The following is a 111617-nucleotide window of genomic DNA, read 5'->3' as shown; positions in this document are numbered from 1 at the left end:
CTCGTGATCCAGGCGGCAGCGGAGCGTGCGGAGCTCTCCGAGCACGTGTCGCCGCACACGTTCCGGCACTCGTTCGCGACGCACCTGCTCGAGGGGGGAGCGGACGTGCGGGTCGTGCAGGAGCTGCTCGGGCACGCGAGCGTGGCGACGACGCAGATCTACACGATGGTGACGGCGGACATGCTGCGGGACGTGTACCAAACGGCGCACCCGCGGGCGCGGCGTACTTCGTGAGCAGGAACGGTCGGGTCGCCTGACGGCACCCGACCATTCCTGCTCACGAAGTCAGAACAGGTGGAACTGCGCGGACGCCGCCACGGCAGCGGACGCCACCGCGAGGACCAGGGCGCTCGCCGAAGCACTGCGCGCCAGCACCCGCCAGCCCCCGGTCGCCCCCGGCCACGCGACGCCGAGCAGCCCCGCCACGATCGCCGCCGCACTGCTCGCTCCCCAGGGGTTCACCACCACGGAGGCCACCGCGAGCAGCACCGCCAGGGTCGAGAACGCACTGAACCGGTGGACGCCGGAGCCCCCGGACGCCCAGGAACGCGTCCGGATCGCCGCCGGCTGCACCGAGAACGACGGTCCGACGGGTGCGACGACCACCGGGACGATCGGCTCGGTCCGGCTCGGCAGCACCCGTGTCGCCGCTCCCCAGGCACGCCCGTCCCACCAGCGCAGGCGGCTCGCGTCCTGCGGATCGGGGAACCAGCCGGCGGCCGGCAGCGTCACGGGGTGCTCCTCGGGGTGCGTGGGAAGGTGCACGTCGACGCTACGGGAGTGCGGGAAGCGGCCACAGTCCCAGCCCGGGTGTCGGCAGGAAGGGGGACCACCCGCGTGCAGTAGCGTCGAGCGGGTGACCTCGACGCTCGACGACTTCTGGCGTGACCGGCGCGACGAGCGACCGGAGTTGCCGACGGCCCTGCCGGAGGCGTGGTCGTTCGGCGCGACGCCGGCGCAGGCGGACGATCTGCTCGACCTCGTGCTGCGCGGGGTGAAGGACGGGACGGCGTCGTCGTTCTGGGACTACGAGGCGTCCGGGGACCGCGTGCCGGAGGTCGGGGACATCGGCATCGTCACGGACTCCACCGGGGCACCGCGGGCGGTCGTCGAGACGACGAGCGTCCGGATCGTCCCCTTCGACGAGGTCGATGCGGTCCACGCCCGGGCCGAGGGGGAGGGCGACCGGACGCTCGCGCACTGGCGCCGGGTGCACGAGGCGTACTGGCGCGCGCACTCGGAGGACCCGCGCGGGTTCGATCCGCGGATGCCGGTCGTGTGCGAACGCTTCCGGCTCGTCTGGCCCGCACCCGCACCGGCGCCGACCCCGCCCGCACCGGCGACGACCCCGCCCGCACCGGCGACGACCGCGCCCGCACCGGCGACGACCGCGCCCGCACCGGCGACGACCCCGCCGGCCCCGCCGACCCCGGACCCGACCGCCGTCGCCTGACCGCCCGTCAGGCCGGGACGGGCGCCGCGTCCACCTCGCGCATGACGTCCTTCACCGAGGCGAGCAGCCGGGCGTTGAACTCGACGCCGAGCTGGTTCGGCACGGTGACGAGCACGGTGTCGGCAGCCCGCACGGCCTGGTCCGCCGCGAGTTCGGCCACCAGGTCCTCCGGGGACCCGATGTACGACCGGCCGAACCGGGCGAGCCCGCCGTCGAGGTGCCCGACCTGGTCCTGGCCCTCGACCTGTGCCCGGACACCGAAGTAGTGCCGCGACTCGTCGTCGATGATCGGGATGATGCTGCGGGACACCGAGACCCGAGGGGTCCGCTCCCAGCCGGACTCGGCCCAGACCCGACGGAAGCGTTCGATCTGCTCGGCCTGGAGCTCGTCGAACGGCACACCGGTGTCCTCGGTCAGCAGGGTCGACGACATGAGGTTCATGCCCTGCTCGGCCGTCCACTCCGCGGTGGCCCGGGTGCCGGCGCCCCACCAGATGCGGTCGCCGAGCGAGTCGGAGAGCGGCGAGATCGGCAGGGACCCGACCGAGCCGGTCATCTGCGGGTTCGCGTTCGCCATCGGTTCACCGGCGATCGCCCGTCGGAACACCGACGTGTGCGCCCGCGCCATGTCCCCGCCGTTCTCGTCGGAGGCGTCCGGCACGTAGCCGAACTGCTGGTAACCGGCGAGGGCGGTCTCGGGTGAGCCCCGGGAGACCCCGAGCTGCAGTCGACCACCGGAGATGAGGTCGGTCGCAGCCGCCTCTTCCGCCATGTACAGCGGGTTCTCGTAGCGCATGTCGATGACGCCGGTGCCGATCTCGATGCGGCTGGTCTTCGCTGCGATCGCGGAGAGCAACGGGAAGGGCGCCGCCTGCTGGGGCGCGAAGTGGTGGACGCGGAAGTACGCGCCGTCGACGCCCGCCTCCTCGGCGGCGACCGCGAGGTCGATCGCCTGGACCAGGGCCTCACGACCGCTGCGCACCTTCGACCCCGGCACGTCGCGCCAGTGTCCGAACGACAGGAACCCGATCTTCGTCATGTCGATACGAACGCATCCGACAGCACGGCCATTCCGGGCCGACTACGGTGTCCGGCATGGACGACCCTCGCCAGGCACTGGTCGCGGAGCGGGCGCGCAACGAGCGGCTCCTCGCGGACGTCGAGCGGAGCATGCGGGACGTCAGCGACGCCCGGCAGGACGCCAACTCCGACGACGAGCACGACCCCGAGGGCGCGACCCTCGCCTGGGAGCGCGGCTCGCTCGGCGCCGTGCGGGACGACGCCCGCGCGCGGATCCGGTTGGTGGACGCCGCGCTCGCGCGGCTCGACGCCGGGACCTACGGCCGCTGTGCCATCGGTGGGGAACCGATCCCGGAGGCGCGCCTCGCCGCCGTCCCGTGGGCCGCGACCTGCGTGGCGCACGCGTGACGAGCCTCCTGGCCCACACCGTCTGACGGGAGGCGCGGGTCGCCCCCGCCACGCGCCTCCCGTCACGGACGCACCGCACGTCCACCGCGCGCGCCGCGGTTTCCCAGCCGCGCGCCCTACATTGCGGCACATGGAAGGCGACCCGAACGACCGGACCGACGCGGTCGAACGTGCCGAGACGCCGCACCGGCGGTTCCAGTGGTTCCACGACGTCCGCGCCTGGATCCACGCGCGTCCCCACCTGCACCTCTTCTACAAGGTGCTCGTCGGGATCGTCGGCGGGCTCGTCGTCGTGATCGGGCTGATCCTCGTGCCGCTGCCCGGGCCGGGGTGGCTGGTGGTCTTCATCGGGCTCACGATCCTCGCGAGCGAGTTCCACTTCTTCCACCGGATCATCACGTGGCTCCGTGCCCAGCTGCACCGCTTCTGGGACTGGGCGAAGGCGCACGGGCCGCAGTGGCTCCGGAACGCCGCCGACCGCGGCAAGGCGGACGTCGACGCGGCGCACACCGGTGCTGCTCGGACGGTCGGGGTGCGCGGGCGCGGCGCGAAGCGGGCGCGGCCTGGGCACTGAACCGCGCGCCGGTCGCGCCTACTCGGCGGGGGACACCCAGACCGAGCCGGTGCAGGTGCGCTCGAGCACCTCGGCGGCCTGCTCCTCGACGGCGGCGGCGTCCCGCGACACGAGCTGCAGCACGAGGGCGACGACCGCGGCGAGGACGATGAACGCCCCGTACCCGGCGATGACCGGCACGAGCCCCACGGTCGGCTCGAGCAGCCCTCCGACGACGGCCGGCACGCCGAACGCCAGGTAGCTCACGACGTAGATCGTGGAGAGCAGCCCCGCCCGGTGCGTCGGTGCCGCGGTGGCGAGCAGCATCCGCAGCGGTGCCTGGAACCCGGCGCCGAAGCCCACGCCCGCGATCGCACTGCCCACGACGAGGCCGGGCAGGGAGTGCGCCATCACGAACGCCACCGTGACGATCGGTCCGAGCACGAGGGCGACCAGGCCGATCAGGACCGCGCGACGGGCGTCCATCCGCTGCGTCGCGAGGCCGGTCAGCGCGCCGACCCCGGTGACGACGGCGATCAGGGCCCCGGCGGCGAAGTGGTTCGTGATGCCGAAGACCGCGCCGAGCGCCGAGGGGACGAGCGACAGGAACATCCCGCCGAGGGCCCAGCTCGCGATGAGCGATCCGGCGACGCTGCGGAACAGCCGCCGCGAGGACCGGGGCACGCTGATCCGGGGGACCAGGGAGCGGAGGGCACCCGGTCGCGGGGTGACCCGCTCGGGGACGACGACGAGTGCGATCACCATGAGGACGAGCAGCGCGCCGAAGAGCAGGTACACGAGCTGCTCGGGCGCGGGACCCCACTGCACGAGGGCGCCGCTCGACATCGCACCGGTCGCGAGGGCGATCGGCGGGATGACGCCGTTCAGCACCCCGGCGAGGGTGGGGAAGCGCTCGAGCGGGTTGTCGATGAGTGCCGCTCCGAGGGCGCCGATGAGCAGTCCGACGGAGACGCCCTGCACGATGCGGTCCACGATCAGTGCGCCGACACCGTCCGCGACCGCGAAGAGCCCGAGGGACAGTGCGACGCCGAGGCCGCCGACGACGAGCACGGGCTTGCGGCCGACGTGGTCGGACAGGCGCCCGGCGACGAGCAGGCTGGCCAGCAGCCCCGCGACGTAGATGGCGAACACGCCGGTGAGCATGAGCGGGGTGAGGTGCCACTCCGCGGCGTACACGGGGTAGATCGGCGAGGGGACCGCCGACGAGGCGACGGACACGAGGAGCATCGCCGCCAGGATCCAGAACCCGGCGACCGAGCGAGCTGACTGCGCCATGTGCGCCACCTTCCGTTGCGAGCGGGACAGTACGAAGAGAGTCGTACAGTATCGAGTCGTGCTGTACGACGCAAGTCGTACTACGAGCGGAACGGTGGTAGCGTCCCGTCCATGCCCGCGACCGTGGATGCTCCCGAACACCTGCCGCAGCCGACCGTGGCCGAGATGGACCTGCCGGTCGTGATGGACGCCCTGAGCGACCCGATCCGGCTCGCGATCCTGCACCGCTACCTCGTCGACGCCGCCGGTGGCATCCGCAGCTGCGGCTGGGTCGGCATCGACCGGCCGAAGTCCACGCTGACCCACCACTTCCGCGTCCTGCGCGAGGCCGGGCTCCTCGAGCAGCACCAGGAGGGGCTCACCCGGTCGAGCCGCGTCCGCATCGAGGACGTCGAGGAGCGGTTCCCCGGGCTCCTCGACCTCGTGTTCGCGTGGGAGGTCCCCGCTGCGCTCATGCGCACGGACCTCGTCGAGGGCGCCGCGTGAACGCCGCCTCCGCCGCGTCCGCCCGGACCCCGCACACGCTCCCGACGATCGGCGCCGACGCCGCCGTCACAGACGCGCTGCGCCAGGACCTGACCGACGCCGGGTTCACGGTCGAGCGCGTCGACGCCCTGTGGGGCGCCGAGGCCGCCGCGTCGCTCCACCGCGGTTCGCGCGTCGCGGCGCTCCGGGCGCTCGCCGCCCGCGACACGACACCGCTCGGCACCCTCGCGACGCTCTTCGTGCTCGGGCTCCCGGTCCGTCGTGCCGACGCTGACGCCGCGTTCCCGTCCGCCAGCGTGCAGTCCGTCGAAGCGAGCGGTCTGGTCCGCGTCGACGCCGACTCCGTCGCTCCCGCCGTGGACCTCCGCCCCTACGCCTTCGTCGACGACATCGGCGCCGGCAGCTGGTGGATCGTCTCGGACCTCGGCGAACTCGCACTCGGAACGGCCCTCGGCGAGGAGCACGTCCTCGGCATCGGCGGTGCCACCACGACGCTCTCCGGCCTGCAGGTCCCCGTGCCCGTCCGTCGCGTGCTCGACCTCGGCACCGGCTGCGGCATCCAGGCGATACACGCCCGACGTTTCGCCGACGAGGTCGTCGCCACCGACATCTCCCGCCGGGCACTCGACATCGCCCGGTTCAACGCACAGCTCAACGGCATCGACGGCATCGAGTTCCGCTTCGGCTCCCTGTTCGAACCGGTCGCGGGCGAGCGCTTCGACCGCATCGTCTCGAACCCGCCGTTCGTCATCACACCCCGCAGCGAGGGCGTTCCTGCCTACGAGTACCGCGACGGCGGCATGGTCGGCGACGCCCTCGTCGAGACCGTCCTCACCGGACTCGGCGAGCACCTCGAACCCGGCGGGACCGCGCAGCTGCTCGGCAACTGGGAGTACCACTGGGGCACGGACGGCCTCGATCGCGTGCGGTCCTGGTTCGAGCGCGCCGACACCGACGGGCTCGGGCTCGACGCCTGGGTCGTCGAGCGGGAACGGCAGGACCCGACGGCCTACGCCGAGACGTGGATCCGGGACGGCGGGACGAAGCCCGGGACGCCCGAGTTCGACCGGCTGGTCGGCGCGTGGCTCGACGACTTCGCGGACCGTCGGGTGACCGGCGTCGGCTTCGGGTACGTCGTGGTCCGGAAGCCCCGGCCGGGAGGCGCGGCCCACCTCCGCCGCTTCGAGCGCGTCCCCGAGACGCTCGGCTCCAACCCCGCGGGTCTCGGCGCGACGGTGGCGCGGGTCCTCGACGCGGCCGCGTGGCTCGCCGCGCACGACGACGTCGCGCTCGCCGCCGCCCACCTCGCGGTCGCCGGCGACGTCACCGAGGAGCGCTTCTACTGGCCGGGCAACGACGACCCGACCGTGATGACGCTCGTGCAGGGCGGCGGACTCGGACGCCGCGTGGACGCCGACACCGCGCTCGCCGCGTTCGTCGGGGCCTGCGACGGGGAGCTGTCGGTGGCGGCGATCGTCGGCGCCCTCGCGCAGATCACCGGGGTGGACGAGCAGGTGCTCGCCGCCGACCTGCTGCCGGCGGCGCGCGACCTGGTGCTCGACGGCCTGCTCGTCCCGGCCGCCTGACGATCAGGCGCGGTGGTCGCGCCAGCTGTGCTCGGGGGCGTAGCCGAGCAGCTCGCGGGCCTTCTCCGACGAGAGCAGCGAGCTGACGCCGTCGATGTCCGCGCGGCGCTCGATGTCCGGCACGTAGCGCTCGACGAGCTCGATCGTCGGGGTGTCCATGACGGTGTCCGGGCTCGCGATCACGAACGCCTCGAATCCGGTGAGCTCGGCCTCGAGGGCCTTGCGCACGGCCTGGGCGCCGTCGCGGGAGTCGATGTACGACCAGAGGTTGAACGTCTTCGCCTCGGGGGTGGCGTCCCAGGGGAACGCGGGGTAGTCGGTCTCGTCCATCACGTTCGAGAACCGCAGACCGATCATCTTCAGCTCCGGGTCCCAGCGGGTGAAGTGGCGGGCCATCTCCTCCTCCACCGCCTTGCCGAGCGAGTACGACGACTGCGGGCGCACCGCGAACTCCTCGTCGACGGGCAGGTACGGCGGGTGGTGCTCACCCATCGGGATGCCGAGCAGGGTCTCGCTCGACGCCCACACCAGGTTCTTGATCTTCGCGGCACGAGCGGCGTGGAAGACGTTGATCGACGACGTCACGTTGTTCGTGATGAGCGCGACGTCGGGGACCTGCCCCGGAGCGGGGACCGCCGCGAGGTGCACCACGGCGTCGACGTGGTCGTACCGGTCGTCGACGCCGAGCAGGACGTTCAGCACCTGGCCGTGGTCGGTGAGGTCGGTGCGGACGAACTGCACCCGTTCGGGCTTGTCGGGGAAGGGCACGCGGTCGACCAGGACCACGTCGTACCCGTGCGCATCGAGGTCGCGGACCACCGCTCGCCCGAGCTTCCCACTGCCGCCGGTCACCACTACACGCGTCATCGCGTCACTCCACATCGTCGTCGGGTCGCCCTCGCGGGCTGGCTCCATCCTGCCCGGCGCGACCTGACCCGACCAGGCCCTGTCCGTACCCCGTTGCCCGGGGTCAGGCGGTGGGGGCGACCTGGGCGATCGCGAGCCGTGCGACGAGCTCGACGTGCTGCGCCATGTCCCGCGACGGGTCGAACAGCCACTGGATCTGCATGCCGTCCGAGACCGCGAGCAGCACGCTCGTCAGTTCCTCGACGTCGACGTCCACGCGGAGTCGTCCGTCCTCCTGCATGGCGCGGAAGTCGGAGGACAGGTCGCGGCGGCTGCGCTCGTAGCGCTCGCGGAAGTACTCGTGCGCCGGGTGCTCCGGGTCGGTCGCGGCTGCGGCGGAGAGGTTGACGAACATCTGCACGAGGCCGGGGACCTCGGCGTTGTGCCGCACGATCGCGGCGAGCAGCGCTGCCGGGTCCGAGGCGTGCCAGTCGTGCTGCAGGTCGATCTCGTCGCGGCGCCGCAGGATCTCGACCCAGAGCTCGTCCTTCGAGTCGAAGTAGTGCAGCAACCCGGCCTGCGTCAGCCCGACGGCATCGGCGATGTCCTTGATGCTCGTGCGACGGAAGCCCTGCGACGCGACGAGGTCGAGCGCCGTCGTGAGGATCTCCTCGCGCTTCGCGATGCCCTTCGCGTACGAACCCCGTCGTGCCATGGCAGGACTGTACCGCTCTCGGCGACCGCCCAGAAAACCTAGCCCCGGTTGGTTTTGGTGTTACGGTGGCACGAGCCGCCGACGAAGGCGTGCGAGTCGCCGACGCAGGCGGCGTCCCCGAGAAGAGGTTGCAGTGGCCAACGATGCCCTGACCGTCAACGACACCCCGACCGCCGTCGCCCCCACGCGCGGCCGGGGGAATCCGCTCATGTACACGCTCGGCATGCCGATCGCGATGCTCGGCCTGTACATCGCGCTGCTGCCGCCGGTGCTCGTCGCCATGGCGCTGAAGGTCGCCGAGATCGCGCCGGACAACCAGGCGGGCGTGCTCGGCCTGGCACTCGGTGTGGGCGCGTTCGCCGCGATGGTCGCCAACCCCCTTGCCGGTCGCTTCAGCGATCGGACTGCCGGGAGGCTCGGCATGCGTCGTCCGTGGATCATCGGTGGCACCGTGGTCGGCTTCGCGGGCCTCGTGGTCGTCGCGACGACCACCTCGACCGTCGTGCTGGTCCTCGCGTGGGGCGTCACGCAGATCGCCTACAACGCCACGATCGCGGCGCTGACCGCCGTCATGCCGGACCACGTCACGCGCTCCCAGCGCGGCCGGGTCGCGGCGCTGCTCGGGCTCTCCCAGAACCTCGCGCTCGTCGGCGGCACGTTCCTCGTGCAGCTCTTCTCGACCTCGGCGACGCAGATGATCATCCCCGGCGCGATCGGGTCGATCGTCGTCGTGCTCTACGCGCTCGTGTTCCGCGACCGCGTGCTCACCAACCGGCCGACGTCGAAGCTCAGCGTCGGGCAGGTCTTCGGGTCGTTCGTGTTCAACCCGGTGAAGCACCCCGACCTCGGCTGGGCCTGGCTGACCCGCTTCCTCATGGTCGCCGCGCAGTACACCGCGGTGAGCTACCTGACCTACTTCCTGCGCGACGACATCGGCGTCGAGTCCGAGCACGTCGCGAACGCGGTGTTCCAGGGCACGCTGTGGAACGTCGTGGGGATCGTCCTCACGTCCCTCGTCGCCGGGTGGCTGTCCGACAGGCTCGGCCGCCGAAGGCTCTTCGTCGCCGTGGCCGGTGTCGTCGGCGTGGTGGGCCTCGTGCTCATCGCGCTCGCGCCGTCGCTCGGCATGGTGCTCGTCGGGGAGTTCGTGATGGGCGCCGGGATGGGTGTCTTCTACGCCGTCGACCTCGCCCTCATCACCGACGTGCTCCCCTCCGACGAGGACAACGCGAAGGACCTCGGCGTGGTGAACATCGCGCAGGCCCTGCCGCAGTCGATCGTCCCCGCCTCCGCCCCCGGCGTGATCGCCCTCACCGGCGGGTACAGCGGCTTCTTCATCACCGGCGCCGTCGTCGGACTGCTCGGCATCGCCTCGGTGTCCCGCATCCGCGGCGTGCGCTGACCACCTGTTCTGGCTCTGAACGAAAGGACCGACCACCGTGACTACCGTGGACGACGTGACAACTGCCTCCAGTACGGCCGAGCGCATCGAGGCGCTCGTCGGCCAGCTGACCACCGACGAGAAGGTCCAGCTCCTGACGGGGCGCGACTTCTGGACCACCTGGCCGATCGAGAAGATCGGGCTGCGCCGCATCCTGATGTCGGACGGCCCGTCGGGCGTCCGCGGTGAGGTCTGGGACGAGCGCGACCCGTCGCTGAACCTGCCGTCCGCGACGGCGCTGAGCGCCTCGTGGGACCGCGCGATCGCGAAGCGCTACGGCGCCGCAGCGGCCGTCGAGGCCCGCCGCAAGGGCGTCGACGTCGTCCTCGGCCCGACCATCAACCTGCACCGCTCGCCCCTCGGCGGCCGGCACTTCGAGGCGTTCAGCGAGGACCCGGTGCTCACCGGCGACCTGGCGGCGTCGTACGTCGAGGGCGTGCAGGAGAACGGCGTCGCCGCGACCCCGAAGCACTACATCGCGAACGACTACGAGACCGACCGCTTCACCGCGTCCACCGAGGTCTCCGACCGTGCCCTGCGGGAGCTCTACCTGCTCGCGTTCGAGAAGGCCGTGACCGAGGCGCACGCCTGGGCGATCATGTCGTCGTACAACTCGATCAACGGCGTCACCGCGTCCGAGAACGAGCTGCTCGAGACCCCGCTGAACTCCGAGTGGGGCTTCGACGGCATCGTCGTCTCCGACTGGACCGGTGTCCGCTCGGTCGACTCGGCGAAGGCGTCCCAGGACGTCGCGATGCCCGGGCCGAACCAGTGGTGGAGCGAGGGGCCGCTGCTCGCCGCCGTGCAGTCCGGCGACGTGCCGATCGAGGCGATCGACCGCAAGGTCCGCCGCATCCTCACCCTGGCCGCCCGCGTGGGCGCACTCGAGGGCTTCGAGCCCGTGGCCGCGCAGCCCGTGCACGTCGAGGACGGCGTCGCGTTCGTCCGCGAAGCCGAGGCCGAGGGCACCGTCCTCGTCCGCAACACCGGCGTGCTGCCGCTCGACGCGCCCGCCGTCTCCCGCATCGCCGTCATCGGCCACAACGCCGACCAGGCCCGCACGCAGGGCGGTGGCTCGGCCACGGTCGTGCCGTCGCAGGTCGTCTCGCCGCTCGACGGGATCCGTTCGGCGTTCCCGGGTGCCACGGTGGACTACGCGATCGGTGCCGTCGTACAGGAGGGAATCGCGGAGTTCCCGCTGTCCACCATCACCAACCCCGGCACCGGCGAGCCCGGCGCCCGCGTCGCCTTCGTGCGCGACGGGACCGAGCTGTACGTCGAGGACCGCCGCGCCACCGCGCTGTTCTGGTTCGGCGGCGACGCCCCCACGCGCGAGGCCGACCGGCTCGACATCACCACGACCTACACCGCGCCGTCCACCGGCACGGTCCGGATCGGCATCGGTGCAGCGGGCCGCTCGCGCATGTGGATCGACGGCGAGCTCGTGCTCGACGAGGACGTCCCGTTCGAGGGCGACCAGCTCGGCGCAGCGTTCCTCAACCCGCCGGCACGCTCGGTGCCCGTGTCGGTGACGGCCGGCCAGGACGTCGCGATCCGCATCGAGTACGACGTCATCCAGGACGAGACCCTCGGCGGCGTGCTCGCGTACCAGTTCGGCACCGAGCCGAGCGACGAGGACCCGTCGGTGCTGATCGACGCGGCCGTGGCCGCCGCACGTGGCGCCGACTTCGCCGTCGTCGTGGTCGGGACCAACTCGAAGGTCGAGTCCGAGGGCTACGACCGCTCCTCGCTCGCGCTCCCCGGGCACCAGGACGACCTGGTCCGTGCGGTCGCCGCGGCGAACCCGAACACCGTGGTCGTCGTGAACGCCGGCTCGCCGGTCGAGATGCCGTGGCGGAACGACGTCGCCGCGGTCCTGCTCACGTGGTTCGGCGGACAGGAGTACGGCAACGCGCTCGCCGACGTCCTCACCGGTGCTCGCGAGCCGGGCGGCCGTCTGCCCACCACCTGGCCGGTCACGATGGCGGACGTGCCCGTGCTGGACGTCACCCCGGTCGACGGCAAGGTGTCCTACGACGAGGGCGTGCACATCGGCTACCGGGCCTGGCTCCGCGCGGGCACCGAGCCGGCCTACCCGTTCGGCCACGGACTCGGCTACACGACCTGGACGATCGACGGCGTCACCGCGACGCCGACCGTCCGCGAGGGCGACGCGGTCATCGTCACCGCGACCGTGGCGAACACGGGCGACCGGGCCGGCAAGCACGTCGTGCAGGTCTACGCCTCGCGGGAGTCCTCGGCGGTCGACCGTCCGGTCCGCTGGCTCGTCGGCTTCGCGCCCGTGCGGCTCGACGCGGGGGAGTCCATCGAGGTCTCGATCGAGGTCCCGGCCCGGGCGTTCGCGCACTGGGACGGTGCATGGGCCCACGAGTCCGGCACCTTCACGCTGCACGTCGGCGCATCGGTGTCGGACGAATCCGGCACCGTGACGGTCCAATCCGCGTGAAGTCGTCCGGTTTCCGCGCTGACGCCGTGATCATTCAGTAACATCGATCTGCGCCAGGCGGCTGGTTACCGTCGGCGCGCGCACCGAGAACTGGGTCGCCATGCGTGCGACACGGTCTCCTGATCCGGCCGATGGAGCCCTGGTGGCCCTGGTGCGTCCAGAATGCGTCCCCGCGTCCGCGCGGGGGCGCATTCGCTTGTCCGGGGCAGGTGCCAACCGGTTGACTTCCGCCAGTCTGGGAGAAACCAGTGAACGAACGTCACCTTTTCGGTCCACGAACCGCAATCCGGTGTGACAAACCACTCGGTAGGTGGAACGATGGGTGCACCATCCCGTGCGGATCAGGGACGAGATGGTCATCCGGCCGGGCTCCCGGGGAGCCTCACCACCACCTGGTGCGGGCCCGCCGGATGCCCTGCATCACCGGGCTCGGACGGCCGGTGCGACGTCCTCGGCGACGATGCGCAGGATACGCTCGTGCGACGCGGCGTCACCGTTCGCGGGCAGGGTGATCACGAGTTCGTCGGTCGACCGCACGGCCGGGTCGGCGAGCAGCGCGTCGACGATGGCCGACGGCTCGCCGGAGACGACCTTGCTGAAGCGGAACGGCGGGTTCCCCGAGAGCGGGCGCCCCTCGTCGTCCATGCCGCTCGCGTACCCGGTGAGGAACTCCTCGTGCACGGCACGGTCGTGGTCGTCGAGCAGCGGGACCACGATCCGGCCGACGGCGACCTTCGGGGTGCGGTCGGGGTGCAGCTGGGCGAAGCGCTCGCGGTACGCGGCGATCTGGTCCGCCTGCGCCTCGGCGAACGGCGCTCCGGTGTCCTCGGTGTTCAGGGTCGAACAGTGCAGCAGCAGGCCCTTCTCGGCCGTCCGCACCGCGGTGCCCATGCTGCCGCCGCCCCACCACACGCGGTCGCGGAGTCCGGGGCTGAGGGGCTGCAGCGTGAGGTCGGCGTCGGCCGGGATGCTCTCGTAGCCCTTGCCGGCGGTGCCGAGCGGCTCGCCCTGCAGCACCTCGAGCAGGCGGGACGCGCGCGCCTCGGCCTCGTCGCGGAAGCTGCGGTCGGACGCGCCGAACACCGGGTCGAGGATCGGGCCGTAGCCCGCGATGCCGGTCGAGATGCCGAGCTGCACGCGGCCGTCGCTGAGGAGGTCGACCGTGCTGGCGTCCTCGGCGAGGCGGATCGGGTCCTCGTAGCGCATGCCGAGGACCGCGGTGCCGAAGCCGATCGTGCTGGTGCGCTGGGCGGCGGCCGCGAAGAAGGTCATCGGGCTGGTCAGGAACGGCTCGAAGTGGCGCCCGCGGACCCAGCCGGTGCCGTACCCGAGCGACTCGGCGGTCTCGAAGAGCCGCAGGCCGTCCTCGAGGGCAGCGGCGGCGCCGGCCGTGCCGCCGTGGTTCGGGACGAAGGAGAGGAAGCCGAGTTCGCGCACGACGTGAGTCTATGCGGACGCATCCATGCGTGGCCCAGGAGGCGCGGTGCCGGCCCGCGCCGCGCCTCCAGTCCGTCTCGTCGTCACCACCCACCTGGGAGGATCGTCCCATGACCGACGTCACCACCCAGCCCCCGCTCGTCGCCGCCCTGCCGGCGGCGGTCGACGGTGTCGTCGACCCGGACGCCGTGTACGAGGCGTTCGCGGCCTGGGCTGCCGAGGGCGGGCGCCCGCTCTACCCGGCGCAGGACGAAGCCGTGATCGAGCTCGTCTCCGGCGCCAACGTCGTGCTCTCGACGCCCACCGGCACCGGCAAGTCGCTCGTCGCCGCGGGTGCGCACTTCGCCGCGCTCGCCGAGGGCAAGCGGAGCTACTACACGGCGCCGATCAAGGCACTCGTCTCCGAGAAGTTCTTCCAGCTCGTCGAGCTGTTCGGCGCCCAGAACGTCGGCATGGTCACGGGCGACTCGAGCGTCAACGCCGATGCCCCGATCGTGTGCTGCACGGCGGAGATCCTCGCGAACCTCGCGCTCCGGCAGGGACCGGACGCCGACGTCGACGTCGTCGTGATGGACGAGTTCCACTACTACGGCGACCCCGACCGCGGATGGGCGTGGCAGGTGCCGCTGCTCGTCCTCGAACGGGCGCAGTTCCTGCTCATGTCCGCGACGCTCGGCGACGTCACGACCATCGCGGACGACCTCTCGCGCCGGACCGGACGGCCGACCGCGCGGGTCACCGGGGTCTCGCGTCCGGTGCCGCTCGAGTACGAGTACGTGATGACGCCCGTGCAGGAGACGGTCGAACGGCTGCTCGAGGAGGGCAAGGCGCCGATCTACATCGTCCACTTCGCCCAGGCCGCCGCACTCGAACGGGCGCAGGCGCTCATGTCGGCGCGTGTCGCGTCACGCGAACGCCGAGACCAGATCGCCGAGGCCATCGCCGGGTTCCGCTTCAGCGCCGGGTTCGGGCAGACCCTGTCCCGACTCATCCGGGCGGGCATCGGCGTCCACCACGCCGGCATGCTGCCGAAGTACCGGCGGCTCGTCGAGCAGCTCGCCCAGCGTGGGCTGTTGCCGGTGATCTGCGGCACCGACACGCTCGGCGTCGGCATCAACGTGCCGATCCGCTCGGTGCTGCTCACCGGGCTGACGAAGTTCGACGGCACGAAGATGCGACAGCTGTCTGCTCGTGAGTTCCACCAGATCGCCGGTCGAGCCGGTCGTGCCGGGTACGACACCGAGGGCGACGTCGTCGCCGAGGCGCCGGAGCACGACATCGAGAACGCCCGGGCGGTCGCCAAGGCCGGCGACGACCCCAAGAAGAAGAACAAGATCAAGCGGAAGAAGGCGCCGGACGGCTTCGTGTCGTGGGGCCAGGCGTCGTTCGAGCGGCTCATCGCGGCCGAGCCCGAGCCGATGGTCTCGCGGATGCGGATCACGCACGCGATGGTGCTCTCCGTCGTCGCGCGCGGCGGTTCGGCGTTCGAGTCCGTCCGGTCGCTCGTCTTCGACAACCACGAGCCCCGGTCGCGGCAGCTCGCGATGGCCCGGCGGGCACTGACCATCGCGCGGACGCTCATCAACGCGCGGGTGATCGAGAAGGTCGACGGGGAGTACCGGTTGACCGTCGACATCGCGCCGAACTTCGCGCTCAACCAGCCGCTCTCGCCGTTCGCGCTCGCGGCGTTCGAGCTGCTCGATCCGTCGTCTCCCAGCTACGCGCTCGACATGGTCTCGGTCGTCGAGGCCACCCTCGACGACCCGCGGGCGATCCTCTCGCAGCAGCAGTTCAAGGAGCGCGGCGAGGCCGTCGCCCGGATGAAGCAGGAGGGCATCGAGTACGACGAGCGGATGGAGCTGCTCGAAGAGGTCACCTGGCCCAAGCCGCTGGACGAGCTGTTGACGGCCGCCTACGAGGCCTACGCCGCCGAGCAGCCGTGGGTCCTCGACTTCGCGCTCTCGCCCAAGGCCGTCGTGCGCGACATGTACGAGCGGGCGATGACCTTCGGCGACTTCGTGCGGTTCTACCAGCTCACCCGCTCCGAGGGGCTCGTGCTCCGGTACCTGTCCGACGCGTACCGGACGATGCGGCAGACGATCGCCGACGAACAGCGCACCCCGGAGCTCGACGACCTGATCGAGTGGCTCGGCGAGGTCGTCAAGCAGACCGACTCCTCGCTCGTCGACGAGTGGGAGGCCCTGCTGAACGGTGACGTCCTGCTCGCGTCGGAGGAACACGAGGAGATCGCGCCGCCGCAGCCCTCGCGGCTCACCGGGAACCCGCGGGCGTTCCGGGTGCTCGTGCGCAACGCCCTGTTCCAGCGGGTGCTGCTCGCCGCCGCCGACGACGTCGCCGGACTCGCGGCGCTGGACGGTGCGGCGGGCTTCGGCGAGGACGCGTGGGACGCCGTGCTCGAGGAGTACTACGAGGCGCACGACGAGATCGGGACGGGTGCCGACGCCCGCTCTATGCAGTACCTGGTGCTCGACGAGGCCGGGGCCACCGGGGTGTCCGGGGCGGCGGGCGCGTCGGGCTCGGCGCGCGTCTGGCATGCGCGGCAGATCTTCGCCGACCCCGCCGGCGACAAGGACTTCGGGTTCTCCGCCACGATCGACCTCGACGCGTCGGACGAGGCGGGCGAGGCCGTGGTGCGGGTCACCGAGATCGGGCGCTTCGACGGCTGGTCGGACGTGGACGTCGACTGATGCCCGTGGTGCGCGAGCTCGGCGGCTCCTCGGCCGACGGTGACGTCGCCGCGCTGCAGGACCTGCTCGAGTCGGTGCCGGACTACGCGTTGCGGATCACCGGGTACCCGCCGGGGCCGTCCGACGGGCTGAGCGCGCTGCTGTCGGTGCCGGACGGGTTCGATCCCGCGGGGAAGGTCGGGCTCGGGCTGTGGGAGGGGGAACGGCTCGTGGCGTTCGCGGACGTGTTGCTCGGGTACCCGTCGCCCTCCGTCGCGTACATCGGGCTGCTGGTCGTCCGAGGGGGCGAGCAGGGTCGGGGGCTCGGGCGGGCGATGCACGACGCGGTCGTCGAGCGGGTCCGGGTGGCGTCCGGGCGCTCGGGTGTGGGCCGCTCGGGCGTGGAGCGCTCGGGCGTGGAGCGCTCGCGCCTGGAGCGTTTGCGTGTGGAGCGCTTGCGCCTCGGGATCGTCGCGACGAACGCGTCGGTGGCGGAGCCGTTCTGGCGGGCGCTCGGGTACGAGCCGACGGGGGAGGAGAAGCCGTACCGGTACGACCACCTCGTCAGTACGGTCGCGCTCTGGGAGCGGCCGCTCTGACACCTCGGGCGGTCCGCCGTCAGCGCCCGGAAGCCCGGCGCAGCGCCGCGAGCAGAGCGTCGCCGTCCGCGACGTCGTACAACGCGAAGTTGCCTCGTGGCGCAGGGAAGCCCTCGAGGCCGGTGTTGGCGTACTGCCGGACGGACTCGCTGCCGGCGACGAACAGCGTGTCGAGATGGCGGGTGTCGTCCCACTCGACGCTGACGTGCCCTGCAGTGCGATCGACGTACCAGTCGGTCCGTCGCGCGTCCGTTTCACGGGTCCGCCGTCCGTTCGTCACGAAGACACGGCGATCGGTGACCGCGTAGACCTCCGTCCGCTTGCGGTGCCGCTTCACGAGGAAGCGTCCGCCGAGCAGGTGGAGACCCGCCAGGACGAGGAGGAGCAGGATCGCGACGACGGCTCCGTTCGCGCCTCCGCGGATCGTCGCCACGAGGGCCCACCCGACGAACGCGAGGAAGAATGTGCCGAACGGGATGAGGTACCGATCGGCGTCGACGAGCATGCGCGACGGGTCGCTCCGCCCGACCCACAGGAGTTCCTCGCCGTCGTGGAGACACCGCTCGACCAGGCGTCGGGCGGTCAGACGGCTTGCGTCGTCCACGGAGCGATCGTTCGTGTCAGGGCGGCGGGTGTCCGAGCGGCGGGTGTTCGCCGCCGCATCAGAACAGGGTCGCGGGCGGGGTCGCCTCGGGCAGCGCGGCCGGTTCGGTGACCTCGACCCCGGGCCACCCCGGGCCGTGCGGCACCTCGGTGCCCTGCTGGTAAGCGGTCGCGGCACCACGGGCACGGACGTCCGCTGCCTCGTTCATCTCGTGCCCGACGTGGCCGCGGACCCACTCGAACGTGACCTTGCGGCCCTGCAGCTCGGCGTCGAGCTCCTTGATGATCTCGACGTTCAGCACGGGCTTGCCGTCGGCCTTCCGCCAGCCCTTCCGCTTCCAGCCCGCGAGCCACTCGGTGCACGCCTTGATCGCGTACTGGCTGTCGCAGAGGATGTGCAGCGGCTCGCCGGTGTCCTTCGTGGCGCGGAGCAGCTGGAGGACGGCCGTCAGCTCGCCCTGGTTGTTCGTGGCGTTCGGCCACCCACCGGCGGCCCAGCGGTCGTCATCGACGTACCAGGCCCAGCCGGCCGGGCCGGGGTTGCCGAGGGCTGAGCCGTCTGCTGCGGCGACGATCGTCACGGTGGGACCTCCTGCGTGTGGCGAGTGCTGGTCAACCGTAACGGACCGGACCGACCCTCGGCGTCAGCGGTTCGCGGGGGAGATGTTGAGGGTGGCGTCCTCGTTGAGCCACTTGTCGCCGCGCAGCTCGAGGTAAGGGTTCATCCACTCGAACTGTTCGGGGGTGACGCCGAAGCGCTTCGACACCGTGGTGAGGTCGTCCCCGTGCGACACCATGTACCAGGTGGGCGTGCCGTCGACGTCCTTCACGTACCCGTACGCACCCGGGCGGGCCTTCCCCACGGTCACGCGAAGGTCGGGGTAGGGGTTCGGGATCTTCCACGTCAGCGTGCCGACCGCGAGCACCGAGCCGACCCACGGACGGTCCGCGTCGCTGCTGCCGTCGCCGGACGACATCGGCACCAGGACGGCGCTCGCGAGGTAGTCGGGCCGTGCACCGGCGTCGAGCGTGTACGAGTCGGGCGGTCCGGACGCGCGGTCCCACTGCACGAACCCACGGGCGACCGCGTCGTAGCCGTCCTGGAACCCGGCGACGCGGTGGCGGAACTGGATCGACATCGGCTGCGGGTTTGTCGTCCGGTAGTCCGAGAGGTGCACCGTGAACACACCGTCGGCATCGGCCGTGACCCGCACGTGGATCGACGTGTCCCCGGTCTTCGACACGACGTCGGTCTCGGCGGCGACCGTCCCGGCGGGGAGGACCTGCTCGGGGGTCGGGGAGGCGGAGGGCGTCGGTCGCTCGGTGGCGTCCGGTCCCTGCACGGCCAGTCGGGTCGGGGTCGGCACCGGATCGGGTCCGCTGAACACCGAGCAGCCGGTCAGTCCGATGGCTGCGACCGCCGACAGCTGCACCACCGCAGTCGTCCGTCCCCTCGTCACCGCTCGTCGCATGATCCCCCTCGTCCCCGGCCGGCGTCGGATCTCGCCTGGCTCGCGGTGATCGTAGCGTGGGGTCGAGGCGCGTTCCGGACTCGTGACCGGATCGGTACCGATGCTGCGGGATCGAGCGGTCGCCCTCGGGCGGACCACCGGTCGGGTGCGTCGATCGGACTGCCGGGGACGTCGCTCGGGCAGCGAGGCCTACGGTCGGCGCCATGAGCGACAGCATCCCCGACGTCCCGGGCCCCGAGGACTCCGACGACCGCGCACGCACCGACGCCCTGCGCGAGGCCGCACACCACGAGGGCGCGGACGGCGTCGGGGAGCGTGAGCAGCGCGCTGCCGACACCTCGTACAGCCCGTCGAGCGAGCGGGAGACCGAGGCGTCGCAGACGTCGCAGCGTGATCGTGCCGACCTCGAGGCGGACGGCATCGACCCCTCGCGGATCGTCGCCGCTCCGGGCACGGGTGGTGCCGACGACGCGGGAGACGTGGAGCCGGAGCCCGGCGACCTGCACCTGCCGTGGCAGTCCGAGGAGGACCGCCGGGGCTAGCTCGCCACCCGGTCGAGTTCGCGGACGAGCTCCTCACCGTCGCGGACGTCCCAGAACGCGAACGGCTGCGGGCCGAAGGCGAACGCGTCGAGACCCGTGTTCGCGTAGAGGCGTGCCGCTCCGGAACCGCTGACGAACGCCGGGAGCCCGGACGGCTGGCCGGTGTTCCACTCCACCGAGCAGTGCCGACGGTCCTTGCTCCACGTGATGGTCCGGTCGGTGCGGCCCACCGAGACCTCTCGCGAGCCGCGGGGTGTGATGACGAGCGCTCGGCGAGACGTCACCGCGTACACCGTGGTGCGCTTCCGGTGACCCTTCAGCAGGAAACGGCCGAAGACGAAGAACAGGCCGAGCAGGATGAAGACGCCCCCGAAGACGAGGAAGAACGTCGGTGCGCCGGACGTCGCGGCGGTGACCTCCCAGTACACGGCGAACCCGCACCAGAGCACCGAGAAGGGCACCAGGAACACGTCCTGTCCGGCGAACAGCTTCGCCGGATCGCTCGTCCCCGCCCAGTACAGGTGCTCGTCCGGCCGGAGGTGTTCACGCGCGGTCTGTTGAGGATCGTTCACCCCGAAGAACCTACGCGCGTCAGGACACCGAGTCCGGGTGGGACCCCGTGCGCTGCCCCGACTCGAGCGACGCGATCGCTGCCAGGTCGTCGTCGCTCAGCACGAACCCGTCGACGTCGAGGTTCGACCGGATCCGCGACGGCGTCACCGACTTCGGCAGCACCACCACACCCTGCTGCACGTTCCACCGCACGAGCACCTGCGCCACGCTCACACCGTGGGCGTCCGCGATGCCGGTGAGCACCGGCTCGTCGATGAGCCGCCCGCGTCCGAGCGGCGACCAGGCCTCGGTCACGATCCCGTGCTGCGCGTGGAACGCCGTGAGCTCACGCTGCGGCAGCCACGGGTGCCGCTCGACCTGGTTCACCGCCGGGACCTCGCCCGTCTCGTCGATGAGTCGTTCGAGGTGCGGCACCTGGAAGTTCGAGACCCCGACGCTGCGCGCGCGCCCCGACTCGCGCAGCTCGACGAGGGCGCGCCACGTGTCGACGTAGCGGTCGTTCGCCGCGGCCGGCCAGTGGATCAGGTAGAGGTCGACGGTGTCGAGCCCGAGTCGCTCGAGGCTCGCGTCGAACGCCCGCAGGGTCGCGTCGCGCCCCTGGTGGTCGTTCCACACCTTGGTCGTCACGAAGACGTCGTCACGGTCGAGCCCGGAGGCGCGGATCGCCTTCCCGACGCCGGTCTCGTTGCCGTACATCTCGGCGGTGTCGACGTGCCGGTAGCCGGCGTCGAGCGCGAGACCGACCGCCGTCTCGGCCTCGGTGTCGTCGACCTTGTAGACGCCGAAGCCGATGGCGGGGATCGATGCGCCGTCGCGGAGGGGGACTGAGGTGACCATGCACCCATCCTGCCGGTCGTGGCGGGGGTGCGCCGCGCCTCCAGGCTGGGCGTCGCGCCACGTCATCGACGTGACACGCGTCGATCGACGCGTGGGACGTCGAAACACGCGTGTTCCGCGGCCTAGGTGGGGATGTTCACCGGCTCCGTGTCGGGGATGGGGCTCGCGTCGCGACCACGCAGGTCGGGCAGCCAGCGCCTCGTGACGAGCGGCAGGACGACGCCCACCGCGGCCATCACGGCGCCGACCATCATCCCGCCGGTCGCCCCCTGGCTGTCGATGAGGAAGCCGGCGACCGCGGAACCGCCCGCTGCACCGATGAGCTGGCCGGTGCCCATCCAGCCGTACGCCTCGGCCGTGTCGGAGAACTTCACCGTCGCCGAGACCGAGCCGAACATGACCGCGAGGGCCGGAGCGATGCCCGCGCCGGCGATGACCAGGGCGAGGCAGAGCCACCAGAAGTTCGTGCCGCCCACGGCCAGGGCGAGTCCGACGAACACGATCGACATCCGCGTCCACAGGGTGTTGCGCGAGATCGGCAGGTGGCCCAGTGTGAGGCCGCCGATGAGCGACCCGACCGCGAAGACGGCGAGGACGATGCCGGCGTTCGGGCTGCCCTCGCCGAAGACGCTGGTGACGCTCGCCTCGACCGCGGCGCAGGCCCCGATGAGGAGGAGGCCGGTGAGGGTGGCGACGACGACCGACGGCCGCTTCAGGACGACGCCGAACGCGCGCTTCGACCGCGGGATGCGGACCCGGCCGAGCTCGGGGGAGGCGATGAACCACGTGCCGCCGACGACCAGGAACACCATCGCGACGACGATCGCCTGGACGGTGCCGATCTGCGTCGCGACGAACGTCGTGATGACCGGGCCGGCGACCCAGATGAGCTCCTGCGCGCTCGCGTCGAGGGAGAAGAGGGGCGTGAGCTGCGACGAGGTCACCATCTTGGGGTAGATGGTGCGCACCGCCGGCTGCACGGGCGGGACGGCGAGGCCGCCCAGGAACCCGACGACCACGTAGGCCCACAGCGGCATGACGAAGAACGCGATGACGGCCATGCTCACGAGCGCGACGAGGCTCGTCAGGACGAGCACCGGCCGCATGCCCCAGCTGCCCATCCAGCGGCTGGTGAGCGGACCCGCGATCGCCTGCCCGATGCTCGTCGTCGCGAGTACGAGACCGGCGGCGCCGTACGAGTCGAAGACGTGCTCGACGTGCAGCAGGTAGGCCAGCGACAGCATGCCGAAGGGGAACCGTGCGGTGAGCTGCGCGGCGATGACGCGACCCACGCCGGGAGTCTTGAGGAGGGGGCCGTACGTGCTCACGAGACGAGTGTACGGACCGGACGGACGGCCCTGTCACCCGTCCGGGGGAGGTGTGGACGGCGAGCTGCCCGCGACACGCCGACACGCTGATTCCACACATGTGGATCGACGCTGTCCACGGGTGTGGGGAAGTGTCGGTGGTCCGCTGGAGAATGGCGGAATCACGGGCCTCTCCGAGGTGTTCACACTGTGGAGGAGCTTGTGGAGAACTACACGGCTGTAACACTTCCTCTTGTGGTCGGTGACTCCGCCAGCCACTAGATGTAGTGTGGAGGCATCGCAGCGGCCCCTCCCGGAACCTGCTGCACACAGGCATCAAGACAACCACCACAGCAACAGCAGAACCAGGGGAGATCATGGCCGTCACCGTCTACACCAAGCCGTCCTGCGTCCAGTGCACCGCGACGTACCGGGCGCTCGACAACAAGGGCATCCAGTACGAAGTGCACGACGTCTCCACCGACGAAGCCGCGCTCGAGCACGTGAAGAGCCTCGGCTACCTGCAGGCGCCCGTCGTCGTCACGGACGACGACCACTGGTCGGGCTTCCGTCCCGACAAGATCGCGACGCTCAGCGCCGAACTCGCGTAGTTCGACCCACGTCCGCGGGTGGTGACCCGAGCTCGTTCAGGAGGCTCGGATCACCACCGCAGGACATCCACGGTCCGTCTGTCCGCACCTTCTCATCGGAGGGGCACCATGAGCCGACTGGTCTACTTCTCGAGCGTGTCCGGGTACACCGCACGCTTCGTCGAGAAGCTCGGCCGTGACGCGGACCGGATCCCGCTCTACCCGAACGACCCGTTCCTCCACGTGGACGAGCCGTACGTGTTGGTGCTGCCCACCTACGGTGGCGGCAACGGGCAGGGAGCGGTCCCCAAGCAGGTCATCAAGTTCCTCAACGACGAACGCAACCGCTCGCTCATCCGCGGTGTGATCGTCGGGGGCAACACGAACTTCGGCGAGGCCTACGGCCTTGCGGGGGACGTCATCGCACGCAAGTGCAACGTCCCCGTCCTCTACAGATTCGAACTCTTCGGGACTCCTGACGACGTGTCAGCGGTCAACACAGGATTGGATGCATTTTGGACGCAGCAGTTGCAGACGTCGATCTGACGTCGCCGCAGACGGGGATGGACTACCACTCCCTCAACGCGATGCTCAACCTCTACGACGCGGACGGGAACATCCAGTTCGACAAGGACCGTGAAGCCGCGAAGCAGTTCTTCCTGCAGCACGTCAACCAGAACACCGTCTTCTTCCACAACCTGAAGGAGCGGCTCGACTACCTGGTCGAGAACGAGTACTACGAGCGCGAGACGATCGACATGTACTCGCTGGACTTCATCCAGAAGCTCAACGACCTGGCGTACTCGAAGAAGTTCCGGTTCCAGACGTTCCTCGGTGCGTTCAAGTACTACACGAGCTACACGCTCAAGACGTTCGACGGCAAGCGCTACCTCGAGCGCTTCGAGGACCGCGTCGTGATGACCGCCCTCGGCCTCGCACAGGGCAACGAGCAGCTCGCGATCGACCTCGTCGAGGAGATCATCGCCGGCCGCTTCCAGCCCGCGACCCCGACGTTCCTCAACACCGCGAAGGCCCAGCGCGGCGAGCTCGTCTCCTGCTTCCTCCTCCGCATCGAGGACAACATGGAGTCGATCTCGCGCGGCATCAACTCCTCGCTGCAGCTCTCGAAGCGCGGCGGCGGCGTGGCCCTGCTCCTCTCCAACATCCGCGAGGCCGGCGCCCCGATCAAGCAGATCGAGAACCAGTCCTCGGGCATCATCCCCGTGATGAAGCTGCTGGAAGACTCCTTCTCCTACGCGAACCAGCTCGGTGCGCGTCAGGGTGCCGGCGCGGTCTACCTCAGCGCCCACCACCCGGACATCATGCGGTTCCTCGACACCAAGCGTGAGAACGCCGACGAGAAGATCCGCATCAAGACGCTGTCCCTCGGCGTCGTCGTGCCGGACATCACGTTCGAGCTCGCGAAGAACAACGAGGACATGTACCTCTTCTCGCCGTACGACGTCGAGAAGGTCTACGGCATCCCGTTCGGCGACGTCCCGATCTCCGAGAAGTACCGCGAGATGGTCGACGACTCGCGCATCAAGAAGACGAAGATCAAGGCGCGTGACTTCTTCACCACGATCGCCGAGATCCAGTTCGAGTCGGGCTACCCGTACATCGTGTTCGAGGACACGGTGAACAAGGCCAACCCGATCAAGGGTCGGATCAACATGTCCAACCTGTGCTCGGAGATCCTGCAGGTCAACACCCCGACGACGTTCAACGAGGACCTCTCGTACAACGAGATCGGCAAGGACATCTCCTGCAACCTCGGCTCGCTGAACATCGCGCTGACGATGGACTCGCCGGACTTCGGTCGCACCATCGAGACCGCCATCCGCGGCCTCACCTCGGTGTCGCAGATGTCGCACATCACGTCGGTCCGCTCCGTCGAGGACGGCAACGACAAGTCGCACGCCATCGGCCTCGGCCAGATGAACCTGCACGGCTACCTCGCTCGTGAGCGCGTGTACTACGGCTCCGAAGAGGGCATCGACTTCACGAACATCTACTTCTACACGGTGCTGTTCCACGCCCTTCGTGCGTCGAACAAGATCGCGATCGAGACCGGCGAGACCTTCGACGGGTTCCGCGACTCGAAGTACGCGTCGGGCGAGTTCTTCGACAAGTACACCGACCAGGCGTGGACCCCCGCCACGGCTCGCGTTGCCTCGCTCTTCGACAACGCGAACATCACGATCCCGACGCAGGACGACTGGAAGGCGCTGAAGGCGTCCATCCAAGAGCACGGCATCTACAACCAGAACCTGCAGGCCGTCCCGCCGACCGGTTCGATCTCGTACATCAACCACTCGACGTCGTCGATCCACCCGATCGCGTCGAAGATCGAGATCCGCAAGGAAGGCAAGCTCGGTCGCGTCTACTACCCGGCGCCGTTCATGACGAACGACAACCTGGACTACTACCAGGACGCATACGAGATCGGTGCCGAGAAGATCATCGACACGTACGCCGCGGCGACGCAGCACGTGGACCAGGGCCTGTCCCTGACGCTGTTCTTCAAGGACACCGCCACCACGCGTGACATCAACAAGGCGCAGATCTACGCATGGCGCAAGGGCATCAAGACGATCTACTACATCCGTCTCCGCCAGCTCGCGCTCGAGGGCACCGAGGTCGAGGGCTGCGTGTCCTGCATGCTCTGATCGCTCGCGCGATCATCTTTGGACTGGAGGCGCGGGGCGGCCCCGCACCGCGCCTCCAGTCCGTCACTTAGTCACCATCTCTTGAAGGAAACGTGCGTTGGTCGAGAAGCTGAAGCTCATTGATCGGGTCCAGGCCATCAACTGGAACCGCATCCAGGACGACAAGGACGTCGAGGTCTGGAACCGCCTCGTCAACAACTTCTGGCTGCCCGAGAAGGTGCCGCTGTCGAACGACGTGCAGTCGTGGAACACGCTGACGCCGGCCGAGCAGAAGCTGACCATGCGCGTCTTCACCGGCCTGACGCTCCTGGACACCATCCAGGGCACCGTCGGCGCCGTGTCGCTCATCCCCGACGCGATCACCCCGCACGAAGAAGCCGTCTACACGAACATCGCATTCATGGAGTCTGTGCACGCCAAGAGCTACTCGTCGATCTTCTCGACCCTCGCGTCGACGCCCGAGATCGACGAAGCCTTCCGCTGGTCCGAGGAGAACCCGAACCTGCAGAAGAAGGCCCAGATCGTCATGGACTACTACCAGGGCGACCAGCCGCTGAAGCGCAAGGTCGCTTCGACGCTGCTCGAGTCGTTCCTGTTCTACTCCGGGTTCTACCTGCCGATGCACTGGTCGTCGCGGGCGAAACTGACGAACACCGCCGACCTCATCCGCCTGATCATCCGTGACGAAGCCGTTCACGGGTACTACATCGGGTACAAGTACCAGAAGGGGCTCGAGCAGCTCACGCAGGCCGAGCGTGACGAGTTGAAGGACTACACGTTCTCGCTCCTGTTCGAGCTGTACGAGAACGAGGTGCAGTACACGCAGGACCTCTACGACGAGGTCGGGCTGACCGAGGACGTCAAGAAGTTCCTGCACTACAACGCCAACAAGGCGCTGATGAACCTGGGCTACGAGCCGATGTTCCCGAAGAACATCACGGACGTGAACCCGGCCATCCTCTCGGCTTTGTCGCCGAACGCTGACGAGAACCACGACTTCTTCTCGGGGTCGGGGTCGTCGTACGTGATCGGCAAGGCTGTGAACACTGAGGACGAGGACTGGGACTTCTGAGTCTGGTCTGATTCGTGGGGGCGCCCCGTTGGCTTCGGCTGACGGGGCGTTCTTCGTTCACGGGCGGAGTCGCTGATGCGGCCGAATAGGGGGCGCTCATCGAGATTCGTTCCGGACGAGCTATGTGAGACGTGAAGGCCGTGGCGCGCGTGCCGTGGGAGGCGGTGTCCGATGGAGGACCGGCTAACGGACGCCAAGAGTCATGTGCCTGTGTAGTGGATCTCGACCTTGCCGCCGAGCTCCCTAGCGAGGTGTTCGCTCAAGCGTTGTCCCTCGGCGTACCACTCCGCATCACGTTCCTTCGAGACGAGCCACGGCTGATTCATTCGCGCGTGGTCGAGGTAGTAGTCGGTCCAAGCGCGGAGCTTCGAGGTGAGCCCGGGCGACAGCCCGAGCGATGACGGGGTGAGCATGCCGCCGTCCCAGAGCGGCCACTGGGCTTCGTAGTCGCAGAACATGTTGATGCGACGGCGCTCCGAATGGTCCATGCCGACAACGTAGCCGCGACCGGACACGGATCGTCTACCGAGGCGCAGGATCGCTGCGTGCCTTCGCGATCAGGTCTAGCCGGCTCTCACTACCTCGCAGGTGTCGATCCAACGGGCCAACGTGCTCAGAGTGGCGAGTTGCTCAAGGCCGACTTGCTTTGGGATCTCCTCTGTGCTGTGAGTTGCGGGATTTCTGATTGCGCCGAAGACGCCTTGGCTGAAACTGAGGATTCCACCCCGCATCGCTTTCACTGTGAGGTCAGTGTCGGCACCGGGCCACCTGAGACGCGGTCGCCCTGGCTCGGGCGGTCCCAGGGAAAAGGCTTGACCCATCAGATCGCGATCAGAAATGTCGGTGCGGGAGACCAGATCCTGGACATGGGCGTTGAGGAATGTTGCTGCGCGTTGCACGGCCGCCGAGTGATGTCCGTCGTTCCAAAGATTTTGCGCGGCTCCCCAGACAATCGGATGAAGGGCATCCGCGGACATGGCTGGTGCGGCTGAACCCCTGATGTGAGCACGGGTCTCCTCCTGGGTGATCAGCCGACCTAGGGCGTACTGAACATGGCCTATTCCCGCTTGAAGCTCCACAAAATTGTGTCCCGACGGAACGGGTGTCACGAGGCGCGGAGCAGGTGTGCCGAGGACCGCGGTTGTGATCGCTCGCGTCTGGTCCTCCTGCTCGCGGAGCTTCGCAGTTTGGGCGCTCTCGGACGTAAACGAGTACTTAGCTAGCCCGCTTCGGCCGGCGTCGAGCGCCTGCCGGGCGTTCGTGATCCACCATTCCAAACGAGAGCGAGCCCACTCGGGATCGAAATCAACAGGCACTGGTACAGGTTACGGACTGCAAGGGTGGGGTGCTCGGTAACTCTTGCCACTCGGGGTGGTGAGTGGTCTATCCCGAACTCGCAGCGTCGATCGGGGTATCCATCAAGCTGAGACGAAACGGCAGGGCGTTGACGCCGTCCAGTAGACGATCGGTTACCGACACCATGCTTGCGGTCGTGTCGGTCGTTCCTGCGAGGATGTTTGGATGGCACTCACGCGAACTGAACACATCGCCCACACCGGTAGTGGTGACGTCAAGGCCCTTCGGGCCGCCACCGAGGAGATTGGCGACCTCCTGAACGCCAAGCTCCCCGAGGCTCGCAGCTACTTCTCCGGGCTCGTTGCAGGGGAGGACGCGTCGTCGACGGAACACATTCGCGAAGCTTGGAAGGACTTCGACGAGGACGGTCGCGAGCCGGAAACGGGCAGCATCAGTGCGGCGTATGGGCCGCGCGATGGCGCCTTCGATGTGTACGTCAACATCGTCGTTGACGTCCGGTCGCGGCACGTGTCGGGCACGGTTGCTGGATTCAAGCGTGACGAGGTCAGAGCACTCGCGTCTGAGATCCGGGCCATTCTCAAGCGCCACCTCTCCTAGCCGACACCGGCGGTCGATCAGCCCAACGAGACAACCAACCGCCGGGATCGTCCGCTGAGGGGACCGGTGCCAAAGTTGTGGCCCAGGAGGCCGAGCGAGTCCTACGTTCGTCGGGTAGGTTCCCACTGCGCGCGAGCATCATCGATCTATGACTCCCGACAACGCTGTCGACGAAACCTCCTCGGACCACAGCCCAGCCACTACGCCGATCGCCACGATCTATCAGAACTCGGACCAGATCGCGGGCATCCTCCAGCAGATATTCCGTCAGCCACTTATCACTGACGAGACCCGCGATACCTCAGCCGACACCGGATCCGACATCGGCTCCGATGCGTCGGCAAGCGGAGATGCAGCGGGGAAGGCACGTATCCCGTTCGTCGGAGGCGCCGAGCTCGGTCTGCACGGTCAGGCCGGGTTGAAGACCAGCTGGACCCAAAACACCGGGACGGCATCTCGGCAGCAGTTCGTGTACTCCCAGGCGTACTACCTCCATCTCGTCCGGGAGCATCTCGCCGAGAAGGGCCTCCTTGCGAAGCTCGCGACGGCGGACGGAGCGTCTGCGCTGCATCCCGGCGCTTTCGTCGAGTACACGACGTCGTTTGATCCTGTTGAGCTGACCCTTGCGCTGGACGTCATCTCGCCCGAACTCGTCGATGCTGTCGCCCGCTATCTGGTGCGACGCGATTACCTTTCGTCGTTCCCAGAAGATGGAGGACACGAAGCTCGTGTCCAGCACGCCGAGAAGATGGAGATCGAGTCGACCGCGAAAGGCGAGCTCGCGAGAGCCATCACGGAAGCGGTCAAGGCCGATACGCGTCAGGCGACGACGATCGAGTACTACGGGCGCGTCGCGAGTGACCCTGCGTTGACCGCGATCACGGTCTGTGAGCGAACGCACTTCATCATCGAGGATCCGGACCGGCTCCTCGACGGGACGTTCACCGTCCTCGGGAAGGTCATCGCCCCGGTCGCGACCGACGTGCCGACCTTCGGCCGGAACAAGCTGCTGCGGAACCTTGCACCAAGCGCCCTCGACGCCGGCATCGAGCGCCTCCAGGAGCTACTCGGGACCGCACCTGAAGTCGGCGGCACTTCCCCCTCTGACTATGTGGACCTCAAGCTTGATTCCCGCGTGCGAGGAGCATCACTGCGCGTCATCCCCCTCGCGATCTTCTCGTGACCGTAAAGCGAGGGTCTGCCCATGGACCACGAGCTGCGCCGACATGGTAGTAACGTGACCGGAAGCCGATGGGCTACGGAGACGGGTTGAAGCGAGCGTCGCGAACAAGATCCGCATCCTCCCGGTTCTCGGCGAAGACGGGCACGTGGGTCGGCGGCGATGGTCCGTGCGGGGGACCCAGCAAGACACTGCCTGGGCTTGACAGGCAACATGCGCGCCGGGCCGACCATGTCGGGGCTGCCTGGCCCTGTGATCGGGAGTGGCAGGCAGCGTGGCGCTGCTCCACGGCACACTAGAGCCATGAGGCAGGAAGACAACGATGACGAACTCTTCCGGCTCGGGCCCCGTGACCGCCACACGCACTCGATTCAGTCTCCCGCAGGCTGGAAGGATCTAGCGGTCACGCTGACGTTGTTCGGTCTGAGCCTGCCGATGCTCGTTGTTGGTTGGTTCGGAGTCCTGCTCTCGATGTTCGCCTTCGACGCGTGCGGTGACGGGGGATGCAACTACACCGCCGGATCGGTCGCCTACTTCGGCTTCCCGATCGCGGCCGCCTTCAGCACAGTGCTTTGGGCGTCCGTCGCTCACCGCCGCCGGCGGACCCGCCGTCGCGCGTGGATGTCTGGAGCAGCAGCAGTTCTTAGCATCGTCGCCCTGTTTTCCCTCGCTGTGACCGTCGTCCATTTTGCAGCGCAGCCAAACTGAGCTGTCCGGTCCGGATACCGAAGGCGTGCATCTATGGCTGTCCAACGTCTCACAGCCAGATTGGCTAGAGCGATGGCGTCGGGCGGCGAGAAGGGATTGGCTAGCTATTGTGCCGATCAGGGTAGGCTCCTGACCACCGACATATCAGGAGCCGGTAAGTCGACTTTGCTCAGCACTAGTCAAAGCGGTAGCTGCCACCGTTCCGTGGTCGGCTAGGGAACGCTGACGGCACCGCGCACGACGGGTTGAAAGGTCACGGATTTGATCACGCGTCAGCGGCGTCTCGCGGTAGGGGTGGGAGTATTCGCCGCCGCTCTCGCCCTGGGGGGCTGCACCGATACTCACCATGACCCGTCCCCCTCGAACACGAGCAACCCGGCGTCGACTCCGTCGGCGGCCGTGTCCGCTTCAACAGCGCCGGTAGTCCACATGGAGCCGGCCGACGATGGAGTGACGGTCATCAACACCGTCGACGATCAGCAGGGATCGTCCTTGCTAGGAGACTTCACGGCGAAGAAGCGCATCGCCTTCGTCTACGTCACCTGCTCAGGACCGGGCAACATCGATCTCGTCGTCAAGCCCCTGGGGACGTACCAGCTCAACTGTGACCAGACAGGACCGGGGTCGTTGAACCAGTTCGAGGTGGGCGTCGGCGCGTCCTACGCGGTGACCATCAACGGCCGAGACGGTCAGACATGGGCAGCGACCATCGCCGAGAGCGACACGGGGAACTGACCTCGAGATCCGCTGGCGCCCGAAGCTGGAAGTACCTCATCCGCCTCGAAGCCAAGCCGCAATGAACTGCGCGGAGGAGAGGCAACGGTCGCAAGACCCGATCTGTTGAGACGCCGACACACGCTGGCCTCAAGAATCCCTAGGGCATGCCCGCTCGCAGGGGGGAAAGGCAGTATCAGTGGAAAACCTCGCTCTGGCACCGTTACGCCGGCGGCGTGGTCCCCGCACCCTCGGTGTCGTCCGCACCCGCAGCCCCTGTCCCGGCCTGGTCGAGGTTCTCGTTCGGGTCGCCCATGTCCCCGGTCGCCGCGCCAGCTGCGGACAGCCCGAAGTGTTTGCGGACAGCATTCGCCTCAGCGAGCGACAGGGTGTGATCGGCGCCGAGGGCCGGCGCGCCCTGGATCGAGCTCTTCGCGTACCCGACGTGCAGATCCGTGCCGTCGAAGGTGGCGTCTTCGACCGGGACGAGCACTTGATGCCTCCCCAGCAGTCCCGTCGCGACGCTGACGTAGGCAGCACTGCCGTCCTCGTCGGAGGGGAACACTTGCGTCACCTTGCCGACCGTCGCGCCGTCGCGATCACGGATCGTCGCGCTCTCGACCTGATGGATGAGGCTCTTGGGGATCATGGCCACAGTCAACGCCGTGCGTCTGACGCTTCGCCCCCGACGGTGCGATCCAGCCTCCGGGCAATGCCCGGTCGATCCCGCACCAGGTCCACCGCAGGCGAAGACGCTCTCGACCGCTCCACGCTCCGCCTCATCACCGACATGTGAGCTGCGGCCCCGCCCGTTGCCGAAGCCTCGCGGCGTGGCACCTTTGTGCTCTTTCCGGACTTGCGTATCTGATGTATCAAGTACTTGAATGGTGCTGTCGGCAATGCGGCCGGCGACGAGGCCGGCGCTGGCGCCGGAGGACGAGGGGAACGTTGATGAAGCATTCGACCAATGGGCGGATCGCCTCGATCGGCGCAGCGTGCGCTGTCGTGGCAGCATCTGTCATCGGAGCAGCCCCGGCCAATGCCGTGGTACTGGCGCCCGCCGCGAGCGATGAGGTCCCTCCGCGTACGCCGTCGGCAGTGTTGTCGGCCATCCGCGCTGAGCTGGCTGCTTCCGGGTCCTTCTCCGACGTTGCGGCCTTCGACCGCCTCAGCGCTGATCAGCGCCACGAACTCGCCTCGTACTTCCTGGATCCAGCTGCAGCGTCGGCGGCAACGGCCAAGTCGGCCGAGAGCGTCCTCGGCCCGACGACCGTTCGCACGAGCGGAGACTTCGAGTGGGGCGCTGCGCAAGAACCGTCGGAGGCCGTGCCTGATGAGGGCTCGATCGAGGCCAGGGCGTCGCGGTCGTCCTGGGGGACGCAGTGGTTCGCCTTCGCTGGTATCCGGCTCACCGAGACCAAGGTCTCGATGTCGTACGAGTACAGCGGCACGACAGCGAAGAAGATGCTCGGCTACTCGTGCACCGTCGTCAAGAACGTCCAGCCCTTCACGGAGGTGAGAACCTCCAAGAGCAGCGGGTACGTCAGTGGCGGGCAGGCCACGGCGAAGTGCAAGGTCACTGTGAAGCGCGGGGTGCTGACTCCGTGGGGAACGATCGCCTGGAGCACCTACTCAGCGGTTCAGCGCCTCAGCGCGAAGGGCAACGGCGCGATCACCGCCAACCGCTGGGAGTGAACGAGGCTGCACGACGGACCGAGGAGGAAACCATGAACCCATTCGTCCCGACAGTGTTCGACGGCGCGCTGATGGCCCTGTCGGTCGTCGCACTGCTCCTGGCTCTCGCGGCCTTCATCTCCCTGTTGCTCGCCACGACGGCATCGGGCTGGCGTTTGCTCGCCTGGGCCCTCGTCATCCTCTTCGTCCCGATCGTCGGGCCGGCAACGTGGTTCGTCGCTCGGCGACGTGAACGGTCGGTCGCGCGCGGTCAAGGGTGACCCCAAGACCAGCGGGACCTGTTCAGCGGACGGTTGTCGCGCATCCAGACCAAATCGAGAAGCGTCTAGCGTCCTGACGGGACCGTGGCGCCGACGAGCTCCGCCCGCACGATGTCCGCACCAGCGGACAGCGCACTGAGCTTCCCGAGCGCCGCACCCCGCGCCAGCGGCGCCATCCCACAGTTCGAGCTGGGGATGAGCTTGTCCGCATCCACGAACTCCAGCGCCCGCCGCAGCACCTCCGCGACCTCGTCCGGGGTCTCGACGACCTCGGTCGCGACGTCGATCGCCCCGAGCATGACCTTCTTCCCCCGGATGAGCTCCACGAGGTCGAGCGGCACGTGGGAGTGGATGCACTCCAGCGAGACGATGTCGATCGACGACTGCTGCAGCAGCGGGAACGACTGCTCGTACTGCCGCCACTCTGCCCCGAGGGTCTCCTTCCACTTGTTGTTCGCCTCGATGCCGTAGCCGTAACAGATGTGCACGGCAGTCTCGGCGCGCAGGCCCTCGGTAGCGCGTTCGAGTGCGGCCACGCCCCAGTCCTGCACCTCGTCATGGAAGACGGTGAAGGCAGGCTCGTCGAACTGGATGATGTCGACGCCGGCGTCCTGCAGTTCGCGGGCCTCTTGGTTGAGGATCGTGGCGAACTCCCACGCCAGCTTCTCGCGAGACTTGTAGTGCTGGTCGGAGAGCGTGTCGATCATGGTCATCGGCCCGGGCAGCGCCCACTTGATCGGCCGGTCGGTCTGCGCGCGGAGGAACTTGGCGTCGTCGACGAACACTGGCGCGGGACGGCTCACGGCGCCGACGACCGTGGGGACAGCAGCGTCGTAGCGGTCGCGGATCCGGACGGTCTCCTTGCGCTCCTGGTCGATGCCGTCGAGGTGCTCGATGAACGTCGTGACGAAGTGCTGGCGGGTCTGCTCACCGTCGCTGACGATGTCGATCCCGCGGTGCTCCTGCTCGTGCACGGCGGACCGGAGTGCGTCCTGCTTGCCCTCGGTCAGGGTGGCGCCGTCGAGCTGCCAGGGGGACCAGAGGCGCTCGGGCTCGGCGAGCCAGGACGGCTTCGGCAGGCTGCCGACGATCGCGGTGGGGAGGAGTGAACTCATGGAGGTGACGGTCCAGACGGTCAGCGGGCGGGGACGGGCTCGGCAGCGAACTGCGAGAGGAGCGCGTGGTGCGGCGTCACGAGGTGCTCCTCGGTCCACCGGCCCTGGGTGATCCCGAGGCGGCTGCGCTCCTCGCGGTCGTAGGTGACCGGCGTGGGCGTGAAGTCGGTGTGGTCGAGGGTGGGGCGGTAGGTGCTGCCGGCGGGGGTGTTCGCGGCGTAGATCTCCGGGCGGTAGATCTTTTGGAACGTCTCCATGGTGGCGATCGTGCCGATGAGCTGGAGGTCCGTGTAGTCCGTGGTGACATCGCCGCGCGTGTAGAACGCGAGCGGGGCCGACGCTCCGGCGGGCTGGAAGTACCGGACCCGCATGCCCATCCGGCCGAAGTAGTCGTCGGTGAGCGAGGAGTGCTCGTGCTCGTACTCGGCACCGAGGACGGGGTGGACGTACCCGGTCCGGCGGTAGGTCTGGCTCGTCGAGACGCTGATGCAGACGACGGGCTCGGCGCCGAACTCCGAGCGGAACGCGGGGGACTCAAGGAAGCGCTGGAAGAGCGCCCCGTGCAGCACACCGAAGTCGGACGGCAGGCCCTCGGACGACGGCAGCAGCACCGAGAAGTCGTAGTCGCGCAGGTACGACGAGAAGTTGTTGCCGAGGATGCCGTGGTGGCGCTCGCCGGTGTGCTGGTCGACGATCGTGACGTCGAGCATCTCGAGCAGCGGGAACTCGGCGTCCGATCCACCGTCGGAGAACTGCAGTGCGGCCGAGACGATGTCGAGCTGCAGGCGGTAGCGATCACCGGCAGCCGAGAGCTCGTTCGCGCGCTCGTCGATCATCGCCAGCGCAGCACGGAGGTTCTCCTGCCGGCGCTCGCCGCGCGCCAGGTTGGCGAAGTTCGTGGTCAGCCGGGAGCTGTCCGACGGGGAGTAGTCCTCGTCGAACCGGGTCCGGGTGATGCTGAAGGTGATCTCGCTCGCCATGATGCATCGATCATGGCGGGATCCCGAGGCCATCAGGTAATACCGAGACACTATGCGGCGGTATAGCCTCGGCCTATGGCCCGGGTCTCGAACGACATCACCCTGCAGCAGCTCCGGTACTTCATCGAGGTCGCGACCGAGGGCTCGATGAGCGCTGCGGCCGATCTGCTGTACGTGTCGCAGCCGACCATGTCCGCGGCGATGAAGGACCTCGAGACACGGATCGGTCGCCCACTCTTCACCCGTTCGGCCCGGGGTGTCGTGCTCACCGTCGACGGCGTCGAGTTCCTCGGGTACGCCCGGCAGGTCGTCGAGCAGGTCTCCTTGCTCGAGCAGCGGTACGTCGGCAGGCAGGCATCGCGTCGGTTGCTCGGGGTGTCGGCGCAGCACTACTCGTTCGCCGTCGAGGCCTTCGTCCGGATGGTCGAAGCGGCGGCCGCGGACGAGTACGAGTTCTCGCTCCGCGAGACGCGCACCTGGGACATCATCGAGGACGTCCGCACCCTGCGGAGCGAGGTCGGCATCCTCTACCGCAACGACTTCAACAAGCAGGTCCTCGGGAAGCTGCTGCGGGACGCCGGTGTCGTGTTCACCCCGCTGTTCGTCGCCCAGCCGCACATCTTCGTCTCCCGGCGGAACCCGATCGCGTCCCGGGAGCGCGCGACCCTCGAGGACCTCGCCGACCTGCCCCGACTCACGTTCGACCAGGGCGCGAACAACTCCTTCTACCTGGCCGAGGAGATCCTGTCGACGATGTCGAGCAAGCGGGAGATCCGGGTCTCGGACCGGGCGACGATCTTCAACCTCATGATCGGCCTCGGCGGGTACACGATCTCGACGGGTCTCATCAGCGACGACCTCGACCCCGAGATCGTCGCGATCCCGCTCGACGTCGACGAACGCATCGAGATCGGGTGGATCGCCCACGCCTCGGTTCCCCTCACCGTGCAGGCGCAGACGTACCTGGACGAGTTGCGAGCGGTGGTCACGAGTTACGGCGTCGAGCCGCTCGCGCGGTGACCAGCCTGGAGGCGCGACCCGCCTCCGTCAGGCGGGTCGCGCCTCCAGGCTCCCGCCACCGGCGCGGGGCGCGACGGACCGCCGTATCCTGACTGCCGGCCCGCGTCGACTCCGCGGCGCGGAGGGAACTGCCATGAGCATGGAAGGCGCGGCCTGGAGCTCGCTCTACAAGATCTCCACCGCCAAGGACGGCAGGAACGGGTTCTCCCGCGACTCGCTCCGGCGCATCATGACGTTCGCGACGCCGTACCGCGCCAAGCTCGTGGTCTTCATCGCGCTCTCGATCGTCGGCGCGTTCCTCGCGGTCGCGACTCCGGTGCTCGCCGGCCAGGTGGTCGACGTCATCGCCGCTCGTGGAGCGGTCGGCACGATCGTCTGGCTCGCGGTGGTCATCGCCGTCGCCGCCGTGGCCGACGCTGCCTCGTCGCTCGCGACCCGGTGGTACTCCGCCCGCATCGGTGAAGGGGTGATCCTCGACCTGCGGACGGCGGTGTTCGACCACGTGCAGAAGATGCCGATCGCCTTCTTCACCCGGACCCGGACGGGCGCGCTCGTCAGCCGCCTCAACAACGACGTGATCGGGGCGCAGCAGGCCTTCAGCGGCACGCTGTCCGGCGTGGTCACGAACCTCGTGGCGCTCGTCCTCACCCTCGCCGTGATGCTCAGCACGTCGTGGCTCGTGACGGTGATCGCGGTGCTCATGCTGCCGCTCTTCCTGGTGCCGGCTCGCCGCATGGGTGGTCGACTCGCGGCGCTGCGGCGCGAGGCCGCCGACCACAACTCGGCGATGAGCACCCAGATGACCGAGCGCTTCTCCGCACCCGGAGCCACCCTCGTCAAGCTCTTCGGTCGGCCGGAGGAGGAGTCCGAGGAGTTCCGCGTCCGTGCGGCGCGCGTCCGGGACATCGGGGTGCGCACCGCGATGTTGCAGTTCGTCTTCGTCACCGCCCTGACGCTCGTCGCGGCCCTCGCCCTCGCGCTCGTGTACGGCCTCGGCGGGGTCCTCGCGCTCGGCGGCCAACTGAACACGGGTGACGTGGTCACACTCGCGCTCCTCCTCACCCGGCTGTACGTGCCGCTGACCAGCCTCGCGAACGCCCGTGTCGAGATCATGAGCGCGGTCGTCAGCTTCGAGCGGGTGTTCGAGGTCCTCGACCTCGAACCGCTCATCCAGGAGAAGCCCGGCGCCGTGGCCGTGCCGGACGGTCCGGTCGCGGTGGAGTTCGACGACGTCCGGTTCGCCTACCCCTCGGCGGACCGGGTGTCGCTGGCCTCGCTCGAGGAGGTCTCCACGCTCGACACCCGTGGCGGGGACGAGGTGCTGCACGGCATCTCGTTCCGGATCGAGCCCGGACAGACCGTCGCGCTCGTCGGGACCTCGGGCGCGGGCAAGTCCACGATCGCGCAGCTGCTCTCGCGGCTCTACGACGTCGACCAGGGCGCCGTCCGGCTCGCCGGCGAGGACGTCCGCGACGTGACCTTCGAGTCCCTCCGGCACACGATGGGCATGGTGACCCAGGACGGGCACCTGTTCCACGAGACCATCCGCTCGAACCTGCGGCTCGCGCGGCCGGACGCCTCCGACGACGAGGTGTGGGACGCGGTCCGCCGCGCGCGCCTCGAGACGCTGATCCGGTCCCTGCCGGACCAGCTCGACACGATGGTGGGGGAGCGCGGCTACCGGCTGTCCGGCGGGGAGCGACAGCGGATGACGATCGCGAGGCTCCTGCTCGCCCAGCCGCGGGTGGTCATCCTCGACGAGGCCACGGCGGCCCTCGACTCCACCTCGGAGGCTGCGGTGCAGGCCGCGCTCAGCGAGGCGCTCGAGGGACGCACGGCGATGGTGATCGCGCACCGACTCTCCACCATCCGGAGCGCGGACCAGATCCTCGTCGTCGAGGACGGCTCGATCGTGGAGCGCGGGACGCACGAGGAGCTGCTCGCGGCGGGTGGCCGGTACGAGGAACTGCACCGGACGCAGTTCGCGGTGCAGAAGGACGTCGCTCCGGACGAGGTGGGTCCGGCGAGGGCGTAGGTGCACTCGGCCGCCGTGCTGCACTACGGTCGGGGCGGGGGTTCGATGCTCCCGCCGACCCCCGAGGAGCGCACCGTGTCGTCACCGACGCCGCCAGGCTGGTACCCCGACCCGTCCGGTCAACACGCCACCCGGTGGTGGGACGGCACCCAGTGGACCGTGCAGGTCGGCCCGCCGCCCGCGCAGCTGCCCCGCCAGCGGTTGCCCGAGCACGTGCCGACGGACACCGTGTTCGTCTGGGTCCTCGCGCTGCTCCCGCTGCTCTCCCTCCCCGTCACCTTCCTCTAAGAGCCGCAGGTCCGGTACGGCGTCGGTCCGGGAGGCGTCCGGACGGTGGACCCGACCTCCATCTACACCGCCGGGTACTTCCTGCTGCAGGCGTTCTCCGTGCTCCTGTACGCCGCGAACGTCGTGCTCGCGTTCTTCGACCACCGGGTCCTCGGTCGGCGGGGTGTCATCCGGCCGTTCTCGTGGCCGTGGGCGTTCCTGTCGCCGATCGTCTACGTCATCGGCCGGTACGTCGTCGTCCGCAAGGTCGCACCCGGACGGCCCATGTGGCCGCTGTGGATCAGCATCGCCGTCGTCGTCATCGGCATCATCGTCGGGATCGGTCGGGCCGTCGCGGTGTTCCAGCAGCTGCTCCCGTAGTCGTCGCCGGACGAGGACGAGTCGTGCACTGCACACGAGCGACGAGCGACGACCTGGACGGGTGGCGGACGTTCCTGCTCGAGGCCGACCTGACGATCGCCGGCCTCGACTCGCCGGCCGTGCGGATCTGGCTCGAACGCGGACCCGAGGGCGGGATCACCGGCAGCACCGGATTCGAGCACAGCGCGAACGGCGCGCACGCCCTGATCCGGAGCGTCGCGGTGTCCGGCTCGATGCGGGCGTCCGGGGCCGGTACGCGGCTCGCGCGCTTCGCGCTGGCTGAAGCGGCTCGAGCGGGCGCGGATCGAGCGTGGTTGTTCTCGCGGCGGTCGGGGCCCTTCTGGCAGAAGCTCGGCTTCACTCCCGCAGACCGCGACGTGCTCGCCTCCGTCCTGCCCGGAACGCAACAGGTGCGCCTCTTCACGTCGACCGGGCAGCTCGGACGCGAGGTCGCGTGGTCACGCGAGCTCGTCAGTGGCGACGCCTCGTTCCGGGTCCGCGAGCGGGGCGCGTAGCATTGCCCGACCCGGCGCTCGGTCGCGGTCCACATCCCAACGCACGGGAGGCAACGTGAACGGCCCACTGCGGAGCACTGTTCGTGGACGGCGTCGAGGGGGAGCCCGGGTCGTGGCCGGCGTGGCCGTCGCACTCCTGGCGATCGTCGTGTCGGGGTGCTCCACGCAGACGGCCCCGAAGGTCGCCGATCCCCTCGCCACCTGGAACGCGGCCGTGGCCGACCGGGCCGACGAACCCGCGAACTGGGTCGCCCTGGGGGACTCGATCACCGAGGGGCAGGGCGCCTCCGCCCGCTCCACCCGGTGGATGGACCTCACGCTCGACGGGCTCCGCACGGAGCACCCGACGGACGGTGTCACCGGTGGCGCCGGGTACCTCCCGGCACAGTTCGCCGTGTACGGCCCGGACTCGACGTGGGGTGACTGGGCGACCGCGAGCACGGGGTCGAGCCAGTTCGACGCCACCGCACCCGACCTCGGCTACCGATCGGTCGCGATGCAGGCAGGCGCTTCGCGCACCTACGCCTTCACGGGCACCGGGATCGACATCTGGTGGGCGCGCTACCCCGGGTCCGGCGACTTCACCTACAGCGTCGACGGAGCCGCACCGGAGACCGTCGCCACGACGGGGTCCGCCAGCACGGGCACGACGACGGTGGACGGGTTGTCGAGCGGGGAGCACACGGTGACCGTCACCGCGGTCTCGCCGTTCTCCCTGCTGGGGTTCACGATCTTCGACGGCGACCGGGGCGAGGGCATCCACCGTTACGACTCCGCCCACTCCGGAGCGACGATCGCGACCTTCACCGAGGACCAGGAGGGCTTCCTGACAGCGATGCGTCGTGCTGCTCCGGACCTCGTCACGATCACGCTGGGTGGCAACGACGCGTCGAAGCTCACCCCCGAGGAACTCGGGACGCAGTACGTGGCGTTCCTGAAGGCCCTCGCGGCGCTCCCCACGAAGCCTTCGCTGCTCGTGATCGGTGAGTTCGACCCGGCCTCGAGCATGACGGACGGCATGGCGAGCCCGTGGTCGACCTACCTCGCCGAGATCGAGAACGCCGCAGCCAAGGGTGGCGCTGCCTTCGTCGGCCTGGCGGACGCTCTCCCGCAGGCCGACCACTCGGGCACGGGGATCTACTCGACGGACGGCATCCACCCGAACGACTCCGGCCAACGGCGGATCGCGAAGCTCGTGCTCGCCACCCTGGCTGCGCACGAGGACGACGGACGGACTGGAGGCGCGGGGGCCCCCGGCCCCCCCCCCCCCCGTCCGTCAGTGCGGAGCCCGTCAGCGAGTGCTGACGGTGACCCGGGTCAGCGCGAACGCGCCGTCCTGCGCGAAGAGCGCGAGGCGCCCGCACGGGCGGTCGTAGAGGCGCGTGCTCAACGCGACGGAACCGTCGACGACGGCGACGCAGAGGTCGCCGTCGAGGTGCACGTCGATGCGGTGCGGGCCGGGAGCGAGGGGGACCGGGCGCTCGAGCTCGACCGCGTGCGGGACGTCACCGAGGATCTGCCACTGCTCACCGCCGGTCGTACCGCGCGGCCACCGGTCGAGGACGAGCCGGGAGCGGTCCGGTTCGAGGCGGAGCGCGTAGCCGGCTTCCGCGTCGTCGCTCGTGCGCAGGAGCACACCGAACGACCGGGTGTCCGGGGCGACGTCGAGCTCGATCGTGACGAGTGCCTCGGCGGGGAGCTCCGGCCCGGTCCAGGATGCGAAGCGGCTCGATGCGCCGTCTCCGACGACCGGTGCCGCGCCGTTCACGGGTGTGAAGACATCGGTGACGTCGACCTCGTGCGCGTACGCCGCTCGGAGCGTCCGGGGGAGGTCGAAGCGCAACGATCCGTCCGCTCGCTGGTGCGCCTGGAGGGTCGCCATGGTGCCGGCCCACTGCCACGCTCCGGCGTCGCGCTCACCCTCCTTCGTGGCGATCCACCCGACGAAGAAGCGCTCCTCGCCGAGGGCGACGGTCTTCGCAGCGTAGAACGCGCGGCCGTCGACGGTGTCGTCGGCGGGCGCGAGCCACGGTCCGTCGGGCGACGTCGCGACGCGGTAGCGCGTGCAGAACGCGTCGGAGAACTCGGAGTACACGAGGTACCACCAGTCGCCCCACCGGAACACGTCCGGGCACTCGTGGGCGATGAACCGGTGCGGCGCCCAGATCGGGTCGGCGTCGCGCCAGGTGACGAGGTCGTCCGACTCGAGGCGGGCGACGAGACCGGAGCGGCGGTAGGGCTCGTCCGGGCGGCGGGTCGCGAGGAGCATCTGCCAGGGGCGCTCGGGCGACGGGCGGAAGACGAACGGGTCGCGCCAGTCCTCGGGCGCGTAGCCGGGGAGTGCTGGCAGGTCCCACTCGGGGTGCTTCGTCCAGCGCGTGAGGTCGCCGTCGGAGGTCGCGTGGCAGACGACCTGGACGTCCTTCCGGCCGAGGTCGGTGTCGGTGGTGATGTGCGGGTTGTGGCCGGTGGAGAACAGGTGCAGGAGCCCGGAGCCGTCGCGGACGACGCTGCCCGTGTAGCAGTCGAAGTCGCTGGCGTCGGGTCCGCCCGAGGGGAGCACGACGCCGTGGTCCTCGAAGGTCACGAAGTCCGTCGTCGAGACCGCGCCCCAGGGCATGCCGGTCGCACGGTCGACGGGTGCCGCGTCCGGCCGTTCGTCGAGCAGGTAGTACAGCCACGCCCGGTCGTCGGCCGCGAACGGGATGACGTCGCCCACGAAGCCGTTCGGCGGGCGGAAGTGGGTGCTCGGTTCGGCGGTCACTGGGGCTCCTGCGGATCGGTTGCGGGGGCGGGTGCTGGGGCGTCCCGTGGCGTTGCGAGGGAGCTTCGCGGGACGTACTCGCAGGGCACGAGGTGGCGCCCGGGATCGTGCGTCTCGGCGAGCAGGAGGGTGCCGGCGTCGAAGCCCATCTGCTGGTGGGGGAGCGCGACCGTGGTCAGCGGCGGGTGCATCTGGTCGGCGAGGTCGGGCTGGTCGTCGAAGCCGACGATGCTGACGTCTTCCGGGCAGCGGAGCCCGAGGGACTGCGCCGCCATCAGCGCGCCGACGGCCATGCGGTCGTTCCCGCACACGAGCGCGGTCGGCGGGTCGTCGGCGAGGAACTCCATCGCGAGGTCGTAGCCGGAACCCACCTGGTAGGTGCCGTACCGGACGGGGACGGCGTCTGCTCGGAGCCCGGCTTCGGCCGCGGCCTCGTCGAACCCGCGCTTGCGCTCGCGGCAGGCGTAGTCGTCCTCCGGACCACCGAGGAACGCGACGTCGGTGTGCCCGGCGGCGAACACGGCAGCGGCGACGTCGTGGCCACCCTGGAACTCGTCGGCCAGCACGGTGACGGCCGGGGCGCCGTCCGGCGGGAAGCAGTTGACGAAGACCGTCGGCACGCCCTCGACGCCCGACACCGGCGTGACGTCCTCGGGGCCGGGGGCGGCGTAGATCAGGCCGGCGACGCCCTGCTGCACGAGGTTCGCGACGGCCGCCGTGCCGCCGTCGGACGTCTGCGCGGTCTCGACGACGAAGCAGACGTACCCGGCTTCCTGCACGGCCTGCTGCACACCGAGCACGATGTGACCGGCGTAGGGCTGGGAGACGAGCCGGTCCGCGATGACCCCGACCGTGTAGGACCGGTTCGACCGGAGGGACTGCGCGGCACGGTTCGGCTGGAAGTTGAGCGCCTTCGCCGACTCGAGCACGCGGGCCCGGGTGTCCGCGGCGATCGAGACGTCGCGCCGGTCGTTCAGCACGAACGAGACCGTCGGCTGCGAGACGCCGGCATGCCGCGCGACGTCCTTCATCGTGACGCGGTGCGACGGTTCCGTCTGCTTTCGGCTCGCCATCTGTCCTCCTTCGACATGCTCATCATGGCAGAAGCAAATACGTATTGCCTCATCTGGACGACGTGTGTACAGTCAGCGAGCAAATACGTATTGGCTCCGACTCGACGGGGCCACGATCGCTCAGAGAGGAGCGACCCATGGCGAACGGATTCAGCACTCCGATCGACCGACGCACGCTGTTCAAGTTCGGTGGTGCCGGACTCGCACTGGCCGGCATCGGATCGCTCGCGGCGTGCTCCACCTCCGGCAGCGGCGGTGGCGCGACGGGCACGATCAAGATGCTCTACTTCGGGGAGCAGAGCGCGGCGACCGCACTCCAGAAGGCCATCGAGCCGAAGATCCGGCAGCTCGACAAGACGGCGAAGCTGCAGGTCACGGCCATCAACGGCACCGACTGGAACGACTTCCTGGCGAAGGTGCTCACGCAGATCGCTTCCGGGGACGTGCCCGACATCGTCAGTGTCGCGACCGAGGGGCAGCAGCTGCTCGCCTCGAAGAACCTGCTGACGCCGCTCGACGACCTCGTCACCAAGAACCTGTCCGGGCTGTCGACGTACTTCAGGGGCATCCACCCCTCGCTGGTCGAGTCGACGATGTACCAGGGGCACCTCTACACGCTGCCCGACAGCTTCAACGCCGGCAGCATGTTCTACTCGACGTCGCTGTTCGACAAGGCGGGGCTCTCGCGTCCGGCTGCGAACTGGTCGATGGACGACTTCCACTCGTCGGCGGAGAGCCTGGCCAAGGTCGGCGGCAGCACCTACGCGTTCGACTGGGTCGTGCGGCTCTGGGGCAGCTGGACCTCGTTCCTCTACGCGAACGACGGCAACCTCCTCGAGGAGGGGCGCTACTCCGGCGGCGACTGGCTCTGGGGCAGCAAGGCGTTCGACGGCAACGCCGTGGGCGTGAGTGGCCGCAAGGGCGGCTGGAAGTGGGGCGACCCCACGGCGAACTCCGACGCCGCGGTCGAGGCGCTGCAGTACGTGATCGACCTGCAGAAGTCGGGGGCGTCCCCGTCGCCCGACGTCGGTGGTGGCGGCACGCTGCAGGGCCTCTTCGCGTCCGGGCGCATCGGCATGACGATCGGTGGCGGGTTCTGGGCGGGTGGTCTCCACAACGCGGGCATGAAGGACGGCAGCTTCGACGTCGTGGAGTTCCCGACGTGGAAGAGCAACAAGTCGCTCTTCGGTGCCGGCGGGTACGGCATCTTCGACTCGTCGAAGCAGAAGGACCTGGCGTTCGAGGTCATCAAGCTGATGGTGCAGCCGGAGAGCTTCGACGCGCTCTGGCCCGGCAACGTCACGACACCGGCGCAGAAGTCGCTGCTGACGGCCGATCGGTACAAGACCACGGGGCCGGAGCACTGGTCGGTGTTCTACGACCAGCTCGACAACTCGGTGCCGATCTCCGCACCGCCCTACTACAACGCGCTCGCGACTGCCCTCAACCAGCGCACCACCCAGGCGATCTCGTCCGGCAACGCGAAGAAGGCGCTCGACGGTCTGCAGGCCGACATCGAGAAGGCCGCCGCGCAGGCGTCGTGATGACCGCGACGACAGGATTCCGCTCCCGGCGGGCTGCCGAGGTCGCAGCCCGCCGCCCGGCGGCCAAGCGCGTCCGGCGCCGTGAAGCCTCGTTCGGCTACGCGATGATCGGACTGGCGGTGGTCTTCGTCGCCGTCTTCACCTTCATCCCGATCCTCGCGTCGCTCGGGCTCTCCTTCACGTCGTGGGACGTGATCAGCAGCCCGGAGTTCGTCGGCCTGGACAACTACGTGCGGCTGTTCACCGACGGTCCGGTCCTGGCCTCGTTCGGGGTGACCGTCGTGCTCGCGGTCTGCATCGTCGCGTTGCAGATCTCGCTCGGCATGCTGTTGGCAGTGCTGGCGAACAACCGGAAGCGCAACGCCACGCGCGTGTTCTTCCGGACGTCGTTCTACCTGCCGCTGCTCGCGTCGTCCGCGGCGGTGTCGATCTTCATGGGCTACATCTTCGACACCAAGTTCGGGCTCATCAACTACTACCTGAACGAGATCGGGCTCCCGGGCGCGCACTGGCTCAACGACCCGTTCTGGGCGAAGGTCACGGTCGTGCTCGTGGTGGTCTGGCAGCAGGTGGGCTTCACGTTCGTCCTGTTCGTGGCCGCCCTGATGTCCGTGCCGGTCGACGTCCAGGAGGCCGCAGCGATCGACGGAGCCGGGCCGTGGCGCACCCTCTTCCGGATCAAGATCCCGTTGATCAGCCCGACGATCCTCTTCGCCACCGTGATCGCGATGATCAACGCGATGCAACTGTTCGACCAGCCGTTCATCATGACGAAGGGCGGGCCGGGCACCGCGACGACGACCGCGACCATCTCCCTCTACCAGGCCGGCTTCCAGAACCTGCAGTTCGGGTTCGCCTCCGCCATCGCGATCCTGTTGCTCGTCATCATCGGCATCATCACCGGGATCCAGTTCATCGCCGCACGAAAGCTGGTGTTCTACCAATGACGACCACCGACGTCATCAACCCGCTCCACGCGCCGGAGACCGTCGCGCAGCCGAGCGTCGCCCACATCGTCCGTCGTCGCCGACCGGTGGCGAAGGTCGGCAGCGTCATCGGGCTGGTCATCCTGATCATCGCCGCGGTGTTCGCGCTCGGGCCGCTGCTCTGGACCCTGACCACCTCGCTCCGCACCCCGGCCGAGTCGTTCGACAACCCGCCGCAGTGGATCCCGCTCTCGTGGGACTTCAGCAACTACGCGGCCGTGTTCAACCAGATCCCGATCGGCCAGTTCTTCGTGAACAGCGTGCTCGTCACACTGCTCATCGTGGTCGGCCAGACCATCACCTGCACGCTCTCGGGCTACGCGTTCGCGATGATCAGCTTCCCGGGGAAGAACACGATCTTCGGGATCTTCCTCGCCACCATGATGGTGCCGATCCAGACGATCATCATCCCGGTGTTCGTCATCCTGAAGGACATGGGACTGACCGGCTCCATCGCCTCGCTCATCGTCCCGGCCCTCGGCAGCGCGTTCGGCACCTTCCTGATGCGGCAGTACTTCATGCAGATGCCGAAGGAGCTCGGTGAGGCGGCGCGCATCGACGGAGCGACGCAGTTCGGCGTCTTCTGGCACGTGTACTCGCGGATGGCCAGCCCGGCGATCGCGACGCTCGCGATCCTGAACTTCTCCGGGTTCTGGGCCGAGTACTACCGGCCGCTGATCTTCCTGAACCAGCAGGACACGTTCACGCTCCCGCTCGGCCTGGTCGGCCTGCAGGGCAACCTCGGCACCGGCTCGATCTCGGTCGTGCTCGCCGGCGTGGTCCTGACGATGATCCCGAGCGTGCTGCTGTTCATCGTCGCCCAGCGGTACTTCATCGAGGGCGTCACGGCGGGGTCGTCACGATGACCGACACCCCCGTGACCGAGGCGCCTTCGGCAGTGGCCCCGCCGGCCGACGCCCGCGCCGTCCCCACCCCGTCCCAGGAAGCAGCACCGACCGTGATCGCACCAGCCGACCACCACCTCCCGCAGTTCCACGTCCGCCTGCCCCGCGGGTACGTCAACGACCCGAACGGCCCGATCGACATCGGCGGGCAGGCCCACCTGTACTTCCAGTCCCGGCCGCGCGTCGACCTCGACGTCCCGGTGGAGTGGGGACACGTGACGAGCCACGACCTCGTGCACTGGACGCTCCACCGTCCGGCGATCGTGCCGGTCCCGGGCGGTGCCGACTCCGGTGGTGCGTGGTCGGGCAACACCGTCCTGCACGACGGGGTCGTCCGCGCCTACTACTCCGGCAAGGTCGACCACAGCCCCTTCCAGTCGGTGCTGCTCGCCGAGTCCACCGACGGCGGAGCCACCTTCGGAGCCCCCGTGCAGGTCGTCGCGGACCCCGGGGCCGACGAATCGATCACGATGTTCCGCGACCCGTTCGTGTGGTCCGACGGAGACGGGTGGTCGATGGCCGTCGGCGCCGCGGACGCCGACCAGGTGGCGTCCGTCCGGCACTACCGCTCGACCGACGGTGTCGCCTGGGCGTTCGTCGGCGACCTCGTCGCCATGCCGCGCGCGACGGTGCACGGCATCGACACCGGCGAGGGCTGGGAGTGCCCGCAGATCATCACGATCGACGGCGCCGACGTGGCGATCGTCGCGTCGTGGTCCCACGCGGAGGGGCCCGGCGACGTGCTCGCGGTGCCCCTGACCGGTGACCCGCGGCCCTCCCGGATCGACGACGGGCAGCACTTCTACGCGGCCTCGGTGATGCGGACGGGGTCGTGGGGCCCGGTGCTGTTCGGGTGGATCACCGAGGGCCGGACCCGGGAGTGGACCGAGCAGGCCGGCTGGTCGGGTGCGATCTCCCTGCCGCGCCGCGCCTGGGTCGCGGACGGACGGCTCCTGACCGAGCCCCACCCGGCCCTCGATGCGCTGCGCGTCGGTTCGGCGACGGACGGCCGCGCGGAGACGATCGGCGCCCAGGCAGAGATCGTGCTCCAGGACCCGGTCACCGGTCGCATCCGGGTCCGGTTCTCCGACGCCGAGTTCCTCGACATCGTCGTCGACACCGAGGCGGACACGCTCACCGTCGACCGGTCCTGCGCCAGCACCGACCAGCGGGCGGACCGGCGCCCCGCCGAGATCCGTCATCCGTTCGACGCCGCGGCGGACCGCCCCGCGGTGCGCGTGCTGCTCGACGGTTCCGTGGTCGAGGTCTTCACCAGCGCCGGACGCTCCGTCACGACGCGGGTCTACCCGGTGCAGGCACCGCCGTGGACCGTCGAGGCCCCGGAGGGCGCGTCGTGGTGGCCGCTCGAGTGCTCGGTCACGTCGGTGGCGTCCGCTCCGCGGGCGGTCGTCGCCGGCGCCGGGACTGCCTGATGTCGCTGCGGTACGGCCCCGTCGCCGGTCCGGGGAGGACACGGACGTGTCGATGATCACCGTCGCCGGCGAAGCGCTGGTCGACGTCGTCGGTCAGGGCCGCGAGGTCCCCGGCGGCGGGCCCGCGAACGTGGCGCTCGGCCTGGGGCGGCTCGGCGCCGAGGTCGAGTTCGCGACCTGGCTCGGTGCCGACGAGCGAGGACGGCACATCGCGCAGCACCTCGAGGCCTCGGGCGTGCAGCTCGTCGCCGGCGGCTTCGGCGCTGCACGGACGTCATCCGCGACGGTGCTGCTCGGTGCGGACGGGCAGCCCAGCTACGCGTTCGACATCGAGTGGGACCTCCCGCGCCTCCAGCGGACACCGGAGTGGTTGCACGTCGGATCGATCGCCGCGTTCCTCCAGCCGGGGGCAGAGAAGGTGCTCGCTGCGGCCGAACGGACCACGGCCGCCGGTGGGATCGTCTCGTTCGACCCGAACGTCCGCCCCGCCCTGCTCGGCACCCGGTTCGCAGCACGCGCCCGGTTCGAGGAGCTGGCGGCCCTGGCGACCGTGGTGAAGCTCTCCGACGAGGACGCGGCATGGCTCTGGCCCGGGCGTGACACCGACGCGGTGCTCGACGCGGTCATCGCGCTCGGGGCGGAGCTCGCCGTCGTCACCGCCGGGGCATCGGGATCCGTCCTGTCCACGGCCTCGGAGCGGGTGACGGTGCCGGGGGAGCGCGCGGCCGTCATCGACATGGTGGGCGCGGGGGACACCTACACCGCGGCGCTCCTCTGGCAGTTGACCTGCTCGCGGCCGTGGCCGGCGGACTCGTCGTCGACGGGCAGTGGCTCGCCGCTGGGGCACCTCGACGGCACCGCGCTGGAGGAGCTGGGTCGGACGTGTTCCATCGCCGCGGCGATCACGGTCGGACGGCGCGGGGCCGACCTGCCGACCATCGACGACGTCCGGCTGGCCTCCGGCCCGAAGGCTGTCCGGTGACCGCGTCGACCGTGCGGACCCACCGACCCTCGTCCACGACCCGAACCCTCGAAGGAGAACACCATGCTCGGCAACCTCACCGGCATCCACCTGCTCGTCATCCTCGGCATCGTCATCCTGCTCTTCGGCGCCACCAAGCTCCCCGCCCTGGCGAAGGGTCTCGGGCAGTCGCTCACGATCTTCCGCCGCGAGGTCCGCGACACTGAGCCGCACGGCACCCCGACCGGCGACTCCACTCCCGCCGCGACCGGCGACTCCGCTCCCGCCGCGACGTCGACCCCGACGACGCCCGTCGAGTGACGACACCGCCTCGAGCTGAGCGGAGCGCACCGTGGACGCCGAGAAGCTGATCGTCATCGGGATCGTCGCCGCGGTCTTCGTCGGACCGCACCGCCTCGTCGGTCTCGCGCAGCAGCTGGCCGGGTTCGTCCGACAGCTCCGTCACTGGGCGGAATCCACGAAGGCCCAGGTCGAGGAGGAGATCGGCGTCGAGATCGACTGGTCCGAGCTCGACCCGCGTCGGTACGACCCGCGCCGGATCATCCGTGATGCGCTGACGCACCCGTCGTCAGCGAGCGAGTCGGGGGAGCGGGCGTCAGCGGCGACGGCTGTCACCCATGAGACTCAGCAGTGATGCCCCGCGCCGCTCCGCGGAGCGCGTGAGTTCCCCGACCACGCGATCCGCGGTCGAAGCGTCTGATGCACGAACGCCTCAACGGGCATCAGCACTCGACCAGAGCCCGCGCGCGACTCCCCACGCCCGGCGGAGGACCGGGTGCAGTTCCGTGGCTGCCGCGACGAGCAGCGTGCAGGCCTGCGCGATCAGGAACACCACGAGCGCAACCGACGCGAACGCGGTGACGATCCACGCGGTGGCCGGCACCAGGAGCAGCATCCCGAGCACGCGGACGGCACGGGGTTCCACGGGCTGCCGCGCGGAGAGGGCCCCAGCTGCGACGAAGGCGAGCGGGACGAGTGCCTGCAGGACGAGCGCGATGGGGAACCACAGCTGACTGCTGGTCGCCGGGGACAGCGTCGCCACGACGCCGACGACGCCGGCGGCGACGAGGATGCGCTCGGCATCGCGGGTGAACGCTCCACCAGCGGCAGCCATCGACCCTGCTGCCACCGACATCGCGGCGAGGACGGGTACGGCGATCGTGCCGATGACGTGGTGCCCGGTGAAGCCCAGCAGGTTGTCGATCGCGAGCAACGCCGCGCAGCAGGCGCCGACGGCGAGGGCGACGGATGGTCTCGTTCGCGACCCGCTCATCGCTCGCTACCGTCGATCGGTTGCGCAGAGTCGCCGGTTCCCCGGTGCGCAGTCAACGATCGCCGCTCGTCTGCGCTCGAGTTCATCCTCCCCCAATCATCGCCACGGGCACGGCGACGAAGCCCGGAATGCTGCACATCAGCGAACGGTACAACCTCACGGGAGCGAGCGGTACCAGGAAGATGACGCTTGACTACGTAGACAACCCCGTGGTTACCTGTCTCCCACACCCGATCCCCTCGGGCCCGAGGCTGCAGCGAAGGAGCTGGCACATGAGTGACACCGCCCCCGTCCGCCGCCTGCGCCCGGCCTCGATGACCGACGTCGCCGCCCTCGCCGGTGTCTCCCAGAAGACCGTCTCCCGCGTGGTGAACGACGAGCCCCACGTCACCGAGGCCGTGCGCGCCAAGGTCGAGGCCGCGATCGCCGAGCTCGGTTTCCGCCCGAACGCCGCCGCCCGCTCCCTGAAGTCCCAGCGCTCCCGCCGCGTCGGCCTCATCACCATCGGCACGAACCTGTACGGCCCGACGGCGATGCTCACCGGCGTCGAGCAGGCCTGCCGCACGAACGGCTACAGCCTCGCCGTGGTCCGAACGGTGACCGCGACCGCCGAGGAGCTCCAACCCGCGGTGGACTCCCTCATCGGCCAGGACGTCGAGGCGATCGTCTTCTCCGAGCCGGTCGACAACCAGATGGACCAGCTCCGCATGCCCTCGGGCGTGACCGTCCTGACGCTCGGGCCGCCCGACGTCGCCGACCGTGAGAACACCCTCGCGGTCGGCCTCGACGAGACCGGTGCCGCCTTCGCTGCGACCGACCACCTGCTGGCCCTCGGTCACGAGACCGTGTGGCACATCGCCGGCCCCGGGAACTGGACCTCGAGCCAGCGCCGGGAGACCGGTTGGCGCGCGGCCCTGCAGGATGCGGGCGTCGCCGAGCACGAACCGGTCGAGGGGGACTGGTCGCCGCAGAGCGGCCACGACGCGATGCGCGCGCTCCTCACCCGACCCGACGTGACCGCGGTGTTCGTGGCGAACGACCAGATGGCGATCGGCGCGATGTCCGCGATCCAGCAGGCGGGTCTGTCCGTCCCGGGCGACATCAGCATCGTCGGCTTCGACGACATGCCGATCGCGGCGTTCCTGCCGGTGCCCCTCACCACCATCCGCCAGGACTTCGACGAGGCCACCCGTCTCGCGATGCACCGCCTGTTCCGGACGCTCGACGGCCACCCGCCGGCCGAGCGGCACCGGATGCTCCCCGGCCAGCTCATCACGCGCGCCACCAGCGCGCCGCCGTCACCGGGACGGCGCCACCTCCGCCCCGCCGACTGAACACCGGACGGGAGGCGCGGCTTGCCGCCGTCCCGTGAGTGAGCGCTCACGCGCGCTCGCCTCCACACCCGCACCCACCTCGACGACGACGTCAGGAGACGACACGTGACCCCAGTACCACCGCGACCCGGCGCGACCGCCGCAGCCGCGCCTCCCGACCGGAACGCGAGCCCGGGACCCAGCCGACGCGACCTGCTCCGATGGGGCGCCGCTGCTGGCGGAGCCTTCGCGCTCAGCGGCCTGCTGGCCGCCTGCTCACCGCAGTCGACCGCAGCCGTCCGCTCCGGACGCGCCGACCTGGCGTTCTGGACGCACGACCCCGGCTACGAGAAGTTCTTCACCCAGGCGCTGCCGGTCGCCGACCGGAAGTCCGACTTCCGGTTCGCGCTCGACATCACCACGATCGCGGCGGCCGACATCCCGACGAAGCTCATCGCCCAGGCGGTCGCGGGCACGGGCACACCGGACGTCGCGGGACTCGAGATCGGAGCGTTCTGCCGGATGCTCCGCGGCGACATCGCGAAGGAGCTGCTGAGCGACCTGTCGCCGTCGGTGGCCGCGCAGCAGGACGACCTGATCGCCGCACGACTGACGCCGTTCTCGAAGGACGGGCACCTCTACGCGCTCGACTCGGACACCCCGCTCTGCGTGTACTACCACCGTGCCGACCGGTTCGAGGCCCTCGGCATCCCCGACGACCTGACGACGTGGGAGGAGTACATGGACCTCGGGGCGAAGCTCAACAAGAGCAAGGGCGTCTCGCTGCACGCGGTCGCGGTCACCGATCCGGGCGGCACGCTGCAGAGCTACCAGATCCTGCTGCTCCAGCGCGGCGGCGACCTGTACGACGAGGACGGCGGCATCGCCATCCAGACCCCGGAGGCCGAGCGCACCCTGCAGTTCCTCGTCGACGGCGTGCAGTCCGGAGCGATCGCCACCGTCGCGGACATGTACGGGCCGAGCCTGCAGTCCGGGCTGAAGGGCGGCACGATCCTGGCGGTCGACATGCCCTCCTGGTACGCCAGCTACGGCATCAAGCCGAACGTCCCCGAGCAGAAGGGGAAGTGGCGCGTCCGGAACCTGCCCCGGTTCGCCGGTGGCGGCAGCACGACGAGCGTCGGCGGCGGGACCGGGTTCGCGGTGCTCCGCGACAAGCCCCTCACGAAGGCGGGGATCGACCTCGTGCTCGCGGCGTACCTCGACCCGGACCAGCAGGTGAAGCGGTACCAGGACCTCGGGTACCTGCCGACCCTGCGCTCGGTCTACGACGACCCGCGTCTCGCCGCGATGAGCGACCCGTACTTCGGCGGGCAGCAGCTGTTCGGCGTCTACAAGTCCGTCGTCGACGACGTCCCGTCGCAGCACCAGAGCGCCGACGCAGCGATCCTGCAGACCGTCCTGAGCGGCTACATCATCAAGGCCTACAAGGGCCAGATCTCCCCGAAGCAGGCGCTCGACGCCGCTGCGGCCGACTTCCGCGGCCAGACCCGCGCCTGAGGAGGACGACGTTGTCCACATCCACCGCCACCGGCATCCCGGTGTCCGCCACCACGGCCGATCCGCCGGCCCGACGACGACGGCTCAACACGAACGGCGGCAGCGCGCCGTACCTGTTCATCGCGCCGTTCTACGTGCTGTACGGCCTCTTCATGATCGTGCCGGTGCTCGCCGCCGTGTACCTGTCGCTCACGGAGTGGGTCGGTCTCGGTGCCCCGAACTGGATCGGGCTGTCGAACTACGCGAACCTGTTCCGCGACACCAGCTTCGGCACCGCCCTGGTGAACTCGCTGATCTACACGCTCATCGCCGTGTTCGTCATCGTGCCGGTCTCCCTGCTCGTCGCGCAGGCGCTCAACGCCAAGGGGCTGCGCGCCCGTGACCTGTTCCGCGTGACGTTCTTCATCCCGATGGTGCTGTCACCGATCGTCATCGCGCTCATCTACAGCCTGGTGTTCGACACGAACTACGGGCTGCTCAACGCCTCGCTCAAGGCGCTGTTCGGGCTGCCGAACACCGACTGGCTCGGGGACCCGACGCTCGCGAAGGTCGCGATCGGGTTCGTGCTCCTCTGGCGCACGGTCGGGTACCTGACGATCTTCTTCCTCGCGGCGCTCCAGAACGTGTCGCCGGAGCAGTACGAGGCCGCGTCGCTCGACGGTGCCGGCACGTTCCGGAAGTTCACGAACGTGACCCTGCCGGAGATCCGACCGGTCACGAGCTTCGTCGTCGTCACGTCGTTCATCAGCGCCGCGCAGCTCTTCGACGAGCCGTACCTGCTGACGAAGGGCGGCCCGGGCGAAGCGACCCTGTCCGTCGCCATGTTCATCTACCGCGCCGCGTTCGAGCGACAGCAGTTCGGGTACGCGGCCGCGGCCGGGGTCGTGCTGTTCGTCATCGTCTTCGGCGTCAGCCAGATCCTCAACCGCGCACTCGCCATCGGGAGGGACGCATGACCGCCACCACCGACCGCCCGACCACCCGGGCCGTCACGACCGCCGGAGGTCGGGCTCCCCGCTCCGGCCCGCCCCGCACGCGCGGGTGGGTCGCCCGCCGTGGGCTGCTCTACGCGACCCTCATCGCCCTGCTGCTCGTGTTCGTCTTCCCGCTGCTCTGGGCCCTGTCCGGCTCGTTCAAGCGACGCGGCGACATCTTCGCGACGCCGCCGTCGCTGATCCCGAACCCGGCGACCGGCGAGAACTACTCCAACCTGCTGTCGACCCAGCCGTTCTGGGCGTGGTTCGGCATCAGTGTCGGGACCGCGCTCATCGCCACCGTCGTGTCCGTCTTCGTCTGCGCGATGGCGGGCTACGGGTTCGCGAAGTTCCGGTTCCGGGGCAAGCGGGTGCTGTTCGCGGTGATGTTCTCGTCGCTGTCCGTGCCGTTCGCGGTGATCCTCGTGCCGCTCTTCATCCTGGTGGTGAAGTCGGGGCTCACGAACCCGTGGTTCTCGCTCGTCGTGCCGTGGGTGGCGCCGGCGTTCGGCATCTTCATGATGCAGCAGTTCATCGTCCAGGCGATCCCGGACGAGATCATCGAGGCCGCCCGCATCGACGGCAACTCGGAGTTCGGCACGTTCCGTCGTGTCGTGCTCCCGTTGCTCCGGCCGTCCCTCGGCGCTCTCGCCGTGTGGAGCTTCCTGCAGAGCTACAACTCGTTCCAGTGGCCGTTGGTCCTGTTGTCCGACTCGAACCAGTACACCCTGCCGCTCGGCCTCAACGCGATCTTCGCCTCGGAGAACCGCTCGTACGACCTCGTGCTCGCCGGCGCCGTGCTCGCGAGCGTGCCGACCATCCTCGTGTTCCTGCTCCTCCGCAAGCAGTTGCTCGACGGCCTGACGGCCGGCGCCGTGAAGGGCTGAGACATGACCCGCGACCAAGCACCCTCGAACGGAGTACCCCGCACCATGCAGCACGACCGCGTCCTCTTCGGCGCCGCTTACTACCACGAGTACCAGCCCACACCCCGGCTCGACGAGGACATGCGCCTCATGCAGGAGGCCGGCTTCTCGGTCATCCGCGTCGGCGAGTCCGTCTGGAGCACCTGGGAGCCGGAGAACGGCCGGTTCGACCTCGAATGGCTCGCCCCGGTGCTGGACGCCGCGCACGAGCACGGCATCCGGGTGGTCCTCGGCACGCCGACCTACGCGGTGCCGATGTGGCTCGCCCGCATCGTGCCGGAGATCAACGTCCGGCGACGGACCGGCGGCGAGGCGATGGGCTGGGGGGCTCGCCAGGAGATCGACTACGCCCACCCCGCGTTCCTGTTCCACGCCGAGCGGGTCATCCGGAAGATCGTCGCCCGGTACGCCGACCACCCGGCCGTGATCGGGTACCAGGTCGACAACGAGCCGGGCAACGAGCTCATCGCGAACCCCGAGGTGTTCCAGCGGTTCGTCGACCACCTGCGCCACACCTACGGGAGCGTCGAGCGGCTCAACGAGGAGTGGGGGCTGACCTACTGGTCGCACCGGCTCTCGACCTGGGCGGACCTGTGGACCCCGGACGGCAACGCGCAGCCGCAGTACGACCTCGCGTGGCGTCGGTTCCAGGCCTCGATCACGACGGACTTCATCGCCTGGCAGGCGTCGGTCGTGCGGGAGTACTCCCGTGCGGACCAGTTCGTCACGACGTGCATCGCCTACGAGCGGCCCACCGTCGAGGACGAGGTGCTCACCCGTTCCCTCGACGTCACGGCCGGCAACCCCTACTACCGGATGCAGGACGCGCTCGAGCTCCCGAGCACCGACGAGCCGGCCCAGTTCTGGACGTCGTCCGGCGCCTGGTCGATCGTCGCGTCGGGCGACCGGATGTACGGGTCGAAGCAGGCGCCGTTCCTCGTCACCGAGACGAACGCGCAGGCCATCGGCTTCTCGTGGATGAACGAGCCGGCGTACGAGGGGCAGTGGCGCCAGGCCGCGTGGGCGCTCGTGTCCCGTGGCGCCTCGATGATCGAGTACTGGCACTGGCACACGCTGCACTACGGGGTCGAGACGTACTGGGGCGGGGTGCTCCCGCACTCCCAGCAGCCCGGGCGGACGTACGAGGAGATCGCCCGGATCGGTGCCGAGTTCGCCCACGCCGGGGACCGGGTCGCCGGACTCCGGCCGCACGCCGACGTCGCGCTGCTCTTCTCGAACGAGTCGAAGTGGGCGTTGAACGAACACCCGGCGCTCGGCGACGGCATGGACCCCGACCGCCGATCGTGGCAGACGGTCTACGACGCGTTCGCCCGCGGGGTGTTCGACGCCGGGCTCCAGGCGAACACGGTGCACCCGTCGCAGGTGTTCGACCGCGACCCGGCGTCCTTCGCCGCCGAGCGCCCGGTCCTCGTCGCCGCGGCGTTCACCATCGCCACCGACGCGCAGCTGCAGTGGCTCGCCGCCTACGCCGAGGCCGGCGGCCACCTCGTGGTCGGCATCCGCACCGGCTACGAGGACGAGGAGGCGCGTGCCCGGCTCGAGCGCAAGCCCGCCTTCCTCGACGTCGCGGCGGGCGTCCACTACGACGAGTTCAGCAACCTCGGTCGCCGCATCCCGGTGTTCGCCGGGGCCGCCGCGACGGACCACGGGTTCTCCGTGCCGGTCGGGGCCACGGCGACCCGGTGGGCGGACGGCCTGCTCGTCGACGACGCCGACGTGCTCGTCGGGTACGAGCACCCGCACCACGGCCGGTTCGCCGCGGTCACCACCCGTGCGCACGGTGCCGGACGGGTGACCTACGTCGGGACCGTCCCGGACCCGGCGCTCGCCGCGGCGCTCGTCGACTGGGCGGCTCCAGGGGCGGACGGAGCACCCGGCTGGCGTCCCCAGGCCGACACGCAGTCGGTGCAGAGTTCGGTCAACGGACGCGGGGAGACCGTGCACGTGGTCCACAACTGGTCGTGGACGCCGAGCGCCTTCCGGGTGCCGGTCGCGGCGGAGGACGTCCTCGACGGCACGGCGCTCGCCGCCGGGTCCGAGCTGTCGCTCGGGGCGTGGGACGTGCGGGTGCTGGCCGTCCGGTAGGCGACCACTGCGGGACGGGAGGGGGGGGGGGGGGCGGCGGCACCCCCCCCACCCACCCCCCCGGACACCCCCCCCCCCCCCCCCCCCCCCGTCCGCCGTCAGGTCACCGCCACGCCGCCAGCTCACGCGAGAGCGTCGCCCGCGCCCGGACGAGCATCCCGCGCACGGTCGAGACCGGCAGGCCGAGCGCATCGGCGACCTCCCGGTAGGACAGCTGCTCGACGTGCCGCAGCTCCCAGCACCGGCGCTGCGTCGCGGGCAAGGTCATGAGCACCGCCGACGCAGCCTGCGCGAGGGACGCACGCTCGGTGACACCGGTCGGGGCGTGGTCGTCCGCTGCGGGCGTCGACTCGTCGAGCCGTCCGGTGACCCGCGCCGCGGCCCCGCTGAACCGGTCGTAGCTCCGCCGCCGAGCAGTGGTCACGAGCCAGCCGCCGACCGCCGCTGCATCGACGATCGTCCCCAGGTGCTTCCACGCCGCGAGGAACGTCTCCTGCACGACGTCGTCGGCGTCCGCGTGGGAGTGCAGGACGCGCATGGCGGTGGCGTGCACGAGCGGCGTGTGCCGTCGCACGATCGATGCGAAGTCGGCGGTTTGCGGTGGTGCTGCGGTGGGGGCGCGCATGAGCACGGTGGGCTCCGATCCTCGGGGGGGATGCGTCCAGGGGATTCGGAATCGGGTCACGCCGAGAGGGTCGTGGTGCTCACCCCAGATCGTGGGGGACCGGGCCTGATGCGAGGCCGCCCGACCAGCGCCGGATGGCGTCCTCGTCGAGCGCGGTGATCCCGTGGTGCACCGGGAGGGTGACGTGGTCGACGACGGCTCCCGCGGCACGCAGGCGCTCGGCGGTCCGGAGGCCGTCGCCCACCGTGCGGCGGGCATCGAACCGGGCGTCGAGCACCAGCACCGGGACGCCGGAGCCGGTGCCGACCGGTTCGGACTGGAAGGGCGGTTGCGGTCGGATGAGGACTCCGGCGGTGAACAGGTCCGGACGCAGCTCGAGGAGGGCGGCAGCCGCGATCGCCCCGTTCGAGAAGCCGAGCACGAACCGGTGTGCGGCCGGCGCGAGCTGCGCGCTCCCGTGGTCGACGGCGTCGGTGAGCAGTGCGATGCGCGCCCGCAGGTCGTCCTCGTCGAGGCTCCGGTCGGGGCGACGGCGGAAGTGCGCGTACCCCTGCGGCGTCGGTTCGGTGCCGCGCAGCGCGATCTTCGCGTCGTCGGGTGCCAGCCGATCCGCGAGGGGCAGGAGGTCGGTCTCGTGACCGTCGGACCCGTGGAGCAGCACCCACGTCGTGCCGGTCGGACGCGCGACGGCAGGGACCGAGAGCACGAGTTCCGTGCCGAGCGGTGATCGCAGCGAGCGTGTCCACGAGCGCACGGGTCGATCATGCTCCGCAGCGTGCCCAGAGGACCATCCACAGATGGTCGCCGACGGCGGCCGTACGGTTCACTCGGCAGGGGGCGAGCGAGAGGACGACACCATGGCGGATCTGCTGATCGGGATCGAGGAGCACTGGGTGCACGAGGGGATCGACCGTGCGCAGCGCGCGTTGCCGGCTGACCGGCGCGATGACAGCCTCGTCCTCAACGACCACGGCGATGCCGCGCGGCGCCTCGGCGACGTCGGGAGCGAGCGCCTCGCCGCGATGGACGCACAGGGCGTCGACATGCAGGTCCTGTCCCTCGCCCCGCCGGGCACGCAGGGGCTCGACGCCGCCGACGCGATCGCCCTGAGCCGCGATGCGAACGACGAGGTCGCTGCCGCGGTCGCCGCACACCCGGATCGCTTCCGGGCCTTCGCGACCCTGCCGCTCGCCGACCCGCACGCCGCCGCCGTCGAACTGGAGCGCGCCGCGGCACTCGGCCTCGTCGGCGTCATGCTGCACGGCCGGACCGGGGACGTCCTGATCGACGACCCGCGCTTCGAGGAGCTCTGGACCGTCGCGGAGCGGCTCCTGCAGCCGGTGTTCATCCACCCGCAGATCCCGCCGCGGGCCGTCCGGGACGCCTCCTACACCGGGCTCGGCGGCCTGCCCGACCTCGCGCTGGCGACCTTCTCGTGGGGCTGGCACCTCGAAGCGGGAACGGCCGCGCTCCGGCTCATGGCGCGCGGCGTGCTGGATCGTCACCCGTCGCTGCAGCTCGTGCTCGGGCACTGGGGCGAGCTCCTGCTGTTCTGGCACGACCGCGCCGACGGACTCGCACGTGCGGCCGGCCTCGAACGATCGATCACGGAGTACCTGCGCGAGAACGTCTGGATCACGGCCTCCGGCATGCTCGACCCGGCGATGCTGCGGCACGCCCTGAGCATCACGACGCCGGACCGGCTCCTGTTCTCGACCGACCACCCGTTCCAGCAGCCCACCCGCGAGGAGATCGCCGCCTTCCTCACGGCACTGCCCGATCAGCAGGCCCGCGATGCCTTCGCGTCGGGGAACGCCCGTCGGCTGTTCGGTCTCACGGGCTGAGCACCCCGCCGCCGGTACGCTGCGGACATGCCGGGGGACTTCACGATCCGAACCACGACCGAGCGCGACTGGGAGCAGGTGCGCGCCCTCCGCATCGAGAACGCCACGGACGACCCGATCTCCTACGGCGCAACGCTCGAGTACACGCTCGCGATGACCGAGGACGACTGGCGGCTCCGCGCGAGGCGTGGCGAGGGGACCGACACGACGAGCGTGGTGGCGGTCGACCCGACGGGCCGCTGGATCGGGATGATGAGCGGCCAGGTCGGTGACGCGTACGGCAACGATCCCGTGCTCACCGGCGTGTACGTCACGCCGTCGTCCCGCGGCCGGGCGAACGGCGTCGCGGATGCGCTGCTCGACCACGTGGTCGGGTGGGCAGCGGGGCACGGGGAGCGGCTCCGTCTCGAGGTGTACGACCAGGCGGTGCCGGCTGGTCGCTTCTACGAACGTCGCGGGTTCCGCGCGAGCGGTCGCTCCCGCGACTTCCGACTGCTGGGGCAGGGGCGGGACGCCCCGTCGCTGCGCCTGGTCGAGTTGGTGCGGACCGTCACGTGACCGGCTGACGGACGGGAGGCGCGGTGCGGCCCCGCCCCGCGCCTCCCGTCCGTTGCTGTGGTCCCTTGGCCGCGGCCCAGACCGCGATCACCGCGCAGACACTGCCGCGATGGCCTCGCTCACTGTCGAACCGGGGTGCTGCTCTCGCCAACGCCGGACCTCGGTCGGGTCAGGTGTGCTCCCCGGCGGCACTGCTGTCGAGCCGATCACCGGCGACGCGAACGCGGCGTAGGTGAGCGTCCCCAGGGCCGCCACGCAGGCGTACACGAGATCGAGCGCGTACCAGGCGCCAGCGGTGGCAGCGAGCCCACCGCAGACGATCAGCGCCGGGCCCCAGCGGCTCACCGGAAGCACCCGCGCTTGACGGCGGCGACGCCGAGCAACTCGGCCCCGAGCGCTGCGGCAGCCCCGCCGAGCGCGCGGATCTTCTCCCAGCTGAAGGAAGCGCCCCACATGACGCGGACGGCCTTCGTGACGCCGCCGAGCGAATTGATCAGGCGCTTGATCTTCAGGATCTTCGCGACGGGGAACGCGGTGGACGCGATCAGGAGCGCGATCGCGCCGGTGCATTCGAGGACACTCGCGCGCGCCGCTGCCAGGACGTGCTGGTTCTCGGCGATCCATGTGTCGTACGCCGCCTGCCCCTCGAGCAGGACGCGCTCGGGCACTCGGTTGATCAACTCGAGGCCGCCGGCCATGTCGGCGGCCTGGAATTCGAGTTCCATGGCGACCGTCGCTGTGTCGACCGCGATCGGGCTCTGCGTCGCAGACGCCGGCGGCGCTGCCAGCAGCGGTGTGCAGAGTCCGGCCGCGAGCACGACGGCGACGGCGATCTTCGACGGTGACGAGGTGCATGACTGCATGTGCGTTCCCTCCGGTCCGGCACCCCTTGCCGGTGGCTCCACCTTGCCGGTATCCGGTGAAATGCGCAAATGTCAGTGTCTCAGACGGCGGCGAGCTCCCGCGTCAGCGCCGCCACGAACGCGTCGATGTCCTGCTCCGAGGTGTCGAACGAGCACATCCACCGCACCTCGTTCCGGCTGGCGTCCCAGTCGTAGAACCGGAAGTGTTCGCGCAGCCGATCGGCCACGCCGGCCGGCAGCGTCGCGAAGACCCCGTTCGCCTGGGTCTCCTGGCTGAACCCGACGCCACGGATGCTGCCGTCGGCGATCCCCGCCTCGAGGGCGCCGCGGAGTCGCTGCGCCATGGCGTTGGCGTGCCCGGCCGACCGGAGGTAGAGGTCGTCGGTGAGCAGGGCGATGAGCTGTGCCGAGACGAAGCGCATCTTCGACGAGAGCTGCATGTTGAGCTTGCGGAGGTAGTGCAGGCCCTCCGATGCCGTGGGGTTCAGGACGACGATCGCCTCGCCGTAGAGCATCCCGTTCTTCGTCCCGCCGAAGCTCAGCACGTCGACGCCGGCGTCGGTGGTGAAGTCGCGCAGGGGGAGCCCGAGGCTCGCGGCCGCGTTCGAGATGCGGGCGCCGTCCATGTGCAGCGTCATGCCGAGCGGGTGGATGTGGTCGGCGATCGCGCGGACCTCGTCCACCGAGTAGGCGGTGCCGAGCTCGGTGGTCTGGGTGATCGAGACGACGAGCGGCTGGGCGCGGTGCTCGTCGCCCCAGCCCCAGGCCTCCTTGTCGATGAGCTCGGGGGTGAGCTTGCCGTCCGGCGTCTCGACGGGCAGGAGCTTGATCCCGCCCACGCGCTCGGGGGCACCGGCCTCGTCGGTGTGGATGTGCGCGGTCGACGTGCACACGACGGCGCCCCAGCGGGGGAGCATCGACTGCAGTCCGACGACGTTCGCGCCGGTGCCGTTGAACACCGGGAACGCCTGCGCCTGCGACCCGAAGTGCTCCCCGACGACCTCGTTGAGGCGTGCGGTGTACACGTCTTCGCCGTAGGCGATCTGGTGGCCGTCGTTGGCCGCCGTGATCGCCGCGAGGATCTCGGGGTGGATGCCGGCGTAGTTGTCCGAGGCGAAGCCCCGCAGGTCCAGGTCGTGGAGTCGAAGGGTCACGCGTTCATCCTAGGTTCGGGGCGTCGCCCGCCGAGAGCGGGATGCGGGTGCCGTTCACGGCCGCGGGGTCGGCCGACCAGAGCCGCACGACCTCGTCGCCGAGTCGCGCCTCGAGGCCGGCGAGTGCGCGCACGACGAACACGACCGCGGCGGCGGTGTCGGGCGCGTCCGCGCCGAACCCCTGGGCGACGGCGCGGACCCAGGCGTCCGAGGCGGCCTTCGCGGCGGCGTAGTTCGCGGCGCCGGCGGTGGGCGAGTCGACGGTGGTGGAGGAGACGAAGGCCAGGCGTCCGGCGGGGGAGGCGACGAGGTCGGCGAAGAACTCCCGCGTCGTGTTCCGGAGCGTCCGGAAGGCCCGGTCGAAGAAGTCCCAGTCGTCGTCCGACTGGCCGGCGATGCTGCCACCGCCACGCCAGCCACCGACCAGGTGGACGAGTCCGTCGATCGGCCCGAGGTCCGCGTGGATCCGTGACGCCAGCGTGGCGACGTCCGCACGCGACGAGAGGTCGCACGTGTGGGTGGTGACGCCCGGGACGGCGGTGCTGAGCGCCTCCAGGCCCGCCGCCCTCGTGCCGACCGCGACCACCGTCGCACCGGCGGTGACCAGCGACCGCGCGACGGCCTCGCCGCTGGTGCTGGTCGCGCCCGCGACCAGCACCACGCGACCGGCGAGCGACCGATCGCTCACGCGGCGACCTCCGTCGTCCCGGTGATCCCGGCCGTCGACGCGATGACCGGCGCCATCTTCTTGTTGAGCGCCTCGTAGAACATCGACAGCGGGAACTCGTCGTCCATGACCGCGTCGGTGTAGCCCTTCGGCGGTCCGGCGAGCGTCTCGGTGGGGAGTCCGCGCGCCCAGGCCGAGGCCGGGTGCGGCGTGAGCGTCCGGGTGAGCATCTCGTACGCGGCGAGCCAGTGGGCCGCCTTCGGCCGGTCGATCGAGCGCCGGTACAGCTCGTTGATCTCGTCGCTGAGGGCGATGATGACGTCCGGGACGGCCTCCCAGTCGATGGTGAGCTGCGTGTCCGTCCAGTGCAGGACGTCGTGCTGGTGCATCCACGCGAAGAGCAGCTGGCCGCCGAGGCCGTCGTAGTTGCGGACACGGCTGCCGGTGATCGCGAAGCGGAAGATGCGGTCGAACACGACGGCGTACTGCACGAGGCGAGCGTGGTCACGGATGGCCCGCTGCGCGTCCTGGAGGCTCGCATCCGGCAGCGCCGAGAGGGTGCGTTCCAGACGCACGGACTCGCGGAACGCGGTGAGGTCGCAGCGCAGCTCCTCGAGCGAGTAGAGGAAGAACGGCATCCGCTGCTTGATCATGAACGGGTCGAACGGCAGGTCCCCGCGCATGTGCGACCGGTCGTGGATGATGTCCCACATCACGAAGACCTGCTCGGTGAGCTCCTGGTCGTCGAGCATCGCGCGTGCGTCGTCAGGGAGGTCGAGCTTGGTGATCTCGGCGGCTGCGCGGACGACCCGGCGGTAGCGGGCGGCCTCGCGGTCCTGGAAGATCGCGCCCCACGTGAACGTCGGCAGCTCGCGCATCGCGACGGTCTCGGGGAAGAGCACGGCCGAGTTCGTGTCGTACCCGGGGGTGAAGTCGACGAACCGCAGCGCGACGAAGAGCGCGTTGCCGTAGTCCCCGGCCTCGAGCTCGGCGATGAACTCGGGCCAGATGACCTCGACCAGGACGGCTTCGACGAACCGCGAGGAGCTGCCGTTCTGCGTCACCATCGGGAACACGACGAGGTGGCCGAGCCCGTCGACGCGGTGCTGCTGCGGCTGGAACGCGTTCAGGGAGTCGAGGAAGTCGGGGACGCCGAACCCCTCGTCGCGCCACCGGGTGAAGTCGTGCTGCACGGCCTCGAGGAAGGCCGCGTCGTGCGGGAAGTGCGGTGCCAGCTCGGCGATGGCCGGGACGATCGTCGCGACGTGCTCGGTCGCGGCAGCGTGGTCGGCAGGCTCGGGCACCGAGCCGTCCTGCACCTGGACGGTCTGCAGCGCGGTGACGGCGTCCTGCAGCCGGAGCCAGGCCGGGTGGGCGGCGACCTCGCGCACGGACAGGCGGTCCTCGACGACCTCGGGTTCTCCGACGATGGCGTCCTTCGAGAACTCCTGGACGAACTGCGACATGTCGTACCTCCCGTCGTTGGGCTGGCTGCGGGTGCGCTGGTGCATCGAGCCTAGGGAAGATCGGGGGGCGCAAAGTTGCCCATCTGCGGCGGAAACGTGCGCGTCCGGCGGCCCCGCGCTCCGAACTGATCGCACCGCGCAAGGTTCCTCCGTTGCAGGGCTGGACTGCGCTCGACATCGCTCCACCGGTACGGTCGCAGTGAGCTTCAGGGAGGACCGTGGACGAACGGATCAGCGACGGGTCGAGCGTCGCCGTCGAGGTCGTCCACCCCGGCGACCCTCTGGCTGATGGGATCGTGCGGACGTACCTCGCCGAGGTCGCGTCGCGCTGGTACGGACGCCCGGCGACCGAGGACGAGGTCGACCAGGCGCTGCGCGACGAGCCGTACGACGGGCTGCACGGCGCGTCCGGGGTGTTCCTCGTGGCCGTCGAGCGGGGACGACCGATCGCGTGCGCCGGAGCACGGTTCGGTGCCGGTGTCGGTCTCGGCGTCGCCGAACTCACGAAGGTCTTCACCCTGCCCGAGGCGCGTGGGCGGGGCACGGCGGCCCGACTCGTGCGCGAGCTCGAGGCGGCGTGCCGTCACCGCGGGATCGGCGTGCTCCGGCTGGACACCCGTGCCGAACTCGCCGAGGCCTGTGCGCTCTACGAGCGGCTCGGGTTCGAGCGCGTGCCCGCCTTCACCGACGACCCCTACTCGGACCGGTGGTACGCGAAGCGGCTCTGAACCTCAGCGACCGTGGGTCGGGAGGCGCGGGTCGGCGCCGCACCGCGCCTCCTGGTCGAGCGGTGGTCGCGTCCACGACTGCCGGGCCGACGACCGGACCCGGCTGGGTCAGCGCCGCCGCCCCGCGCGGCGCATCGGGACGTGGCCCCACCAGCCGAGGCCGTCGGCGTCCACGTCGAGGTGGTCGAGCCACCGGCCGAGCGGCTCACCGATGTTGAAATCGGCGACTTCCCAGCCGAACTCCTCGGGTGTGGCTTCCTCGCCGGTCGTGTAGGCGTCCAGCCAGTCGATCGTCGTCGAGCGCTCGCGGACGATGCCGACGCGCGGGCCGCCCCACGGAGCGTCGTAGACCACGCGGAAGCCGTCCTCGGTCGCCCAGGCATCGTGGACGACCACGGACTCCGCTTCGGTCGGGCCGCCGTCGCGGAGCTTCCGCAGGCAGGCGAGGAGTGCCCGCGGACCCCACTCGTCCGACGCCGCCGCTTCGAGTTCGGCGATCAGTTCGGCATGTCGCTCGCTCAGCACCCGGACACACCGCCGGGTCCCGTCGTCTCGGCCACGCTGCGCGTCAGGCGCTCGGACCGCTCGTCCGGTTCAACCGGTCGGCCGCACGCCCGAGGAGCCAGTTCACGGCCCACCCGACCACGCCGATGACCGGCACCGCGACGATCACGACGGTCCAGACGATCTTCACGAGGTCGCTCCGACGTCGGTCCCGCCACACCTGCACCAGCGCCAGCACGTCCAGCGCCAGCACGACCAGCAGGACCAGCACGTGTGCGCCGCCCAGGTTCTCGAGCACGTCGTTCTCCCCTCGTCCGCCGCGGCGCAGGGATGCGCTGCGCGGCGGTCCAACGATAGGAGGGCGCGGCGGGTGGTTCGTCAGTCCAGCGGTTGACATCGGTGATCGATGGTCCCGGCGCCGCCCCACGACACCCGCATCCGAGGGGTAGACGTCACGTGTTGCTCAAAATACGATCGTCTACTGAGTGCAGATCACCTGCGCGCCGATCGAAGGAGCCCCATGTACCGGACACGTACCGCCCTCGCCAGCACCGCCGTCGCTGGCCTCGCCGTCGCGGCCATGATCAGCGTCGCGACCCCTGCCGCCGCCGACAGCCAGACCACGGCGGTCGCCGCGGTCGAAGCCGGAGCACTGTCGATCTCGGCGCCCACCGCGCTCACCCTCGGGTCGGCGGCACCGGGGACGACGGGTTCCGCGACCCTCGAGGGCGTCGTCGTGACCGACGATCGCGCCGGGACCGACGGGTGGGTCGCATCCGTGACGGTGACCGACTTCTCGTCGGCCAGCGTGGACCGCCAGCTGCCGGCGTCCGCGCTGACCTACGCTCCCGGACAGGCCGTCGTGACGGGGACGGCCACCCTGACGCCGTCGACGGTCACCGGCAGCACGACGGCCGCGGCGGTGCAGACCGCGGCTGCCGTCTCGGGGAACAACACCGCGACCTGGGACGCGACGGTCGGTCTCGCCGTGCCCGCGGACGCCCTGGCCGCCGATGACTACACGGCGACGATCACACACTCGGTGGCGTGACTCGACGAGCTGCGCACAGCCTCCTCCTCGTCGTCGCGGCGAGCATCGTGTGGTCCGTCCTCGTGACCCCGGCCGGGGTCGCCGCAGCGGAGACGGGATCGAGCCCGGAACCGGGGATCGGCGTGCAACTGCTCCCCGGGGCCGAGGCCACGGACCGGTCACCCACCAGTCGGTACATCCGGGACGCGCTGCGGCCCGGGCAGACGGTCGAGCGGATGATCCGTGTGACCAACGCTTCGGACACCGAGCGGGCGGTGTCGATGACCACGACCGCGGCCGGGATCGCGGACGGAGCGTTCCGGATCGACACCGCACCGCGGAGCGAGCTCACCGACTGGATCGGGCTTGACCCGGCGTCCGTCGACGTTCCGGCGAGGTCGTCCGCCCTGGTCCGGGTCCGCATCGCCGTCCCTCCGGACGCGACCGGCGGAGAGCGGTACGCGGTCGTCTGGGCAGCCACCGCCTCCGAGCGGCCGGACGGGACCGGCCTCCGGATGGTCAGCCGGGTCGGGGTGCGGGCGTACGTGGCCGTCAGCGGGCCGGCCGCCCTCCGCACGGCGTTCCGGGCGTCGGAGCCGCGCGTCGGACCGAGTGGGGACGAGCGGACCGTGCTCGCGGACGTCCGCAACACCGGCGAGCGCGCGGTCGACCTCACCGGCACGCTCGTGCTCGCGGACGGACCGGCAGGGGCCGTGCTCCCGTCGATCACCGGGGACCGGCCGCGGACCCTCGCGCCGGGTCAGCGGGCCGCGCTGACCTTCACAGTCCCGGCCGCGGTGGCGCCCGGCACCTGGCTCGCACGGATCGCCGTCACCGACGGCGTCACCACCGAACGGACCGCGGCGAGCATCGCCCTGCCGAGCGCCTCGCCGAGTGCCGCCACGCGCGTGGACCCGACGTCCGGCTCCCATCCGTCCGTGGGGCTCGTCCCCGTCCTGCTCGTCCTGCTCGTCCTCGCCTCGGCGACGGTGACGGCCCTCGCGCTCCGGCGCCGCCGCTCGACGACCGCTCCGACTCCACCGGAAGGAACCCCGCATGTCCCTCACTGACCAGATCCCGAGCCTCGACGCCCCGGTGCAGCTCCACCTCGAGACGTTCCTCACGCTCCGCGAGGGCGAACCCATCCGCGTGCTCTGCGACTGCGGGTTCGGGCGCGACCACCGCACGGAACGGGGTGTGCCCGTGGAGTGATCGACGGGCGGGTGGCCCGGCGCCCACCTAGGATCGTCGGGTGAACCAGCGCCAGGAACAGCGAGCTCGGACCCGGCAGCGGATCATCGAGGCCGCGGCGCAGGAGTTCGCCCGGAACGGCTACGCAGGGACGTCCTTCTCGTCGATCGCGGCGTCGATGGGGAAGCCCAAGTCCTCGATCGGGTACGAGGCGTTCCCCTCGAAGCAGGCCCTCGCGAACGCGGTGGTCGAACAGCACCTCGATCGGCTCGAGGCCCTGCTCGGCCGGGTCGAGCGCACGATGCGCCCCGGTCTCGACGCACTGCTCATCGCGATGCGCGCAGGCCTGCACCTGGACCGTACGAGTCCGATCGCGAGCGGAGCCCTGCGGCTCATGATCGAACAGAGCGGCGAGCAGCGGCCGAGCCGGGTCGAGCACGCCCTGGACTTCGTGCGGCGGAACGTGCGGGCCGCGATCGAGGACGGCGACGTCCCGGCGACGGTCGACGCGGGCGTGCTGGCACGTCGGCTGCTGACCGGCGCGCTCGGCGCGCACGCGGCGAACCTCTTCCGACTTTCCGGCACGCCGGTCGACCAGAGCGTGCAGACGAGTTGGGAGATCGTGCTCCGGGACGCGGGGGCCTCACCCGAGCGCATCCGGACACTCGCGGCGTACCCGCTCGACGCGATCCTCGCCTGAGCGGTCGCGCCGCAGCGGGCCACCGGACGGCTGGGCGGCGCGTCGACGCCGGGGTCGCTAGAACAAGTTGCCCCCGCTGGCGACCTGGATCGCGACGAGGGCTCCGGCGAAGACCACGAGCACGCCGACCAGTGTCGCGAGTGCGACGGGCCACCCCGTCCGGCGTCGGGCACGGCGCGCGATCGAACCGACGACCCCCGCGACGAGGACGACGAGCGTGAGGACGAGGTGCCAGTTGCGTACGGCCGCGCCGGGGTCGTCAGCGCTGCTGCACCCCGGCGACGGTTGCGCGCACCCGGCGAACGCGAGCTGGCCGATGAGGACGCCGAACCACGCCGCCGGGCTCACCAGGACGGCCGCGCCGAGGAGCAGGACGGTGGCGACGAGGTCGACCGAGCCGGGGTCGCGCGGTGGCGGCGCCTGCTCGGCTCGCGGTGGGTGCAGCACCAGGTCGTCGCCGGGATCGTCCCACCAGTCCTCGCGTGCCCCCATGCACCCAGCGTAGGTGGGGGCGGTGGACGCGAGTGGACGGCGGACGGGAGGCGCGGGTCGGGCCCGCACCGCGCCTCCCGTCAGAAGCGGGTCGAGCCGCGCAACCGGCGCGGCCGGCCGTCGGGGTCCACGGCGAGGCGCGCGGCGGGACGCGCCCACAGACGCTGCAGCGCCGAGACCGGTTCCGGCTCGTGCTGACGGATGCGCCCAGGGGGTCGCGGGCCGGGCTGCCCGTCCTCGTGCCAGTGGTCGAGCGCACGTGCCGTGGAGCGCCAGAGGGCGAGCAGATCCGCGCCGGACCCGGTGAACCGCTCGTCGTCGGGTGTCGTCGCGAGGTGCTCCGCCCAGAGCTCGTGGCGGAGGTCACGGGCGAGGGACCGGTCGTCGTCCGAGGTGTCCACGACGGCGCACGTGAGTTCGCTGTCGGACGTCCACGAGCGGCGGTTGAAGTTGTCCGAGCCGATCGTGAACCACTCGTCGTCGACGATGCAGACCTTGGCGTGGATGTAGATCGGGCGGCCGTCCTCGTGCTCGAGGTCGAAGGCGCCGACACGGTCGGGTGCGGTGCGGCGGAGCGTCCGGAGCGCCTCGATCTGGCCGAACCGGCTCGGGGGACCGCCCAGCGGCCCGTCCGAGTTCGGGTACCGCGGCACGAGGACGACGACACGGAGCTCCCGGTTGCGTTCGAGGGCCTCGGCGATGCCGGTCGCGACCTCGCGGGACCAGAGGTACTGGTCCTCGATGTAGAGCAGCGATCGTGCTCGGGCGAAGGCCTTGCCGTACGCGCGGGCGATGCTGCGCTCACCCAGGGGCGCGAACGGGAACGGCGGGCGCTTCACCCCGTACGTGCGGAGGAGCTGCACGGCGTGGTGCCCGGCCGGTGGTGGTGGCGCCGTGCGTTCGGGCAGCGGCTCGGGGCGGCGCGGCATGTGGACGAGGCGTTGCAGCAGCATCCGGTACGGCAGGCTGCGGTCGAGGGGGAGCGGGTCGTCCCAGCGCTCGGCGAACACGGCGAGCACGTCCGCGACGACCGGCCCGCGGAGCTCCATCGACGCGTCGTGCCAGGCCGGGCGTTCCCCGTAGCGGGCGTCGATCGAGACGGGCTGCGGATCGCCCTCGTGCGCGGCGTCGTCGCGACGGCTGTGGCAGAGGTCGATCCCGCCGACGAACGCGACGTCGCGGGAGGGGTCGTCGCGGTGCTGGATGACGAAGAACTTCTGGTGGTGCGAGCCGAACACCCGGACGCGCTGGTCGAGCAGCACCTGGCCGCCGGCGTCGTTGATCTTCCGGCCCAGCAGCTCGTTCGACCGGGCGCTGATCGACGCCGAGACGCGCTCGCCGTGGGACCGCCAGATGAGCCCGCGCACCTCGATGCCCGCTCGTGCGCGGTCGGCCAGCAGGTCCCCGATCGTCGGGCCGTCCGGCAGCAACCGTTCGTCGGCGTCGCCGCGCCAGTCGGTGAACCACACGCGGTCGCCGGGGCGGAGGGCGGTCAGTTCCGCGTGGATGCGGTCGAAGTAGGCGGCGCCGTGCACGAGCGGTCGGACGTGGTTGCCCTCCGACCACGGTGCCGCGTCGGCGCCGGTGTCCCCCTCGGCGTCGGGCCGGTTCCGGTCCGTGTCGTCGTCGGGGCGTCCCGCGTGCACGCCGGTGGCGAGGTTGCCTCGCTCGTCGCGGGAGAGGAACCAATCAGCTGGACCGGTACGCACAGTCGAACAGTACGGGACGGCGCCGTTCAGGGGCGCGAGCCCGGCAGGGAGATCTCGTGGTGGTCGTCCCACGGCTCGGCCCAGCCGAGGCGGTCGAACAGGGCGTCGAGGAGCATCGCGGTGAAGCCCCAGACGACGTGCTGCTCGGGGCCGGAGTCGATCGTGAACGCCGGGCCGCGCCACTCCTGGCCGCCGCGGCGGATCACCGTCACGCCGCGGTGGGCGGGGTCGAGCAGGTCGGCCACCGGCGCCCGGAACACCGCGGCGGACTCGGCCTCGTCGACGACCCGGACGGGCGAGGAGTCGCGCCACCACCCGAGCACCGGCGTGACGAGGTGCCGCGAGAACGCGAGCGGCACCGGGGCGATCGTGCCGAGGACGTCCACGCCCGCGGTGTCGATGCCGGTCTCCTCGCGGGCTTCCCGGAGTGCCGCTGCGGTCGCGTCCGTGTCACCGGGGTCGACCCGGCCGCCGGGGAACGCGATCTCGCCGGGGTGGGCGCGGAGCGTGGTGGCCCGTGCGAGGAGCAGGACGTCGAGGTCCCGCGAGACGTCGGTGCCGGCGGCCGGGCGGTCGCTCGGGACGTCGTCGAGTTCGCCGAACAGGATGAGGACGGCCGCGTTGCGGGAGGCACTGGCCACCGGCATGCCCGTGACGAGCGGGGCGGCACCGGGACCGACGAGCGCGGAGAGCTGCTGACGCGCCGGGTTCACGTCGTCAGCCTAGGTGCTGCGCTCCGAGGCGGAACATCCGGAAGGTGCGCCCCCGGGGGATCTCCGAGGCACGGCACGTACGTTCCGAGTCAGCACCACCGGGACCACGGCGGTCCCGAACCGACACTGCACGGGAGCAGACCATGAGCGACACCGACGGAACCGCACCGAAGAACGACCCCGAGGGCACCCCGAAGCCGGACGGCCTCGGCGAGGACGGCACGATCCCCAACGAGCCCGACGGCCTCGCCGCCGGACACGTGGGCGACGACTCGCACTTCAACCCCGAGGAGGACGACGGCACGGAGTGAGGACACTCGTCACCGCCACGATCGGGGTCGGGCTGGCCCTGGCGCTCGCCGGGTGCTCGTCGCCCGGGTCCGCCTGCGCCGACTACGGGCAGGGCAACACGGTGAACGTCGTCGTGCCCGAGCACCTCGCGGACGCCGTCGAGTCGGTCGCGGTGTGCATCGGGACCGACTGCACGCCCGAGCAGGAGTCGGCGACGTCCGAGGTCGAGGGCGCGACCTGGACGGTCCCGATCGAGCAGACGCAGGACGAACGCGGCCGTGTGGCGCTCTTCGGCGCCGACGGTGCGCGGCTCGACGAGCGCGGGGTCGAACTGGCCTGGACGGACTACGGCTTCGGCGCACCGCTGCAGTGCCGGGGGAGCGGTGTCGCCGAGGTCAGACTCGACTGACGGCACGAGGTGCGGGCCGCACCGGACGGCGAGCTCGGAGGCTAGAGCACCCGCTCCAACAACCGCAGCGTCCCCGCGATGTCCACGTCGCGGTCGAGCAACCACTGCACCTGCAACCCGTCGAACGCCGCGATGATGAGCGACGCGACCTGGTCGAGGTCGGCGTCGCTGTGCCGACCGGTGGCGACGAGCTCGTCGCGCAGCTGCTGCGCCAGATCAGCGCGCGCCGTGGCGAACCGCGCCGCGAAGTACGACCGCGCGGTCTCGTTCCCCGCCTCCACCGAGGCGCCGAGCAGCGTCGTGTAGAGCGTCACCAGGGCCGGCTCGCTGACGTTCCGGTGGGCGACGAACTCGAGCCGGGGGAACACGCCGCCGGTGTCGCCCAACGCCCGGTTCGACGCGTCGTCACGCTCCCGCAACACCTCGACGAGCAGGGCCTCGCGCGACGAGAAGTAGTGCCGGAGTGCGGCGTGCGAGATGCCGATCGCCTCGCCGATGGCCCGGAGCGAGGTCCCGTCGATGCCGCGGGAGGCGACGACCTCGAGCGTCTGGTCGAGGATCTCCTGCCGGCGCTGCACGCCCTTGGCGTACGGCCCGCGGCTGCCGGTTCCATCGTTGGAGGTCACTCGGACCAACCTACCGGCAGCCGTGAGTCGCCGAAGTGCCCCCGCAAAGTACCGAAACAAAAACTTCCGGTCGGAGGTTTTGGGTGCTACTGTCCCGATCACCTAGTAGCACTAGGGATTCAGCGGGCCCCGAAGCCCCCTATGACTCGAGGAGGAGTCATGTCGACACCGACGTCGAAGGAAGAACCCACACGCGGCATCGCCGGAACCGCAACCCCCGCGGTCACCGCAGCCGCCGGCGCCACCGCCACGGACGCCGCAGCGTCCCGAGCGTTCTCGGTCGAGGGCCTCACCCAGTCCGTCAGCACGATGCGGGTCGGCCGCGGCTACCTCTGGGGCCTCAGCTTCGCCCAGTTCGGCCTCTTCGTCGCCCTGCTCACGCCGGTCTTCGTGAGCATGTCGATCAAGGCGACCGAGCTCAACCCGTCGAACCCCGAGACGATCGTCGGTTCGGTCCTGCCGTTCGGCGCGATCGGTGCCCTGCTCGCGAACCCGCTCTTCGGCGCGATCTCGGACCGCACCCGCACCCGCTGGGGTCGTCGTCGGCCGTGGATGGTCGGCGGCGTCATCGTCTTCGTCGGTGCGCTCGCCTGGCTCGCGTTCTCGCCGAACGTCCTGCAGCTCACCCTGGCGTGGGTCCTCGCGCAGGTCACCGCCAACGCGGTCCTCGCCACCCTGACCGCGAGCTTCGCCGACAACGTGCCGGAGTTCCAGCGCGGCAAGGCCTCGAGCGTCATCGCGCTCGCGCAGAACACCGCGATCCTCGCCGGTCTGTACCTGGCCGTCTACCTGGTCGGCAACCTGCCGATGCTCTTCATCGTCCCGGGCATCATCGCGATCATCGCGATCCTCGTCTACTCGTTCGTGGCCCGCGACGAGCTGCCCACGACGCCGATCAAGCCGTTCAGCTGGGTCAACCTCATCTCGTCGTTCTGGACCAACCCGATCAAGCACCGCGACTTCGGGCTCGCCTGGTGGGGGCGCTTCCTCATCACCTTCGGCACGTTCATGTTCACGACCTACCGCCTGCTGTACATGGAGGACCGCATCGGCCTCCCGCAGAAGGAGGCCGTCGGCATCGTCGCGTTCGGTGTGCTCCTCTACACCGTCGCCCTGCTGGTCAGCGCCGCGCTCTCCGGGTGGGTGTCCGACCGCGTCGGCCGCCGCAAGGTCTTCGTGTGGAGCTCCACGGCCCTCACCGCCGTCGGCCTGGTGATCCTGGCGCACGTGGACACGGTCGGCGGGTTCTACTTCGCCGAGATCGTGATGGGCTTCGCCTTCGGCATCTACTCCGCCATCGACACCGCCCTCATCGTCGACGTGCTGCCCGACCCGGAGCGCCCCGGCAAGGATCTCGGCGTGATCAACATCGCGAACGCGCTGCCGCAGTCGCTCGCCCCGGCCGTCGGCCTCTTCCTCCTCGGCGTCGGGGGCGGTCAGAACTACACGCTCATGCTCTGGGGCGCGGGTGTCGCGGTGATCCTCGGCGCACTCGTGATCTTCCCCATCAAGTCGGTGCGGTAGACGGCGCACCAGCGCACGGTCCTGGAGGCGCGACCCGACTCACGAAGGCGAGTCGCGCCTCCAGGCGGTCACCGCACACACCGCAAGCCTCCCTGAAAGGACCAGCCATGGCACCCGCCATCTCCCTGCAGCTCTACACGGTGAACGCCGCGCTGGAGCCCGACCTCGACGGCGGCGTCCGCCGCCTCGCCGACATCGGCTTCGACACCGTCGAGGCGTTCGCGTTCGTCGACCGAGCAGCGCAGCTCAAGGAAGTGTTCGACGCCCACGGCATCACCGCGAAGACCGGCCACGCCTTCCTCGTCGAGGAGACCATCCCGCTGCCCGACGGCACCGTGATGACCGCTCCGTCGCACGCCGACACCTTCGCCGCGGCGAAGGAGCTCGGCCTCGAGATCGTCATCGACCCGTTCGTCGGCCCCGACCACTGGACCACCCGCGAGGGCGTCGAGCGGGTCGCGGCCCGACTCAACGCCGCCGCTGCCGAGGCGGCCGAGCACGGCCTCCGTGTCGGCTACCACAACCACGACCACGAGCTCCGACCGCAGATCGACGGCCAGCCCGCACTGCAGGTGCTCGCCTCGCTGCTCGACCCGGGCGTGGTGCTCGAGCTCGACCTGTACTGGGCCTCCGCCGCGGGCATCGACCTCGTGCCGTTCATCGAGGAGCTCGGTGACCGCATCGTCGCCGTGCACGTCAAGGACGGCCCGATGCGCGACGACATCTCCACCGCGACGATCCCCACCGACCAGACCCCGGCCGGCCAGGGCGACGTCCGGCTCGCCGAGGCGCTGCGTGCCGCGACGGCTCTCGAGTACGCCGTGATCGAGTTCGACGGCTTCGCGGGGGACGTCTTCGACGGGGTCGCCCAGTCGTACGAGTGGCTCGCCGCGCAGCTCGCGCCGAGCGGATCGGCGGTGTCCGCATGACCCGCACGGGCAAGGTCGGCATCGGCTTCATCGGCGCCGGCATGATCAGCGAGCAGTACCTGGCGAACCTCACGACCTTCCCCGACGTCGAGGTCGTCCGGATCGGCGACATCGACACCGAGCGGGCGGCGGCGTCGGCGGCGAAGTGGGGCGTCGCGGCCTCCGGCGACGGTGCGTCGGTCCTCGCCGACCCCGACGTCGAGATCGTCATCAACCTGACGCTGCCGGCCACGCACGTGGCGGTGTCCACGGACGCCCTCCGCGCGGGCAAGCACGTGTGGAGCGAGAAGCCGATCGGGGTCGACCGCGAGTCCGCTGCGGGCCTGGTCGCCCTCGCCGACGAGCTCGGGCTCGGGCTCGGCATCGCGCCCGACACCGTGCTCGGCCCGGGGTGGCAGACCGCCAAGCGGGCGATCGAGGCCGGTGCGATCGGCACGCCGCTGACCGCGGTCACGAGCATGCAGTGGCAGGGGCCGGACGTCTTCCACCCGAACGCGTCGTTCCTCTACGCCAAGGGCGCCGGCCCGCTGTTCGACATCGGCCCGTACTACTTCACGGCGCTCGTGCACCTGCTCGGGCCGATCGACTCCGTCGTCGCGACCGGGTCGCGGTCCCGCGAGACCCGGGAGCTCGTCGTCGGGCCGAACGCGGGCCAGTCGTTCCCCGTCGAGGTGCCCACCCACGTGTCCGTCCTGTCGTCGTTCGAGCAGGGCGGCAACGCGCAGTCGCTGCTGTCGTTCGACACCTCGCTGTTCCGGCACGGCGTCTTCGAGGTCAACGGCACCGAGGGCACGATCGTCCTGCCCGACCCGAACACCTTCGGCGGCGGGCACCCGATCCGGATCGCCCGACCGATCCCCGTCGGCGCCTCGTGGCCGTTCGAACAGGAGTGGGAGACGCTCCTCGACGAGGAGCCGACGGTCGGCCGGGGCCTCGGTGTGCTCGACATGGCGCGGGCCATCCGCGGCGGCGGTTCGCACATCGCGACCGGTGCCGTCGGGTACCACGTGCTCGACGCGATGGTCTCGGTGGAGGAGTCCATCGAGCGGCGGTCGTTCGTCGAGGTCGAGTCCACCGTCGGGGCGATCGCGTCCCTGCCGGAGGACTTCGACCCGTTCGCTGCCACGCTGGAGACGGCGCCGGCCGCGGTCTGACGACCGGGGCACCAGACGGGAGGCCCTGCTCACGTCCGCCTCGTGCGGAACGTGCGCAGGGCCTCCCGTCGTGTCCGTGGTCACCAGGGAACGACGCCCGCGTCCTCGAAGAAGCCACCGCGCGGGCCGTCGTCCGGCAGCGTCGCGAGCCGCACCGCGGTCGCCGCGCCCTGCGCGGCCGTGCGGTCGCCGCTGAAGCCGTTGAAGTCCGTCGCGACGAGCCCCGGGCATGCAGCGTTGACGATGACCGGGGTGTCCGCGAACGCCCTCGCGTACTGGGTCGTGATCCCGTTGAGGAACGTCTTCGACGGGGCGTACGCGGCCATCACCGGACCCGGCTGGCGGCCGAGGGACCCCATGCTGCTCGACGCGTTCACGATGCGCGGCGCGGGGGAGCGGCGCAGCAGCGGCAGCATCGCGTTCGTCACGCGGACGACGCCGTAGACGTTGACGTCGACGACCTGCCGGACGACGTCGAGGTCGAGCGTCGTCGGGTCCTGCGTCCACGTCACCGGGTCGAACGGTCCCGAGATCCCGGCGTTGTTCACGAGGACGTCGAGTCGGCCGAAGCGCTCCTCGACCTCTGCCGCGGCGGCTGCCACGCTCTCGTCGCTCGTCACGTCGATCCGGACCCCGTGGGCATCGACCCCGCTCGCCCGCAGTCGTTCCACCGCTTCCTCGCGACCGGTGTCGCTCCGAGCGCCGACGAGCACGCGCATCCCCGTCGCACCCAGCTGCTCGGCGATCGCGTACCCGATGCCCTTGTTCGCGCCGGTCACCAGCGCGGTCGTCTTGTCGTCCATGTGCTCGATCGTCCGTCCGGGGTGGTTCCCGCGTCCAACACCGATCGGGTGGGTGGTGATACTCGCCGGGTATCGGTCGGCGTAGGCTGCCGGTCGTGGACGATGTCGAGACGCGCGAGCTCCGGTACTTCGTCGCCGTCGCCGAGGAACTGCACTTCGGCCGCGCGGCGCTCCAGCTCGGGATGGCGCAGCCGCCGTTGTCGCGGGCGATCCGGCAGCTCGAGGAGCGGATCGGCGTCCGGCTCTTCGACCGTGACCGTCGTGGCGTGACCCTGACCGACGCGGGGTCGGCGCTCCTCCGCGAAGCCCCGGCCGCCCTCGACGCCGTGCGCGCGGCCGTCCGGCGGACCCGACGCGCGGGGGCACCGGAGCAGCGGCTCGTCCTCGCGACGAAGGCCGGGTCGTCGCACGAGTTCCTGCAGGCCCTGCTCGACGCCGCCCCCGAGGACGTCCCCGTCGACGTGGTGCTCTGCGAGATCGGTGAGCAGGCGGGACTCCTCCTCGACGGCACGGCGGACGTGGCGGTCATGCACCGGCCGTTCGACGACTTCGCCGGGATCGAGTCGGTCGACCTGTACTCCGAGCCGCAGGTCGCGATCGTCCCCGCGTCCCACCCGCTCGCCGACCGCCGGTCCCTCACGATGGCCGAGGTGTCGTCGGTCCCCGACCTGCCGATGGCGCGGTGGCCCCTCGCCGACTGGACCTACCCGCCGGGACCGGGGCCGGAGGTGCACTCGCAGTCGCAGCTGGCGCAGCTCGTCGCGCTCGGTCGGACGCTGCTCGTGATCCCGCGCTCGAGCCGGGCCTGGCAGTGGCCCGAGCACGTCGCGGTGCCGGTGCTCGACGCGCCCCTCGCGACGACGGTGCTCGGGTGGCCGGTCGGGCGGGAGACGCCGGCGGTCGCGCGGCTCGTGGCGACCGGGCTGCGGATCGGGGAGGCCGCGGGCGCGGTCAGCGCCTGACGGGGCCGGTCAGCGTCTGACGGGGCCGGTCAGCGGCGGGTGGTGTGCTGCCGCAGCGCGACCACCACGCGGTCGAGGAAGTCGTCGACCTCGTCCTGCCGGTAGCCCTCGCGGAACTTGGTCGGCTGGAAGCGCGCGAGGGTGACGTCCTCGGGCGTCAGCGGATCGACCGGACGTCCGGCCTCGTACCCGGCCAGGGTCGCCCGGACCCGGTCGAGGAAGTCGTCGACCTCGCGCTGGTCGTACCCTTCGCGCCACTTCGTCGGTGCGAACTTCGCGTTCGCCACATCGCTCGCGAGCATGCTCTCCCCCTCGTGCCGGACCCCTCGTGCCGGTGTGTTCGACGATCCTCGCACAGGTCACCCGGCGGGTGTGCCCGTCCAGACCCGGTCGATCGGCACCTCGTGGCCGAGCACCGCGACCGCCGCACGGTGCCCCGAGTACAGCGCGCCGGCCACCGTCGCCGGGTCGTCGGTCCACGTCGCCTCGCCCGCCAGGTGCACGCGCCCCGCGATCGGCACCGCGAGGTCGTCGTGGTCGCTCGTCGTCGACCCCGGCAGCATGTGCGCGTACGAGCCCCGGGCGAACGGGTCGTCCTGCCACGCCGTCGCCAGCACCGACGTCGGCGTCCCCACGGCGTCGCCGTACAGTCGCCGGAGCTGCTCGAGCACCGAGTCCGCGACCCGCTCCTCGTTCCAGCCCCGGATCGCCCGCGCTGCCGGACCGGCCGCGAAGGTGAGCAGCGTCGGCACCCCGTCGAGCCGCGTCAGGTCGTACCAGGAGTGCCACCACCGTCCGGCCGGACCGAGCTGCCGGACCGCGTAGACGTCGGCGTCCCAGAACCGCTCCGGGAACCGCAGGACGACCTTCTCGAAGGCGTTCATCCGCAGCCGTCCGAGTGCCTGCCGGTGCCGTGCGGGCAGCGGTGGCTCGATCACGAGGTCGCCGGCCTGCAGCACCCCGACGGGCACCGTGACGACGACGGCCTCGGCGTGGAACGGGCCGCGGCTGCTCGTGACCACCACCCCGCCGTCCCCGTGGTCGATGCGCTCGACGGCGTGCCCGAGCCGGACGTCGAGCCCCGCGGCGAGGTGTGCGGGCAGGGCGTCGTAGCCGTCCGGGAACACCACCTCGTCGCCCGCGATCGTGTCGTCGTCGAGCCCGTGCGCGGCGAGCTCGTCGCTCGCGACCCCGTACTGCTCCTCGCTCCGGTGCTCGAGGTGCTCGCTGACCCGTTCCGCCCGCTCGGCGTCCCAGCGCTGCGCCGCGACGGCCCGGGCGACCACGTCGCGGTAGCTGTCGAGCGGCGCCGATCGCTCGATCTCGTCGGCCAGGGTGCGGTCGACCGTGCGCACGTCGTCGGCGAACCGGGCGGCTGCACCGGCCTCGAGCCGACGACCGTCGGGCCCGTGGTACGCGATCGGCCGGCTGTCGACCTGGTACCCGCCGACGGTGAACTCGACCGTGCGGATGCCGAACGCGGCGACGGCGTCGGCCACGGCGTTGTCCTCGACGCCGTGGATCCACGAGGCGCCGAGGTCCGTCACGTGCCCGTCGGTCCGGTCGGTGTGGACCCGACCGCCGATCCGGTCCCGGGCCTCGAGCACGACGACCCGGCGCCCGGCCCCGGCGAGCACCCGTGCGGCTGCGAGCCCCGCCACGCCCGCACCGATCACGACGACGTCGGTGTCCTCCATGCTGGTGCTCCTCTCGGGACTGGATCAAGATTGACACAGCCAGGTGCGGAAATCGTTGCTGAGGTCTAGTTTCAGTGCTCGTATCCACAGAGTCGTGGAGCGACGGCGACGGTTTCCGTCGCTCGCCATCGAGAGAGCGTGGTGGTCATGCGAGACGAACGGGTCGTGACGGTGTCGACCGAGACCGTCGGCACGGAGAAGGGACTGCGACCGGGGGCCATCGGCCTGGTCGGCAGCGTCGTCATGGGCATCTCGTCCACCGCGCCCGCCTACAGCCTGGCCGCGAGCCTCGGGTTGGTCGTGGCGAGTGGGGGCGCGCTGTTGGCCGGGGTGAAGGCCCCGGCGATCATGCTGCTCGCGTTCATCCCGATGTGGATGATCGCCGTGGCCTACCAGGAGCTCAACCGCGAGGACCCCGACTGCGGCACGACGTTCACCTGGGCGACCCGGGCGTTCGGTTCCGTGACGGGGTGGCTCGGCGGGTGGGGGATCATCGCCGCGGACGTCATCGTGATGGCGAACCTCGCCCAGATCGCCGGCTCGTACGGGTACTCCTTCGTCGGCGTCCTCACGAACGATCCGGCGATCAGCGCCCTCGGGAACAGCACGCTCTGGTCGACCGTCGCCGGGGTGGCCTGGATCGCCGTGATGACCTTCATCTGCTACGTCGGCGTCGAGGTTTCGGCCCGGCTGCAGTACGTCCTGCTCGGCATCGAGGTGCTCGTGCTCGTGATGTTCGCTGCCGTCGCGCTCGTGCGGGTCGGCACCGGCAACGGCGTCGAGGGCTCGATCACACCGTCGCTGTCGTGGCTGTGGCCGAGCGGCATGGACTTCGGCTCGGTCATCGCCCCCGCCATGCTCACGGCGATCTTCATCTACTGGGGCTGGGACACCGCCGTCTCGCTCAACGAGGAGACGAAGGACCCCGAGAAGACCCCCGGTCGCGCAGCCGTCATCAGCACGGTCCTGCTCCTCGTCATCTACGCCCTCGTGTCGATCGCGGCGATCGCCTTCGCCGGCGTCGGGACGAAGGGCATCGGCCTCGGGGCGCAGGGCAACGCGGACGACGTGTTCTCGGCGATCGGCCCGGCGCTCTTCGGCAACTCGTTCCTCGGGCACGCGGCGATGGCCCTGCTGTCGTTCTCGATCCTCACCTCGGCGTCCGCCTCGACGCAGACGACGATCATGCCGACCGCCCGGACCTCGCTCTCGATGGCGGTCTACAAGGCCCTGCCGTCGCACTTCGCCCGGATCCACCGGCGCTTCCTCACGCCGACCTGGTCGACCATCGGGATGGGCATCGCGTCGATCGGCTTCTACGTGCTGTTCACCGTGATCTCGACGAACCTCCTCACCGCCCTGATCGGTTCCGTCGGCCTGATGATCGCGTTCTACTACGGGCTGACCGGCTTCGCGTGCGTCTGGGTCTACCGACGGACGCTCTTCAGCACCGTGCGGAACCTCGTGATGCGGGGGCTCGTCCCGTTGCTCGGCGGCCTGACGCTCGCGGTGACCTTCGTCTACGGACTCGTGCAGTTCGCCCAACCCGACTGGCTGCAGGGCGACGACGGCAAGGACGTCACGATCCTCGGCATCGGAGCGGTCGCCGTGGTGGGTGTCGGCGCGATCCTCATCGGTGTCGTGCTGATGGTCGTCTGGTGGGTGCGGTCCCCGGACTTCTTCCGGGGACGGACGCTCACGAGCACGAGCAACATCCTCGTCCTCGACGGCCCGGGTGGCGTCCCGGAGCCGACCGTCATCGCGCCCGACTTCTCGAACCTGCCGACGGGCAGCATCGCGGTCGACGAGGAGACCGGCAAGCGGTTCCGGCGGACGCGGTCGCGTCGCCGCGACGACGACTGATCTCCCGCACCGGCGGCGGACGGGAGGCGCGGGGCGGGCCCGCACCGTGCCTCCCGTCCGTCAGTCGGTGCGGTCAGTGCCGGTGGGACCGCCGCCGGCCGAGGATCGCGTCGATCACCCGCGAGAACCGCGGACGCCGCGCCACCGGCTTCGTCTCGATGGACCGGGTCGGAGCGCGGAGCGCGAGATCGTGCAGCATGTTCCGCTTCGAGCCGTCCCAGTTCGCGAACAGGTACGCGCCGCCGAGGAACGACAGGCTCCGCACCGGCGTGCGCTTCCACGAGTCGGCCGCGACGTAGTACCCGGCGTGACCGGCGTGGATGTGCTTGATCACGGTGTCGACGTCGATGACGCTGGTGGTCGTCACGACGGCGGTGATGCCCGTTCGGTCACGGGCGACGTACTCGATGAGGTGTTCAGACACGAGGGCTCTTGGTCGGGTCGGGGCCCGTCGAGGTCGGGGAACGCGACACGACGAGGCATGGCCGGAATCGTCGTTGCTTCCGAAACCAAGAATACGCCGAGAACTCTGTGCAGGGCGAGGAGGAACCTGTCCGGATGCGCACCGTGAACACCACCGGGGGGATCCTGTTCGCCGCCGTCCTGGCCGTTGCCCTGACCGGGTGCAGCGGCGGGACGACCGCCGGCCCCACCGCCACCGCCACCCGCACCGTGACCGCCACGCCGACAGCGGTCGCCGAGAGCCCGACCCCGACGTCGACTCCGACCCCCACGCCGACCTGCGGCCCGTCGAGCGGTGCCGAGGCCGCCGCCCAGCCGATCGCCGACCTCCCCCTGCCGGCCGGGCTCGAGGACGCGAAGTGGGACGCCGCACGGGCCGACACGTCCGGGTACGAGGCGTGCGCCCCGCTGTCCTGGGTCACGGTGAGCCTGGACCTCGCGACCGGCAGCTCGCCCGTCGCGATCCTGCTCTTCCACGACGGCCGGTACCTCGGCACGGCCACGAAGGAGCAGTACGGCTTCGTCCCGGACATCAGCCGGACCGACCCGTCGACGATCGCGGTCGCCTACCGCTACGCGAAGCCGGACGAGTCGACTGCGGACGCGAGCGGTCGGGCGAACGCGACGTTCCGGTGGGACGACGCTGCCGGGCGCGTGGTCATGACGGGGCAGGTGCCGCCGGCCGGCTGAGCCGCGACGCCGCGACGCCGCGACGCCGCACGCCGGCTGCCGTCCGCCGTGGGCCTGTCATGCTGGACGCCATGCCGTTCCTCCGCACCGCCTGGCCGGGTGTCGCGCTCGCCCTCGTGATCGGGCTCGCCGCCACCGTCGTCGGCCGCGAGGTCCCGGTCGTCGGCGGCCCGGTCCCCGCGGTGGTGCTCGGCGCCCTGGTCGGGTGGCTCGTCCGCCGACGACGACACCACGAGGGCACCGGTGCGGGCTCGGGCGGCGATCTCGGTCTGCTGCAGCCCGGCGTGAAGTTCGCCTCGAGCCGGGTCCTGCAGTTCGCCGTCGTCCTGCTCGGCGCCCAGCTCTCGATCGCCGAGGTGCTCCGCATCGGCGGCGAGACGCTGCCCGTGATGCTGACGACCCTCGTCGTGTGCCTCGTCGCAGCGTGGGGGATCGGTCGGCTGCTCCGGGTCTCGAGTGCCCTCCGCACGCTCATCGGCGTCGGGACGGGGATCTGCGGCGCCTCGGCGATCGCGGCCGTCACGCCCGTGATCGGCGCGGTCAGCGCCGACGTCGCCTACGCGATGTCGACGATCTTCCTGTGCAACATCGCCGCCGTCTTCGTCTTCCCCCTGGTCGGCCACGCGCTGGGGCTCTCGCAGCACGCGTTCGGCGTCTTCGCCGGCACCGCGGTGAACGACACCTCGTCGGTGGTCGCCACCGCGACCGTCTACGGTCGCCAGGCGACCGACACGGCGGTGGTCGTGAAGCTGGTCCGGACGCTCATGATCATCCCGATCGTCGTGGGGCTGGCCGGCCTGGAGGCACGGCGCACCTCCCGCGAGCAGGTCGCGTCCGGCGTGGACACGGGCCGCGCCGGGGGCGTCCGCGTGTTCCGGTTGGTCCCGTGGTTCCTGATCGGGTTCCTCGTGGTCGTGCTCCTCCGCACCGTCGGGGTCCTGCCGGCCGCAGCGGCCCCGGGGTTCTCCACCGCCGCGACGTTCCTCATCACGGTGGCGCTCGCCGCGATCGGGGTCTCGACGGACTTCGGCGCACTCCGGCGGGCGGGGTTCCGACCGATGCTGCTCGGGATCGCGCTGTGGGTGCTCGTGGCGGGGACGAGCCTCGGCGCGCAGGCGGTGTTCGGGCTCCTCTGACGGCGTCGGGGCTCACACGATGCGCGAGTCGATCACCGCCCGGTCGCCCCGGTACCGCGAGAACCCGTACTCCACCGGGGTCCCGTCGGCCAGGCACATCAGCCGCTCGATGTGGAAGATCGCCTGACCCGGATCGATGTCGAGCAGGTCCGCGCTCCACTGGTCGGCGTTCACCGTGCTGAGCAGCAGTCGACGAGCGACCGGCCGCTGCCCGACCCGTCGCACGAGCACGTCCGGCACGTACTCGGTGAGCGGCTCCGACACGAGGTCCGGGAACCGCTCCTGCGGCACCCAGCTCGTCCGCACCCGGCTCGGCTCCCCGTCGAACGAGATGAGGCTCTCGACGAAGTACGCGGCGCTGCCGTCCATCTCGAGGTTCCGCCGGACGGTCTCGGGCGCGGGCACGAGCTGGACGCACAGGTGCACGATGCTCAGCCGCGGGGAGTCGAACACGCTGCCGCCGGCGTTCTCGCCGTAGATCGTGACCTCCTCGGTGGTCCGGGCCAGGCTCACCGAGGCCACCGGACGCACGCCGAACGTGCCCGACCGCGGTGCCCGGGTGAGCAGGCGCTGTTCCTTGAGGAGCGTCAGCGCCGCGCGCAGGACGTTCCGCGTCGTGCCGTACAGGTCGAGGAGCTCCCACTCGTACGGCAGCGGTCCGGTGAACCGACCGGCGACGATGTCCGCGCGGATGAGGTCGGACACCTGCCGGGCGGCGTCCGAGCGTCGGTTGAAGCCGATCCAGTGCCCGGGCGTGACGTCGCCGATGGCCATGTCCGTCCACGGCGGGACCGGACGACGTCCCGCGGTGCCGTCCAGTCGGTCGTCCGGTGCGACGTCGGTCACGAGACCACCCCCACGGTCGTGGTGTCGCCGGTCCACCCGGCCCACCGGAGGAACTCCCGGGCGAGGCGCACCGGGTAGTCGGGTGCCTGGATGTCGATGGACACGAACACCCGGCGGTAGAAGGTCGGACCGCCGAGCAGGTCGACGGCGATCCCGAGGTCGACGTCGGGCCGCAGGTCGCCGGCGTCCATCGCCCGCTGGAGCATCGCGTTCACCCGGACCCGTCGGTCGAGGTGCCACGCGGCGACCGCCTCGGCCACCCGGGGCTCGTGCGAGGCGAGCTCCACGATGAGCGGCAGCGCCCGGCCGACCGGGGTCGCGACGAGCGCGTGCACCCAGCCGCGGGTGAGCCCGAGGACACCCTCGTCGATCGGGGCGTCGAGGATCGTCGGGATCGACTCCTCCATCAGGCGGATGACGGTCTCGGTGAGGAGCACGTCGCGGCTGGACCAGCGGCGGTAGATCGTCGCCGCCCCCACCCCGGCGGCGTCGGCGACCGCCCGGATCGTGAAGGCACGGGGGTCGCCCTCGGCGAGGATCGCGATGCACGCCGTGTACACGGCCTCGTCGACCGCGGCGTTGCGGGGCCGTCCGCGGACCGGGGCCTCGGTGCTCACGCGGCGCTCCAGAGCGCGAGCACCCGGTCGATGCCCCACACCTCGCCGATCTTCGCCTGGATGTCGAACAGGTTCGCCTCGTGCACGCTCGGCAGTCGGTCGCCGACGGCCTCGCGCACGACGATCGGCACGAAGCCGTGCTGCATGGCGTCCGTCGCGGTGGCCCGGATGCACCCGCTCGTCGAGAGTCCGGCGATGAAGAGCGTGTCGACCCCTCGTGCGACGAGGTCGGCGGCCAGCGAGGTCCCGAAGAACGCGCTCGGGTACTGCTTCGGCACGAGGGTGTCCCCGTCGACCGGCGCGAGCCCCTCGATGAACGCGCCGGTGGACGTGCCGGGCAGGTACGCCGCGAGGGCCGGCACCTTCCGGAAGAACACCCCCGCGTTGGAGCCGTCGGCCGACAGCGCCATGGTCGTGACGGCGACGTGCACACCGGCCGCCCGGGCAGCGGCCGTGAGCTCGCGCATCCGCTCGACGGGTTCCTCGACGCCGGCGTACAGCCCGCACGCCGGGTCGACGTAGGCGTTCACCGGGTCGACGACGACGAGCGCCGCCCGTCGGCCCGGTTCGAGCGCACCGGTGTAGCCGGCCGAGACGTAGTCGTCGTGGTCGTCGGTCATGCGGTCCTGCTTCCGTCGTGGGGCTGGCTGGTGGGGGCCTGGAGGCGCGGCGCGACCCCGGCACGTCGGCCGGCGGTCGGCCCGTGCGTGCGGTCGGTGCCGGTCGTGGCGGTCACGCGCTCGTCCCCGGCTCGGGCACCGGGCCGGACGTGTCCGGTCGGAGCGGTGCCTGGCGGTCCGGGGGGCCGAACGGACCGAACGCGACGATGAGCGCGCCGACGACCGCGCACCCGGCGAACGTGAGCGCGGCGGTGCGCACGCCGTCGACGAAGGCCTGGACGTCGGTCGCCGGCAAGCCGAGCAGGCTGCCGTCGTACGCCGCGGCCTGCTGCGCGGCGGAGAGCCCGCTCGTGGCGATCGCCAGACCGAGCGCCGTGGAGAACAGGAAGCCCGCGTTCTGCAGCGCCGACCGGATGGCGTTCGCGATGCCCCGGCGGTGCTCCGGGACGCGGGTCATCAGGGCCGAGGTGCTCGGCGTCATGAACACCCCGGTGCCGACCCCGACGGCACCGAGTCCGACGGCCGTCACGGCGTAGGCACCGTCGTCGGCGAGCGACCCCGCGAGGACCGCTGCCCCGACCGCGATGAGCAGCATGCCGATGGTGGAGAGCGTGCGCGCGGGCACCCGGCGGGCGAGGACCCCGGCGCTCGCCGCGGCCACGGTCGTGCCGATCGGGGTGGGGAGCACCCAGAGCGCGGCCTCGACGGCGTCCTTGCCCGAGACGGCCTGGAACGACAGGGACGCCAGGAGCACGAGGGCGTAGCTCGACAGTGCGCAGAGGCCGGCGGCCGAGAAGAGCGTGATGGTCGCCCGGTCGCGGAAGATCGCCGGGTCGACGAGCGGGTGCGGGACCCGGCGCTGGGTCCACACGAACACCGCTCCGAGCAGCACCGCGCCGGAGGCCATCGCGACCACCGGGACGGCGGCCCAGCCCGCGGAACCGCCGACCGACACGGCACCGACCAGCAGCCCGACCGCGGCCACGGAGAGCACCGAGCCCGGGACGTCGAGGCGTTCGCCGGAGCGTGGTCTGGCGGTGCGGGGGATGAGTCGCAGCGACCAGACGAGCCCCGCGAGCGAGATCGGGACCCCGGCGAGGAAGATCCACCGCCAGCCGAACGACTCCGCGACGAGGCCGCCGACGACCGGACCGATGACCTGTCCGACGGCGGCGACGGTGGCGTTCAGCCCGAGGCCGAGCGACAGGATCGACTCCGGGAACACGTCGGTGAGGAGCGCCGTGGTGTTCGTGACGATGGCCGCCGCACCCACGCCCTGCACGAGTCGGGCGGCGAGCAGGACGGCGGCGTCCGGTGCTGCACCGCACGCGAGCGAGGCGAGGAGGAAGACGAGGATGCCGGCGATGTACAGACGGCGACGCCCGACGAGGTCCGCGATCCGGCCGAAGACGAGGATGAGCGTCGTCGTGGTGAGCATGTAGCTGAGCAGGACCCAGCTGGACTGCAGGGCGGAGGCGTCGAGGTCGCGGCTGACGTCGGGGAGCGCGACGAGCAGGGCGCTCGAGGAGATGAAGACGAGGACGACGCTCAGGCTCGACGCGCAGAGCACCTGCCACGCGCGTCGGCGGGCGCCGTCCTCGTCCGTGGTGCGGTTACTGATCGGTCGACCCTCTCGTGGCGGATGCCGGCGGCACCCGGTGGTGGTGGTCGGTGACCTCCTGGAACGCGGCTGCGGCGGACAGGACGAGTCGGTCGTCCCACGGGCGTGCGACGAGCTGCACGCCGACCGGCAGACCGTCCGGCGCGGTCCCGGCGGGCATCATGAGCGCCGGGAAGCCGACGTAGTCGAAGACCCGGGTGTTCCGGGGGATCACGTCGTGCAGGTTGTACGGCACGCCGTCGACCGTCATCGTGAGGTCGTCGAGTCGGGGCGCCGTGGCACCGATCCCCGGCGTGAGGACGACGTCGACCCCGGCCTCGTCCATCCGTGCGACCATCGCGGCCTGCACGAGCGGACGGCGTCGGAGGGACCGGAGGTAGTCCGCGGCCGTCGGCGTGAACGCGACGTCGAACCGCGCACGGGTGCCGGCGTCGAACAGGTCGGCGGTTGCGGCGTTGGCCTCCTGGTTGGCCGCGAGTTCGCCGTAGAAGACGGTCCAGCACTCGGCGTCGATCGCCTCGAGGTCGTCGAACTCGATCGGCACGATCTGCGCCCCGAGTGCCGCGAACCGGTCGACAGCGGCCGCGTGCGCGTCGAGCACCGCACGGTCCACCCGCTCGGTGAACCAGACCCGGGGCACGCCGATGCGCATCCCCGCGATCCGTCCCGGTGCCGCCTCGACGAGCGGGACCGCGGTGTGCGTCGTGGGGTCCTGCCCGTCGCCACCGGCGATCACGGCGAGCACGAGCGCGAGGTCCTCGGCGGTGCGGGCCATCGGTCCGACGTGGTCGAGCGTCCACGACAGGCTCGCGACGCCCGTGCGCGGGACGAGGCCGTACGTCGGCTTGATGCCGGTCGTCCCGCACAGCGCCGACGGCACCCGGATCGATCCGCCGGTGTCCGACCCGAGCGCGAGCGGGACGATGCGTGCGGCGAGGGCGGAACCGGAGCCGGTCGACGACCCGCCCGTCCAGCGCTCGGGGTCCCACGGGTTCCGCACGGCGCCGTACCGTGCGTTGTGCGGGCCGCCGCAGGCGAACTCGGTCGTCGCGGCCGTGAACACCGGGATCGCCCCGGCCGCACGGAGCCGGGCGACCACGGTGGCATCGGCGGGGGCCACGCGGTCGCCGGTCTGCAGCGAGCCGCTCGTGACGACCGTGCCGGCGACGTCGATGATGTCCTTCACTGCGAACGGCACGCCCTCGAGCGCACGGGCCTCGCCCGCGGCCCAGCGCCGGGTCGACTCGGCCGCTGCCTGCTCGGCACCGTCGACCAGGCGGAGGACGGCGTCGGACCACACGTCGTCGCTCGTCCAGTGCGGGGCGAGGGCTCCGACGACGGCGGTGGGGGTGGTGGAACCGTCGCGGTAGGCCGCGAGCAGCTCGGTGACGCTCGCCGCTGCGGGGTCGGACGCCGTCGCGGCCGTGGACACCGTGGACGCCGTGGACGCCGGAGCGGGGGCGACCGGTGCTGCCGGGGTCGGTGCCGCGTCGATCGCCGCCGCGAGGAGCCGGGTGAACAGCGCCTGGCTGTGCCCGGGCTCCGCCGGCAGGGACGACGGGGCGGCCGGGAGCGGGTTCGCGCGGCTGTCGTGCAGCGCCTGCTCCAGCTGGGGCGCGATCGTCCCGCGCACGACCGCGAACACGTCCGTCACGCCGGCACCGCCGCGGCGTGGGCGTCCGCGAGGTAGCGGAACACCCCGGGCTGCCGGTCCCGGCCGAGCGGGAAGTCGTCGCGTGCCGCGGCCACCTCGGCGACGTCGAGCGTCGCCCGGACGATCGGGCCGGCCTCGTGCGCCGGGGCGGAGACCACGAGCTCGCCGCGGGGCGACACGACCGACGAGCGGCCGAAGTAGCTCACGGTCTTGCCGTCCACGGTCTCCTCGCCGCCGCGGTTCGGGGCGACGACCCAGGTCTGCGTCTCGAGGGCGCGCACCTGCAGCTCCTGCGTGAAGAGCGTCTCGCGGAACCCCATCGAGGAGACGAGTACGAGCATCACCTCGGCACCCGCGGCCCGTGACGCGAGCCAGTACTCGGGGAAGCTCCGGTCGTAGCAGATGAGCATGCCGAAGCGGGTGCCGAGCGCGTCGAACACGACCGGCCCCGAGCCCGGCGCGAAGTAGTGCTTCTCGTCGACGTCGGAGATCGCGTTCGTCGGGATCGACGTCTTCCGGTACGCCGGCACGCGGTCGCCGTGCACGTCGGTGCCGTGGACGAGGGTGCCGTCGGCGTCGATGAGCACCGCGCTGTTGTACTGCGCGTCGCCGGCGTCCTCGTAGAGGCCGAAGACGACCGCCGTGCCGAGTCGCCGCGCGGCCTCGGCGAACCGTGCCGTCGCCGGACCGGGCACGGGCTGCGCCCAGGCCTTGCGGCTGTCGTTCCGGACGCCGCAGAAGTACGGCGTCGTGGTGAGCTCGGGGAAGACGACGAGGTCGGCGCCCTCGGCGGCCTGCTCGAACAGCGCGATGAGGCCGTCGAGCGCGGCGTCGCCGTCGGCGGGGATCTGCCCGGCCTGGACGACCGCGACCTCGAGGGTCGGCGCCGTGCTGCCGGCCGTCATGCGGTGACCGCGCTCGGGGTGACGGCGGGCGCCGACGACACGACGCCCTCGCGGGTGCGCATGAGCGGCTGGATGCGGGTGCCGAAGTCGTCCATGCCCTGCAAGAAGTCGTCGAACACGAGCATGATGCCCTTGGTGCCCGCGACGTCGGCGGCCTCGTCGAGCATCGCCGCGACGTGCTCGTAGGAGCCGACGAGCGTGCCCATGTTCATGTTCACGGCACCCTCCGGCAGCGAGATCCGCTTCGCCGTGTTGCCGTCCTCGCCGTTCGTGTCGGTGAGCGCCTGCCCGGTCATCCAGGCGATGGCCTCGACGTCCACGCCGTCGCTGTAGCGCTGCCACTTCTCCTGCGCGGCCTCGTCGGTCTCGTCGGCGATGACCATGAACAGCACGTAGGAGCCGACGTCCCGCCCGGTCTTCTCCCGCGCGGCGAGGAGCGCCTCGTTCTGCTCGGCGTACGCGGTCGGGGTGTTCACGCCGACGCCCATCGAGAAGTTGTAGTCCGAGTACTCCGCCGCGAACGCCATGCCCTGCGAGGACTGCCCGGCCGAGACGATCGGGATGTGCGACGTCGGCTTCGGCAGCATCCGGCAGTCGTCCATCTGGAAGTACTCGCCCTGGAAGTTGCTGACGCCGTCCTCCCACAGCTCCTTCATGACCTGCATGTACTCGGTCTGGTAGGCGTACCGACGCTTGAAGTGCACCTCGTCGCCCGGCCAGAGCCCCATCTGGTCGTACTCCGCCTTCTGCCACCCGGCGACGAGGTTCAGCCCGAAGCGCCCGTGCGAGATCGAGTCGACCGTGGCGGCCATGCGTGCGGCGATCGCCGGCGGGATCGTGAGGACGGCCGTGGTGGCGAACAGGCGGATGCGCTCCGTCCGGGCAGCGAGGCCGGCCATCAGGGTGAAGGACTCGAGGTTCTCGTCCCAGAACCCGCTCGGGCCGCCGAAGCCGCGCAGCTTGATCATCGACAGGGCGAAGTCGAAGCCGTACGACTCGGCCTTCTGCACGATCTCGAGGTTGAGGTCGAACGAGGGCTTGTACTGCGGCGAGGTGGTGGAGATGAGCCAGCCGTTGCTGCCGATCGGGATGAAGACTCCGATGTCCATGGGGGACTCGCTTTCTGTGTGTGGAGGAGGGTCAGGACTGCTTGGCGGCGGCCTTGGCGGCGCTCGCGACGGAGTGCCGTCGGATCGTCTGGGAGACCGCGACGGCGACGATGAGCGCACCGCCGTAGAAGAGCTGCTGGACGAAGTTGTCGGCGCCGAGCATCTGGAGCCCGACGACGCCGGAGAACAGAAAGTAGACGGCGATGAAGGTGCCGATGGCGTTGAAGCGCCCGGGGATGATCGCGGTGGCCCCGAGGTAGCAGGCGGCGAACGCGGGGAGCAGGAACGACTGCCCGCTCGAGGGGTCCGCCCCGCCGAGCGTGCCGGCGTAGACGACCCCGGCCACCGCCGCGGTGAGGCCCGCGCCGACGAACGCGCCGACGCGGAGCCGGCGGACGTTCAGGCCGGAGAGCTCGGCGACCGTGCGACCGGTGCCCACGAACAGCAGCCGTCGACCGACCGGCGTGGCGCTGAGGACGACGAGGACGACCACGGTGGCGATCAGGCCGTAGACGAACGCCAGGGGCAGCCCGGCGAGCCCGCGCCACCCGACGGTCGCCTGGACGAGCGCCGGGTCGATGCCGGTCACCGACGAGGACGCGCTCATCCACTGGATGATCCCGATCATGAACGTCGAGGTACCGAGCGTCACGATGAACGAATCGATCCGGAACGCGACCGTGAGCAGGCCGTTCACCAGGCCGACGACCACGCCGATCGCCAGGCCGACCAGGATCGCCGGCAGCAGCGGGATGTCCATCTTGGCGTTGAGGACGGCGATCGTCATGGCGGAGAGCGACATCGTCGAGGCGCCGGACAGGTCGAACTCACCCGCGGTCAGGGGGAACAGGAAGCCGAGCGCCAGGATGAGCAGCACCGACTGGGACCCGAGGATGTTCTGCAGGTTCCCGAGGGTCGGGTAGGTGTCGGGGAGCGCGATGCTGAACGCGATCACGATGACGAGCCAGGCGCCGAGCAGGGCGTAGCGCTCGGTGTGCCCCCACGAGAAGCGCGGGCGGGTGGGGCGGACGATCGACGTCTCGAGGGCGGGTTCGGCGGTGGTGGACATCAGGCGGTCTCCTTGACGGGGGAGGAGTCGGGGGAGGAGGGAGCGGGATCGACGAGGCTGGCGACGACGGCCGCCGCGATGACGTCGCGGTCGATCCGGTCGCCGGTGAGCACGTCGTGGACGCGGCCGTGGGCGAGGACCACGACCCGGTCGCACATCTGGGCGAGCTGGTCGTAGTCGGTCGAGGCGCAGACGATCGAGACGCCCTGGTCGGCGGTCCGGCGGAGCATCGAGAAGATCGCCGCACGAGCGCCGACGTCGATGCCCTGCGTCGGCTCCTGGAGCAGCACGAGCCGCGGGTCGTCCTGCATCCACTTCGCGAGGACGGCCTTCTGCTGGTTGCCGCCGGAGAGCGTGCCGAAGAGCGCGGACGGGTCGGCGGGGCGGACGTCCCAGTCGCGGACGAGGCCCTCGACGTGCGACCGCTCCCGTGCAGGCGACAGCCCGAGCAGTCCGCGGAGCTTCCCGAGGACGGGCAGGGTCACGTTCTGCTCGACGGACAGGGTCAGGGCACCGCCCTCGCGCTTGCGGTCGGCGGGGACGTAGACGACCCCGCGGGCGATCGAGGTCGCCGGGCTGGTGGCGCCGAGGTCGACCGTGGCGTCCCGGACCGTGAGGGTCCCGGTCGCCGCGCGGGCGCCGTACAGGCCGGGCAGCACGTCCTCGACGCCCGAGCCGGCGAGCCCGGTGATGCCGACGACCTCGCCGTCCGCGACGTCGAACGAGAGCCCGTCGACGACACCGGCCCGGAGGCCCCGGACCGTCACGACCGCGTCGCCCGTGGTGGCGGGGCGGGCACTGCGTGCGGCCGCGCCGTCGAGCCCGCGTCCGACGATGAGCGAGACGAGCTCGTCCGCGGTCGTGGTCGCGGTGTCCCGGTGCGCCTGGACCCGACCGGCCCGGAGGACCGTGACGCGGTCGGCGTGCTCGAGGACCTCGGACATGTCGTGCGACACGAGGAGGGCCGACGTGCGGCCGTCGGACACGAGGTCCTTGACGACGCGGAAGAGCAGGTCCGCGTCCTCCTTCGGCAGGAACACGGTCGGTTCGTCGAGGACGATGAGCGCCCGGTCGTCGCCCAGCTCGGCGACGGCCCGCAGGATCGCGACGAGCGCCTTCTGCGTGTCGGTCAGTTCCTCGATCCGGGCCCGCGGGTCGATGTCCACGCCGTAGCGGGCGAAGAGCTCCGCGGCCGCCCGGTGCTCGGCGCCCCAGCGGACGAACGGACCGCGGCCGGCGACGACGGTGGCGAGCCGGAGGTTCTCGGTCACCCCGAGCGACGGCACGAGGGCCAGGTCCTGGTGGACGAAGCTGATGCCGACGCGGCGGAAGTACCCGGGAGGCACCGGCAGCGGGAGCCGGGAGCCGCGGACCTCGATCGTCGCTCCCGGGTCCGGCGCGTAGGTGCCGGACAGGATCTTGATGAGGGTCGACTTGCCGGAACCGTTCTCGCCGAGCAGCGCGTGCACCTGGCCCGGACGGACCTCGAGTTCGACGTCGTCGAGCGCGGTCAGTCCGCCGAACCGCTTGGTGAGCCCGCTGATCCGCAGGACCGGCGCGGTGGTCGCACCGGCCTCGACGACCGCAGCGGACGCTGCGGGGCTGCGCCGTGCCTCCCGGGTGGCGCTCACTTCGCCGGACCCCAGATCTCCTCGTACCCGGTCTTGTACGCGTCGCCGTAGCCCTTGCTCGGCGCCGGCGGGGTACCCGCCTCGTCGACGTTGTCCTTCGTGAACACCTTGAGCGGGGTCTGCTCGTCGCCGTCCTCGATGATCGGGGTGTCGGTCAGGACGCGACCGGCCTGGTCGAGCGTGGCGTAGGCGAGCCACTCCATGTTCTCGCCGATGTCCATCGTCATGACGTTGCCCTCCTGCAGGATCTTCATCACTGCGGGCGTCCCGTTGTACGAGGACGTGAAGACCTGGCCGGTCTTGCCGGCCGCCGTGACCCCGGCCTCGACGAAGAGGGCCATCGAGTCGTACACGGGCAGGACGTAGTCGAGGTTCGGATCGGACTGGATCGCGGACTGGACGGTCGACGAGATCTTCGTCGCCCAGTCGGCGACCGGCACGTTCGTCACCTTCACCTTGCAGCCCGAGCAGTACTCGTCGAACTCCTCCTGCATCGCCTTGACGATGCCGTCCGACGGCGGGACCTCCGACGAGGTGATGATGAGCACGTCACCCGCGCCCTTCGTCTCCTTGATGGCCCAGTCGGCGTTGAGCTTCGCGGCCTCGTGGAAGGGCGCGGTCACCTGGGCGGCGACGAGGTCCTGCAGCTGGTCGGGGAGCGCCTCACCCGTCTGGTACGTGTGGCTGATGAGCACCGGGATGCCGGCGGCCTTCGCACGCTTGAGCGCCGGGACGATGAGCTCGCCGTTGACGCCCTGCGCGAGGACGATGATGTCGGCCTTCCGGCTGATCGCCTGGTCGATGCCGGCGGACTGCTCGGTCGGCGTGCCCTGGTTCGTGTACTCGATCCACTTCGCGCCGTACTCCTCGGCGAGCTGCTGCCCGGCCTCGTCGACGGACACGATGAACGGCACGGCGGACGAGTTCGGGATGTTGAAGATCGTCTTGCCCGCGATCTTCGACATGTCGAACGGCTTGCCCTCGAAGGTGAACTCCGGGTCGACGCTCGCCGCCGTGATCTGGCTGGTGGCGTGCTCGACCCCGGCGGAGTCGTCGGACGAGCCGCTCGAAGCCGTCGAGGTGGCGGAGCAGGCGGACAGGAACAGCACACCGCTGAGTGCGGCGGCCAGGAGCGCGGGACGTGCGAGCCGCGTTCGGGTGGGTGCGGGGGACGACATCGGTCGAGGACCTCCAGGACGTGGTGCGGGGACGGGTGACGGGTGCGGGTGCTGCCGGTGCTGCGGGTACGCCGAACACCCCGCGGCGCGGGGTGGGCGTGACGACGAGAGGCGTCGGTCACTTCGGGGTGTGGGAGAGCGCTCCGCCGGGGGCGATGCGTCGGGGTGACGGGGCCGCTCCGGTGGGGCTGATGCGAATGTAACGGGCTGCGGGCCGCCAGCGGGTGCCCGGCGGTAACGGTCCTGTTAGGCGTTTGTTTCGCCGGTGTTAGGCCACCGGCGCCACGGCGTCGACGAGCCGCCGTGCCGCGCCGTTCCGGGGCGGGCGATCCCGCCGCCCCACCCCGGAGCGGTGCGGATCCGCGCGTCCGTGCGGCGGCGCCGCCCGGGCGAAACACCCCGGAAGCAATCGCGCCGACTTCCGGTAACGCGTCTCTCACAAGTTGGCGGTCGGCCGAGCCGACCCCGCTGGCGGAATGCGACGGACCCGCCCGGAGCGGCACCCGCTGACCAGGGCATTCCCCGCCGTGGCATCCGGCGCCCCCTGGCGTAACCCACCCGATACGGGCGCGCCACGGAGGCGAAACGAACGGCGGATGGACTGCAGTCGCACACCGTCCCCGACCGCAGGAGCAGATCGATGATCACCACCGTCGTCGCCGGCAACCCCAAGCCGGCATCGCGGACGCTCGACGCGGCCACGGTCGTGCTCGAACGCCTCACCGGTCAGGCACCCGACCACGTCGTCGACGTGATCGACCTCGGCCCGGGTCTGCTCGGCTGGGGCGACGACGCGGTGTCGGAAGCGGTGCGCACCGTCGCCGCGTCCGACCTCGTCGTCGTCGCCTCGCCGACGTTCAAGGCGACCTTCACCGGCGTCCTCAAGCTCTTCCTCGACCAGTTCGCCACCGGGGACGGCCTCGCCGGTGTCGTCGCCGTCCCGCTCATGCTCGGCGCCGGCCCCGCGCACGCCCTCGCCCCCGAGGTCTTCCTCAAGCCCGTGCTCGTCGAGCTCGGTGCGACCGTCCCGGCTCCGGCCCTGTACCTCAACGACAAGCAGTACTCCGAGCCCGCATCGACCGAGGTCTGGCTCGCCCGGTGGCGCGACGTCGTCCTCGGCGCGACCGCGAGCCTCCAGGAAGGAACCCGCTCATGATCAGCCCCTACTCGCCCGAGGCCCCCGACCTCGGTGCTCTCCGTCAGGCGTTCTCCGGCTTCCCCTGCGGGGTCGCGGCGCTCGCCGCCGTCGTCGACGACGAGCCCACCGTGCTGGTCGCCTCGTCCTTCACCGTGGGGGTGTCGCAGGACCCGCCGCTCGTGATGTTCGCGGTGCAGCACACGTCGTCGACGTGGCCGGTGCTGCGTGCGGCCGGCACGATCGGGGTCTCGATCCTCGGCGAGGGGCACGCGCAGGTCACCCGGCAGCTCGCGTCGAAGGACAAGTCGGTCCGGTTCGTCGGCGTCGACACGACGGTGTCCGAGTCGGGGTCGGTCTTCCTCGAGGGCGCTCCGATCTGGCTCGAGTGCGCCGTCGAGCACACCTACCCGGCGGGTGACCACGACATCGTCGTGCTCCGGGTCCTCGGGCTCATGTCGGACTTCGCGCACAGCCCGCTGGTCTGGCACCGGTCCGCCTTCGCGACGCTGAGCGCCTGAGCGCGCTCACGCAGGGACGGGAGGCGGGGGGGGGGGGGGGGGGGGGGGGGGGGGCCCCCCCCCCCCCCCCCCCCCCCCCCGCCTCCCGTCCGGTCCTGCGGCGTCAGCCGCGCAGTGCCTCCGTCAGCTTCACCCGGCTGCCGGTGCGCAGCAGCGCGTTCTCGTAGATCCGGGCGCCGACGACCACGACGAGCACGACCGAGACCGCCACGATGACGAGGGACAGGATCGGCTCCCACCACTCGGCGGTCCCGAGGAAGATCCGCATCGGCATCCCGATCGGCGCGCTGAACGGCACGTAGGACATCACGCCGAGGATCGTCGGGTTGTTGTAGGCGACGATGATGAGGATGTACGGGATCATCACGAGCATCATCACGGGGGTGGTGACGCTGCCGACGTCCTCCTGACGGGAGACGAGCACCGCGGCCGCCGCGAACAGCGAGGCGATGAGCACGAAGCCGATCGCGAAGAACCCGACGAACCAGAGCATGCTCGGGCCGAGCACCGTGAACATGTTGTCCTGCCCGGTGACCGCGAGCGTCACCGCCGCCGCGATCGCCACTGCGACGATCTGCGCGAACGCCATCACGCTGTTGCCGAGGACCTTCCCGGCCAGGAGCGCCCGGGCCGGGATCGCCGCCATCAGGATCTCGACGACGCGGGTGGACTTCTCCTCGACGACGCTCTGCGCGATCGACTGACCGAAGGTCACGGCGGACGCGAAGTACACGACGCCGAAGGCCAGCGCCACGATGTAGACCAGGCCGCCGGGGATCGCGTTCGGGTCGAGCAGCTCGATGCGGGGGGAGACGCTCAGCGCCTGGACGACGTCGGTCGGGGCGTCGTCGAGCCCCACGACCTTGTAGCCGAGCGGGTCGTCGGACGGCAGGACCGCCGCGTCGACGTCGCCGTTCTCGACGAGCCGTTCGGCGGCGGCAGCGGTCGGCGCCTCGGTGACGTCGAGCCCCTTGCTCGTCGGCAGGCTGACCCCGTCGACGACCGCGACCGGGGTGGTGTCGCCCGCCGTGGCCTTGCCGACGATGCCGCCGACGACGATCGACGCGACGACCATGAGGATGAGGATGCAGGCGGACACGACGAACGCCTTGCTGCGGACGCGGGCCTGGATCTCGCGCGCGGCGACGAGCCGCACGGACTGGACGAACGAGCCGTTCATCGGACGACCTCCCGGAAGACCTCGCTGAGCCGGGGGACACGCGGCGAGAACGACCCGACGGTGCCGTGCTGGACGGCCCGCTGCAGGACGCGCTGCGCGGTGGCGTCGTCGGCATCGAACACGGCGTACCCGCCGTCGAACTCGCGGACGGTGACGCCCGGTTCGTCGCGGAGCCAGGCGACGTCCCCGTCGACGAGGAGCTCCCACGCGGCGGGGCCGGCCTGCTTCCGCAGTTCGTCCTGCGGGCCGGCGGCGCGGATCGTGCCCCCGGCGATCACCACGACGTCGTCGCAGAGCCGCTCGACGACGTCCAGCTGGTGGCTCGAGAACAGCACGGGCACGCCGCCCGCCGCTGCCTCGCGCAGGACGGCGAGCACGACGTCGACGGCCATCGGGTCGAGGCCGGAGAACGGCTCGTCGAGCACGAGGACCTCGGGGTCGTGGGCGAGCGCGGCGGCGACCTGCACGCGCTGCTGGTTGCCGAGGGACAGCTTCTCGACGGCGTCGGTGGCGTGCGGCGCCAGGCCGAGCCGGTCGAGCAGGTCGGTGGTGCGGCTCGCCGCGGTGCGCTTGTCGACGCCGTGCAGCCGGGCGAAGTACGTGATCTGCTCGGCGACCGGCATCTTCGGGTAGAGCCCGCGCTCCTCCGGCATGTAGCCGAAGCGGCGACGGTCGGCCGGGCCGATCGTGGTGCCGTCGATGGACACGGTGCCGGCGTCGGCCTGGAGCACGCCGAGCAGGATCCGCATCGTGGTGGTCTTGCCGGCACCGTTGCCGCCGACGAACCCGGTCAGGCGTCCGTCGCCGACCGTGAACGTCACGTCGTCGAGCACGCGGCGGTCGCCGTACTGCTTGGTCACCCCGTCGATGGTGAGCATGTCGTTCCCCTCTCGCGGCGGTTCGCTCCGCCTGCGTCGACGCTATTGCGCGGCGGGCGGCGGGCGCCTCCGGCTGGCGACGGGGATCGGGGCGCCGCGGGCTCCGCCGCGTGGGGGAGCGCGGGTCGGACGGGGGTCTAGGCGGGGGTTCCGGCCACGCCGTGCTCGAAGGCCCAGACGACCGCCTGGATGCGGTCGCGCAGTCCGAGCTTCTGGAGGACGTTCGACACGTGGGTCTTCACGGTCGCCTCACCGACCCACAGCTCCGTCGCGATCTCGGCGTTGCTCAGCCCGCGGGCGAGCAGCCGGAGGACCTCGGTCTCACGCTCGGTCAGCCCTGCCGTGACGACCGCCTCGTCGCCGTCCGGTGCCGCGGGCGCCCCGGACCCGGCGGTCGCGCGGCTGATCACCCGGCGGGTCACGTCCGGGGCGAGCAGCGCGTCGCCGGCCGCCACGGTGCGGACGGCGTCGATCAGCCGCTCGGGGGAGGCGTTCTTCAGCAGGAACCCGCTCGCCCCGGCCTCGAGCGCCTGGAAGAGGGCGTCGTCGTGGTCGAAGGTCGTCAGGACGAGCACGGCCGGTGGCTCCGGGAGCGCGGCGATCCGACGCGCCGCCTCGAGCCCGTCGACGTTCGGCATCTGGACGTCGAGGCACACCACGTCCGGACGGAGCGTCCGCACGGCCTCGACCGCCTCGGCGCCGTCAGCGGCCTCGCCGACGACCCGGAACCCCGGCTCGGACTCGAGGATGACGCGGAACCCGGCCCGGACGAGGTCCTGGTCGTCCGCGAGCACGATGGTCAGGTCGTCGGCAGCCATGCCCGCACCAGCCAGCCTCCCCGGGCGCGCGGCCCGATCTCGATCCGTCCGCCCACCGCGGCGACGCGTTCGCGCATCCCCACGTGGCCGAGTCCGCTGCCCGCGGTGTTCCGCGGTGCCCGGTCGCCGTGTCCGTCGTCGGTGACCTCGACCTCGACGCCGTCGTCGAGGTACCGCACCCGGACGTCCGCCCGGGCCGTCGGGCCGGCGTGCTTGAGGACGTTCGTCACGGCCTCTTGCGCGATCCGGTAGGCGACCGCCGAGACCGTGGGCGGGACGTCGCGGACGCTGCCGACCACGACGTACTCGGTCGGGTGCCCCGCGGTCCGGGCCGAGTCGGCGAGCTCGCCGATCCGGCCGAGCCCCTCGGTGCTCGGAGCCGCTCGGACGTCGTCGCCGCCGTCCTCGTCGGCACGGAGGGTGCCGAGCATCCGGCGGAGCTCCTCGACGGCGGTCCGGGCGCTCTGCTCGACCACGCCGAGCGACGCCGTCGCCTGCTCGGGGTCGTGGCCGATCACGCGTCGAGCCGCGCCGGCCTGCACCCCCATGAGCGACACGTGGTGCGCCACGACGTCGTGGAGTTCGCGGGCGATGCGCACGCGCTCGATCGTCACGGCCTGGGCAGCGCTCCGCTCGCGTTCGGCGGCGAGCTCGGCGGTGCGGAGGTCGAGCTCGTGCTTCGCCACCGCCGACGCCCAGGCCCGGTTGCCGGCGTACCAGGCGGCGCCGAAGTAGATGACGTTGATCACGATGTTGAGCAGCGAGAGCGCGATGTACGGCGGGATGAGGCCGCCGTCGTCGTTCGGCAGCGCGTTCGGCACCGCCCAGCCGAAGGCGATCGCGACGAACAGCCAGGCGAACATGCCGCCGATGACCACCCAGCGCACGACCTCGGCGCGGACACGGTCCGAGCACCACGCACCGACCGTGTACAGGGCGATGAACAGCGTGAAGTTCACGAGGAAGACCTCGGGCACGTGCAGGATCTGCGTCGCCGCGAAGGCCAGCGCCGAGACGACCGCCATCGTCATCGGCCACCGGCGGCGGAACGCGACCGGTGCGGCGTTCGCCACGACGAGCAGCGCCGAGACCCACCACGCTGCCTGGTCGTCGCCGTAGGTCCCGGCCGACCCGTAGAGCATCGTCGTGATCGCCAGTCCGGCCCCGAGGACGAGTGCGAGGAGGGCGTCCTGGTGGAACTCGCGGCGCCCCACCGGCAGCCGTGACCACTCCGCGGTCGTCCCCATGGTCACCACGGTAGCGGGTGCGGTGGTCGGAGTAGCCTGCCGCCAACCGAACAGGGGAGGCACCATGCAGTTCCTCGTCAACGTCATCGACGACGGGCAGGCCGAGGCCGCCGGTCGGACCGAGTCCGCGACACGGACCGAGGCGGACGCGGTCGACGCGCTCAACGAGCGGCTCGGCGACGCCGTCGTCTTCGCGGCCGGGGTGTCCGCGCCGTCGGACGCCGTGGTGGTCGACGCCCGTCGCGCCGAGCCGACCACGACCCCGGGGCTCGTCGGGGACCCGACCGAGTTCGTCGCCGGGTTCTGGGTCATGGACCTGCCGGACGCCGAGACCGCGCTGCGGGTCGCGCAGGAGGCGTCGGTGGCGTGCAACCGGAAGATCGAGCTGCGCCCGCTGCTCTGACCCGCGCACCGAGCACGGCACAGGCGGCCGTCACGAGCGTCCCGGCCCCGAACGTGCCGAGCGACCCCAGCGGTTCGACCACCGCTCCGGCCGCCGCGGCGCCGCCGGCCTGGCCGAGGACGAGCGCCACGAAGAGCACCGAGGTGCCGGCCGAGGACCGCTCCGGATCGACCTCGGTGGTCCACGCGATCAGGGCCCCGGTCGCCGCCGTGTACCCCCAGCCGAACACGGCGCACGCGACGAGCGCCACGGGCGTCCACTGCGGCACCGTGCCGAGCGCCAGCACACCGAGGGCGACGGCGGCGGTGGTGAGCGTCCACTGCGTCCGGGCACGCAGCCGACTGGTCCACCGGGCGGTCGCCACGACGGCGGCACCGCCCGCGCCGAGCGCGATCCACGCGGACACCGAGACGGCGACCGGTGCGCCGGCGTCGACGAGCACCGAGCGGCCGTAGGTCCACACGACCGCCGACCCTGCGCCGAAGAGCAGGGCGAGCACGAGGACCGCACGGTGCGCCGTCCACCACGCCCGGTCCGGGGCCGGTGCTCGCTTCGTGGGGGTCTGCCCGGCCGTCGCCGTCCGGCGGGGCGACCACGAGGACGCGAGCAGGACCGACCCGACGACCAGCGCCGCGATCCCGGACCATGTCCACGCAGTCCGCCAGTCGGGCAGGAGCACGAGCGCGAGCACGCCTGCGGCGACGAGGCCGGGGCCCGTCCCGGCGTTCACCACGGCCTGCGCCCGGCCCTGTGCCGGCTGCGGCACGAGGGTCGTCACGAGACTGACGAGTGCGGGCGAGGCCAGTCCCGCGCCCGCCGAACCGACGACCGACGCGATCGCGAACGCCGTGGGGTCGCCGGCCGCGGCCATGCCGAGTGCACCACCGCCCGCGACGACGGCGGCGACCGCCACGAGGACCCGGGGCACGCGGCCGGCACAGCGGTACCCGACCACGGCGCCGACGCAGTACATCGCCGAGGCTCCGGAGGAGACCCACCCCGCAGCGTCGGCGCGCAGCCCGAGGTCCCGCTGGACGTCGGGCAGGAACAGCCCGTACGCCAGCCGGACCAGGCCGTACGTCGCGGCGATCAGGCCGAGGCCGCTCCCCAGGAACACCGACTGTCGCAACGAAAACGATCGTTTCACTTCTGAGAGCCTAGGGTGCTCTCATGGCGATGCGTCCAGGAACCGAGCAGAAGCTGCTCGACGCCGCCGAGGAGCTCTTCTTCACCCAGGGCATCGCCGCGACGCCGATCGACGCCGTCCTCGAGCGCGCGGGGATCTCGAGCGCCACGCTCTACCGCGGGTACGCCAGCAAGGAGTCGCTCGTCGCCGCGGCACTCGCCCGTCGACACGACGACTGGCTCGCCACGTGGGACCGGGCCGTCGCCGCCGCCGAGGACGACCGCGGCCGGCTGCTGGCGGTGTTCGACGCCCTCGACGCGTACCGGTCCACGCCGTCGGGGTCGCGGTGGTGCGCGTTCCTCGGCACGGCAGCCGAGTACGTCGACGCCCCGTCCGACGTCCGCGCGGTCCTCGACCGCGAGACCGACACCCTGCGGCGACGCCTGACCGAGTCGGCCGAGCCCGTGGTCGGCGCACACGCGGGGGCACTCGCCGAGCAGCTGCTGCTCCTCGTCTCGGGGTACCTCGCGATGCGCCTCCGCGAACCCGGCCTCGGGACCGGTACCGCGCGTGCCGTCGCCGACGCGCTCCTCGGGGCGGCGGAGCGACCGGTTCCTGCGCGACTTCACACCTGACGTCCGCGTGTACCCGAGGTGCTCCGGTACCCGACTCGGTAGCTTGCCCGGTGTGCAGCGGATCTCCTCGACCCTCGTGACGACGCGTGTGACCTCGGACGGCATCGTCCCCCTCGCATGACCAGCTCGCGCGCGGCCCGGATCACCCGCCGCTCCCTCCTCGCCGGCGGCGCCGCGGTCGTCGTGGCCGGTGCCGCTGCCGAGGCCGTGAACCTCCGGCTGCTCCCCGGCCGCTCGACGATGTACCGCGTGCTCGGCCTCGACGGACCGGCGGGCACCGTCCCCGACGTCACGCCGGTGCCGACGGTGTCCGGGTCGTTCACGTCGCGCGCTCGGAAGGGCCTCGAGGTCGGCTGGACGATCGCCGCGCCGCAGTCCGACGGGCCCCTGCCGATCGCGGTCGCCCTGCACGGCTACGGCGACGACCACGCGGACTTCTTCGGCTCCCACCTCGGCTACGACCGGTTCCTCGCCGCGCACGTCGCCGCGGGCGGAGCGCCGTTCGCGATCGCCGCGGTCGACGGCGGCAACCGCTACTGGCACCGCCGCGCGGACGGTGACGACCCCGCCGCGATGGTCGTCGACGAGTTCCTGCCGCTGCTCGCCCGCCGCGGGTTCGACACCGCACGGCTCGCGTTCACCGGCTACTCGATGGGCGGCTACGGCGCGCTCCACATCGCCGGCGTGCTCGGCTCGGCGCGGGTGCGTGCGGTCTCCGCGATCAGCCCTGCGTTGTGGCGGTCGGCGGGGGAGACGGCACGTGGCGCCTTCGACGACCCCGCGGACTTCGCCGCGAACACGGTGCTCGGCCGACAGTCCTCCCTCGACGCCGTCGCGGTCCGCGTCGACTGCGGCACCGGCGACGGGTTCGAGCCCGCCGTGCGCGCGTACGTCGACGGCTTCGCGATCGCCCCGGACGGCGGGTTCGAGCCGGGCGGGCACACCACCGCCTACTGGCGGCGGCTCGCGCCGCAGCAGCTGCGGTTCCTGGGTCGGCACCTGCAGGCCTGACCCGCGCCGACGGCGGCCTGGAGGCGCGGGTCGGCCCCGCACCGTCCCTCCCGTCCGTCGGCTGGTCGAGCCGACTGACGTTTACGGTCTCGTCGGTGACCGTTCCGGTTCACGATCCCCGGGATCCGCGAACCGGAACGGTCACCGCGCGGACGTATTCAGCGGATCCCGCGCAGGCCGCGCACCGCGTCGGCGGCGAGCTCGGCGAGCCGTCAGGCGCGACCGCGGTTGCGGCGGCGGATCTCCTTCGGCGCCCGGCCGGCCATGAACGAGCGAGCCGGGTCGACGAGGAACCCCTGGCGCAGTGCCTCGCGGCCGACGAGCATCCGGAAGCCCATCTGGTCACGGTTGCTCAGCGTGACCTCGGCCTCGAAGACACGCCCGGCGAGGGACATCTCGGTGAGGACCACGATGCGCTCCTGGGTGTGCCCGGTGGAGCTCCGGACGATGCGCCGGTCGTGCACGTCGCACTCGATCGTGACGGCGTCGGCGTCGGTGTCCTGCCAGGGGTGCACCGAGAAGCGGACCCGGTCGCCGGGGAGTTCCTCGAGGTCGAACGCGTGCAGCGCCGAGCTGCGCGCACCGGTGTCGAGCTTCACCTTGATCCACGGGATGCCGAGGCTCGGCAGGGCCGCCCACTCCCGCCAGCCGGCGACCACGAGACCGCCGTTCGGGGACTTCGGTTCTCGGGCCATGTGCCCATCCTGTCGCATGCTTGGATGGAGCGTCGCCGTCGATACCAACCCCGGAGCCTCCCCGATGAAACTCGCCATCCTGTCGCGTGCGCCGCACGCGTACTCGACGGAGCGCCTCCGGGCCGCCGCGATCGACCGCGGGCACGAGGTGAAGGTGCTCAACACGCTCCGGTTCGCGATCGACCTGACCGGCGACGACCCCGACCTGCAGTACCGCGGCAAGCTCCTGTCCGACTACGACGCCGTGCTGCCGCGCATCGGGAACTCGATCACCTACTACGGCACCGCAGTGGTCCGGCAGTTCGAGCAGATGGACGTCTACACGCCGAACACCGCCAACGGGATCACGAACTCGCGCGACAAGCTGCGGGCGAACCAGATCCTCTCGCGGCACGACATCGGCATGCCGGCGACGACGTTCGTGAACGGCCGCGCCGACGTCCGCGGGGCGATCGAGCGCGTCGGCGGAGCGCCCGTCGTGATCAAGCTGCTCGAGGGCACGCAGGGCATCGGCGTGATCCTCGCTCCCGAGGCGAAGGTCGCCGAGTCGATCGTCGAGACCCTGCACTCCACGAAGCAGAACGTGCTCATCCAGAGCTTCATCTCGGAGAGCCGCGGCAAGGACATCCGCGCGCTCGTCGTCGGTGACCGGGTGGTCGCGGCGATGCGGCGGAGCGCCTCCGGCGACGAGTTCCGGTCGAACGTGCACCGCGGCGGGACGGTCGAGAAGGTCACGCTGACGCCCGAGTACGAAGAGGCCGCCGTCCGCTCGGCGCAGATCATGGGCCTGCGGGTCGCCGGCGTCGACATGCTCGAGGGCAACGACGGGCCGCTCGTGATGGAGGTCAACTCCTCCCCGGGGCTCGAGGGCATCGAGCGTGCCACCGGCCTCGACATCGCCGGCGCGATCATCGACTTCATCGCGAACCAGGTGGCCTTCCCCGAGATCGACGTCCGGCAGCGGCTCTCGGTCTCGACCGGTTACGGCGTCGCCGAGCTGCTCGTGCACACGAACGCCGACCTCGTCGGGAAGACCATCAAGGAGTCCGGTCTCTGGGACCGCGACATCACCGTCCTGACGCTGCACCGCGGCTCGGGCGTCATCCCGAACCCGCGCAGCGGCGTGGCCCTCGAGCCCGGCGACCGCCTGCTCTGCTTCGGCAAGCTCGAGGAGATGCGCTCGATGATCCCCGAGCGCCGGAAGCGCCGTGCGAAGGTCCGCAAACTGCCCAAGGAGCCGCGTCAGCCCGAGGCGTGAGGCACATCCGGAGTGCACTGTCCCCCGCCTGTCAGCGCATCCGGATCGCGTACCCAGGCCAGATGCGGAAGTATGTGTCGGTGACGATCATGACGGAACGGCCGGTCGACCAGGCGACGAGCACCGAAACGGAGCGGCCCGGCAACGCCACGGCCAAGCACGACAACGTCGCGCTGCTCTCCGTCGCGACGACCGTGGCGGAACGCGTGACCACCTCAGCCGACATCGAGGAGAAGCTCCGCGGGGTGCTGCGACGCCTGCGCCTGCCGATGGGGCTCCTCGAGCGCGTGGCCGGGGTCAAGGAGCGCCGGAACTGGGGCGAGGGCCAGTCCTTCCAGGACGCCGCCATCGATGCCGGACGCCGCGCCATGGCCGAGGCGGGCATCCGCCCCGAGGACGTCGGCCTGCTCATCAACACGTCGGTGACGCGCCCGCACCTCGAGCCGTCGGTCGCCGTGCGCCTGCACCACGGGCTCGGCCTGCCGTCGTCCGCGATCAACTTCGACATCGCGAACGCCTGCCTCGGGTTCGTCAACGCGATGAGCGTCGCCGCGGGCATGATCGACTCCGGTCAGATCAAGTACGCGCTCGTGGTGGACGGCGAGGACGCCGACCAGGTGCAGCTCAACACCATCGAGCGCCTGAACCAGGGCGGCCGCAACCGCAAGGACTTCATGAGCGAGTTCGCGAGCCTGACGCTCGGGTCCGGCGCCGCAGCCGCCGTGCTCGGCCCGGCGGACATGCACCCGGGCGGTCACCGGATCGTCGGCGGCGTCACCCGCGCGGCGACCCAGTGGTACGACCTCTGCGTCGGCAGCGTCGACGGCATGTTCACCGATGCGAAGATGCTCCTCAAGGGCGGCATGGAACTCGTCGTCGCCGCCTGGAACGAGGCACGCTCCCACTTCGACTGGGCCGACATGGACCGCTACGTGCTCCACCAGGTCTCCGACGTGCACACGAACGCCTTCGTCGAGGCCATCGGCGTCCCGCGCGACAAGGTCCCGACGACGTACGAGCGCTTCGGCAACGTCGGTCCGGCGTCGATCCCGATCACCCTCGCGGACGAGGTCGCCCGCGGTGCCATCCGCCCCGGCGACCGGGTGTTCCTCGGCGGTGTCGGCTCCGGCATCAACACGGCGATGATGGAACTGCGCTGGTGAGGTCCGGCCTCCCGCGCGTCGCCGCTGCCACGGCTCCGGCGACGCCCCCGCCGCCCCTGCCCGGACTCGACCCCGCCTGGTCGCGCATCGTCACGGTCCCCGCCGCTGTGGATCCAGGAGGCACGGCTCGCCCCGAGCGCTCGTGGCACCTCCTCGACACGGCCGGCTCCCTGGCCGCGCTCGGTGTGGAACCCGTCGGCACCCTGCTGTGCGTGCACGGCAACCCGACCTGGTCGTACCTGTGGCGGTCGGTGCTCCGCACCTCGCTCGACGTCGCCGCCGCCGGTGGTCCGGCGTGGCGGGTCGTCGCGGTCGACCAGCTCGACATGGGCTTCTCGGAGCGCACCGGCGTGCAGCACGGGCTCGCGGACCGCGTGCGGGACCTCGGCGCGCTGACCGACGAACTCGGGCTGTCCGGCCCGGTGGTCACCCTCGGGCACGACTGGGGCGGTGTCGTCTCCCTCGGCTGGGCGGTCGACCACCCGGACCTCGTGGTGGCCGTCACGACGTGCAACACCGCCGTGCACCAGCCCGACGACGCCCCGATCCCCGCACCGCTGCGGCTCGCGCTCCGTCCGGAGCTCCTCGGCCGTGCCACGGTGCTGACGCCGGCGTTCCTCGAGACGACGCTCGCGATCGCCCACCCGCGGCTCGACCGTCCCACCGCGGATGCGTACCGCGCGCCCTACCGCGGAGCGGCTCGTCGCGGGGGCGTCGGCGGGTTCGTGGCCGACATCCCCGTCGACGGCGACCACCCGAGCGCACCGGAGCTCGACCGGATCGCGGCCGGCGTCGCCGCGCTCGAGGTCCCCGCCCTCGTGATGTGGGGGCCGCGCGACCCGGTGTTCCTGGAGCGCTACCTCGACGACCTCGCGGAGCGCCTGCCGCACGCGGACGTCCACCGCTTCGAGGGCGCCGGGCACCTGCTGCCGGACGACGCCGACGTCGCCGGGACGGTCGTCGAGTGGCTCGGTGACCACCTGCCGGACGGGCGCGTGCCCGCGGGGGCCGAGCCGTCCCTCCTGGCCCGCACCCATGACGACGCCGACGTGCGCCGCCCGCTCTGGGCCGCACTCGACGAGCTGCGCGACAGCGACGAGGCCGCGCTCGTCGAGATGGCCGCTGCCGGCGGTCCCCGGACCGTCTCGTGGCGGTTGCTCGCCCGTCGGGTCGACGAGATCGCGGCCGGACTGGTCGACCTCGGCGTCCGCGCCGGTGACCGCGTCTCGCTCCTCGTCACCCCCGGCGCCGACCTGACCGCCGTCCTGTACGCCAGCGTGCGCATCGGGGCGGTCGTCGTCGTGGCCGATGCCGGGCTCGGCCTGCGCGGCCTGACCCGTGCGGTGCGCGGTGCCCGTCCCGACTGGATCATCGGCGCGCTGCCCGGCCTCGGGGCCGCACGGGCGCTCGGCTGGCCCGGTCGGCGCATCGCGACGGTGTCGTTGCCGGGGCCGGCTCGTCGGGCGCTCCGGGTCGAGCACACGCTCGTCGAGGTCGCACGACGCGGAGCGCAGCGCCTCGCACGGGGCACCGCGCTGCCCGGTGCGCCGTCGTCCGAGGCGCCGGCCGCGGTCCTCTTCACGTCCGGGTCGACCGGGCCGGCCAAGGGCGTCGTGTACACGCACGGGCAGCTCGGCGCGGTCCGCGACACCCTCGCGGCGCAGTACGACATCGGCGTCGGCACCGGCCTCGTCGCCGGGTTCGCCCCGTTCGCGCTCCTCGGTCCCGCGCTCGGCGCCCGGTCGGTCGCACCCGACATGGACGTCACCGCGCCCCGGACCCTGACCGCTCGGGCAGTCGCCGACTCGGTCACCGCAGCGGACGCCACCGTCGTGTTCCTGTCACCCGCGGCGGTCGCGAACGTCGTCGCGACCGCCGGCGCACTCACGGCAGCGGACCGTGCGGCGCTCGGTCGCGTGCGGCTGTTCCTGTCGGCCGGTGCTCCGGTGTCGGCCGAGCTGCTGACCGCGGCCACCGAACTCATGCCGAACGCGAGCGCCCACACGCCCTACGGGATGACCGAGGGGCTGCTGATGACCGACGTCGACCTCGACGGTGTGCGCGCCGCAGCCGCCGACACCCCGGACGAGGACGGCATCTGCGTGGGCCGACCCGCCACCGGCGTCCGCGTGCGGATCGCCCCGCTCGACGAGTCCGGCGAGCCGTCCGGAGCGCTGACCGAGGACCCGGGCGTCACGGGCGAGATCGTCGTCGCGGCGCCGCACGTCCGCGAGCGGTACGACCGGCTCTGGCGCCAGAACCGGGTGTCGCGGCTCGGCGTGGCGGACCCGCGCGGGCACCGCACGGGCGACGTCGGCCACCTCGATGATGCCGGTCGGCTCTGGGTCGAGGGACGCCTGCAGCACGTGCTCACCACGGCGGACGGGGTCGTCACGCCTGTCGGTCCCGAGCAGCGGATCGAGCGCGTCCCCGGTGTCGGTCGTGCCGGGCTCGCCGGCATCGGGCCCCGCGGCACGCAGCAGGCCGTCGCCGTCGTGGAGACGACCGGTGGGCGCCGCACCCGTCGGCCAGCACTCGCCGACCCCGACCTCGCCCGGGCCGTCCGGGCTGCCGCGGGGATCCCCGTCGCCGCGGTGCTGACGGTGCCCGAGCTCCCGACCGACATCCGGCACAACTCGAAGGTCGACCGTGCACGGCTGTCCCGGTGGGCGGCCTCGGTGCTGTCCGGTGGACGGATGGTCCGGCCGTGAGGGTCCTCGTCACCGGTGCGAGCGGGTTCCTCGGGCAGGCGACCGCCGCGGCCGTGCGTGCTGCGGGGCACGAGGTCCGGACGTTCCAGCGACGGCCCTCCGGGGTCGAGGGAGTGTCGGACGTGCTCGGCAGCATGACCGACCCCGCAGCCGTGGCCCGGGCCGTCGACGGCATCGAGGCGGTCGTCCACCTCGCCGCCAAGGTCTCGCTCGCCGGCGACCCGGACGACTTCGTCCGCGTGAACGTCGACGGCACCCGGACGCTCCTCGACGCTGCACGTGGCGCCGGGGTCGAGCGGTTCGTGTTCGTCTCCTCGCCCTCGGTCGCGCACACCGGGTCGTCCCTCGTCGGTGCGGACGCCGGACCCGCCGAGCCCGCGCGGGCCCGCGGCGACTACGCCCGCACGAAGGCCGCGGCCGAGCTGCTCGCACTCGCCGCGGACGCCCCCGGGTTCGCCGTCGTCGCCGTCCGCCCGCACCTCGTGTGGGGTCCCGGCGACACGCAGCTCGTCGGCCGGATCGTCGACCGTGCCCGCACGGGGCGCCTGCCGCTGCTCGACTCCGGCGCCGCGCTCATCGACACGCTCTACGTCGACAACGCCGCGTCCGCGATGGTCGCCGCGCTCGACCACGCCGCCGACGACGGGGTGCACGGCAACGCGTACGTCGTGACGAACGGGGAACCCCGGCCCGTCGGGGACCTGCTCGCCGGGATCTGCACCGCGTCCGGGGTCCCGGCGCCGCGGGTGCACGTGCCGGCCGGGGTGGCCCGGTTCGCAGGGTCGCTCGTCGAGGCGGTCTGGCGTGTGCGTCCGGGCGAGGACGAGCCGCCGATGACCCGGTTCCTCGCCGAGCAGCTGTCGACGGCGCACTGGTTCGACCAGCGGCGCACCCGTCGTGACCTGCAGTGGACGCCCGCGGTGTCGATCGACGAGGGGCTCGGCCGGCTCGCTGCCGCTCAGGGCTCGTCGGCGGCGACGTAGACCCAAGCCGTCGCGCCCGACCCGAGGGTCACCTCGACGCGCTGGTAGTCGGCGACCTCGTAGTCGTCGACGGCCCGCATCTGCCACTCGTGGCCGAGCGTGAGGCACGCACCCTCGACACGGTCCTCCGGGGTGCCCCGGCGCAGGATCGGGTGCCGGTCCGAGCCGCTCGTCCGGATCACGCGGGGGTCGGTGATCGTCACCCAGTCGAGCCGCCAGCCGGGGAGCGAGTCCTCCGTGGTCGGCACCGGCCCGCCGAACAGGGTCTCCTGCACCTCGGGCTGCCGGAGGGTGCCGTACGAGAAGACGAGGTTCACGCCGACGTTCGGCGCCGGGCGACGTGGACGTCGGGGAGCGATCGACGGCGCGGACGTCCACACGATCGCCCCCGCGAGTCCGGTCAGGCCGAGGTGGAGCAGTCCGACGACGCCGAGCACGCTGCCCCAGATGATGCCCGAGTCGTCGCCGGTGCAGCGGTACTCCGGCCAGGTCTCGTCCGCGCCGAGACATCCGTACCGGTTCGCGAGCCCGACGACCAGGCCGACGAGACCGACGACGAAGCAGAGCAGCGCG

The 111617-nt window shown here is 71.1% G+C and carries 116 protein-coding genes and 3 pseudogenes (1 of these 119 running past the window's edge); 64 read left to right on the top strand and 55 right to left on the bottom strand.

Annotated features, from left to right (window positions below; translation table 11 throughout):
• Window positions 1-234, top strand: the 3' end of a protein-coding gene (locus WFH25_RS16730) for a site-specific tyrosine recombinase XerD (protein ID WP_336698655.1). 780 nt of this gene lie to the left of the window's left edge; only the last 234 of its 1014 coding nucleotides appear in the window; its start codon lies beyond the left edge, outside the window; it ends in the stop codon at window positions 232-234.
• A 51-nt stretch (window positions 235-285) separates the two neighbouring features.
• On the opposite strand, the gene WFH25_RS16725 is transcribed toward WFH25_RS16730, so the two are convergent.
• Complete coding sequence (locus WFH25_RS16725; RefSeq protein ID WP_336698643.1) at window positions 286-765, bottom strand: DUF2510 domain-containing protein; 480 nt, start codon at window positions 763-765, stop codon at window positions 286-288.
• A gap of 91 nt (window positions 766-856) precedes the next feature.
• On the opposite strand from WFH25_RS16725, the gene WFH25_RS16720 reads away from it, so the two are divergent.
• The gene (locus WFH25_RS16720; protein ID WP_336698642.1) at window positions 857-1453 is read left to right on the top strand and encodes an ASCH domain-containing protein; all 597 of its coding nucleotides are present in this window, start codon (window positions 857-859) and stop codon (window positions 1451-1453) included.
• A gap of 7 nt (window positions 1454-1460) precedes the next feature.
• On the opposite strand, the gene WFH25_RS16715 is transcribed toward WFH25_RS16720, so the two are convergent.
• A complete protein-coding gene (locus tag WFH25_RS16715) occupies window positions 1461-2492 on the bottom strand; it encodes an LLM class flavin-dependent oxidoreductase (RefSeq protein ID WP_267484136.1) in 1032 nt (343 codons plus the stop codon).
• Between the two features lie 56 nt (window positions 2493-2548).
• Here WFH25_RS16715 and WFH25_RS16710 point away from each other — a divergent pair, with 56 nt between their 5' ends.
• Together WFH25_RS16710 and WFH25_RS16705 are read left to right on the top strand one after the other, a co-directional pair.
• Window positions 2549-2881 carry a TraR/DksA family transcriptional regulator gene (locus WFH25_RS16710; RefSeq protein ID WP_336698640.1) on the top strand — a complete coding sequence of 111 codons (333 nt, stop codon included), beginning with the start codon at window positions 2549-2551 and terminating at the stop codon, window positions 2879-2881.
• Between the two features lie 130 nt (window positions 2882-3011).
• Window positions 3012-3455: a TIGR02611 family protein gene (locus WFH25_RS16705; RefSeq protein ID WP_070417903.1), complete on the top strand. Its 444-nt coding sequence runs from the start codon at window positions 3012-3014 to the stop codon at window positions 3453-3455.
• Between the two features lie 18 nt (window positions 3456-3473).
• On the opposite strand, the gene WFH25_RS16700 is transcribed toward WFH25_RS16705, so the two are convergent.
• Window positions 3474-4730, bottom strand: a complete 1257-nt coding sequence (locus tag WFH25_RS16700) for an MFS transporter (RefSeq protein WP_336698639.1) — start codon at window positions 4728-4730, stop codon at window positions 3474-3476.
• A 111-nt stretch (window positions 4731-4841) separates the two neighbouring features.
• Between WFH25_RS16700 and WFH25_RS16695 the strand changes: the two genes are divergently transcribed.
• Together WFH25_RS16695 and WFH25_RS16690 are read left to right on the top strand one after the other, a co-directional pair.
• Window positions 4842-5216: an ArsR/SmtB family transcription factor gene (locus tag WFH25_RS16695; protein ID WP_336698637.1), complete on the top strand. Its 375-nt coding sequence runs from the start codon at window positions 4842-4844 to the stop codon at window positions 5214-5216.
• A complete protein-coding gene (locus tag WFH25_RS16690) occupies window positions 5213-6802 on the top strand; it encodes a DUF7059 domain-containing protein (RefSeq protein ID WP_442892427.1) in 1590 nt (529 codons plus the stop codon). Before WFH25_RS16695 ends, WFH25_RS16690 begins: the two co-directional genes overlap by 4 nt.
• A gap of 3 nt (window positions 6803-6805) precedes the next feature.
• Here WFH25_RS16690 and WFH25_RS16685 read toward each other — a convergent pair whose 3' ends face one another.
• Complete coding sequence (locus WFH25_RS16685; protein WP_070419385.1) at window positions 6806-7669, bottom strand: NAD-dependent epimerase/dehydratase family protein; 864 nt, start codon at window positions 7667-7669, stop codon at window positions 6806-6808.
• A gap of 103 nt (window positions 7670-7772) precedes the next feature.
• Window positions 7773-8363 (bottom strand): TetR/AcrR family transcriptional regulator, encoded by a 591-nt coding sequence (locus WFH25_RS16680; protein ID WP_336698636.1) that lies wholly within the window; start codon window positions 8361-8363, stop codon window positions 7773-7775.
• A gap of 133 nt (window positions 8364-8496) precedes the next feature.
• Here WFH25_RS16680 and WFH25_RS16675 point away from each other — a divergent pair, with 133 nt between their 5' ends.
• Both WFH25_RS16675 and WFH25_RS16670 read left to right on the top strand, forming a co-directional pair.
• Window positions 8497-9765 carry an MFS transporter gene (locus tag WFH25_RS16675; protein WP_336698635.1) on the top strand — a complete coding sequence of 423 codons (1269 nt, stop codon included), beginning with the start codon at window positions 8497-8499 and terminating at the stop codon, window positions 9763-9765.
• Between the two features lie 46 nt (window positions 9766-9811).
• Entirely contained in the window at window positions 9812-12271 is a 2460-nt protein-coding gene (locus WFH25_RS16670; protein ID WP_336698634.1) for a glycoside hydrolase family 3 protein, read from the top strand.
• A 420-nt stretch (window positions 12272-12691) separates the two neighbouring features.
• Here the strand turns inward: WFH25_RS16670 and WFH25_RS16665 are convergent, their stop codons facing one another.
• Window positions 12692-13708 (bottom strand): LLM class flavin-dependent oxidoreductase, encoded by a 1017-nt coding sequence (locus WFH25_RS16665; RefSeq protein ID WP_229085511.1) that lies wholly within the window; start codon window positions 13706-13708, stop codon window positions 12692-12694.
• 110 nt (window positions 13709-13818) lie between these two features.
• Between WFH25_RS16665 and WFH25_RS16660 the strand changes: the two genes are divergently transcribed.
• Both WFH25_RS16660 and WFH25_RS16655 read left to right on the top strand, forming a co-directional pair.
• Entirely contained in the window at window positions 13819-16416 is a 2598-nt protein-coding gene (locus WFH25_RS16660) for a DEAD/DEAH box helicase (RefSeq protein ID WP_336698633.1), read from the top strand.
• Window positions 16416-16994: a GNAT family N-acetyltransferase gene (locus WFH25_RS16655; RefSeq protein WP_336698632.1), complete on the top strand. Its 579-nt coding sequence runs from the start codon at window positions 16416-16418 to the stop codon at window positions 16992-16994. Before WFH25_RS16660 ends, WFH25_RS16655 begins: the two co-directional genes overlap by 1 nt.
• Window positions 16995-17013: 19 nt before the next feature.
• Here the strand turns inward: WFH25_RS16655 and WFH25_RS16650 are convergent, their stop codons facing one another.
• The 3 genes from WFH25_RS16650 to WFH25_RS16640 all read right to left on the bottom strand — a co-directional run bounded on the left by WFH25_RS16650 (window position 17014) and on the right by WFH25_RS16640 (window position 19069).
• On the bottom strand, window positions 17014-17598 hold the full coding sequence (locus tag WFH25_RS16650) for a hypothetical protein (RefSeq protein ID WP_336698630.1): 585 nt from the start codon (window positions 17596-17598) through the stop codon (window positions 17014-17016).
• A gap of 58 nt (window positions 17599-17656) precedes the next feature.
• Window positions 17657-18178, bottom strand: a complete 522-nt coding sequence (locus tag WFH25_RS16645; protein WP_070417909.1) for a ribonuclease H family protein — start codon at window positions 18176-18178, stop codon at window positions 17657-17659.
• A 63-nt stretch (window positions 18179-18241) separates the two neighbouring features.
• Window positions 18242-19069: a hypothetical protein gene (locus tag WFH25_RS16640; protein ID WP_336698628.1), complete on the bottom strand. Its 828-nt coding sequence runs from the start codon at window positions 19067-19069 to the stop codon at window positions 18242-18244.
• A 203-nt stretch (window positions 19070-19272) separates the two neighbouring features.
• Here WFH25_RS16640 and WFH25_RS16635 point away from each other — a divergent pair, with 203 nt between their 5' ends.
• Window positions 19273-19611, top strand: coding sequence for a hypothetical protein (locus tag WFH25_RS16635; protein ID WP_070417911.1), 339 nt, complete (start codon window positions 19273-19275; stop codon window positions 19609-19611).
• Here WFH25_RS16635 and WFH25_RS16630 read toward each other — a convergent pair.
• The 3 genes from WFH25_RS16630 to WFH25_RS16620 form a co-directional block, all read right to left on the bottom strand.
• Entirely contained in the window at window positions 19608-20183 is a 576-nt protein-coding gene (locus WFH25_RS16630) for a hypothetical protein (RefSeq protein WP_336698627.1), read from the bottom strand. The genes WFH25_RS16635 and WFH25_RS16630 overlap by 4 nt on opposite strands.
• A gap of 19 nt (window positions 20184-20202) precedes the next feature.
• Complete coding sequence (locus tag WFH25_RS16625; RefSeq protein ID WP_071295673.1) at window positions 20203-21021, bottom strand: aldo/keto reductase; 819 nt, start codon at window positions 21019-21021, stop codon at window positions 20203-20205.
• A gap of 122 nt (window positions 21022-21143) precedes the next feature.
• The gene (locus WFH25_RS16620; protein WP_336698626.1) at window positions 21144-22349 is read right to left on the bottom strand and encodes an MFS transporter; all 1206 of its coding nucleotides are present in this window, start codon (window positions 22347-22349) and stop codon (window positions 21144-21146) included.
• 356 nt (window positions 22350-22705) lie between these two features.
• Between WFH25_RS16620 and nrdH the strand changes: the two genes are divergently transcribed.
• The 4 genes from nrdH (at window position 22706) to nrdF (ending at window position 26659) form a co-directional block, all read left to right on the top strand.
• Window positions 22706-22939: a glutaredoxin-like protein NrdH gene (gene nrdH, locus WFH25_RS16615; protein WP_022904483.1), complete on the top strand. Its 234-nt coding sequence runs from the start codon at window positions 22706-22708 to the stop codon at window positions 22937-22939.
• Window positions 22940-23047: 108 nt separating this feature from the next.
• Window positions 23048-23464: a class Ib ribonucleoside-diphosphate reductase assembly flavoprotein NrdI gene (gene nrdI, locus WFH25_RS16610; protein ID WP_022906556.1), complete on the top strand. Its 417-nt coding sequence runs from the start codon at window positions 23048-23050 to the stop codon at window positions 23462-23464.
• A gap of 17 nt (window positions 23465-23481) precedes the next feature.
• A complete protein-coding gene (nrdE, locus tag WFH25_RS16605) occupies window positions 23482-25587 on the top strand; it encodes a class 1b ribonucleoside-diphosphate reductase subunit alpha (protein ID WP_083295195.1) in 2106 nt (701 codons plus the stop codon).
• Between the two features lie 97 nt (window positions 25588-25684).
• Window positions 25685-26659, top strand: coding sequence for a class 1b ribonucleoside-diphosphate reductase subunit beta (gene nrdF, locus WFH25_RS16600; protein ID WP_071303048.1), 975 nt, complete (start codon window positions 25685-25687; stop codon window positions 26657-26659).
• A gap of 200 nt (window positions 26660-26859) precedes the next feature.
• Here the strand turns inward: nrdF and WFH25_RS16595 are convergent, their stop codons facing one another.
• Together WFH25_RS16595 and WFH25_RS16590 are read right to left on the bottom strand one after the other, a co-directional pair.
• Window positions 26860-27147, bottom strand: a complete 288-nt coding sequence (locus tag WFH25_RS16595; RefSeq protein ID WP_336698624.1) for a hypothetical protein — start codon at window positions 27145-27147, stop codon at window positions 26860-26862.
• 75 nt (window positions 27148-27222) lie between these two features.
• Entirely contained in the window at window positions 27223-27975 is a 753-nt protein-coding gene (locus WFH25_RS16590; RefSeq protein ID WP_336698623.1) for a TIGR02391 family protein, read from the bottom strand.
• A 205-nt stretch (window positions 27976-28180) separates the two neighbouring features.
• Here WFH25_RS16590 and WFH25_RS16585 point away from each other — a divergent pair, with 205 nt between their 5' ends.
• From WFH25_RS16585 to WFH25_RS16570, 4 genes are all read left to right on the top strand, one after another.
• Window positions 28181-28573, top strand: a complete 393-nt coding sequence (locus tag WFH25_RS16585; protein WP_336698622.1) for a hypothetical protein — start codon at window positions 28181-28183, stop codon at window positions 28571-28573.
• A 148-nt stretch (window positions 28574-28721) separates the two neighbouring features.
• Entirely contained in the window at window positions 28722-29756 is a 1035-nt protein-coding gene (locus WFH25_RS16580; RefSeq protein ID WP_336698620.1) for a DUF6414 family protein, read from the top strand.
• 300 nt (window positions 29757-30056) lie between these two features.
• The gene (locus WFH25_RS16575; protein ID WP_336698619.1) at window positions 30057-30461 is read left to right on the top strand and encodes a hypothetical protein; all 405 of its coding nucleotides are present in this window, start codon (window positions 30057-30059) and stop codon (window positions 30459-30461) included.
• A 429-nt stretch (window positions 30462-30890) separates the two neighbouring features.
• Window positions 30891-31196, top strand: a complete 306-nt coding sequence (locus WFH25_RS16570; protein WP_336698618.1) for a hypothetical protein — start codon at window positions 30891-30893, stop codon at window positions 31194-31196.
• A gap of 202 nt (window positions 31197-31398) precedes the next feature.
• Here the strand turns inward: WFH25_RS16570 and WFH25_RS16565 are convergent, their stop codons facing one another.
• On the bottom strand, window positions 31399-31824 hold the full coding sequence (locus WFH25_RS16565) for a hypothetical protein (protein ID WP_336698617.1): 426 nt from the start codon (window positions 31822-31824) through the stop codon (window positions 31399-31401).
• Window positions 31825-32180: 356 nt separating this feature from the next.
• Here WFH25_RS16565 and WFH25_RS16560 point away from each other — a divergent pair, with 356 nt between their 5' ends.
• Window positions 32181-32870 carry a hypothetical protein gene (locus tag WFH25_RS16560; protein WP_336698616.1) on the top strand — a complete coding sequence of 230 codons (690 nt, stop codon included), beginning with the start codon at window positions 32181-32183 and terminating at the stop codon, window positions 32868-32870.
• 32 nt (window positions 32871-32902) lie between these two features.
• A complete protein-coding gene (locus WFH25_RS16555; RefSeq protein ID WP_336698615.1) occupies window positions 32903-33130 on the top strand; it encodes a PLDc N-terminal domain-containing protein in 228 nt (75 codons plus the stop codon).
• Window positions 33131-33195: 65 nt separating this feature from the next.
• Here WFH25_RS16555 and WFH25_RS16550 read toward each other — a convergent pair whose 3' ends face one another.
• Together WFH25_RS16550 and WFH25_RS16545 are read right to left on the bottom strand one after the other, a co-directional pair.
• Complete coding sequence (locus tag WFH25_RS16550) at window positions 33196-34245, bottom strand: methionine synthase (protein WP_336698614.1); 1050 nt, start codon at window positions 34243-34245, stop codon at window positions 33196-33198.
• Between the two features lie 20 nt (window positions 34246-34265).
• Window positions 34266-35225 (bottom strand): putative oxygenase MesX, encoded by a 960-nt coding sequence (locus tag WFH25_RS16545; RefSeq protein WP_336698613.1) that lies wholly within the window; start codon window positions 35223-35225, stop codon window positions 34266-34268.
• A 75-nt stretch (window positions 35226-35300) separates the two neighbouring features.
• Between WFH25_RS16545 and WFH25_RS16540 the strand changes: the two genes are divergently transcribed.
• The 5 genes from WFH25_RS16540 (at window position 35301) to WFH25_RS16520 (ending at window position 39443) form a co-directional block, all read left to right on the top strand.
• Entirely contained in the window at window positions 35301-36245 is a 945-nt protein-coding gene (locus WFH25_RS16540; protein WP_336698612.1) for a LysR family transcriptional regulator, read from the top strand.
• 133 nt (window positions 36246-36378) lie between these two features.
• On the top strand, window positions 36379-38280 hold the full coding sequence (locus WFH25_RS16535) for an ABC transporter ATP-binding protein (RefSeq protein WP_336698611.1): 1902 nt from the start codon (window positions 36379-36381) through the stop codon (window positions 38278-38280).
• Window positions 38281-38355: 75 nt separating this feature from the next.
• Window positions 38356-38568 carry a DUF2510 domain-containing protein gene (locus WFH25_RS16530; RefSeq protein WP_336698610.1) on the top strand — a complete coding sequence of 71 codons (213 nt, stop codon included), beginning with the start codon at window positions 38356-38358 and terminating at the stop codon, window positions 38566-38568.
• Window positions 38569-38613: 45 nt separating this feature from the next.
• Window positions 38614-38928: a hypothetical protein gene (locus tag WFH25_RS16525; protein ID WP_336698609.1), complete on the top strand. Its 315-nt coding sequence runs from the start codon at window positions 38614-38616 to the stop codon at window positions 38926-38928.
• A gap of 23 nt (window positions 38929-38951) precedes the next feature.
• Window positions 38952-39443, top strand: a complete 492-nt coding sequence (locus tag WFH25_RS16520; protein ID WP_336698607.1) for a GNAT family N-acetyltransferase — start codon at window positions 38952-38954, stop codon at window positions 39441-39443.
• Between the two features lie 585 nt (window positions 39444-40028).
• Here WFH25_RS16520 and WFH25_RS16515 read toward each other — a convergent pair.
• A complete protein-coding gene (locus tag WFH25_RS16515; RefSeq protein WP_336698605.1) occupies window positions 40029-40172 on the bottom strand; it encodes a hypothetical protein in 144 nt (47 codons plus the stop codon).
• Here WFH25_RS16515 and WFH25_RS19400 point away from each other — a divergent pair.
• A pseudogene (locus tag WFH25_RS19400) lies at window positions 40129-40578 on the top strand (SGNH/GDSL hydrolase family protein); the annotation flags it as partial. The gene WFH25_RS16515 and the pseudogene WFH25_RS19400 sit on opposite strands and share 44 nt — an antisense overlap.
• Window positions 40579-40734: 156 nt before the next feature.
• Here WFH25_RS19400 and WFH25_RS16505 read toward each other — a convergent pair.
• Both WFH25_RS16505 and WFH25_RS16500 read right to left on the bottom strand, forming a co-directional pair.
• A complete protein-coding gene (locus tag WFH25_RS16505) occupies window positions 40735-42207 on the bottom strand; it encodes a glycoside hydrolase family 32 protein (protein ID WP_336698602.1) in 1473 nt (490 codons plus the stop codon).
• Window positions 42204-43280: a LacI family DNA-binding transcriptional regulator gene (locus WFH25_RS16500; protein ID WP_336698601.1), complete on the bottom strand. Its 1077-nt coding sequence runs from the start codon at window positions 43278-43280 to the stop codon at window positions 42204-42206. The genes WFH25_RS16505 and WFH25_RS16500 overlap by 4 nt, the downstream gene beginning before the upstream one ends.
• Before the next feature lie 137 nt (window positions 43281-43417).
• On the opposite strand from WFH25_RS16500, the gene WFH25_RS16495 reads away from it, so the two are divergent.
• The 7 genes from WFH25_RS16495 to WFH25_RS16465 all read left to right on the top strand — a co-directional run bounded on the left by WFH25_RS16495 (window position 43418) and on the right by WFH25_RS16465 (window position 49764).
• Window positions 43418-44824 (top strand): ABC transporter substrate-binding protein, encoded by a 1407-nt coding sequence (locus WFH25_RS16495; RefSeq protein ID WP_070417978.1) that lies wholly within the window; start codon window positions 43418-43420, stop codon window positions 44822-44824.
• Complete coding sequence (locus WFH25_RS16490; protein WP_071303032.1) at window positions 44824-45771, top strand: carbohydrate ABC transporter permease; 948 nt, start codon at window positions 44824-44826, stop codon at window positions 45769-45771. Before WFH25_RS16495 ends, WFH25_RS16490 begins: the two co-directional genes overlap by 1 nt.
• A complete protein-coding gene (locus WFH25_RS16485; protein WP_083295207.1) occupies window positions 45768-46676 on the top strand; it encodes a carbohydrate ABC transporter permease in 909 nt (302 codons plus the stop codon). The genes WFH25_RS16490 and WFH25_RS16485 overlap by 4 nt, the downstream gene beginning before the upstream one ends.
• Entirely contained in the window at window positions 46673-48148 is a 1476-nt protein-coding gene (locus WFH25_RS16480; RefSeq protein ID WP_336698600.1) for a glycoside hydrolase family 32 protein, read from the top strand. Before WFH25_RS16485 ends, WFH25_RS16480 begins: the two co-directional genes overlap by 4 nt.
• A 52-nt stretch (window positions 48149-48200) precedes the next feature.
• Complete coding sequence (locus WFH25_RS16475; protein WP_336698653.1) at window positions 48201-49130, top strand: carbohydrate kinase family protein; 930 nt, start codon at window positions 48201-48203, stop codon at window positions 49128-49130.
• 63 nt (window positions 49131-49193) lie between these two features.
• The gene (locus WFH25_RS16470; protein WP_336698599.1) at window positions 49194-49430 is read left to right on the top strand and encodes a twin-arginine translocase TatA/TatE family subunit; all 237 of its coding nucleotides are present in this window, start codon (window positions 49194-49196) and stop codon (window positions 49428-49430) included.
• Window positions 49431-49461: 31 nt separating this feature from the next.
• Window positions 49462-49764, top strand: a complete 303-nt coding sequence (locus tag WFH25_RS16465) for a Sec-independent protein translocase TatB (RefSeq protein ID WP_336698598.1) — start codon at window positions 49462-49464, stop codon at window positions 49762-49764.
• A 78-nt stretch (window positions 49765-49842) separates the two neighbouring features.
• Here WFH25_RS16465 and WFH25_RS16460 read toward each other — a convergent pair whose 3' ends face one another.
• A complete protein-coding gene (locus WFH25_RS16460) occupies window positions 49843-50403 on the bottom strand; it encodes a hypothetical protein (protein WP_336698597.1) in 561 nt (186 codons plus the stop codon).
• Between the two features lie 272 nt (window positions 50404-50675).
• Here WFH25_RS16460 and WFH25_RS16455 point away from each other — a divergent pair, with 272 nt between their 5' ends.
• From WFH25_RS16455 to WFH25_RS16435, 5 genes are all read left to right on the top strand, one after another.
• Window positions 50676-51737 carry a LacI family DNA-binding transcriptional regulator gene (locus tag WFH25_RS16455; RefSeq protein ID WP_217647272.1) on the top strand — a complete coding sequence of 354 codons (1062 nt, stop codon included), beginning with the start codon at window positions 50676-50678 and terminating at the stop codon, window positions 51735-51737.
• A 105-nt stretch (window positions 51738-51842) separates the two neighbouring features.
• Window positions 51843-53234, top strand: a complete 1392-nt coding sequence (locus WFH25_RS16450) for an ABC transporter substrate-binding protein (protein ID WP_336698595.1) — start codon at window positions 51843-51845, stop codon at window positions 53232-53234.
• 11 nt (window positions 53235-53245) lie between these two features.
• On the top strand, window positions 53246-54190 hold the full coding sequence (locus tag WFH25_RS16445; RefSeq protein ID WP_229085480.1) for a carbohydrate ABC transporter permease: 945 nt from the start codon (window positions 53246-53248) through the stop codon (window positions 54188-54190).
• Entirely contained in the window at window positions 54187-55095 is a 909-nt protein-coding gene (locus WFH25_RS16440; RefSeq protein ID WP_070417984.1) for a carbohydrate ABC transporter permease, read from the top strand. Before WFH25_RS16445 ends, WFH25_RS16440 begins: the two co-directional genes overlap by 4 nt.
• A 45-nt stretch (window positions 55096-55140) precedes the next feature.
• On the top strand, window positions 55141-57240 hold the full coding sequence (locus tag WFH25_RS16435) for a beta-galactosidase (RefSeq protein ID WP_336698594.1): 2100 nt from the start codon (window positions 55141-55143) through the stop codon (window positions 57238-57240).
• A gap of 103 nt (window positions 57241-57343) precedes the next feature.
• Here WFH25_RS16435 and WFH25_RS16430 read toward each other — a convergent pair whose 3' ends face one another.
• Together WFH25_RS16430 and WFH25_RS16425 are read right to left on the bottom strand one after the other, a co-directional pair.
• A complete protein-coding gene (locus WFH25_RS16430; protein ID WP_336698593.1) occupies window positions 57344-57865 on the bottom strand; it encodes an RNA polymerase sigma factor in 522 nt (173 codons plus the stop codon).
• 79 nt (window positions 57866-57944) lie between these two features.
• Entirely contained in the window at window positions 57945-58619 is a 675-nt protein-coding gene (locus WFH25_RS16425; protein ID WP_336698592.1) for an alpha/beta hydrolase, read from the bottom strand.
• 103 nt (window positions 58620-58722) lie between these two features.
• Here WFH25_RS16425 and WFH25_RS16420 point away from each other — a divergent pair, with 103 nt between their 5' ends.
• Window positions 58723-59709: an amidohydrolase family protein gene (locus WFH25_RS16420; protein WP_336698591.1), complete on the top strand. Its 987-nt coding sequence runs from the start codon at window positions 58723-58725 to the stop codon at window positions 59707-59709.
• Between the two features lie 27 nt (window positions 59710-59736).
• Entirely contained in the window at window positions 59737-60267 is a 531-nt protein-coding gene (locus WFH25_RS16415; RefSeq protein ID WP_336698590.1) for a GNAT family N-acetyltransferase, read from the top strand.
• A gap of 341 nt (window positions 60268-60608) precedes the next feature.
• On the opposite strand, the gene WFH25_RS16410 is transcribed toward WFH25_RS16415, so the two are convergent.
• From WFH25_RS16410 to WFH25_RS16395, 4 genes are all read right to left on the bottom strand, one after another.
• Complete coding sequence (locus WFH25_RS16410; RefSeq protein WP_336698589.1) at window positions 60609-61130, bottom strand: hypothetical protein; 522 nt, start codon at window positions 61128-61130, stop codon at window positions 60609-60611.
• Between the two features lie 80 nt (window positions 61131-61210).
• Entirely contained in the window at window positions 61211-62284 is a 1074-nt protein-coding gene (locus tag WFH25_RS16405; RefSeq protein WP_336698588.1) for a threonine aldolase family protein, read from the bottom strand.
• Window positions 62285-62288: 4 nt separating this feature from the next.
• On the bottom strand, window positions 62289-62972 hold the full coding sequence (locus tag WFH25_RS16400; protein ID WP_336698587.1) for an SDR family oxidoreductase: 684 nt from the start codon (window positions 62970-62972) through the stop codon (window positions 62289-62291).
• The gene (locus tag WFH25_RS16395) at window positions 62969-64417 is read right to left on the bottom strand and encodes a DUF6421 family protein (protein ID WP_336698652.1); all 1449 of its coding nucleotides are present in this window, start codon (window positions 64415-64417) and stop codon (window positions 62969-62971) included. Before WFH25_RS16395 ends, WFH25_RS16400 begins: the two co-directional genes overlap by 4 nt.
• Before the next feature lie 218 nt (window positions 64418-64635).
• On the opposite strand from WFH25_RS16395, the gene WFH25_RS16390 reads away from it, so the two are divergent.
• On the top strand, window positions 64636-65145 hold the full coding sequence (locus tag WFH25_RS16390) for a GNAT family N-acetyltransferase (protein WP_336698586.1): 510 nt from the start codon (window positions 64636-64638) through the stop codon (window positions 65143-65145).
• 108 nt (window positions 65146-65253) lie between these two features.
• On the opposite strand, the gene WFH25_RS16385 is transcribed toward WFH25_RS16390, so the two are convergent.
• Complete coding sequence (locus WFH25_RS16385) at window positions 65254-65670, bottom strand: hypothetical protein (protein ID WP_071295708.1); 417 nt, start codon at window positions 65668-65670, stop codon at window positions 65254-65256.
• A 43-nt stretch (window positions 65671-65713) separates the two neighbouring features.
• Entirely contained in the window at window positions 65714-65947 is a 234-nt protein-coding gene (locus tag WFH25_RS16380) for a PLDc N-terminal domain-containing protein (protein ID WP_022907408.1), read from the bottom strand.
• A gap of 222 nt (window positions 65948-66169) precedes the next feature.
• Between WFH25_RS16380 and WFH25_RS16375 the strand changes: the two genes are divergently transcribed.
• From WFH25_RS16375 to WFH25_RS16360, 4 genes are read left to right on the top strand one after another with little or no spacing between them, the layout of a single operon-like run.
• Complete coding sequence (locus WFH25_RS16375) at window positions 66170-66700, top strand: WxL domain-containing protein (RefSeq protein WP_070417995.1); 531 nt, start codon at window positions 66170-66172, stop codon at window positions 66698-66700.
• The gene (locus tag WFH25_RS16370) at window positions 66697-67749 is read left to right on the top strand and encodes a hypothetical protein (RefSeq protein WP_336698585.1); all 1053 of its coding nucleotides are present in this window, start codon (window positions 66697-66699) and stop codon (window positions 67747-67749) included. The genes WFH25_RS16375 and WFH25_RS16370 overlap by 4 nt, the downstream gene beginning before the upstream one ends.
• Complete coding sequence (locus WFH25_RS16365; protein WP_175473709.1) at window positions 67736-67891, top strand: hypothetical protein; 156 nt, start codon at window positions 67736-67738, stop codon at window positions 67889-67891. The genes WFH25_RS16370 and WFH25_RS16365 overlap by 14 nt, the downstream gene beginning before the upstream one ends.
• A 40-nt stretch (window positions 67892-67931) precedes the next feature.
• Window positions 67932-68570: a TetR/AcrR family transcriptional regulator gene (locus tag WFH25_RS16360; protein ID WP_071295711.1), complete on the top strand. Its 639-nt coding sequence runs from the start codon at window positions 67932-67934 to the stop codon at window positions 68568-68570.
• A 57-nt stretch (window positions 68571-68627) separates the two neighbouring features.
• Here the strand turns inward: WFH25_RS16360 and WFH25_RS16355 are convergent, their stop codons facing one another.
• The 3 genes from WFH25_RS16355 to WFH25_RS16345 all read right to left on the bottom strand — a co-directional run bounded on the left by WFH25_RS16355 (window position 68628) and on the right by WFH25_RS16345 (window position 71418).
• Window positions 68628-69062 carry a hypothetical protein gene (locus tag WFH25_RS16355; protein WP_071295712.1) on the bottom strand — a complete coding sequence of 145 codons (435 nt, stop codon included), beginning with the start codon at window positions 69060-69062 and terminating at the stop codon, window positions 68628-68630.
• Between the two features lie 80 nt (window positions 69063-69142).
• Window positions 69143-70771 (bottom strand): phospholipase D-like domain-containing protein, encoded by a 1629-nt coding sequence (locus tag WFH25_RS16350; protein WP_336698584.1) that lies wholly within the window; start codon window positions 70769-70771, stop codon window positions 69143-69145.
• 26 nt (window positions 70772-70797) lie between these two features.
• Window positions 70798-71418: an NUDIX hydrolase gene (locus tag WFH25_RS16345; protein ID WP_336698651.1), complete on the bottom strand. Its 621-nt coding sequence runs from the start codon at window positions 71416-71418 to the stop codon at window positions 70798-70800.
• Window positions 71419-71627: 209 nt separating this feature from the next.
• Here WFH25_RS16345 and WFH25_RS16340 point away from each other — a divergent pair, with 209 nt between their 5' ends.
• Window positions 71628-71795 carry a hypothetical protein gene (locus WFH25_RS16340; RefSeq protein ID WP_175473708.1) on the top strand — a complete coding sequence of 56 codons (168 nt, stop codon included), beginning with the start codon at window positions 71628-71630 and terminating at the stop codon, window positions 71793-71795.
• Window positions 71792-72184: a hypothetical protein gene (locus tag WFH25_RS16335; RefSeq protein WP_336698583.1), complete on the top strand. Its 393-nt coding sequence runs from the start codon at window positions 71792-71794 to the stop codon at window positions 72182-72184. Before WFH25_RS16340 ends, WFH25_RS16335 begins: the two co-directional genes overlap by 4 nt.
• Window positions 72185-72225: 41 nt before the next feature.
• Here the strand turns inward: WFH25_RS16335 and WFH25_RS16330 are convergent, their stop codons facing one another.
• A complete protein-coding gene (locus WFH25_RS16330; protein ID WP_254790859.1) occupies window positions 72226-72810 on the bottom strand; it encodes a TetR/AcrR family transcriptional regulator in 585 nt (194 codons plus the stop codon).
• Window positions 72811-72969: 159 nt separating this feature from the next.
• On the opposite strand from WFH25_RS16330, the gene WFH25_RS16325 reads away from it, so the two are divergent.
• From WFH25_RS16325 to WFH25_RS16315, 3 genes are all read left to right on the top strand, one after another.
• Window positions 72970-74334 (top strand): MFS transporter, encoded by a 1365-nt coding sequence (locus WFH25_RS16325; protein WP_336698582.1) that lies wholly within the window; start codon window positions 72970-72972, stop codon window positions 74332-74334.
• 107 nt (window positions 74335-74441) lie between these two features.
• Window positions 74442-75263, top strand: a complete 822-nt coding sequence (locus WFH25_RS16320; RefSeq protein WP_336698581.1) for a sugar phosphate isomerase/epimerase family protein — start codon at window positions 74442-74444, stop codon at window positions 75261-75263.
• Window positions 75260-76417 carry a Gfo/Idh/MocA family protein gene (locus WFH25_RS16315; RefSeq protein ID WP_336698580.1) on the top strand — a complete coding sequence of 386 codons (1158 nt, stop codon included), beginning with the start codon at window positions 75260-75262 and terminating at the stop codon, window positions 76415-76417. Before WFH25_RS16320 ends, WFH25_RS16315 begins: the two co-directional genes overlap by 4 nt.
• Before the next feature lie 80 nt (window positions 76418-76497).
• Here WFH25_RS16315 and WFH25_RS16310 read toward each other — a convergent pair whose 3' ends face one another.
• Window positions 76498-77220: an SDR family NAD(P)-dependent oxidoreductase gene (locus tag WFH25_RS16310; RefSeq protein WP_261645941.1), complete on the bottom strand. Its 723-nt coding sequence runs from the start codon at window positions 77218-77220 to the stop codon at window positions 76498-76500.
• 95 nt (window positions 77221-77315) lie between these two features.
• Between WFH25_RS16310 and WFH25_RS16305 the strand changes: the two genes are divergently transcribed.
• Window positions 77316-78182, top strand: coding sequence for a LysR family transcriptional regulator (locus WFH25_RS16305; protein ID WP_336698578.1), 867 nt, complete (start codon window positions 77316-77318; stop codon window positions 78180-78182).
• 47 nt (window positions 78183-78229) lie between these two features.
• Here the strand turns inward: WFH25_RS16305 and WFH25_RS16300 are convergent.
• From WFH25_RS16300 to WFH25_RS16290, 3 genes and pseudogenes are all read right to left on the bottom strand, one after another.
• A pseudogene (locus WFH25_RS16300) lies at window positions 78230-78343 on the bottom strand (DivIVA domain-containing protein); the annotation flags it as partial.
• Between the two features lie 45 nt (window positions 78344-78388).
• Window positions 78389-78484 (bottom strand): annotated as a pseudogene (locus WFH25_RS16295) (DivIVA domain-containing protein); the annotation flags it as partial.
• Between the two features lie 57 nt (window positions 78485-78541).
• Window positions 78542-79879: a flavin monoamine oxidase family protein gene (locus WFH25_RS16290; RefSeq protein ID WP_336698577.1), complete on the bottom strand. Its 1338-nt coding sequence runs from the start codon at window positions 79877-79879 to the stop codon at window positions 78542-78544.
• A 147-nt stretch (window positions 79880-80026) separates the two neighbouring features.
• On the opposite strand from WFH25_RS16290, the gene WFH25_RS16285 reads away from it, so the two are divergent.
• The gene (locus WFH25_RS16285; protein ID WP_336698576.1) at window positions 80027-81742 is read left to right on the top strand and encodes an APC family permease; all 1716 of its coding nucleotides are present in this window, start codon (window positions 80027-80029) and stop codon (window positions 81740-81742) included.
• A 73-nt stretch (window positions 81743-81815) separates the two neighbouring features.
• Here WFH25_RS16285 and WFH25_RS16280 read toward each other — a convergent pair whose 3' ends face one another.
• A complete protein-coding gene (locus WFH25_RS16280) occupies window positions 81816-82166 on the bottom strand; it encodes a hypothetical protein (protein ID WP_070418009.1) in 351 nt (116 codons plus the stop codon).
• A gap of 143 nt (window positions 82167-82309) precedes the next feature.
• Here WFH25_RS16280 and WFH25_RS16275 point away from each other — a divergent pair, with 143 nt between their 5' ends.
• Both WFH25_RS16275 and WFH25_RS16270 read left to right on the top strand, forming a co-directional pair.
• On the top strand, window positions 82310-82894 hold the full coding sequence (locus tag WFH25_RS16275; RefSeq protein ID WP_336698573.1) for an LppP/LprE family lipoprotein: 585 nt from the start codon (window positions 82310-82312) through the stop codon (window positions 82892-82894).
• Between the two features lie 71 nt (window positions 82895-82965).
• The gene (locus WFH25_RS16270; protein ID WP_336698572.1) at window positions 82966-84030 is read left to right on the top strand and encodes a YeiH family protein; all 1065 of its coding nucleotides are present in this window, start codon (window positions 82966-82968) and stop codon (window positions 84028-84030) included.
• Between the two features lie 12 nt (window positions 84031-84042).
• Here WFH25_RS16270 and WFH25_RS16265 read toward each other — a convergent pair whose 3' ends face one another.
• From WFH25_RS16265 to WFH25_RS16220, 10 genes are all read right to left on the bottom strand, one after another.
• Window positions 84043-84876, bottom strand: a complete 834-nt coding sequence (locus tag WFH25_RS16265) for a GntR family transcriptional regulator (RefSeq protein WP_336698571.1) — start codon at window positions 84874-84876, stop codon at window positions 84043-84045.
• The gene (locus WFH25_RS16260) at window positions 84873-85493 is read right to left on the bottom strand and encodes a TetR/AcrR family transcriptional regulator (protein ID WP_070418012.1); all 621 of its coding nucleotides are present in this window, start codon (window positions 85491-85493) and stop codon (window positions 84873-84875) included. The genes WFH25_RS16265 and WFH25_RS16260 overlap by 4 nt, the downstream gene beginning before the upstream one ends.
• Complete coding sequence (locus tag WFH25_RS16255; RefSeq protein WP_071295724.1) at window positions 85490-86113, bottom strand: isochorismatase family protein; 624 nt, start codon at window positions 86111-86113, stop codon at window positions 85490-85492. Before WFH25_RS16255 ends, WFH25_RS16260 begins: the two co-directional genes overlap by 4 nt.
• 112 nt (window positions 86114-86225) lie before the next feature.
• Complete coding sequence (locus WFH25_RS16250) at window positions 86226-87683, bottom strand: MFS transporter (RefSeq protein WP_070418014.1); 1458 nt, start codon at window positions 87681-87683, stop codon at window positions 86226-86228.
• 43 nt (window positions 87684-87726) lie between these two features.
• Entirely contained in the window at window positions 87727-89388 is a 1662-nt protein-coding gene (locus WFH25_RS16245) for an amidase (RefSeq protein WP_336698568.1), read from the bottom strand.
• A complete protein-coding gene (locus tag WFH25_RS16240; RefSeq protein ID WP_071295726.1) occupies window positions 89385-90293 on the bottom strand; it encodes a carbon-nitrogen hydrolase family protein in 909 nt (302 codons plus the stop codon). Before WFH25_RS16240 ends, WFH25_RS16245 begins: the two co-directional genes overlap by 4 nt.
• Window positions 90290-91402 carry a pyrimidine utilization protein A gene (rutA, locus tag WFH25_RS16235; protein ID WP_070418017.1) on the bottom strand — a complete coding sequence of 371 codons (1113 nt, stop codon included), beginning with the start codon at window positions 91400-91402 and terminating at the stop codon, window positions 90290-90292. Before rutA ends, WFH25_RS16240 begins: the two co-directional genes overlap by 4 nt.
• A gap of 31 nt (window positions 91403-91433) precedes the next feature.
• The gene (locus tag WFH25_RS16230; RefSeq protein WP_071303008.1) at window positions 91434-92471 is read right to left on the bottom strand and encodes an ABC transporter permease; all 1038 of its coding nucleotides are present in this window, start codon (window positions 92469-92471) and stop codon (window positions 91434-91436) included.
• Window positions 92471-94102, bottom strand: a complete 1632-nt coding sequence (locus tag WFH25_RS16225) for a sugar ABC transporter ATP-binding protein (protein ID WP_336698567.1) — start codon at window positions 94100-94102, stop codon at window positions 92471-92473. The genes WFH25_RS16230 and WFH25_RS16225 overlap by 1 nt, the downstream gene beginning before the upstream one ends.
• Window positions 94099-95280 (bottom strand): sugar ABC transporter substrate-binding protein, encoded by a 1182-nt coding sequence (locus WFH25_RS16220; protein ID WP_309776794.1) that lies wholly within the window; start codon window positions 95278-95280, stop codon window positions 94099-94101. Before WFH25_RS16220 ends, WFH25_RS16225 begins: the two co-directional genes overlap by 4 nt.
• Window positions 95281-95920: 640 nt before the next feature.
• Here WFH25_RS16220 and WFH25_RS16215 point away from each other — a divergent pair.
• On the top strand, window positions 95921-96436 hold the full coding sequence (locus tag WFH25_RS16215) for an NADPH-dependent FMN reductase (RefSeq protein ID WP_336698565.1): 516 nt from the start codon (window positions 95921-95923) through the stop codon (window positions 96434-96436).
• Window positions 96433-96936, top strand: coding sequence for a flavin reductase family protein (locus WFH25_RS16210; RefSeq protein ID WP_070418022.1), 504 nt, complete (start codon window positions 96433-96435; stop codon window positions 96934-96936). The genes WFH25_RS16215 and WFH25_RS16210 overlap by 4 nt, the downstream gene beginning before the upstream one ends.
• Before the next feature lie 103 nt (window positions 96937-97039).
• Here the strand turns inward: WFH25_RS16210 and WFH25_RS16205 are convergent, their stop codons facing one another.
• The 4 genes from WFH25_RS16205 to WFH25_RS16190 form a co-directional block, all read right to left on the bottom strand.
• Entirely contained in the window at window positions 97040-98116 is a 1077-nt protein-coding gene (locus WFH25_RS16205; RefSeq protein WP_336698563.1) for an ABC transporter permease, read from the bottom strand.
• Window positions 98113-98994: an ABC transporter ATP-binding protein gene (locus WFH25_RS16200; protein WP_336698562.1), complete on the bottom strand. Its 882-nt coding sequence runs from the start codon at window positions 98992-98994 to the stop codon at window positions 98113-98115. Before WFH25_RS16200 ends, WFH25_RS16205 begins: the two co-directional genes overlap by 4 nt.
• A gap of 137 nt (window positions 98995-99131) precedes the next feature.
• Complete coding sequence (locus tag WFH25_RS16195) at window positions 99132-99812, bottom strand: response regulator (RefSeq protein WP_071295732.1); 681 nt, start codon at window positions 99810-99812, stop codon at window positions 99132-99134.
• The gene (locus tag WFH25_RS16190; RefSeq protein ID WP_336698561.1) at window positions 99794-101059 is read right to left on the bottom strand and encodes a sensor histidine kinase; all 1266 of its coding nucleotides are present in this window, start codon (window positions 101057-101059) and stop codon (window positions 99794-99796) included. Before WFH25_RS16190 ends, WFH25_RS16195 begins: the two co-directional genes overlap by 19 nt.
• A 64-nt stretch (window positions 101060-101123) precedes the next feature.
• Here WFH25_RS16190 and WFH25_RS16185 point away from each other — a divergent pair, with 64 nt between their 5' ends.
• Window positions 101124-101462: a YciI family protein gene (locus tag WFH25_RS16185; RefSeq protein ID WP_083414001.1), complete on the top strand. Its 339-nt coding sequence runs from the start codon at window positions 101124-101126 to the stop codon at window positions 101460-101462.
• Here WFH25_RS16185 and WFH25_RS16180 read toward each other — a convergent pair.
• Window positions 101368-102609 (bottom strand): MFS transporter, encoded by a 1242-nt coding sequence (locus WFH25_RS16180; protein ID WP_336698559.1) that lies wholly within the window; start codon window positions 102607-102609, stop codon window positions 101368-101370. The genes WFH25_RS16185 and WFH25_RS16180 overlap by 95 nt on opposite strands.
• A 23-nt stretch (window positions 102610-102632) precedes the next feature.
• On the opposite strand from WFH25_RS16180, the gene WFH25_RS16175 reads away from it, so the two are divergent.
• Both WFH25_RS16175 and WFH25_RS16170 read left to right on the top strand, forming a co-directional pair.
• The gene (locus tag WFH25_RS16175) at window positions 102633-103223 is read left to right on the top strand and encodes a TetR/AcrR family transcriptional regulator (RefSeq protein WP_336698558.1); all 591 of its coding nucleotides are present in this window, start codon (window positions 102633-102635) and stop codon (window positions 103221-103223) included.
• Between the two features lie 117 nt (window positions 103224-103340).
• Window positions 103341-104234, top strand: coding sequence for an alpha/beta hydrolase (locus WFH25_RS16170; protein ID WP_336698557.1), 894 nt, complete (start codon window positions 103341-103343; stop codon window positions 104232-104234).
• Between the two features lie 212 nt (window positions 104235-104446).
• Here the strand turns inward: WFH25_RS16170 and WFH25_RS16165 are convergent, their stop codons facing one another.
• Window positions 104447-104929 carry an ATP-dependent zinc protease family protein gene (locus WFH25_RS16165; protein WP_092388521.1) on the bottom strand — a complete coding sequence of 161 codons (483 nt, stop codon included), beginning with the start codon at window positions 104927-104929 and terminating at the stop codon, window positions 104447-104449.
• 64 nt (window positions 104930-104993) lie between these two features.
• On the opposite strand from WFH25_RS16165, the gene rimK reads away from it, so the two are divergent.
• The 4 genes from rimK to WFH25_RS16145 all read left to right on the top strand — a co-directional run bounded on the left by rimK (window position 104994) and on the right by WFH25_RS16145 (window position 111044).
• Entirely contained in the window at window positions 104994-106187 is a 1194-nt protein-coding gene (gene rimK, locus WFH25_RS16160; protein WP_070418032.1) for a 30S ribosomal protein S6--L-glutamate ligase, read from the top strand.
• Between the two features lie 89 nt (window positions 106188-106276).
• Window positions 106277-107350 (top strand): 3-oxoacyl-ACP synthase III, encoded by a 1074-nt coding sequence (locus tag WFH25_RS16155; protein WP_070419407.1) that lies wholly within the window; start codon window positions 106277-106279, stop codon window positions 107348-107350.
• Window positions 107347-110061, top strand: a complete 2715-nt coding sequence (locus tag WFH25_RS16150) for an alpha/beta fold hydrolase (RefSeq protein ID WP_336698556.1) — start codon at window positions 107347-107349, stop codon at window positions 110059-110061. Before WFH25_RS16155 ends, WFH25_RS16150 begins: the two co-directional genes overlap by 4 nt.
• Window positions 110058-111044 carry an NAD-dependent epimerase/dehydratase family protein gene (locus WFH25_RS16145; protein ID WP_336698555.1) on the top strand — a complete coding sequence of 329 codons (987 nt, stop codon included), beginning with the start codon at window positions 110058-110060 and terminating at the stop codon, window positions 111042-111044. The genes WFH25_RS16150 and WFH25_RS16145 overlap by 4 nt, the downstream gene beginning before the upstream one ends.
• Here the strand turns inward: WFH25_RS16145 and WFH25_RS16140 are convergent.
• Window positions 111020-111617, bottom strand: a 598-nt coding sequence (locus WFH25_RS16140; RefSeq protein WP_336698554.1) for a gamma-glutamylcyclotransferase family protein, incomplete at its 5' end; no start/stop codon positions are given. The two genes, WFH25_RS16145 and WFH25_RS16140, sit on opposite strands and share 25 nt — an antisense overlap.

Source organism: Curtobacterium sp. USHLN213 (genome assembly GCF_037144815.1).
Taxonomy (GTDB): domain Bacteria; phylum Actinomycetota; class Actinomycetes; order Actinomycetales; family Microbacteriaceae; genus Curtobacterium.
The sequence above is the reverse complement of the archived record's forward strand: the minus strand, read 5'-3'. Positions and strand labels throughout refer to the sequence as shown.

What these genes read in the sequence shown, in the direction of transcription:
- WFH25_RS16715 (WP_267484136.1), bottom strand. Translation starts at nt 2,492, where the DNA reads ATGACGAAGATCGGGTTCCTGTCGTTCGGACACTGGCGCGACGTGCCG.
- WFH25_RS16710 (WP_336698640.1), top strand. Translation starts at nt 2,549, where the DNA reads ATGGACGACCCTCGCCAGGCACTGGTCGCGGAGCGGGCGCGCAACGAG.
- WFH25_RS16705 (WP_070417903.1), top strand. Translation starts at nt 3,012, where the DNA reads ATGGAAGGCGACCCGAACGACCGGACCGACGCGGTCGAACGTGCCGAG.
- WFH25_RS16700 (WP_336698639.1), bottom strand. Translation starts at nt 4,730, where the DNA reads ATGGCGCAGTCAGCTCGCTCGGTCGCCGGGTTCTGGATCCTGGCGGCG.
- WFH25_RS16695 (WP_336698637.1), top strand. Translation starts at nt 4,842, where the DNA reads ATGCCCGCGACCGTGGATGCTCCCGAACACCTGCCGCAGCCGACCGTG.
- WFH25_RS16685 (WP_070419385.1), bottom strand. Translation starts at nt 7,669, where the DNA reads ATGACGCGTGTAGTGGTGACCGGCGGCAGTGGGAAGCTCGGGCGAGCG.
- WFH25_RS16680 (WP_336698636.1), bottom strand. Translation starts at nt 8,363, where the DNA reads ATGGCACGACGGGGTTCGTACGCGAAGGGCATCGCGAAGCGCGAGGAG.
- WFH25_RS16660 (WP_336698633.1), top strand. Translation starts at nt 13,819, where the DNA reads ATGACCGACGTCACCACCCAGCCCCCGCTCGTCGCCGCCCTGCCGGCG.
- WFH25_RS16655 (WP_336698632.1), top strand. Translation starts at nt 16,416, where the DNA reads ATGCCCGTGGTGCGCGAGCTCGGCGGCTCCTCGGCCGACGGTGACGTC.
- WFH25_RS16640 (WP_336698628.1), bottom strand. Translation starts at nt 19,069, where the DNA reads ATGCGACGAGCGGTGACGAGGGGACGGACGACTGCGGTGGTGCAGCTG.
- WFH25_RS16635 (WP_070417911.1), top strand. Translation starts at nt 19,273, where the DNA reads ATGAGCGACAGCATCCCCGACGTCCCGGGCCCCGAGGACTCCGACGAC.
- WFH25_RS16625 (WP_071295673.1), bottom strand. Translation starts at nt 21,021, where the DNA reads ATGGTCACCTCAGTCCCCCTCCGCGACGGCGCATCGATCCCCGCCATC.
- nrdH (WP_022904483.1), top strand. Translation starts at nt 22,706, where the DNA reads ATGGCCGTCACCGTCTACACCAAGCCGTCCTGCGTCCAGTGCACCGCG.
- nrdI (WP_022906556.1), top strand. Translation starts at nt 23,048, where the DNA reads ATGAGCCGACTGGTCTACTTCTCGAGCGTGTCCGGGTACACCGCACGC.
- nrdE (WP_083295195.1), top strand. Translation starts at nt 23,482, where the DNA reads ATGGACTACCACTCCCTCAACGCGATGCTCAACCTCTACGACGCGGAC.
- WFH25_RS16595 (WP_336698624.1), bottom strand. Translation starts at nt 27,147, where the DNA reads ATGGACCATTCGGAGCGCCGTCGCATCAACATGTTCTGCGACTACGAA.
- WFH25_RS16585 (WP_336698622.1), top strand. Translation starts at nt 28,181, where the DNA reads ATGGCACTCACGCGAACTGAACACATCGCCCACACCGGTAGTGGTGAC.
- WFH25_RS16580 (WP_336698620.1), top strand. Translation starts at nt 28,722, where the DNA reads ATGACTCCCGACAACGCTGTCGACGAAACCTCCTCGGACCACAGCCCA.
- WFH25_RS16575 (WP_336698619.1), top strand. Translation starts at nt 30,057, where the DNA reads ATGAGGCAGGAAGACAACGATGACGAACTCTTCCGGCTCGGGCCCCGT.
- WFH25_RS16570 (WP_336698618.1), top strand. Translation starts at nt 30,891, where the DNA reads ATGGAGCCGGCCGACGATGGAGTGACGGTCATCAACACCGTCGACGAT.
- WFH25_RS16565 (WP_336698617.1), bottom strand. Translation starts at nt 31,824, where the DNA reads ATGATCCCCAAGAGCCTCATCCATCAGGTCGAGAGCGCGACGATCCGT.
- WFH25_RS16555 (WP_336698615.1), top strand. Translation starts at nt 32,903, where the DNA reads ATGAACCCATTCGTCCCGACAGTGTTCGACGGCGCGCTGATGGCCCTG.
- WFH25_RS16550 (WP_336698614.1), bottom strand. Translation starts at nt 34,245, where the DNA reads ATGAGTTCACTCCTCCCCACCGCGATCGTCGGCAGCCTGCCGAAGCCG.
- WFH25_RS16545 (WP_336698613.1), bottom strand. Translation starts at nt 35,225, where the DNA reads ATGGCGAGCGAGATCACCTTCAGCATCACCCGGACCCGGTTCGACGAG.
- WFH25_RS16540 (WP_336698612.1), top strand. Translation starts at nt 35,301, where the DNA reads ATGGCCCGGGTCTCGAACGACATCACCCTGCAGCAGCTCCGGTACTTC.
- WFH25_RS16535 (WP_336698611.1), top strand. Translation starts at nt 36,379, where the DNA reads ATGAGCATGGAAGGCGCGGCCTGGAGCTCGCTCTACAAGATCTCCACC.
- WFH25_RS16500 (WP_336698601.1), bottom strand. Translation starts at nt 43,280, where the DNA reads ATGGCGAGCCGAAAGCAGACGGAACCGTCGCACCGCGTCACGATGAAG.
- WFH25_RS16495 (WP_070417978.1), top strand. Translation starts at nt 43,418, where the DNA reads ATGGCGAACGGATTCAGCACTCCGATCGACCGACGCACGCTGTTCAAG.
- WFH25_RS16490 (WP_071303032.1), top strand. Translation starts at nt 44,824, where the DNA reads ATGACCGCGACGACAGGATTCCGCTCCCGGCGGGCTGCCGAGGTCGCA.
- WFH25_RS16485 (WP_083295207.1), top strand. Translation starts at nt 45,768, where the DNA reads ATGACGACCACCGACGTCATCAACCCGCTCCACGCGCCGGAGACCGTC.
- WFH25_RS16480 (WP_336698600.1), top strand. Translation starts at nt 46,673, where the DNA reads ATGACCGACACCCCCGTGACCGAGGCGCCTTCGGCAGTGGCCCCGCCG.
- WFH25_RS16475 (WP_336698653.1), top strand. Translation starts at nt 48,201, where the DNA reads ATGATCACCGTCGCCGGCGAAGCGCTGGTCGACGTCGTCGGTCAGGGC.
- WFH25_RS16470 (WP_336698599.1), top strand. Translation starts at nt 49,194, where the DNA reads ATGCTCGGCAACCTCACCGGCATCCACCTGCTCGTCATCCTCGGCATC.
- WFH25_RS16460 (WP_336698597.1), bottom strand. Translation starts at nt 50,403, where the DNA reads ATGAGCGGGTCGCGAACGAGACCATCCGTCGCCCTCGCCGTCGGCGCC.
- WFH25_RS16455 (WP_217647272.1), top strand. Translation starts at nt 50,676, where the DNA reads ATGAGTGACACCGCCCCCGTCCGCCGCCTGCGCCCGGCCTCGATGACC.
- WFH25_RS16440 (WP_070417984.1), top strand. Translation starts at nt 54,187, where the DNA reads ATGACCGCCACCACCGACCGCCCGACCACCCGGGCCGTCACGACCGCC.
- WFH25_RS16435 (WP_336698594.1), top strand. Translation starts at nt 55,141, where the DNA reads ATGCAGCACGACCGCGTCCTCTTCGGCGCCGCTTACTACCACGAGTAC.
- WFH25_RS16430 (WP_336698593.1), bottom strand. Translation starts at nt 57,865, where the DNA reads ATGCGCGCCCCCACCGCAGCACCACCGCAAACCGCCGACTTCGCATCG.
- WFH25_RS16420 (WP_336698591.1), top strand. Translation starts at nt 58,723, where the DNA reads ATGGCGGATCTGCTGATCGGGATCGAGGAGCACTGGGTGCACGAGGGG.
- WFH25_RS16415 (WP_336698590.1), top strand. Translation starts at nt 59,737, where the DNA reads ATGCCGGGGGACTTCACGATCCGAACCACGACCGAGCGCGACTGGGAG.
- WFH25_RS16410 (WP_336698589.1), bottom strand. Translation starts at nt 61,130, where the DNA reads ATGCAGTCATGCACCTCGTCACCGTCGAAGATCGCCGTCGCCGTCGTG.
- WFH25_RS16395 (WP_336698652.1), bottom strand. Translation starts at nt 64,417, where the DNA reads ATGTCGCAGTTCGTCCAGGAGTTCTCGAAGGACGCCATCGTCGGAGAA.
- WFH25_RS16375 (WP_070417995.1), top strand. Translation starts at nt 66,170, where the DNA reads ATGTACCGGACACGTACCGCCCTCGCCAGCACCGCCGTCGCTGGCCTC.
- WFH25_RS16365 (WP_175473709.1), top strand. Translation starts at nt 67,736, where the DNA reads ATGTCCCTCACTGACCAGATCCCGAGCCTCGACGCCCCGGTGCAGCTC.
- WFH25_RS16355 (WP_071295712.1), bottom strand. Translation starts at nt 69,062, where the DNA reads ATGGGGGCACGCGAGGACTGGTGGGACGATCCCGGCGACGACCTGGTG.
- WFH25_RS16345 (WP_336698651.1), bottom strand. Translation starts at nt 71,418, where the DNA reads ATGCCGGTGGCCAGTGCCTCCCGCAACGCGGCCGTCCTCATCCTGTTC.
- WFH25_RS16340 (WP_175473708.1), top strand. Translation starts at nt 71,628, where the DNA reads ATGAGCGACACCGACGGAACCGCACCGAAGAACGACCCCGAGGGCACC.
- WFH25_RS16325 (WP_336698582.1), top strand. Translation starts at nt 72,970, where the DNA reads ATGTCGACACCGACGTCGAAGGAAGAACCCACACGCGGCATCGCCGGA.
- WFH25_RS16320 (WP_336698581.1), top strand. Translation starts at nt 74,442, where the DNA reads ATGGCACCCGCCATCTCCCTGCAGCTCTACACGGTGAACGCCGCGCTG.
- WFH25_RS16315 (WP_336698580.1), top strand. Translation starts at nt 75,260, where the DNA reads ATGACCCGCACGGGCAAGGTCGGCATCGGCTTCATCGGCGCCGGCATG.
- WFH25_RS16310 (WP_261645941.1), bottom strand. Translation starts at nt 77,220, where the DNA reads ATGGACGACAAGACGACCGCGCTGGTGACCGGCGCGAACAAGGGCATC.
- WFH25_RS16290 (WP_336698577.1), bottom strand. Translation starts at nt 79,879, where the DNA reads ATGGAGGACACCGACGTCGTCGTGATCGGTGCGGGCGTGGCGGGGCTC.
- WFH25_RS16285 (WP_336698576.1), top strand. Translation starts at nt 80,027, where the DNA reads ATGCGAGACGAACGGGTCGTGACGGTGTCGACCGAGACCGTCGGCACG.
- WFH25_RS16270 (WP_336698572.1), top strand. Translation starts at nt 82,966, where the DNA reads ATGCCGTTCCTCCGCACCGCCTGGCCGGGTGTCGCGCTCGCCCTCGTG.
- WFH25_RS16255 (WP_071295724.1), bottom strand. Translation starts at nt 86,113, where the DNA reads ATGACCGACGACCACGACGACTACGTCTCGGCCGGCTACACCGGTGCG.
- WFH25_RS16240 (WP_071295726.1), bottom strand. Translation starts at nt 90,293, where the DNA reads ATGACGGCCGGCAGCACGGCGCCGACCCTCGAGGTCGCGGTCGTCCAG.
- rutA (WP_070418017.1), bottom strand. Translation starts at nt 91,402, where the DNA reads ATGGACATCGGAGTCTTCATCCCGATCGGCAGCAACGGCTGGCTCATC.
- WFH25_RS16230 (WP_071303008.1), bottom strand. Translation starts at nt 92,471, where the DNA reads ATGTCCACCACCGCCGAACCCGCCCTCGAGACGTCGATCGTCCGCCCC.
- WFH25_RS16220 (WP_309776794.1), bottom strand. Translation starts at nt 95,280, where the DNA reads ATGTCGTCCCCCGCACCCACCCGAACGCGGCTCGCACGTCCCGCGCTC.
- WFH25_RS16215 (WP_336698565.1), top strand. Translation starts at nt 95,921, where the DNA reads ATGATCACCACCGTCGTCGCCGGCAACCCCAAGCCGGCATCGCGGACG.
- WFH25_RS16210 (WP_070418022.1), top strand. Translation starts at nt 96,433, where the DNA reads ATGATCAGCCCCTACTCGCCCGAGGCCCCCGACCTCGGTGCTCTCCGT.
- WFH25_RS16205 (WP_336698563.1), bottom strand. Translation starts at nt 98,116, where the DNA reads ATGAACGGCTCGTTCGTCCAGTCCGTGCGGCTCGTCGCCGCGCGCGAG.
- WFH25_RS16200 (WP_336698562.1), bottom strand. Translation starts at nt 98,994, where the DNA reads ATGCTCACCATCGACGGGGTGACCAAGCAGTACGGCGACCGCCGCGTG.
- WFH25_RS16195 (WP_071295732.1), bottom strand. Translation starts at nt 99,812, where the DNA reads ATGGCTGCCGACGACCTGACCATCGTGCTCGCGGACGACCAGGACCTC.
- WFH25_RS16190 (WP_336698561.1), bottom strand. Translation starts at nt 101,059, where the DNA reads ATGGGGACGACCGCGGAGTGGTCACGGCTGCCGGTGGGGCGCCGCGAG.
- WFH25_RS16185 (WP_083414001.1), top strand. Translation starts at nt 101,124, where the DNA reads ATGCAGTTCCTCGTCAACGTCATCGACGACGGGCAGGCCGAGGCCGCC.
- WFH25_RS16175 (WP_336698558.1), top strand. Translation starts at nt 102,633, where the DNA reads ATGGCGATGCGTCCAGGAACCGAGCAGAAGCTGCTCGACGCCGCCGAG.
- WFH25_RS16170 (WP_336698557.1), top strand. Translation starts at nt 103,341, where the DNA reads ATGACCAGCTCGCGCGCGGCCCGGATCACCCGCCGCTCCCTCCTCGCC.
- WFH25_RS16165 (WP_092388521.1), bottom strand. Translation starts at nt 104,929, where the DNA reads ATGGCCCGAGAACCGAAGTCCCCGAACGGCGGTCTCGTGGTCGCCGGC.
- rimK (WP_070418032.1), top strand. Translation starts at nt 104,994, where the DNA reads ATGAAACTCGCCATCCTGTCGCGTGCGCCGCACGCGTACTCGACGGAG.
- WFH25_RS16155 (WP_070419407.1), top strand. Translation starts at nt 106,277, where the DNA reads ATGACGGAACGGCCGGTCGACCAGGCGACGAGCACCGAAACGGAGCGG.